This is a genomic window from Streptomyces sp. NPDC107575, assembly GCF_055657265.1.
The window spans coordinates 1-113493 of sequence record NZ_JBVKBG010000010.1 but is presented as its reverse complement, the minus strand read 5'-3'; the positions used below and the strand labels follow the sequence as shown (position 1 = coordinate 113493).

104 protein-coding genes and 1 pseudogene are annotated in these 113493 nt (G+C 71.9%); 59 read left to right on the top strand and 46 right to left on the bottom strand.

The features are described 5' to 3' along the window. Positions 1-42: 42 nt before the first annotated feature. The 5 genes from ACZ7L4_RS38105 (at position 43) to ACZ7L4_RS38085 (ending at position 3955) form a co-directional block, all read left to right on the top strand. On the top strand, positions 43-858 hold the full coding sequence (locus ACZ7L4_RS38105) for a MerR family transcriptional regulator (RefSeq protein WP_472109630.1): 816 nt from the start codon (positions 43-45) through the stop codon (positions 856-858). A gap of 80 nt (positions 859-938) precedes the next feature. After that, positions 939-1394: a MarR family winged helix-turn-helix transcriptional regulator gene (locus ACZ7L4_RS38100; RefSeq protein WP_472109629.1), complete on the top strand. Its 456-nt coding sequence runs from the start codon at positions 939-941 to the stop codon at positions 1392-1394. Between the two features lie 80 nt (positions 1395-1474). Then, on the top strand, positions 1475-2794 hold the full coding sequence (locus ACZ7L4_RS38095; protein ID WP_472109793.1) for an MFS transporter: 1320 nt from the start codon (positions 1475-1477) through the stop codon (positions 2792-2794). A 157-nt stretch (positions 2795-2951) separates the two neighbouring features. After that, positions 2952-3677, top strand: a complete 726-nt coding sequence (locus ACZ7L4_RS38090; protein WP_472109628.1) for an HNH endonuclease family protein — start codon at positions 2952-2954, stop codon at positions 3675-3677. A 62-nt stretch (positions 3678-3739) separates the two neighbouring features. After that, positions 3740-3955, top strand: a complete 216-nt coding sequence (locus ACZ7L4_RS38085) for a hypothetical protein (protein ID WP_472109792.1) — start codon at positions 3740-3742, stop codon at positions 3953-3955. Positions 3956-3958: 3 nt separating this feature from the next. On the opposite strand, the gene ACZ7L4_RS38080 is transcribed toward ACZ7L4_RS38085, so the two are convergent. Further along, complete coding sequence (locus ACZ7L4_RS38080) at positions 3959-4918, bottom strand: phosphotriesterase family protein (RefSeq protein WP_472109627.1); 960 nt, start codon at positions 4916-4918, stop codon at positions 3959-3961. A gap of 172 nt (positions 4919-5090) precedes the next feature. Beyond that, on the bottom strand, positions 5091-5384 hold the full coding sequence (locus tag ACZ7L4_RS38075; RefSeq protein ID WP_385767542.1) for a hypothetical protein: 294 nt from the start codon (positions 5382-5384) through the stop codon (positions 5091-5093). Between the two features lie 595 nt (positions 5385-5979). Between ACZ7L4_RS38075 and ACZ7L4_RS38070 the strand changes: the two genes are divergently transcribed. The 3 genes from ACZ7L4_RS38070 to ACZ7L4_RS38060 all read left to right on the top strand — a co-directional run bounded on the left by ACZ7L4_RS38070 (position 5980) and on the right by ACZ7L4_RS38060 (position 10233). Next, positions 5980-7470: an FUSC family protein gene (locus ACZ7L4_RS38070; protein ID WP_472109626.1), complete on the top strand. Its 1491-nt coding sequence runs from the start codon at positions 5980-5982 to the stop codon at positions 7468-7470. 357 nt (positions 7471-7827) lie between these two features. After that, the gene (locus tag ACZ7L4_RS38065) at positions 7828-9132 is read left to right on the top strand and encodes a nitric oxide synthase oxygenase (RefSeq protein WP_472109625.1); all 1305 of its coding nucleotides are present in this window, start codon (positions 7828-7830) and stop codon (positions 9130-9132) included. A gap of 60 nt (positions 9133-9192) precedes the next feature. Continuing rightward, a complete protein-coding gene (locus ACZ7L4_RS38060) occupies positions 9193-10233 on the top strand; it encodes a lactonase family protein (RefSeq protein WP_472109624.1) in 1041 nt (346 codons plus the stop codon). Here the strand turns inward: ACZ7L4_RS38060 and ACZ7L4_RS38055 are convergent. The 8 genes from ACZ7L4_RS38055 to ACZ7L4_RS38020 form a co-directional block, all read right to left on the bottom strand. Then, a complete protein-coding gene (locus ACZ7L4_RS38055; RefSeq protein WP_472109623.1) occupies positions 10230-10880 on the bottom strand; it encodes a class I SAM-dependent methyltransferase in 651 nt (216 codons plus the stop codon). The two genes, ACZ7L4_RS38060 and ACZ7L4_RS38055, sit on opposite strands and share 4 nt — an antisense overlap. Positions 10881-11011: 131 nt before the next feature. Next, positions 11012-11947, bottom strand: coding sequence for a sirohydrochlorin chelatase (locus ACZ7L4_RS38050; protein WP_472109622.1), 936 nt, complete (start codon positions 11945-11947; stop codon positions 11012-11014). Between the two features lie 140 nt (positions 11948-12087). Next, the gene (locus tag ACZ7L4_RS38045) at positions 12088-13056 is read right to left on the bottom strand and encodes an N-acetylglucosamine kinase (RefSeq protein ID WP_472109621.1); all 969 of its coding nucleotides are present in this window, start codon (positions 13054-13056) and stop codon (positions 12088-12090) included. Continuing rightward, a complete protein-coding gene (locus ACZ7L4_RS38040) occupies positions 13053-13730 on the bottom strand; it encodes a uracil-DNA glycosylase (RefSeq protein ID WP_472109620.1) in 678 nt (225 codons plus the stop codon). Before ACZ7L4_RS38040 ends, ACZ7L4_RS38045 begins: the two co-directional genes overlap by 4 nt. A 48-nt stretch (positions 13731-13778) precedes the next feature. Next, complete coding sequence (locus ACZ7L4_RS38035; protein WP_472109619.1) at positions 13779-15668, bottom strand: amylo-alpha-1,6-glucosidase; 1890 nt, start codon at positions 15666-15668, stop codon at positions 13779-13781. Continuing rightward, positions 15665-17014, bottom strand: a complete 1350-nt coding sequence (locus ACZ7L4_RS38030) for an MGH1-like glycoside hydrolase domain-containing protein (RefSeq protein ID WP_472109618.1) — start codon at positions 17012-17014, stop codon at positions 15665-15667. Before ACZ7L4_RS38030 ends, ACZ7L4_RS38035 begins: the two co-directional genes overlap by 4 nt. Continuing rightward, complete coding sequence (locus ACZ7L4_RS38025; protein ID WP_472109617.1) at positions 17011-17811, bottom strand: sugar phosphate isomerase/epimerase family protein; 801 nt, start codon at positions 17809-17811, stop codon at positions 17011-17013. The genes ACZ7L4_RS38030 and ACZ7L4_RS38025 overlap by 4 nt, the downstream gene beginning before the upstream one ends. 68 nt (positions 17812-17879) lie before the next feature. Then, positions 17880-18926 (bottom strand): zinc-dependent alcohol dehydrogenase, encoded by a 1047-nt coding sequence (locus tag ACZ7L4_RS38020; protein ID WP_472109616.1) that lies wholly within the window; start codon positions 18924-18926, stop codon positions 17880-17882. Between the two features lie 131 nt (positions 18927-19057). Between ACZ7L4_RS38020 and ACZ7L4_RS38015 the strand changes: the two genes are divergently transcribed. From ACZ7L4_RS38015 to ACZ7L4_RS37900, 24 genes are all read left to right on the top strand, one after another. Then, positions 19058-20464, top strand: coding sequence for an ABC transporter substrate-binding protein (locus ACZ7L4_RS38015; protein ID WP_472109615.1), 1407 nt, complete (start codon positions 19058-19060; stop codon positions 20462-20464). A gap of 30 nt (positions 20465-20494) precedes the next feature. Next, positions 20495-21514, top strand: coding sequence for a carbohydrate ABC transporter permease (locus ACZ7L4_RS38010; protein ID WP_472109614.1), 1020 nt, complete (start codon positions 20495-20497; stop codon positions 21512-21514). 14 nt (positions 21515-21528) lie between these two features. Further along, positions 21529-22395 (top strand): carbohydrate ABC transporter permease, encoded by an 867-nt coding sequence (locus ACZ7L4_RS38005; protein WP_472109791.1) that lies wholly within the window; start codon positions 21529-21531, stop codon positions 22393-22395. Between the two features lie 39 nt (positions 22396-22434). Next, a complete protein-coding gene (locus ACZ7L4_RS38000; protein WP_472109613.1) occupies positions 22435-23682 on the top strand; it encodes an ROK family protein in 1248 nt (415 codons plus the stop codon). Further along, a complete protein-coding gene (locus ACZ7L4_RS37995) occupies positions 23679-24593 on the top strand; it encodes a Gfo/Idh/MocA family protein (RefSeq protein WP_472109612.1) in 915 nt (304 codons plus the stop codon). Before ACZ7L4_RS38000 ends, ACZ7L4_RS37995 begins: the two co-directional genes overlap by 4 nt. Positions 24594-24682: 89 nt before the next feature. Beyond that, positions 24683-26536, top strand: a complete 1854-nt coding sequence (locus ACZ7L4_RS37990; RefSeq protein ID WP_472109611.1) for an MBL fold metallo-hydrolase — start codon at positions 24683-24685, stop codon at positions 26534-26536. Beyond that, the gene (locus ACZ7L4_RS37985) at positions 26533-28407 is read left to right on the top strand and encodes a hypothetical protein (protein ID WP_472109610.1); all 1875 of its coding nucleotides are present in this window, start codon (positions 26533-26535) and stop codon (positions 28405-28407) included. Before ACZ7L4_RS37990 ends, ACZ7L4_RS37985 begins: the two co-directional genes overlap by 4 nt. After that, positions 28407-29459 carry a LacI family DNA-binding transcriptional regulator gene (locus ACZ7L4_RS37980; protein ID WP_472109609.1) on the top strand — a complete coding sequence of 351 codons (1053 nt, stop codon included), beginning with the start codon at positions 28407-28409 and terminating at the stop codon, positions 29457-29459. Before ACZ7L4_RS37985 ends, ACZ7L4_RS37980 begins: the two co-directional genes overlap by 1 nt. Before the next feature lie 209 nt (positions 29460-29668). Continuing rightward, the gene (locus tag ACZ7L4_RS37975; protein ID WP_472109608.1) at positions 29669-31036 is read left to right on the top strand and encodes an extracellular solute-binding protein; all 1368 of its coding nucleotides are present in this window, start codon (positions 29669-29671) and stop codon (positions 31034-31036) included. A gap of 1 nt (position 31037) precedes the next feature. Then, positions 31038-32036, top strand: coding sequence for a carbohydrate ABC transporter permease (locus tag ACZ7L4_RS37970; protein ID WP_472109607.1), 999 nt, complete (start codon positions 31038-31040; stop codon positions 32034-32036). Continuing rightward, positions 32033-32893 (top strand): carbohydrate ABC transporter permease, encoded by an 861-nt coding sequence (locus ACZ7L4_RS37965; RefSeq protein ID WP_472109606.1) that lies wholly within the window; start codon positions 32033-32035, stop codon positions 32891-32893. The genes ACZ7L4_RS37970 and ACZ7L4_RS37965 overlap by 4 nt, the downstream gene beginning before the upstream one ends. Before the next feature lie 8 nt (positions 32894-32901). Further along, positions 32902-33915 (top strand): ROK family protein, encoded by a 1014-nt coding sequence (locus ACZ7L4_RS37960; protein ID WP_472109605.1) that lies wholly within the window; start codon positions 32902-32904, stop codon positions 33913-33915. Positions 33916-33949: 34 nt separating this feature from the next. Then, complete coding sequence (locus tag ACZ7L4_RS37955) at positions 33950-34606, top strand: D-sedoheptulose-7-phosphate isomerase (protein ID WP_472109604.1); 657 nt, start codon at positions 33950-33952, stop codon at positions 34604-34606. Continuing rightward, positions 34603-37083 (top strand): alpha-mannosidase, encoded by a 2481-nt coding sequence (locus tag ACZ7L4_RS37950; RefSeq protein WP_472109603.1) that lies wholly within the window; start codon positions 34603-34605, stop codon positions 37081-37083. The genes ACZ7L4_RS37955 and ACZ7L4_RS37950 overlap by 4 nt, the downstream gene beginning before the upstream one ends. Positions 37084-37088: 5 nt before the next feature. Then, positions 37089-39539 carry a glycoside hydrolase family 2 protein gene (locus tag ACZ7L4_RS37945; RefSeq protein WP_472109602.1) on the top strand — a complete coding sequence of 817 codons (2451 nt, stop codon included), beginning with the start codon at positions 37089-37091 and terminating at the stop codon, positions 39537-39539. Then, positions 39532-41514 carry a hypothetical protein gene (locus tag ACZ7L4_RS37940; protein WP_472109601.1) on the top strand — a complete coding sequence of 661 codons (1983 nt, stop codon included), beginning with the start codon at positions 39532-39534 and terminating at the stop codon, positions 41512-41514. The genes ACZ7L4_RS37945 and ACZ7L4_RS37940 overlap by 8 nt, the downstream gene beginning before the upstream one ends. Continuing rightward, a complete protein-coding gene (locus ACZ7L4_RS37935) occupies positions 41511-42896 on the top strand; it encodes a GH1 family beta-glucosidase (RefSeq protein ID WP_472109600.1) in 1386 nt (461 codons plus the stop codon). The genes ACZ7L4_RS37940 and ACZ7L4_RS37935 overlap by 4 nt, the downstream gene beginning before the upstream one ends. Continuing rightward, positions 42893-44434 carry an FGGY-family carbohydrate kinase gene (locus ACZ7L4_RS37930; protein ID WP_472109599.1) on the top strand — a complete coding sequence of 514 codons (1542 nt, stop codon included), beginning with the start codon at positions 42893-42895 and terminating at the stop codon, positions 44432-44434. The genes ACZ7L4_RS37935 and ACZ7L4_RS37930 overlap by 4 nt, the downstream gene beginning before the upstream one ends. A 272-nt stretch (positions 44435-44706) precedes the next feature. After that, entirely contained in the window at positions 44707-45678 is a 972-nt protein-coding gene (locus ACZ7L4_RS37925; RefSeq protein ID WP_472109598.1) for a hypothetical protein, read from the top strand. Next, entirely contained in the window at positions 45675-46358 is a 684-nt protein-coding gene (locus ACZ7L4_RS37920; protein WP_472109597.1) for an aspartate/glutamate racemase family protein, read from the top strand. The genes ACZ7L4_RS37925 and ACZ7L4_RS37920 overlap by 4 nt, the downstream gene beginning before the upstream one ends. Continuing rightward, positions 46355-48013 carry a glycoside hydrolase family 13 protein gene (locus ACZ7L4_RS37915; RefSeq protein WP_472109596.1) on the top strand — a complete coding sequence of 553 codons (1659 nt, stop codon included), beginning with the start codon at positions 46355-46357 and terminating at the stop codon, positions 48011-48013. The genes ACZ7L4_RS37920 and ACZ7L4_RS37915 overlap by 4 nt, the downstream gene beginning before the upstream one ends. A gap of 29 nt (positions 48014-48042) precedes the next feature. Then, positions 48043-49419 carry an extracellular solute-binding protein gene (locus ACZ7L4_RS37910; protein WP_472109595.1) on the top strand — a complete coding sequence of 459 codons (1377 nt, stop codon included), beginning with the start codon at positions 48043-48045 and terminating at the stop codon, positions 49417-49419. Continuing rightward, positions 49412-50377 (top strand): carbohydrate ABC transporter permease, encoded by a 966-nt coding sequence (locus ACZ7L4_RS37905; protein ID WP_472109594.1) that lies wholly within the window; start codon positions 49412-49414, stop codon positions 50375-50377. The genes ACZ7L4_RS37910 and ACZ7L4_RS37905 overlap by 8 nt, the downstream gene beginning before the upstream one ends. Beyond that, complete coding sequence (locus ACZ7L4_RS37900) at positions 50374-51249, top strand: carbohydrate ABC transporter permease (RefSeq protein ID WP_472109593.1); 876 nt, start codon at positions 50374-50376, stop codon at positions 51247-51249. Before ACZ7L4_RS37905 ends, ACZ7L4_RS37900 begins: the two co-directional genes overlap by 4 nt. Positions 51250-51296: 47 nt before the next feature. Here ACZ7L4_RS37900 and ACZ7L4_RS37895 read toward each other — a convergent pair whose 3' ends face one another. The 5 genes from ACZ7L4_RS37895 to ACZ7L4_RS37875 all read right to left on the bottom strand — a co-directional run bounded on the left by ACZ7L4_RS37895 (position 51297) and on the right by ACZ7L4_RS37875 (position 58298). Beyond that, positions 51297-52403 (bottom strand): WD40/YVTN/BNR-like repeat-containing protein, encoded by a 1107-nt coding sequence (locus ACZ7L4_RS37895; protein ID WP_472109592.1) that lies wholly within the window; start codon positions 52401-52403, stop codon positions 51297-51299. 90 nt (positions 52404-52493) lie between these two features. Further along, positions 52494-54578: an ABC transporter ATP-binding protein gene (locus tag ACZ7L4_RS37890; RefSeq protein WP_472109591.1), complete on the bottom strand. Its 2085-nt coding sequence runs from the start codon at positions 54576-54578 to the stop codon at positions 52494-52496. Next, on the bottom strand, positions 54575-55480 hold the full coding sequence (locus ACZ7L4_RS37885) for an ABC transporter permease (protein WP_472109590.1): 906 nt from the start codon (positions 55478-55480) through the stop codon (positions 54575-54577). The genes ACZ7L4_RS37890 and ACZ7L4_RS37885 overlap by 4 nt, the downstream gene beginning before the upstream one ends. Next, a complete protein-coding gene (locus ACZ7L4_RS37880; RefSeq protein ID WP_472109589.1) occupies positions 55477-56427 on the bottom strand; it encodes an ABC transporter permease in 951 nt (316 codons plus the stop codon). Before ACZ7L4_RS37880 ends, ACZ7L4_RS37885 begins: the two co-directional genes overlap by 4 nt. After that, positions 56424-58298, bottom strand: coding sequence for a peptide ABC transporter substrate-binding protein (locus ACZ7L4_RS37875; protein WP_472109588.1), 1875 nt, complete (start codon positions 58296-58298; stop codon positions 56424-56426). The genes ACZ7L4_RS37880 and ACZ7L4_RS37875 overlap by 4 nt, the downstream gene beginning before the upstream one ends. A gap of 228 nt (positions 58299-58526) precedes the next feature. Between ACZ7L4_RS37875 and ACZ7L4_RS37870 the strand changes: the two genes are divergently transcribed. Next, complete coding sequence (locus ACZ7L4_RS37870; RefSeq protein WP_472109587.1) at positions 58527-59723, top strand: ROK family protein; 1197 nt, start codon at positions 58527-58529, stop codon at positions 59721-59723. Then, entirely contained in the window at positions 59720-61294 is a 1575-nt protein-coding gene (locus tag ACZ7L4_RS37865) for a M81 family metallopeptidase (protein WP_472109586.1), read from the top strand. Before ACZ7L4_RS37870 ends, ACZ7L4_RS37865 begins: the two co-directional genes overlap by 4 nt. Before the next feature lie 3 nt (positions 61295-61297). Here the strand turns inward: ACZ7L4_RS37865 and ACZ7L4_RS37860 are convergent, their stop codons facing one another. The 4 genes from ACZ7L4_RS37860 to ACZ7L4_RS37845 all read right to left on the bottom strand — a co-directional run bounded on the left by ACZ7L4_RS37860 (position 61298) and on the right by ACZ7L4_RS37845 (position 64921). Beyond that, complete coding sequence (locus ACZ7L4_RS37860; RefSeq protein WP_472109585.1) at positions 61298-62125, bottom strand: transporter substrate-binding domain-containing protein; 828 nt, start codon at positions 62123-62125, stop codon at positions 61298-61300. 128 nt (positions 62126-62253) lie between these two features. Beyond that, the gene (locus ACZ7L4_RS37855; protein ID WP_472109584.1) at positions 62254-63432 is read right to left on the bottom strand and encodes a globin domain-containing protein; all 1179 of its coding nucleotides are present in this window, start codon (positions 63430-63432) and stop codon (positions 62254-62256) included. 108 nt (positions 63433-63540) lie between these two features. After that, positions 63541-63984 (bottom strand): RrF2 family transcriptional regulator, encoded by a 444-nt coding sequence (locus ACZ7L4_RS37850; RefSeq protein ID WP_472109583.1) that lies wholly within the window; start codon positions 63982-63984, stop codon positions 63541-63543. 37 nt (positions 63985-64021) lie between these two features. Next, positions 64022-64921, bottom strand: a complete 900-nt coding sequence (locus tag ACZ7L4_RS37845) for a LysR substrate-binding domain-containing protein (protein WP_472109582.1) — start codon at positions 64919-64921, stop codon at positions 64022-64024. Between the two features lie 197 nt (positions 64922-65118). On the opposite strand from ACZ7L4_RS37845, the gene ACZ7L4_RS37840 reads away from it, so the two are divergent. The 3 genes from ACZ7L4_RS37840 to ACZ7L4_RS37830 all read left to right on the top strand — a co-directional run bounded on the left by ACZ7L4_RS37840 (position 65119) and on the right by ACZ7L4_RS37830 (position 67653). After that, entirely contained in the window at positions 65119-65967 is an 849-nt protein-coding gene (locus tag ACZ7L4_RS37840; protein ID WP_472109581.1) for a transporter substrate-binding domain-containing protein, read from the top strand. A gap of 62 nt (positions 65968-66029) precedes the next feature. After that, a complete protein-coding gene (locus ACZ7L4_RS37835; protein ID WP_472109790.1) occupies positions 66030-66818 on the top strand; it encodes an amino acid ABC transporter permease in 789 nt (262 codons plus the stop codon). A gap of 61 nt (positions 66819-66879) precedes the next feature. Further along, complete coding sequence (locus tag ACZ7L4_RS37830; RefSeq protein ID WP_472109789.1) at positions 66880-67653, top strand: amino acid ABC transporter ATP-binding protein; 774 nt, start codon at positions 66880-66882, stop codon at positions 67651-67653. 16 nt (positions 67654-67669) lie between these two features. On the opposite strand, the gene ACZ7L4_RS37825 is transcribed toward ACZ7L4_RS37830, so the two are convergent. Further along, entirely contained in the window at positions 67670-68722 is a 1053-nt protein-coding gene (locus ACZ7L4_RS37825; RefSeq protein WP_472109580.1) for an Lrp/AsnC family transcriptional regulator, read from the bottom strand. A gap of 182 nt (positions 68723-68904) precedes the next feature. Here ACZ7L4_RS37825 and ACZ7L4_RS37820 point away from each other — a divergent pair, with 182 nt between their 5' ends. After that, positions 68905-70809 carry a hypothetical protein gene (locus tag ACZ7L4_RS37820; RefSeq protein WP_472109579.1) on the top strand — a complete coding sequence of 635 codons (1905 nt, stop codon included), beginning with the start codon at positions 68905-68907 and terminating at the stop codon, positions 70807-70809. Positions 70810-70842: 33 nt separating this feature from the next. Here the strand turns inward: ACZ7L4_RS37820 and ACZ7L4_RS37815 are convergent, their stop codons facing one another. Together ACZ7L4_RS37815 and ACZ7L4_RS37810 are read right to left on the bottom strand one after the other, a co-directional pair. Then, positions 70843-71337, bottom strand: a complete 495-nt coding sequence (locus ACZ7L4_RS37815) for a hypothetical protein (RefSeq protein WP_472109578.1) — start codon at positions 71335-71337, stop codon at positions 70843-70845. 39 nt (positions 71338-71376) lie between these two features. After that, positions 71377-71736, bottom strand: coding sequence for a nuclear transport factor 2 family protein (locus ACZ7L4_RS37810; protein ID WP_472109577.1), 360 nt, complete (start codon positions 71734-71736; stop codon positions 71377-71379). A 132-nt stretch (positions 71737-71868) separates the two neighbouring features. Between ACZ7L4_RS37810 and ACZ7L4_RS37805 the strand changes: the two genes are divergently transcribed. Continuing rightward, positions 71869-72681, top strand: a complete 813-nt coding sequence (locus ACZ7L4_RS37805; protein WP_472109576.1) for a helix-turn-helix domain-containing protein — start codon at positions 71869-71871, stop codon at positions 72679-72681. A 30-nt stretch (positions 72682-72711) separates the two neighbouring features. Continuing rightward, positions 72712-73203 (top strand): nuclear transport factor 2 family protein, encoded by a 492-nt coding sequence (locus ACZ7L4_RS37800; protein ID WP_472109575.1) that lies wholly within the window; start codon positions 72712-72714, stop codon positions 73201-73203. 33 nt (positions 73204-73236) lie between these two features. On the opposite strand, the gene aztA is transcribed toward ACZ7L4_RS37800, so the two are convergent. Beyond that, complete coding sequence (aztA, locus tag ACZ7L4_RS37795; protein WP_472109574.1) at positions 73237-73980, bottom strand: zinc ABC transporter ATP-binding protein AztA; 744 nt, start codon at positions 73978-73980, stop codon at positions 73237-73239. Between the two features lie 14 nt (positions 73981-73994). Between aztA and aztB the strand changes: the two genes are divergently transcribed. Genes aztB through aztD form a run of 4 tightly spaced genes read left to right on the top strand, consistent with a single transcriptional unit; the run spans position 73995 to position 78307 of the window. Then, positions 73995-74888, top strand: a complete 894-nt coding sequence (aztB, locus tag ACZ7L4_RS37790; RefSeq protein ID WP_472109573.1) for a zinc ABC transporter permease AztB — start codon at positions 73995-73997, stop codon at positions 74886-74888. Then, complete coding sequence (locus ACZ7L4_RS37785; protein WP_472109572.1) at positions 74885-76108, top strand: hypothetical protein; 1224 nt, start codon at positions 74885-74887, stop codon at positions 76106-76108. The genes aztB and ACZ7L4_RS37785 overlap by 4 nt, the downstream gene beginning before the upstream one ends. Next, the gene (gene aztC / locus ACZ7L4_RS37780) at positions 76105-77070 is read left to right on the top strand and encodes a zinc ABC transporter substrate-binding protein AztC (RefSeq protein WP_472109571.1); all 966 of its coding nucleotides are present in this window, start codon (positions 76105-76107) and stop codon (positions 77068-77070) included. The genes ACZ7L4_RS37785 and aztC overlap by 4 nt, the downstream gene beginning before the upstream one ends. Positions 77071-77107: 37 nt before the next feature. Then, positions 77108-78307, top strand: a complete 1200-nt coding sequence (gene aztD, locus ACZ7L4_RS37775) for a zinc metallochaperone AztD (protein ID WP_472109570.1) — start codon at positions 77108-77110, stop codon at positions 78305-78307. Between the two features lie 53 nt (positions 78308-78360). Here the strand turns inward: aztD and ACZ7L4_RS37770 are convergent, their stop codons facing one another. Then, entirely contained in the window at positions 78361-79443 is a 1083-nt protein-coding gene (locus ACZ7L4_RS37770) for an NADH:flavin oxidoreductase/NADH oxidase (RefSeq protein WP_472109569.1), read from the bottom strand. A 171-nt stretch (positions 79444-79614) separates the two neighbouring features. Here ACZ7L4_RS37770 and ACZ7L4_RS37765 point away from each other — a divergent pair, with 171 nt between their 5' ends. Continuing rightward, positions 79615-79989, top strand: coding sequence for an ArsR/SmtB family transcription factor (locus ACZ7L4_RS37765; RefSeq protein WP_472109568.1), 375 nt, complete (start codon positions 79615-79617; stop codon positions 79987-79989). Here ACZ7L4_RS37765 and ACZ7L4_RS37760 read toward each other — a convergent pair. The 3 genes from ACZ7L4_RS37760 to ACZ7L4_RS37750 form a co-directional block, all read right to left on the bottom strand. Further along, complete coding sequence (locus ACZ7L4_RS37760; RefSeq protein WP_472109567.1) at positions 79909-81294, bottom strand: nucleobase:cation symporter-2 family protein; 1386 nt, start codon at positions 81292-81294, stop codon at positions 79909-79911. The genes ACZ7L4_RS37765 and ACZ7L4_RS37760 overlap by 81 nt on opposite strands. Before the next feature lie 87 nt (positions 81295-81381). After that, positions 81382-82722 carry a ferredoxin--NADP reductase domain-containing protein gene (locus ACZ7L4_RS37755; protein ID WP_472109566.1) on the bottom strand — a complete coding sequence of 447 codons (1341 nt, stop codon included), beginning with the start codon at positions 82720-82722 and terminating at the stop codon, positions 81382-81384. An 82-nt stretch (positions 82723-82804) separates the two neighbouring features. Then, entirely contained in the window at positions 82805-83449 is a 645-nt protein-coding gene (locus ACZ7L4_RS37750; RefSeq protein ID WP_472109565.1) for a DUF305 domain-containing protein, read from the bottom strand. A 108-nt stretch (positions 83450-83557) separates the two neighbouring features. On the opposite strand from ACZ7L4_RS37750, the gene ACZ7L4_RS37745 reads away from it, so the two are divergent. Beyond that, complete coding sequence (locus ACZ7L4_RS37745) at positions 83558-85057, top strand: LVIVD repeat-containing protein (RefSeq protein WP_472109564.1); 1500 nt, start codon at positions 83558-83560, stop codon at positions 85055-85057. On the opposite strand, the gene ACZ7L4_RS37740 is transcribed toward ACZ7L4_RS37745, so the two are convergent. From ACZ7L4_RS37740 to ACZ7L4_RS37720, 5 genes are all read right to left on the bottom strand, one after another. Then, positions 85045-85761, bottom strand: coding sequence for a TetR/AcrR family transcriptional regulator (locus ACZ7L4_RS37740; RefSeq protein WP_472109563.1), 717 nt, complete (start codon positions 85759-85761; stop codon positions 85045-85047). The genes ACZ7L4_RS37745 and ACZ7L4_RS37740 overlap by 13 nt on opposite strands. Positions 85762-85940: 179 nt before the next feature. Further along, positions 85941-86651 (bottom strand): HAD family hydrolase, encoded by a 711-nt coding sequence (locus ACZ7L4_RS37735; RefSeq protein WP_472109562.1) that lies wholly within the window; start codon positions 86649-86651, stop codon positions 85941-85943. Positions 86652-86684: 33 nt separating this feature from the next. After that, positions 86685-87365, bottom strand: coding sequence for a phosphatase PAP2 family protein (locus tag ACZ7L4_RS37730; RefSeq protein WP_472109561.1), 681 nt, complete (start codon positions 87363-87365; stop codon positions 86685-86687). Positions 87366-87427: 62 nt separating this feature from the next. Continuing rightward, positions 87428-88363, bottom strand: coding sequence for a M56 family metallopeptidase (locus ACZ7L4_RS37725; protein ID WP_472109560.1), 936 nt, complete (start codon positions 88361-88363; stop codon positions 87428-87430). A gap of 86 nt (positions 88364-88449) precedes the next feature. Next, positions 88450-89007 (bottom strand): DUF5134 domain-containing protein, encoded by a 558-nt coding sequence (locus tag ACZ7L4_RS37720; protein WP_472109559.1) that lies wholly within the window; start codon positions 89005-89007, stop codon positions 88450-88452. 177 nt (positions 89008-89184) lie between these two features. On the opposite strand from ACZ7L4_RS37720, the gene ACZ7L4_RS37715 reads away from it, so the two are divergent. Together ACZ7L4_RS37715 and ACZ7L4_RS37710 are read left to right on the top strand one after the other, a co-directional pair. Next, positions 89185-90849: an FUSC family protein gene (locus ACZ7L4_RS37715; protein WP_472109558.1), complete on the top strand. Its 1665-nt coding sequence runs from the start codon at positions 89185-89187 to the stop codon at positions 90847-90849. A gap of 56 nt (positions 90850-90905) precedes the next feature. Then, entirely contained in the window at positions 90906-91442 is a 537-nt protein-coding gene (locus tag ACZ7L4_RS37710; protein WP_472109557.1) for a MarR family winged helix-turn-helix transcriptional regulator, read from the top strand. Positions 91443-91470: 28 nt separating this feature from the next. On the opposite strand, the gene ACZ7L4_RS37705 is transcribed toward ACZ7L4_RS37710, so the two are convergent. From ACZ7L4_RS37705 to ACZ7L4_RS37695, 3 genes are read right to left on the bottom strand one after another with little or no spacing between them, the layout of a single operon-like run. After that, positions 91471-92211 (bottom strand): cupin domain-containing protein, encoded by a 741-nt coding sequence (locus ACZ7L4_RS37705; RefSeq protein ID WP_472109556.1) that lies wholly within the window; start codon positions 92209-92211, stop codon positions 91471-91473. Beyond that, a complete protein-coding gene (locus ACZ7L4_RS37700) occupies positions 92205-93149 on the bottom strand; it encodes a DUF6807 domain-containing protein (RefSeq protein WP_472109555.1) in 945 nt (314 codons plus the stop codon). The genes ACZ7L4_RS37705 and ACZ7L4_RS37700 overlap by 7 nt, the downstream gene beginning before the upstream one ends. Further along, on the bottom strand, positions 93146-94261 hold the full coding sequence (locus ACZ7L4_RS37695; protein WP_472109554.1) for a Gfo/Idh/MocA family protein: 1116 nt from the start codon (positions 94259-94261) through the stop codon (positions 93146-93148). Before ACZ7L4_RS37695 ends, ACZ7L4_RS37700 begins: the two co-directional genes overlap by 4 nt. Before the next feature lie 367 nt (positions 94262-94628). Between ACZ7L4_RS37695 and ACZ7L4_RS37690 the strand changes: the two genes are divergently transcribed. Next, a complete protein-coding gene (locus ACZ7L4_RS37690; protein WP_472109553.1) occupies positions 94629-96026 on the top strand; it encodes an MFS transporter in 1398 nt (465 codons plus the stop codon). Positions 96027-96102: 76 nt separating this feature from the next. Here ACZ7L4_RS37690 and ACZ7L4_RS37685 read toward each other — a convergent pair whose 3' ends face one another. The 6 genes from ACZ7L4_RS37685 to ACZ7L4_RS37660 all read right to left on the bottom strand — a co-directional run bounded on the left by ACZ7L4_RS37685 (position 96103) and on the right by ACZ7L4_RS37660 (position 102023). Next, entirely contained in the window at positions 96103-97356 is a 1254-nt protein-coding gene (locus tag ACZ7L4_RS37685) for a hypothetical protein (protein ID WP_472109552.1), read from the bottom strand. Between the two features lie 4 nt (positions 97357-97360). Then, the gene (locus ACZ7L4_RS37680) at positions 97361-97927 is read right to left on the bottom strand and encodes a hypothetical protein (RefSeq protein ID WP_472109551.1); all 567 of its coding nucleotides are present in this window, start codon (positions 97925-97927) and stop codon (positions 97361-97363) included. 102 nt (positions 97928-98029) lie between these two features. Continuing rightward, positions 98030-99331, bottom strand: a complete 1302-nt coding sequence (locus ACZ7L4_RS37675; protein WP_472109550.1) for a putative T7SS-secreted protein — start codon at positions 99329-99331, stop codon at positions 98030-98032. Then, positions 99328-99636 carry a WXG100 family type VII secretion target gene (locus tag ACZ7L4_RS37670; protein ID WP_472109549.1) on the bottom strand — a complete coding sequence of 103 codons (309 nt, stop codon included), beginning with the start codon at positions 99634-99636 and terminating at the stop codon, positions 99328-99330. The genes ACZ7L4_RS37675 and ACZ7L4_RS37670 overlap by 4 nt, the downstream gene beginning before the upstream one ends. 325 nt (positions 99637-99961) lie before the next feature. Next, the gene (locus tag ACZ7L4_RS37665; protein WP_472109548.1) at positions 99962-101392 is read right to left on the bottom strand and encodes an NAD(P)/FAD-dependent oxidoreductase; all 1431 of its coding nucleotides are present in this window, start codon (positions 101390-101392) and stop codon (positions 99962-99964) included. A gap of 238 nt (positions 101393-101630) precedes the next feature. Continuing rightward, positions 101631-102023 carry a VOC family protein gene (locus ACZ7L4_RS37660; protein ID WP_472109547.1) on the bottom strand — a complete coding sequence of 131 codons (393 nt, stop codon included), beginning with the start codon at positions 102021-102023 and terminating at the stop codon, positions 101631-101633. An 80-nt stretch (positions 102024-102103) separates the two neighbouring features. Between ACZ7L4_RS37660 and ACZ7L4_RS37655 the strand changes: the two genes are divergently transcribed. Further along, a complete protein-coding gene (locus ACZ7L4_RS37655; protein ID WP_472109546.1) occupies positions 102104-102640 on the top strand; it encodes a GNAT family N-acetyltransferase in 537 nt (178 codons plus the stop codon). Positions 102641-102662: 22 nt separating this feature from the next. Here ACZ7L4_RS37655 and ACZ7L4_RS37650 read toward each other — a convergent pair whose 3' ends face one another. From ACZ7L4_RS37650 to ACZ7L4_RS37635, 4 genes are all read right to left on the bottom strand, one after another. After that, entirely contained in the window at positions 102663-103346 is a 684-nt protein-coding gene (locus tag ACZ7L4_RS37650) for a glycerophosphodiester phosphodiesterase (RefSeq protein ID WP_399238825.1), read from the bottom strand. Between the two features lie 62 nt (positions 103347-103408). Continuing rightward, entirely contained in the window at positions 103409-103534 is a 126-nt protein-coding gene (locus ACZ7L4_RS37645; RefSeq protein ID WP_450814659.1) for a hypothetical protein, read from the bottom strand. Positions 103535-103612: 78 nt separating this feature from the next. Beyond that, the gene (locus ACZ7L4_RS37640) at positions 103613-104215 is read right to left on the bottom strand and encodes a helix-turn-helix transcriptional regulator (RefSeq protein ID WP_472109545.1); all 603 of its coding nucleotides are present in this window, start codon (positions 104213-104215) and stop codon (positions 103613-103615) included. 26 nt (positions 104216-104241) lie between these two features. Next, positions 104242-104784: a heme-binding beta-barrel domain-containing protein gene (locus ACZ7L4_RS37635; protein ID WP_472109544.1), complete on the bottom strand. Its 543-nt coding sequence runs from the start codon at positions 104782-104784 to the stop codon at positions 104242-104244. A 147-nt stretch (positions 104785-104931) separates the two neighbouring features. Between ACZ7L4_RS37635 and ACZ7L4_RS37630 the strand changes: the two genes are divergently transcribed. From ACZ7L4_RS37630 to ACZ7L4_RS37605, 6 genes are all read left to right on the top strand, one after another. Continuing rightward, positions 104932-106062 (top strand): LLM class flavin-dependent oxidoreductase, encoded by a 1131-nt coding sequence (locus ACZ7L4_RS37630; RefSeq protein ID WP_472109543.1) that lies wholly within the window; start codon positions 104932-104934, stop codon positions 106060-106062. Between the two features lie 64 nt (positions 106063-106126). Further along, a complete protein-coding gene (locus tag ACZ7L4_RS37625) occupies positions 106127-107131 on the top strand; it encodes an alpha/beta hydrolase (RefSeq protein ID WP_472109542.1) in 1005 nt (334 codons plus the stop codon). An 81-nt stretch (positions 107132-107212) separates the two neighbouring features. After that, the gene (locus tag ACZ7L4_RS37620) at positions 107213-108622 is read left to right on the top strand and encodes a DUF6421 family protein (RefSeq protein ID WP_472109541.1); all 1410 of its coding nucleotides are present in this window, start codon (positions 107213-107215) and stop codon (positions 108620-108622) included. 32 nt (positions 108623-108654) lie between these two features. Continuing rightward, a complete protein-coding gene (locus ACZ7L4_RS37615) occupies positions 108655-109416 on the top strand; it encodes an SDR family NAD(P)-dependent oxidoreductase (protein WP_327664762.1) in 762 nt (253 codons plus the stop codon). Then, complete coding sequence (locus ACZ7L4_RS37610) at positions 109413-110483, top strand: threonine aldolase family protein (protein ID WP_472109540.1); 1071 nt, start codon at positions 109413-109415, stop codon at positions 110481-110483. Before ACZ7L4_RS37615 ends, ACZ7L4_RS37610 begins: the two co-directional genes overlap by 4 nt. Positions 110484-110561: 78 nt before the next feature. Continuing rightward, on the top strand, positions 110562-111161 hold the full coding sequence (locus ACZ7L4_RS37605; RefSeq protein ID WP_472109539.1) for a transglutaminase domain-containing protein: 600 nt from the start codon (positions 110562-110564) through the stop codon (positions 111159-111161). A 10-nt stretch (positions 111162-111171) separates the two neighbouring features. Here the strand turns inward: ACZ7L4_RS37605 and ACZ7L4_RS37600 are convergent, their stop codons facing one another. Continuing rightward, positions 111172-111900: a lysophospholipid acyltransferase family protein gene (locus ACZ7L4_RS37600; RefSeq protein WP_422479987.1), complete on the bottom strand. Its 729-nt coding sequence runs from the start codon at positions 111898-111900 to the stop codon at positions 111172-111174. Positions 111901-112086: 186 nt separating this feature from the next. On the opposite strand from ACZ7L4_RS37600, the gene ACZ7L4_RS37595 reads away from it, so the two are divergent. The 3 genes and pseudogenes from ACZ7L4_RS37595 to ACZ7L4_RS37585 all read left to right on the top strand — a co-directional run. Then, entirely contained in the window at positions 112087-112407 is a 321-nt protein-coding gene (locus tag ACZ7L4_RS37595) for a TlpA family protein disulfide reductase (protein ID WP_472109538.1), read from the top strand. 228 nt (positions 112408-112635) lie between these two features. Continuing rightward, positions 112636-113142 (top strand): flavin reductase family protein, encoded by a 507-nt coding sequence (locus ACZ7L4_RS37590; RefSeq protein ID WP_472109537.1) that lies wholly within the window; start codon positions 112636-112638, stop codon positions 113140-113142. 260 nt (positions 113143-113402) lie between these two features. Next, positions 113403-113493, top strand: a pseudogene (locus tag ACZ7L4_RS37585) (electron transfer flavoprotein subunit beta); the annotation flags it as partial.

Here is a 113493-nt window from a genome sequence, read left to right as displayed (position 1 = left end):
CTTGACCCTCACATCGTGTGAGCCCGTGGACTGGGAGACATCATGTTCACCATCGGAGAGTTCGCCAGGCACGGGCGTGTGTCGGTCCGCATGCTGCGTCACTACGACGCCATGGGGCTGCTGCGCCCGGCCCGTGTCGACCCGGCCACGGGCTACCGCCACTACACCGCCGCCCAGCTCGCCCGCCTCAACCGCGTCATCGCGCTCAAGGATCTCGGCTTCACGCTCGAACAGGTCCGGGAGCTGGTGGACGAGAAGATCGGCCCCGAGGAGCTGCGCGCCATGCTGCGGCTGCGCAGGGCCGATCTGGAGGCGGAGATGGCCGCGGCGGCGGCCCGGCTGACCGGCGTCGAGGCGCGGCTCCGATCGATCGAGAGCGAGGGATTCATGCCCACCGACGACGTCGTCATCAAGCGCCTGCCCGCCGTGCGCGTGGCCGAACTGACCGCCGTGGCCGCCGACTTCGAGCCGGGCTCCATCGGCCCGGTGATCCAGCCGCTGTACGAGGAGCTGTTCCGGCTCCTCGACGCCGCCGGCATCCGGCCCACCGGGCCCGGCGTCGCCCGCTACGAGGACGCCCCCGGCGGCGGCATCCTCGTGCACGCGGGCATCGAGGTGAATGCGGCGCCCAGGGAGGACGGTGCGCTGCGCGTCCTCGACCTGCCGCCCGTCGAGCGCGCCGCGACGCTCGTGCACCGCGGGTCGATGGACGCCGTCCTGCCGTCCGTGCAGACCCTCGCCCGCTGGATCGACGCGCACGGCCATCGCTCGGTCGGCTATCCGCGGGAGATCAACCTGGAGTGCCCGCAGGAGAGGGAGGACTGGGTCACGGAGCTGCAGGAGCCGCTGGAGGGGTAGCCGGCAGCCGTACGGGAGGTCGACAGTCAGACTGTGCAGCCCAGGTTGCACAGCCTGGGCTGTCGATCTACCGTGGAGGCATGAACGACGACAGCGCGTCCGTCGAGGAGCTCGCGGCCCGGGCCACCGACGAGGTGTGGGTGATCATCAGCCGGCTCCGCCGCAGGCTGATGGCGCTCGACGTGGACCCCGAGGGTGAGCTCTCGCCCGCCCAGGCGTCCGTGCTCTCGCGGCTCGACAAGTACGGGCCCTCCACCGCGAGCGACCTCGCGGCGATCGAGAACGTGCGGCCGCAGTCCATGGCCAAGCACGTGATCGCCCTGGAGGAGCGCGGGCTCGTCGAGCGGCACCCGGACCCCGACGACGGCCGCCGCCGCGTGGTCGCGCTCACCGACGCGGGGCGCGAGCGCCGCCAAGGGGTGCGCAAGGCCCGACAGGCGTGGCTCGCCGGGCGGCTCGCCGAGTGCGGAAGCGAGGAGCAGCTGCGCGCCGTCATCACGGCGATGGCGTTGCTCGACGAGGTGACGCAGGCGTGAGCGGCATAACCGAGCGCGTCCGCGGCGTACGGAAGCGGGGCGGAACGGCCGAGGGCTTCGACCGGCGGCTCGTCGCGCCGATGATCCTCGGGTCGATCCTCAACCCGGTCAACTCCTCGATGCTCGCGGTCGCGCTCGTCCCGATCGGCCACGCCTTCGGCGTTCCGCCGTCCCAGACGGCGTGGCTGGTCTCGGCGCTCTATCTCGCGACGGCCGTCGGCCAGCCGGTGATCGGCCGGCTCGTCGACGCGTTCGGCCCGCGCAGGCTCTATCTGCTCGGCACCGCGCTCGTCGGCGTCGCCGGCCTGCTCGGTGTGCTCGCCCCGAGCTTCTGGGTGCTGATCGTCTCCCGGGTGCTGCTCGGCTTCGGCACCTCCGCCGCGTACCCGGCCTCCATGTATCTGCTGCGCACCGAGTCCGAGTGCACCGGCATGAAGAGCCCCAGCGGCATCCTCGCCGCGCTGTCGGTGTCCAACCAGGTCATCGCCGTCATCGGCCCGACCCTCGGCGGCGTGCTCATCGGCCTCGGCGGCTGGCACCTCATCTTCGCGATCAACGTGCCGCTGTCGCTCGCCTGCCTCGCGCTCGGCGCGCTGCGGCTCCCGAAGTCGGCCAGGGCCGGCCGCGAGGCCGACGCCACGACCTCGGCGGACGTGCCCGGCATGCTGCTGTTCGCCGGATCGCTCACCGCGTTCATGCTGTTCCTGACGGCGCCCGGCGCCGCACACTGGTACCTGCCGGTGATCGGTGCCGTCGCCGGCACGGTCTTCGCCCGCCGGGAACTGGCCTCCGCCGATCCCTTCATCGACCTGCGCGTCCTGAGCGGCAACACCCCGCTGCTCGCCACGTACGCGCGCCAACTCCTCGCGTACACCACGTCGTACGCGTTCCTGTACGGCTACAGCCAGTGGCTCCAGGACGGCCGCGGCCTCGGCCCCGAACAGGCCGGTCTCCTGCTGCTTCCGATGTCCCTGATGGCCATCGGTGTCACTGTCCTGACCGGGCGCCGCCCGCAGGTGCGAGCCAAGCTGTTCGTCGGAGGTGTCGCCCAACTCATAGGCGTGGCCGCCCTGTTGGGTCTGAACTCCGACAGCCCGATCTGGCTCCTCGTCGTCATCGGCGCGGTCTTCGGCATCCCCCAGGGCCTCGTCGGCCTCGCCAACCAGAACGCCCTCTACGCCCAGGCCGACCCGGAGCGCACCGGAGCCTCCGCCGGGCTGCTGCGCACGTTCAGCTACCTCGGCGCACTGCTCGCCTCCGCCGCCAACGCCGCCTTCTTCAAGGGCGGCGCGAACACGGCAGGGCTGCACGAGCTGGCCTGGATGCTCGTCGTCGTCTCCGTGCTGCTGCTCCTGGTGACCGTGACCGACAGGGCGCTGCACCGGGTCGGCCGGGACTGACCCTCGTAGTCGACCGCAGCGCGCGCCTCGCCGACGCCTTCCGTGCCGTGGGGCTGCCGGCCCCGACTCACTGACACGCGCCCGGTCCCTGACGCTCCGTCGGCCGCCCCGTACGCTTCGTATGTTCGAAGCGGTCGACGGAAGGCAGTTGCGGGGCATGGGGTTTCAGGAACGTACGCGGTTCGGGCGGCTCGGTCGGGCGGCGGTGCCGGCCGCGCTGACGGTGCTGTTGCTCGCCGGATGTCAGGGGGTGGGCGACGGCGGGTCCGAGGACTCGGCGCACGGCGCGGAACCCTCCACGTCCGCGAGCGCGACCACCGGTGAGAGCACCCTTCCCGGTGTGCCCAGCGCGGACGAGGCCCGTGGCGAGCTGGCCGAACTGAAGGTGGCACCCCACGGCTCCATGTCCGGCTACAGCCGCGACAAGTTCCCGCACTGGGCGGAGCAGGGCGACAGCTGCGACACCCGCGAAGCCGTCCTGAAGCGCGACGGCAAGGACGTGAAGACGGACGGCGAGTGCCACGCGGACTCCGGGAACTGGGTCAGCGTGTACGACGGCGAGAAGTTCACGGACTCCGGTGACCTCGACATCGACCACACCGTGCCGCTCGCCAACGCCTGGCGCTCCGGCGCCGACGAGTGGACGCAGGAGCAGCGCAAGGCGTTCGCCAACGACCTCGAGCACCCGCAACTCCTGTCGGTGTCCGCCCACTCGAACCGTTCCAAGGGCGACCAGGGCCCCGACGAGTGGCAGCCCGACGCCAAGGACTACTGGTGCACGTACGCCCGTTCCTGGGTGTCGGTGAAGTCGACGTACGAACTGACGGTCACCGACGCCGAGAAGAAGGAACTGACGACGATGCTCGGGACGTGTTCCGCGTGAGCGGCGACGAGAAGAAGGCCGAGACACTGACGGGCGAGGTGCACGCGGGACCCGGTGGTGCCATGACCGACGAGGTCGGTGTCGTCACCGGCGACCTCACCGTCTCGACGATCCGGGAGGCCGGGGACCGGGCCCGCATCGCCGTCCAGTACACGGGCGCCGAGGAGTGGTACACCCTCACCGGCAGCCCCGCGAGCGTGCCGCCCGAGGGCCTGGCCGCGCTGCACGCCGAGGTGCTGCGCAGCGTGGAGCGCGGCGGCGGCGCGGTCAGCCCCTGAGGGCTACGCCTCGAAGTGGCGCCGCGGATTGGCGCGCAGGATCGTGTCGATGTCGTCCTTGGACACACCCTTGTCGGCGAGGGCGGGCAGTACGTCTTCGCTGATGTGCCGGTAGTTCCACTTCGGGGCGACCTCGGCGCGGTCCACGTCGCCGAACCAGTCGATGACGCACGAGGCGTCGTGCGAGATCGTGATCCGGTCGGTGTATCCGCGCCGCACCAGCTCGACGACGGTGTCGACGCGCTGCTCGGTGGTGAGCGGGGCGTCGAGCCCGAACCGGTCCATGCCGAGGTACGAGCCCGCATCGGCGAGCCGCGCCAGATAGTCGATGTCGTCGGTGTCCCCGGAGTGCCCGATGACGACGCGCGCCAGGTCGACGCCCTCCTCCGCCAGCACACGCTGCGCGACGAGCCCCGACTCCGAGGCCGCGTGGGTGTGCACGGTGATCGGCGCGCCGGTACGCACGGAGGCCTGGCCGACCGCCCGCATGGCCCGCTCGACGCCGGGAGTGAGGCCCTGTTCCTCGATGGCGCACTTGAGGAACGCGGCACGCACACCGGTGTCCGCGATGCCCTCGGTCAGATCCTTCACGAACAGGTCGACGAGCGGCTCGGGCCCGCCGAACAGGGTGCCGGGACCGTTGTAGTGGAACTGGAACGGCAGATCGTCGTACGTGTAGAGACCGGTCGCGGGGACGATGTTGAGGTCCGTGCGCGCCGCGATCCTCTGAATGCGGGGGATGTACCGGCCGAGACCGAGCACCGTCGGGTCGAGGATGGTGTCGATGCCGAGCCCCTTGAGCTCGTTCAGCTGGGCGACGGCGTCGTCGACGACGGCCTGCTCGTCCCACCGCGCGTAGTTCTGCCGGAACTCCTCGCCGACGATGACGACGTGTTCGTGGACGAGTACGTTCCCGAGTTCGCTGGAGTCGATCGGACCTCGGACCGTCCAGACCTGCGTCATCGGCGCACCTCTCGATGTGGACGTCGGAGTTGACGTCGGATTCAAGGTGAGCCGAGCGTCCCGCCGGGCGCCCGCGGGCGTCAAGACATGGGACGGGGTGTGATCGAAAGAGGCTCGTCGGCGGAGCCTCCAGGGCGTTGGGGGCCGCCCCGAAGTCCGGCCGACGAGCGACTCACAGGCGGCGGATCCAGGCGGCGACGCCGTGGCCCACCACGAGATAGATCACCGCGGGCAGGGCGTTGTTGAAGAAGACCCGCAGCCCCTCGGTGTCCATGGTGAAGATGTCCCGCGCCCAGCCGGAGAGCCAGTCGGCCATCCCGTGCACGAACTCGACGAACACGTTCGACTGGTTCGCGTCGAGCAGGTACAGCACGATCCACAGAGCGAGGAAGACCGCGGCGATGTCGGCCAGCGTGTGCACGAGCAGGGCGAACCGGTCCGCGCCCCGCCCGCTGCGGTTGCGCACGGGGCGGCCGTTCGGCGTGAACCCGGAGTTCTGTCCGTAGCCGGTGTGCGGGACCGGCTCGTAGGGGATGTCGGGGTCCTGGCGGTAGGCGGGCTGCTGCCGCGGGGGCGGCGGCGGTCCGTCGTACGGGCGGGGGTCGTCGTAAGGACGGGGTCCGTCGTACGGGCGCGGACCGCCGTACATCGGAGCGGTGTCGCCGCCTTGGGAGGGGTATGGGGCGTTGTGAGGCGGCCTGTTCGGACCGGGGCCGTATGGGGCATTGTTCGGAATGCCGTCGTTGGGGTGAGTCACGGGCGGCATGTTGCCCGTCGCGGACGGCCGAAACCCGCTTCACCGCCACTTCACAGACACCGCGCATCACGGGGTTTCCGGTCGGGAGAGGTGACCGGTTGTGCCGACTGGGCAGATGGTCCGGCGGTGGACCGCACCGCGCACCCGTGGCTGTACCAATGGCCCAGTGGATCCGGTCACTGTTGAACCACGGGCCCTTCTGCTGCTGAAATGAAGGCGTCGATGGCGCTGCGGACCCGGAAGGGTCTCCGCGGCGCCTTTTCCATGTCAGGGGACGCACGCGGTACGGAAGGGGCGGGGCACGTTGCTGAAGAGGGCGTTCGTGGCGGCGGATCCGGGGCGGATGCGGCTGCGGTTCGCGACGCGGGCCGTGCTGGGGATCGGGCTCGCCGTCGCGCTGTGCGGCGCGGTCGGGCACTCCCTGACCGGCGCGATCACCGGCGGCCTCGCCGCGCTGCTCGCGCTGTTCACGGTGACCGACGCGACGGTGCGCGGCCAGGCCGTCACGACGGCGCTGCTGCCGGCCGTCGGACTCCCGGTGCTCGCGCTCGCCGCGGCCCTGCACGACGTGCCGCTCGCACGCGATCTCGCCTTCCTCGCCGTCGTGGGCGCGGGCGTGTACGCGCGGCGGTGGGGGCCGCGCGGACACTCGCTCGGCGTCTTCGCGTTCATGACCTTCTTCGCCGCCCAGTTCCTGCACACCGTGCCGCGACAGCTGCCCGAGCTGTACGCCGCCGTGCTGCTGTCGCTCGGCGCCGCGGCGCTCGTCCGGTTCGGGGTGTGGTGCTACGAGCGGCGGCTCCCGGCACCCGTGGGCGTGCCCGCCCCGACCGGGGGCACGGGGCTCGCGCGGATCACGACGCGGCAGGCCGTGCAGGCGACCGTGGGGGCCGGCTTCGCGCTCGGCATCGGGCAGCTGCTCTCGGACCAGCGGTGGTACTGGGCCGTGGGCGCCACGTGGTGGGTGTTCGTGGCGACGACCTCGCGCGGGGAGACCGTGGTGCGCGGATTCCGCCGCTTCCTGGGCACGGTGCTCGGCATCGTCCTCGGCTTCCTGGTCGCCGTCCCGCTGCACGACCACGCGGTGGCCGCCGCCGTCATCGTCGCGATCAGCGTCTTCGGGATCTTCTACACCGCCCACGTCTCGTACACGTGGATGATGCTGGCCGTCACCGTCATGGCGAGCATGCTCTACGGGCTGCTGGGCGTGCTCGATCCGGCGCTGCTGGCCCTGCGGGTGGGGGAGACGGCGGTCGGCTCGCTCGGCGCCGTGCTCGCGGTGCTGCTCCTGCTGCCCGTGACCACGCACTCCGTCACCGAGGCGTGGGTCGAGCGGGCCCTGCGCTGCGTGCACGCGTGCACCGCGGAGGCGGCGGCACGCCTTGGCGGCGACGCGGGCGCGGACCCGGCGCCGCGCGTCGCCGAACTGGAACACATCCTCGGGCGCGTACGCCTCTCGCTGTCGCCGCTCGTGCATCCGCTGAGCCCCGTCAAGGCCCGCAAGGGCCGGGCCCGGCAGATCCTCGCCCTGCTCGACGACTGCGCGCGCGAGGTGCGCGGGCTCGCGTCCGTCGCCGCGGACCCGGAGGCCTCGCACGACGCGCGGCTCGCGGCGGCGTGCCAGCGGGTGGAGTCGGCGGTCGAGGCGCTCACGGCGCCCGCGCCTTACGCTCGCGCTGTGGTTCCGGTGCCGTATGCCGCGGAGGCGGAGCATCCGGTCTTGGCGCACCTGCACGGTCTTGAGCGGGCTCTTGTCGAACTCGCGGTGCCGTTGCGCGGGGCGCGGGAGGTGTAGGGCCGTGGCGGTCGTGCGTCCTCCGGTCGCGGGGCTCTGCCCCGGGCCCCGCTGCTCAATCGCCGCAGGGGCTTGATAGGGCTCGCTGCTTCGTCGTAGGGGCGTGCTGGGTGGGGTGTGCGCCCCCGTGCAGTTCCTCACGCCCCGACGGCATCCGTAACCGGCCGCCCACCGGTCTCGACTTGTGGTTGTCTCGCAGCGGCGTGGACACCGGGGCCCCGATTGAGGCAGGTGTCCGGGGCACATACAGGGTGGATCAGTTCGCCCGACGGGTAGGCCCCGCGCCATCGAACGTCCAAGGCGCACGCCCGTGCGGGAGCGGGCCGCGCGCCGATCACCAGCCGCTGGGGGTGCACCATGCGAAGCAACCTGCGCCGGGGACAGGACCCGGGCGACGCCGCCGGCTGGCTCGCCCTCGCGCCGAACCGGCACACCGGCGCCCGCGCCGCCGAACCGACCCGCCACGACCGCTGCCCGGTCACCTCCGAGGGCGCCCGGCCCGCGCCCGCCACCCCGCGCCGCACCGGCGACGTCGCGCACGCCGCCGCCACGTTCGTCCGCCAGCACCACGCGGAGCGGGAGCTCGGCGACCCGGGCCCCCGCCTCGCCGAGGTGGACGCGGAACTCGCTGCCACGGGCACGTACACCCACACCCCGGAGGAACTCGTCTTCGGCGCCCGCGTCGCCTGGCGCAACGCCAACCGCTGCATAGGCCGCCTCTACTGGCAGTCCCTGCGCGTACGCGACCTGCGGCACCTCACCACCGCCGAGGAGATCGCCGAGGCCTGCGCCGATCATCTGCGCGAGGCGGCCCCCGGCGGCCGCATCCGCCCGCTCATCACGGTCTTCGCGCCCGACCGCCCGGACCGACCAGGGCCCCGCATCTGGAACGAACAGCTCATCCGCTACGCCGGCTACATCCAGCGCGACGGCCATGTGGTCGGCGACCCGCGCGGCACCGGACTCACCGCCTGCGCCCGCCGGCTGGGCTGGCGCGGCGGCGAGGGCAGTCCCTTCGACGTCCTGCCGCTGCTCGTGCAGCCGGACCCGCGCGAGCAGCCCCGCTGCTTCGACCTCCCCGCCGACGCGGTTCTCGAAGTCCCCCTGCACCACCCGGAGTTCGACTGGTGGTCCGGGATCGGCCTGCGCTGGCACGCGGTCCCCGCGCTCGCCAACATGTGCTTGGAGATCGGCGGCGTCTGCTACGGCGCGGCCCCCTTCAACGGCTGGTACATGGGCACGGAGATCGGCGCCCGCAACCTCGCCGACACCGACCGCTACAACCTGCTGCCCTACCTCGCCGACCGCCTCGGCCTCGACACCTCCACCGACCGCTCCCTCTGGAAGGACCGCGCACTGGTCGAGCTGAACCGCTCCGTGCTGCACTCCTTCGACAGCGCGGGCGTCACCATGGCCGACCACCACACCGAGTCCCGGCGCTTCCTCACCCACGTCGCCCGCGAGGAGTCCCGCGGCCGCGCCGTCGGCGCCGACTGGTCGTGGATCGTCCCACCGCTCTCCGGCTCGACGACCCCGGTCTTCCACCGCACGTACGACGACGCACCGAGCACCCCCGCCTACGTCCACCACCCCGACGCGCACACCCGCGCCCGCGGCGAGGAACCACCCCGCTCCACGAGGCCCTGGCGCGACCTGCTCTGAGGTCCCCGCTGCTACCGTCGGCGGCACGGGCGCCGGGCCCGTACGCCGAAAGGGGACGCAGTGACCGGGAGTCAGGCAGAGCGGGCGTACATCGGATCGTTCACGGCGGCCGGCGGGCGCGGCATCGTGACCGCGGCGCTCGACCAGAAGGACGGCTCGCTCACCCTCATCGACGCCACGGACGAGCTGCCCGACCCCTCGTACCTGACGCTCTCCGGCGGACTGCTGTACGCGGTGAGCGAGACGACCGAGGGGGCGGTGGCCGCGTTCCGCACGGACTCGCGGCCGCTGACGCCCGCCGCGCCGCCGGTGCCGGTCGGCGGCGAGAGCCCCACCCATCTGTCGGTGTGGGACGGGCGCGTACTGGCAGCCAACTACGGCTCCGGCAGCGTCAGTTCGGTACCGCTGCGCGCCGACGGCATCCCGGCCGGGTCCGGCCCCGAGGTGCACCGGCACACGGGCTCGGGCCCGCACCCGCAGCGCCAACAGGCCCCGCACGCCCACCAGATCCTGCCGGACCCGACCGGCGCCTGGGCCCTCGCGGTCGACCTCGGCACGGACTCGGTCCGCACGTACACGAAGAACCCCGACGGCAGCGGCCTCCTGCCGCACCAGGAGACGGCCCTGCGCCCCGGCTCCGGCCCCCGCCACCTGGCCTTCCACCCCTCGGGCGACTACGTCTACGTCCTCAACGAACTCGCCCCCACGCTCACGGTCTGCGCCTGGAGCGCGGCGGACGGCGCCCTGAAGCCGCTCACGGAGATCCCCGTCCTGACGGGCACACCGGCCGACGACGCGTACCCCTCGGCGCTCGTCGTCGCCCCCGACGGCCGCTTCCTGTGGACGGCCACGCGCGGCGCCGACCTGCTCTCGCTCTTCGCCCTCGACCCGACCGGCGAGCGGCCGACCCTGCACGGCACCGTCCCCTGCGGCGGCAACTGGCCCCGCGACCTGGCCCTCGACCCGTCAGGACGCTTCCTCTACGCCGCGAACGAGCGCTCCGGCGACGTCACGTGGTTCACGGTCGACCGGGAGTCCGGGGTGCCGGTGCGGGGCGGCAGTGTGCCGGTGCCGGCGGCGTCCTGCGTGGTGTTCGGCTAGACCGCGGGCTCGGCGACGCCTACAAGGTAGTTCCGCGACGCGGGCCGCACCTGCGCCGCCCAGCCGAGGGACGCCAGGTCCCCGGTCAGCGCCTCGGCCTCGTGGAAGACCTTCACGATGCGGTACCGGCTGCCGTCCTTGAGCTCGCGCACCGCGGCCGGGCTGGACTCGCCCGCAAGCAGCTCCTCGTTCGCGGCCATGGACGGGCCGTCGTCGACGAACACCACCTTGCCGCCCGGGGCGAGGGAGGCGGCGACCGAGCTCCAGAATCCGGGCATCCGGGCCGGCGGCACGTGCGACAGCCAGAACCCGAAGAACACGGTGTCGTAGCGCCGGGAGGGCCGCCAGTCGAACAGATCGGCCTGCTCGAAGCGGACGTTGGGCGCGGACACCCGCTCCCGCGCGATCGCGAGCACTTCCTCCGACGCGTCGACGGCCGTCACGGACGTGGCCCGCGGCGCGAACTGGGCGGTCCACTGCCCGGTCCCACAGGCCAGCTCCAGCACGTCCCCGCGGACCGGCCACTCGGCACTGGCCCGCAGCAACTCCCGCAGGTCCGCCCGTTCCGCATACGGCCGGTCGTACTCGGGCGCCCGTGCCCGGTAGTAAGCCATCTGTTCCGTCACCAAGGCGTCATCGAGGCTCATCCCCCGACGGTAACGTTCAAAGATCACCCTCGTCAGCCATTCCCCACCACGCCCGTCCAGCGATCGAGGACAAAAAAAGAGGACAAAAAAGGGGGCCCGGGACACCGTCCCGAGCCCCGGCCCCCGACCGCTCAGCCGCCGGAGGCAACCGGCTGAGGCGTGATCCCCAGCGCCGTCGTGTACTTGGCGAGCGCGAGCTTGCCCATCGCCGGGTACGCCCCCAGCGGCTCCGCGACGGCACACCCCGCGTCCTTGGCGGCAGCCTCGAGCACGGACGGGTCGAGCTCGGGCCCGACGAGGTACGGCGCGAGCGCCAGCTGCTGTGAACCGGAACCGCGCAGCTGCTCGGCGGTGGCGGCGACGGCCCCCTCCTCGTCGAGCGCGGCGGCCATCACCGGCACGGCGAGCCGCGCGGCGAGCAGCATCCCGGTGATCCCGGCGGCCTGCACCGCCTCCTCGCCGCCTATGGAGGCGAGGATGATGCCGTCGGCCGCCGTGGTCACGGCGAACAGGCGCGCGCGGTCGGCGCGGGCCAGACCGGCCTCCGAGAGCCGCACGTGCAGCGCCTCGGCGAGCAGCGGGTGCGGGCCGAGCACATCGGTCAGCTCCGCGGCGACCCGGCTGTCGGCGATGGCCTGCCGGATCTGCCGCAGCTGGGCGTTGTCCGGGCCCGCGAGCAGCGGCACGACGACCCCGACGGGCCCGGCCGGCTCCTGCGCCTCGACACCGGCCGCGAGCGCCTGCTCGTAGCGGGCGGTGCGCTCCTTCGCGGCGTGCGCGAGCACGGACGCCAGCGAGGGGAACTCCGCCGAGATCGGGAAGTCGGTGAGCTCACCCTCCACGAAGCCGACCCGCGCGTCCAGGCCGGGCAGCTCGGAACGGGCGATGCTCACCACCTCGTCGGCGAGCATGCGCGTGGCGGTGCTGGGCGTGCCGGGCACCGCGAGCACAAGAGACGGCGCGCCCTCGGGGGCGGCCACGGGTTCCGGACGACGGTGGCGTCCGGGCTGTCGGGGTCGCGGCATTCGTACGGGCAGGCCGGATGCGGGCCCAGTGGGGGTGCTCATGGCGCCGCATGCTACTGGCTCGACCGGCTTCGTTGTTCGGTCAGGGTGCAGGTGAACGGTTTCCGTCCGAGATTGTCCTTTCAGTTACGAATCCTGCAAGTGTCCTGGTCCGGAGGGGTGTGCGGCGGATTCGAAGTGAATTACGGCACATGCAGCAGGCGATGATCGCGCGGCAGCCTGAGCCCGCCCGTGGCGAGCGCGGCGGCGATCACCAGGGACCCGTGCAGCGGGTCACCCGTGGCGGTCACGACCGTGGCCTGCGGAAGCTGCTCGGTCAGCTCTGCGCGCAGCGGGCCGAGCAGCGGCTCGCCCGTCTTGAAGAGGCCCCCCGTGAGGGCGACCTTGCCGCCGTCGGCCGGGCAGACCGCCGCGGCCGCCTCGGCGATGTGGGCGGCGGCCCGGCGCAGGATGTCCGCGGCCACGGGGTCCTCGGCGGCGCAGCGCGCCACATCCGGGGCGAAGGAGGCGAGCGCCGCCGGGCGGTCGGTGCGCGGGTAGATCAGGCCCGGCAGCTCGACGGCGGGCCCGAACCGTTCCTCGGCGAGCGCGAGCAGCGCCTTGCTGCCCCCGCGCCGCCCGTCGAAGGCGCGCATCGCGGCGTCGAGCCCCGCCTGCCCGATCCACGAACCGCCGCCGCAGTCGCCGAGCAGATGCCCCCACCCGTCGGCCCGCCGCCAGCTCACGAGGTCGGTGCCGAGGGAGATCATCCCGGTGCCCGCGGCGACGACCGCTCCGCGCCGCTGACCGAGCGCACCCGCGTACGCGGTGACCCCGTCGGCGGCCAACGCGAGCCGCTCGACGCCGAGTTCACGCGCGAGCGCCCCCGGCAGCTCGGCCCGCAGCCCGTCGCCGAGCGTCGCCATCCCGGCCGCCCCCAACGCGATGCCGGACAGCGTGACTTCCCCGGCCCGGCCCAGCAACTCCCGTGCCATCGGCACGAGTTGCTCCACCATGTGGCCGGGGTCGATGCCGGAGGCGGACGTACGTACAGGCACGGACGAAGCGGTCGTCAGCGCCCGCCCGACGGCGTCGACGGGCGCGAGGGCGGCCCGGAGGCCCGAGCCGCCCGAGTCCACTCCGAGCACCCACTCGCCCACGGCCGGCGTCACGGCAGCTGCCAGTTGACGGGCTGCGCGCCCTGGCGTTCGAGCAGATCGTTGGCCCGGCTGAACGGGCGGGAGCCGAAGAAGCCGCGGTCCGCCGACATGGGCGACGGGTGCGGGGACTCGACCGCCGGGTAGTCGCTGAGCAGCGGGCGCAGATTGCGCGCGTCACGGCCCCACAGGATCGACACGAGCGGCGTCCCGCGCGCGGCGAGGGCGCGGATCGCCTGCTCGGTGACCTGCTCCCAGCCCTTGTCGCGGTGCGAGGCCGGACGCCGCGGGGCCACGGTGAGCGCCCTGTTCAGCAGCAGCACACCCTGCTGCGTCCACGGCGTCAGGTCCCCGTTCGAGGGCTCCGGCACGCCCAGGTCCGCGTTCATCTCGCGGTAGATGTTGATGAGGCTGGGCGGCAGGGGGCGTACGTCCGGGGCGACCGAGAAGGACAAACCAACAGCGTGCCCCGGCGTGGGGTACGGATCCTGCCCGACGATCAGCACCCGCACGTCGTCGAACGGCTGCTGGAAGGCGCGCAGCACGTTGGCGCCCGCCGGGAGGTAGGTGCGCCCGGCGCCGATCTCCGCGCGGAGGAATTCCCCCATCGCGGAGATCTGCCCGGCCACGGGCTCGAGGGCCTTCGCCCAGCCCGCTTCGACGATTTCATGCAGAGGTCGTGGTGCCACGGGCGTCACCCTACTGCCGCCCCGGCACCCCGCCTCAACCGGCCGCCGTCAACCTCCCACTGTGCTAAGGGCGGTACGCAGCGCCCACGGTGTCGCCGCCGCCCACGCCTGCGGGGAGCAGGAGTGCGGGTAGGGGACCGGGCGGGCGGCGTCGGTGCGCGCGTAGCCGCCGAGCACCTCGGGGAGCCGGTGGCCGTGCCCGGCCGCAGCGTCGATGAGGCCGGAGGCCAGCCGGCGCAGCTCGTCGCCGAGTCCGTGGCGGGCGAGGCCGAGCGCGATGACGGCGTTGTCGTGCGGCCAGGCGCTGCCGCGGTGGTACGACAGCGGGTGGTAAGGACGTTGGCCGGCGGCGAGCGTGCGGATCGCCCAGCCGGAGAAGAAGTCCGCCTCCAGGAGCCGCTCGCCCACGCGTCGCGCGCGGTCCTCGTCGAGGATGCCGGACCACAGCAGATGCCCGGCGTCGGAGGCGAGCGCGTCGACCTGGCGGCCCTGTCCGTCGAGCGCCAGCGCCGGGAAGTCGTCCTCCGTCAGCCAGAAGTCGCGGGCGAAGCGCGCCCGCAGCTCGTCGGCGAGCCGGTCCAACTCCCGTGCGTACGCGCCGTCCTGCCACACGTCCGCGGCGAGGCGTGCCGTGCGGCGCAGCGCGTCGTACGCGTAGCCCTGGGCATCGGACACGGCGATGGGGCCCTCCGCCTGGGTGCCGTCCTTGAAGCAGATGGCGCCGGCGGAGTCCTTCCAGTTCTGGTTGACGAGGCCGTTCGGGTCCGGCTCGTACACGAGATATCCGTGCTCGCGCAGGCCGCCGTCGCCGAGCATCCAGTCGACGGCGGAGCGCGCGTGCGTCTCCAGGCGGGCGGCGAGCGCCGCGTCCTTCGTCGTCTCGTAGTGGGCGTGCAGCAGCACCAGGAACAGCGGCGTCGCGTCGATCGTCCCGTAGTAACGCCCGTACGGCACCTGCCCGAAGTGGGCGAGCTCGCCGCGCCGCGTCTCGTGCACGACGCGGCCGGGCTGCTCGCCGCGGAACGCGTCGTACTCCCGCCCCTGCGCGGCGGCGAGTGCGCTCAGCGTGCCGGCCGCGAGGGCGGGCCGGTAGGGGAGCATGAAGTACGAGGTGAGCAGCGAGTCCCGGCCGAACAGGGTGAGGAACCAGGGCACACCGGCCGCCGGGATGCTGACGGGGTCGCCGTCCACGCCGGGGGCGGAGATCGTCAGAAGGTCCAGATCCGCGAGGCCTTGAGCACAGGCCCGGCCCAAGTCCCCCGACATGTCGACGAGTTCGGCCTCGCCGCCGCGCACGCGGTCCGCCGCGAGCTGGGGCCCGCCGTGCGGATGCGCCGCGACGCGCAGCCGCAACTCGGTCCGGCCGTGCGGCTCCAGAGTCAGCCGCCACACCAGTTCGTACGGTCCCTCGCCGCGCACGGTGTCGGGTGCCGGCGTGGCGGTCACGACGGTGCGGGAGTGCCAGTCGGCCCTGCGGTAGTCGAACTCGACGCCCGTGTCCGTGGGCTGAGCCGTGCGCTCCGCACCGGGCTTGGGGTAGCTGCGCTCGTCCGCGCGCAGCTCGAAGGTGTCCGCGAAGTCGGCGTCGGCGGTGACGGCGACCTCGGCGACGAGCGGGTCGGGGCTGTTGCTGACCAGCTGGAGGGTGTCCGTGAACTCGCCTGCCGCGACGGCCTGTTGGCGGAACACGGTGTACGCGGGCGGAGTGTCGCGGGTGCCCTCCGGGGTGAGCACGCACTCCCCGGCCGGCCCGACGGGGGACAGCACGCCGGGCGCGCTGCCGTCGACGGCGAGCCGCCAGCGGCTCAGGTGCCGGGCGTCGCGCACGAACAACCCGTCCGGCGTGGCACCCCGGGTTCCGGTGATCCCGCCGTCGGCGTCGAGGTGCGCGAACGTGGCGTCGCGCACGAGTTGGGCGCGTGGGGCGGCACCGCTCATCGGGCGGCCTCCTCGGGGTTCAGCAGGTCGAGGGCGAGCGCGGCCGTCCAGGAGAACGAGCGGGCGCCGCGCGCCGCGCCCGTGGTCGGGTCGACGTACTCCGCGAAGCCGGAAGCGCCCGCCGTGTCGAGGAACGCGGCGCGTATCCGGTCGGCGTGCACGTGCCGGCCGTGGGTGCGCAGGCCGCGCTCGATGAGCCACGCCGTGTTGAACCAGGCGGGCCCACGCCAGTACCGGGTCGGGTCGAAGGCCGGGCCCGTCAGGTCGTAACTCGGCACGAGCGCCGTGGAGTCGGCGTGGAAGGACGGGCCGTCGAGCGTCGACACCAAGTGGTCCACGACCGCCTCGGGCAGGCCGGGCGCGAGCAGCGGCACCAGCCCCGCCACGCTGCGCGCCGGTACGAACGCGTCGTCGACCAGGTCGCGGGCCCGGAACAGTCCCGCCTCGTCGTCCCACAGGCGGGTCACGAGCGCGTCGGTGAGCTTCGCGGCCTGCGCCTCGTGGGCGGCCGCGTCGCCGCCCACGCATCCCGCGATCTCGGCGAGCGCCAACTCGCTCGCGATCAACAGGGCGTTCATGCACGGATCCTCGAGGCGGAACGGGTGCTCGGCCGCCCGGTCGTCGTACCCCGCGTCGCGGTAGTCGACGGCGAGCCGCACATAGCGGCCGTAGTCGAGGTCGGTCGGGCGGTCCGCCGGGTGGCCGTGGTCGAGGTCGGCGCGCCGGTAGCTGCCGGGGTCGACGGGCGCGATGCGGGCCAACGGGGCGTCCCAGCAAGGGCTGTTGTCCATGCCCGGCTCCCACGGGTGCACGATCGCCGCGAGGCCGCCGCCGCCCAGATCGCGCCGGTCGAGGAGATAGCGGTGCCAGGCCACGAGGCGCGGATACACCCGGGGCAGGAAGCCGCGGCGCCGCGACTCGGCCGGGTCGGCCCGGTGCACGAGCCACGCGGCCAGCGCGTGCACGGGCGGCTGGACGATGCCCGAGGTCTCCAGAGCGACCGGGGCGCCCTGCGCGGCGCCCGCCGTGGACGAGCGCCAGAAGTCGGGGCTCGGGAAGTACGCCCCGTTCGGCACCGCGGAGTTGAAGACGATGTGCGGGACCCGCCCGTCGTCCCACTGCGCGGCGAGCAGCGACTCCAGCTCGCGCTGCGCGCGGCGCGCGGACAGGTGCCGCAGGCCGATCGCGATGAACGCGGAGTCCCAACTCCACTGGTGCGGATACAGGGTTCGGGAGGGCACCGTGCTCGTGCCCACCCAGTTGTCGAGGAGGACCCGGCCCGCACCGCGCCGCAGGGTCAGGTCCGCGGCGGCGGTGCGGGTGGGCCCGTCGAGGAGAGCGGTCACGCGCCGGACCCCTTGAGGAACGCGGGCACGGAACGGACCGCCTCGACCGGGTCACCGGTCAGCCGGCACTCGGCCGCGAGGTACCCCTCGTACCCTGCGGTGTGCAGGGCGCCCAGCCAGGCCTGCCAGTCGAGGTGTCCCGCGCCCGGCTGGAAGCGGTTGGAGTCCGACACCTGGGCGTGCCCGATGTAGGGGGCGTGGGTGAGGATCGCCTGCGCGGGGTCGGTCTCCTCGATGTTCATGTGGTAGCTGTCGATGCCGATCCGGACCGCGTCCAGACCGACCTCCTTGATCAGCTCGGCGGCCTGCTCCAGGCGGTTGACCATGTGGTCCTCGTACCGGTTGAGCGGTTCGAGGTAGAGCGTGACGCCCTCGGCGGAGGCGTGCTCGCCGAGCTCGGTGAGCCCTTCGAGCAGGATCTCGCGGTCCTCGGCCTCCGAGCGCGGCGGCTCGAAGGGCGGCAGGCGCCGCGAGAACATCCCGTACGAGGCCGGGGTCTGCGCGCCGAGCCCGCCGAGCTCCGCGATGACGGACAGCTGGGACTTCATCTGGACGATAGCGTCGCGGCGCAGCTCGTCGTCGAAGGCGCCGAAGAAGTGCAGCATCTCGACGCACACGGTCGGCATGACCACGCCGTCCTTGAGCGCCTGCCTCAACTCCGGGAGCCGGGAGGCGAAGTGCAGGTCGCCCTTGGCGCGCAGCTCGATGGCGTCGTACCCGGCGCCCTGCGCGAACTCCCACTTCTGCTGCAGGGTGTCGCCGGGCAGCAGCTGTTCCTGGGCAGCGAACTTCAGCATGTTCTCTGGGTACCTCTCAGGCCCTGGGGGCCGGCTCGGGCCTTTTTCTGGGGCCGTCTCGAAATTTCTCAGAACGCGAGGACGACCTGGAGGGCGTCCGCGGGGCGCTCGTCGAGCAGGACGTACGCCTCGGCCGCGTCCGCGACCGGGACGACATGACTGACGAGGGACTCCACGTCCACCTGCCCCTCCGCGACGAGCCGCAGGAACGTCTGCTGGAGGCGCTCCACGGTCCAGCGGCCGGACAGCTGGGAGGGCACTCCGCCGATCTGCGAGCAGACGATCTCCACGCGGTTGTGGTGGAACTCGTCGCCGAGCCGCAGCCCCATTCCGTCGCCCTGGTAGAAGCCGGAGGCGACGACGCGGCCGCCGACGGTCACCGAGCGCACGGCCTGGTGCAGCGCCGGGTAGACGCCGCTGATCTCGATCGCGAGGTCGGTGCCGCGGCCCCCGGTGGCCTCGCGGATGCGCTCGGCGACCGCGTCGGTGCGGGCGTTGAGCGTGGCGTGGGCGCCGTACTTCTTCGCCGACTCCAGGCGGTTGTCCATCGCGTCGACCGCGGTGACACGGGCGCCGCTGAGCTGGGCGAGGCGGGTGGCGATCAGGCCGATGACGCCCTGGCCGAACACGGCGACGTCCTCGCCGAGGTTGATGCCGCCGGCCAGCACCGCGTTGTACGCGATGGCGCCGACCCGGGCGAAGGCGCCGGCGAGGGGTTCGAGGCCCGCCGGGAGCGTGTGGCCGATCATGCGCTCGGCCGGGACGATGCCCTCGCTGCGGTGGCCCCAGATGCCCCACACCAGATCGCCGACCTCGGGCATGCCGGGCGTGCCGACCAACTCCGGGGAGACCTCGGTGACTTCGCCGACCTCGGAGTAGCCCCAGCCGACGACCGGGTAGCTGATGCCCGCCTCGTCGTCGCGGAACAGCCGGGCGTCGGCGTCCCACGTGCGGGTCAGGTAGGGGTTCGTGCCGCGGTAGGCGGTCAGCTCCGTACCGGCCGAAATGCCCGAATAGCGAGTGTGGACGCGCAGGTGGCCCGGCGGCAGCTCCAGGCTCTCGTGCTCGGCCACCTCCACCTGGCGGGGACCTGTGAATTGAACGACGCGTTCCACGGACGACTCCGAAAAAGGGTGGTGTGCCTGTTGGTTGAGTCGACAATATCCGCAACTTATGTCTTGTCAACAGGCAAAAGTAGTGCTGAGATGCGTGCTTGATAGACGTAAGTCGGCGATGGGGACGGGCAATGCGCACCAGGACGCGACGGTCGAGGGCGACCGCGGTCGGCGCCACGGCAGCCTTGGGCATAGGACTGCTCACGGGCTGCTCCAGCAGCACGGGGCCGGGCACACCGGACCGTGAGATCACCGTGTGGTCCCAGGAGAACCTCCCGGACCGGGTCGCGGCGACGCAGAAGATCATCGACGGCTTCGAGAAGAAGACCGGCGTCAAGGTGCATCTCGTCGGCGTCGACGAGGGGCAGATGCCCCAATTGATCATGTCCGCGGCGGCGTCGGGGCACCTGCCCGACGTGATCGGCGCCGCCCCCATGGGCCAGACCTGGCAGATGTACAGCAACGGCCTGCTCAACACGGACATACCTCGGCAGATCGTCAAGAAGCTGGGCCGGGGGACGTTCGACAAGAACGCGCTCAAGCTCACGAGCGACGGCAAGGTCAACCTCGGCGTCCCCTCCGACGCCTGGCTGCAGCTCCTCGTCTACCGCAAGGACGACTTCGCCAAGGCGGGCCTCGACAAGCCGGACACGTACGGCAAGCTCGTGAAGGCCGCCAAGAAGCTCACCACCAAGGGGCACGACGGCGTCTCCGCCGCCACCGACCCCTCGGACGTCTTCACCTCGCAGAGCTTCGAGAGCCTCGCGCTCGCCAATGACTGCCAGCTCGTCGACGGCCACGGCAAGGTCACCCTCGACTCCCCGCAGTGCGTCAAGGCCTTCCACACCTACGACCAGCTGGCGCGCGAGTACGGGGCCCCCGGCACCCAGACCGTCGACTCGACGCGCGCCACCTACTTCGCGGGCCGCTCGTCCATGATGATCTGGTCCTCGTTCCTCCTCGACGAGCTGGCCGGCCTGCGCAAGGACGCCCTGCCCAGCTGCCCTCAGTGCGGCGGCAAGGACAAGGAGTTCCTCGCCGACAACACCGGCATCGTCACCGCGCTCAAGGGCGCCCGGTCCAGCAGGCCCGCGCAGTTCGGCGAGATCACCTCCTGGGTCACCACCAAGACCGCCGAGACGGACGCCTCCCGCGGGTTCATCGAGTACATGATGGGCAGCGGCTACGAGTCCTGGTTCGGACAGGCCCCCGAGGGCAAGATCCCGGTCCGCCGCGGCACCGCCGCCGAGCCCGAGAAGTACATGGCCGCCTGGCGGCACAGCAAGATCGGCGTCGGCGAGCGCAAGCCCCTCGACGAGGTCTACTCGCCGCAGGTCCTCGACCAGCTGGCCGGCGGCATCGGCGACCTGCGCCGCTGGGGCATCGAGCAAGGCGAGGGCGCACTCGTCGGCGCCACCAACGGCGAACTGCCGGTGCCCAAGGCCATCGGCTCCATGACCGCGGGCCAGACCTCACCCCGCGAGGCCTCGCGCGAGGCCGAGGAAGAGGTCGCCGCCCTCAAGAAGTCGCTGCAGTAGCCCCTCCGCCGCACCCACGAAAGCCTCGCCATGACTACCGCCACCACCGGCGCGACGCAGCGCCGCAACCCGCCGGACGGATCACCGGACCCGTCCGGCCGCCGCCCCCGCAGGCCCATGACCGCGAGCCGCCGCACCAACCGTGCGGGCCTCGCCTTCGTCAGCCCCACCTTCCTCGTCGTCCTCGTCGTCGTGGTGCTGCCGATCCTGTGGACCGTGCTGCTCGCCTTCCAGCGCGCCAAGCTCGTCGACATCCAGGGCATGGGCCTGTTCGGCAACTGGAGCCTGCGCAACTTCTCGCAGGTCTTCGACTCCGCCGGCTTCTGGTCCAGCCTCGGCACCACGCTCCTCTACACCGTCGGCGCAACCTTCGGATCCGTCGCCCTCGGCCTCATCGCGGCGCTCGCCCTGCGCAAGCCGTTCCGCGGGCGCGGACTGCTGCGCGCCGCGATGCTGCTGCCGTACGTGGCACCCGTCGTGGCCGTCGCCTTCGTGTGGGAGGTCGCGCTCAGCCCGCAGTACGGCATCGTCAACGAGTGGGGCCAGAAGCTCTTCGGCTGGGACGACCCCATCGCGTTCCTGTCCACGCGCGCTTACGAAGTCCACCTCCTGGGGCTGCACTTCGACATCCCGCTCGCGCTGCTCACGGTGATCGCCTTCGAGTGCTGGCGCTACTTCCCGTTCGCCTTCCTCTTCATCCTCGCCCGCCTCCAGGCGGTCCCGGACGGCCTGGAGGAAGCCGCGAAGGTCGACGGCGCCACGCCCACCCAGCGCTTCCGGCACGTCATGCTGCCCCAGCTCATGCCGGTGATCGCGCTGCTGTGCGTGCTGCGCTTCATCATGACGTTCAACAAGTTCGACGACGTCTACCTGCTGACCGGCGGCGGCGCCGGCACCGACGTCGCCGCCGTGCGCGTCTACGACTTCCTCACCTCGCGCTACGACGTCGGCGCCGCGGCCGCCCAGGCGCTCGTCCTGGCCGTCGCCCTCATGGTCCTGCTGGGCCTGTACTTCAAGTTCTTCGGCAACAAGGTCCAGGAGGAGTCGTGACGACGAGGCCCGCCATGACGCGCGCGCAGTTCGAGGAGCGGTTCTTCGGCGTCGCACGCTGGGTGGTCATCGCGTTCCTCGCGCTGATCACGATCGTGCCCTTCTACTACATGCTGCTGCTTTCGGTGAAGCCCATCGACGCGCTGCTCCTCGACCCCGGCTCGCTGTGGGTGTCGGCGAAGCAGTTCACCCTCGACACGTACACCGAGGTGCTGCGCTCCACCGACGACGGCGGCCAGGGCTTCCTCCAGCTCCTGCGCAACTCCGCCCTGGTGTCCCTCGGCACGGTGGCCCTGACCCTGCTCGCGGCAGTCCCCGGCGCGTACGCCATCAGCCGCCTGAAGTTCTTCGGCAACCGCCAGGTCAGCGCGTTGTTCCTCGCGGTGTACATGTTCCCTTCGACGCTGCTCGCGGTCCCGCTGTTCGTGATGTTCGCGAAGATCGGCCTGTCGTCGAGCCTGCTCGGCCTCGCGATCGTGTACGTGGCGCAGACGGTCCCGGTCGCCATCTACATGCTCAAGAACTACCTGGTCACCATCCCGTACTCGATCGAGGAGGCGGCGGCGCTCGACGGCTGCAGCCGCCTGCAGACGGTCCGCAAGGTCATCCTCCCGCTGGCCCTGCCGTCCCTGATGGCGACGGGCCTGTACGTCCTGATGATCGCGTGGAACGAATTCCTCTTCGCGCTCCTCTTCCTGGCCGCCGACCCCGGCAAGTGGACGGTCTCGCTCGGCCTCGCCCAGCTGTCCAACGGCATCGAGGTGTCGAAGACGGTGCTCATGGCCGGGTCCGTGGTGCTGACGATCCCCGTGGTAATCCTGTTCTTCGCCGCGGAACGCCTGTTGACCGAGGGTCTCACCGCCGGCGCGGACAAGAGCTGACCGGGGGAGACGACCCACGTGAACAGGGGGAAGAAGACGATGAGCACGCCAAGTCCGGCGAGCGCGGGACGTTTGCTGCAGCTGATCCGCGGCGGTCAGGCCACCACGCGCGCCGAGCTGCAACGCGCGACCGGCCTGTCCCGTTCGACGGTGGGGCTCCGCCTCGACGAACTCGACCGGGCGGGCTGGCTGCGCCAGGACACCGGCACCTCCACCGGCGGACGGCCCTCGCACCGCCTCGTGTTCGACACCGGGCACGCGGCCGTCCTCGCGGTGGACCTGGAGACCCGGTACGCGCGCGTGGCCGTGCTCGACCTCGGGGGCACGGTCCTCGCGGAGCTGACGGTCGACCTCGACATCGGCGACGGACCCGACCGCGTGCTCGACCGGCTGGCCCGCTGCTTCCCCGACCTCCTCGCGACGTCCGGCATCCTGGCCGGGCGGATCTGCGGCATCGGCCTGTCGGTGCCGGGCCCGGTGGACTGGGAGACGGGCCGGGTCGTCCAGCCGCCGATCATGCCGGGCTGGGACCGCTTCCCGATCAGGGAACGGATGCGGGAGGCGTACGCCGAGCACGTCGGCGCCTCCCTGGAGGACCCGACCGGCAGGACGGTCCCCGTCTTCGTCGACAACGACGCCAACCTGATGGCCCTGGCGGAACAGCAGGCGGGCCACCCCGACTGCGCCGCCTTCGTCCTCATCAAGGTGTCCACCGGCATCGGTGCCGGCGTCGTCGTCAACAACGAGATCTTCCGCGGCATCGACGGCGGGGCCGGCGACATCGGCCACATCCGGCTGCACGACAGGCCCGACGCGCTGTGCATGTGCGGGTCCTACGGCTGTCTGGCGGCGGTGGCCAGCGGCCGCGCGCTCGCCAAGGACCTCTCCAACCAGGGCATGGAGGTCGCCTCCGGCGCCGACGTCAAGGCCCTCCTGGAACAGGGCAACCCCGACGCCGTCCGCCTCGCCCGCGAGGCGGGGCAGCGCGCGGGCGAGGTCCTGGTCACCGTCGTGACCCTCCTCAACCCCGGCGTCCTGGTCCTCGCGGGCGACCTGGCGAGCATCCCCTTCCTCACCGGCGTGCGCGAACTCCTCTACCAGCGCGCGATGCCGCGCACCACCGCCCACCTCGACGTCGTCACCTCCCGCCTCGGCGACCACGCGGGCCTGATCGGCGCGGCGGCGATGGTCGTCGACGTCCTCTACGCCCCCGAACGCGCGGACACCCGCCTGCGCGCGCTCGCCACATCCAGCACCGCACAAGAAGAACCGCAAGGAACCCCGTGACAGACAACGCCGCATGGCCCCACGACCCCGTCCGGGTCGCACTCGTCGGCGCCGGGCCCTGGGCCCGCACCATGCACGCCCGCATGCTCGCCGCGGGCCCGGAGACCCGGCTGACCGCCGTCTGGGCCCGCCGTACGGACGCGGCCCGCGAGACGGCCGAACCCTACGGCGCGGCCGTGGCGTCGAGCTTCGACGAACTCCTCGACCACTGCGAGGCGGTCGCCTTCGCCGTACCGCCGTCCGTCCAGGCCGAGTTGGCACCGCGAGCCGCGAAGGCCGGCAAGGCGCTGCTGCTGGAAAAGCCCCTCGCGCTGGACCTGGCATCGGCCGAACGCCTGGTGGACGCCGTCGACGAGGCGGGCGTCGTCTCCCAGCTCGTCCTGACGAAGCGCTACCACCCGACGACGCGCCGCTTCATCGAGCAGGCGCAACGGACCGAGGTGACGGGCGCCCGCTCCTGCTACCTCCACGGCGCCTTCCTGGGCGGCGACTTCGCCACGTCCTGGCGCCTCGAACACGGCGCCCTGTACGACCTGGGCCCGCACCTCCTCGACCTCCTCGACGCGGCCGTGGGCCCGATCGCCTCGATCCGCGCCACGGGCGACTCCCGCCGCTGGCTGGAACTGACCTGCGAACACGAGAACGGCGCGGTGAGCCAGGCCTCCCTCTCCGGCACCGTCGCCCGCGACCGCGCCCTGACCCGCGTGGAACTCTTCGGCCCGGGCCCGGAACTGACCTACGACACGTCCGAGATCAACCACGAGGAGTGCTGGCCGATCCTGCGCCGCGAGTTCGCGGAGTCGGTACGGAGGGGCACTTCCAGCGACCTGGACGCACATCGGGGGCTCAGGCTCCAGCGCCTGCTTGCCGCAGCAAGCAGCTCCGGCACATCAAGCCCCTCCGGCGATTGAGGAGCGGGGTCCGGGGCAGAGCCCCGCAACCGCAACCCCGCCCCACCGAAACCATTGACCCCGAACAACCAACATGGCACCGTTCCCACATGGGATCGATGCCACACAGTCGGATAACCGAGGACGTCTTCCGCTTCGAAGACACGTGCCACGTCTACGTACTCCGGTCCAACCACACCGCCGTCCTCATCGACTTCGGCACCGGCCGCGTCCTCGACGAACTCGCCGCCCTCGGGATCGACCGGGTCACCGACATCCTCGTCACCCACCACCACCGCGACCAGGTCCAGGGATTGGCCCGCGCCGCCCGCGAGGGCATCCGCATCTGGGTCCCCCCGGTGGAGCGCGACCTGATCGATGCGGTCGACGAGCACTGGCGCACCCGCCCCCTGGACAACGACTACGACGTGCGCCAGGACCGCTTCTCGCTCCTGAACCAGGTCCCGGTCACCGGCACGGTCGCCGAGTACCGCACGGCCCGGTACGGCGCGTTCGACATCCATACGCTGCCGCTGCCGGGCCACACGGTCGGCTCGGTCGGCTACGTCGTGGACATCGACGACCGCCGCCTCGCCTTCACCGGCGACCTGATCCACGGCGAGGGCCGCGTGTGGTCGCTCGCCGCGACGCAGTGGGCGTACACCGGATGGCATCCGAACGCGGGGGTGGAGGGTGCCGCGGCGACGATCCTCTCCTGCATCCAACTCCTCGACCACGGGCCGGAGTTGCTGCTCCCCTCCCACGGCGAAACGGTCACCGACCCGCCCGCCGCCGTGACCCGCCTGCGCACCCACCTCCAAGAGCTCATCGACATGCGCCGCGCCACGCCCTGGGAGCCCGAGCCGATGCTCGCGAGCCCCTGGAAGCCGGTCACCCCGCACCTCCTGCGCAACGCCACGAGCATGGCCAACTCCTACGCCCTGCTCTCCGACAGCGGCACCGCCCTCCTCATCGACTTCGGCTTCGACCTGACGACCGGCCTGCCGGGCGGCCACGACCGCTCCTCCCGCCGGCCGCTGCTCGCCTCGATCGAGGCGCTGCGCCGCGACCACGGCATCGAGCGCGTCGACGTCGCCCTGCCGACGCACTACCACGACGACCACGTCGCCGGCTTCAACCTGCTCCGGGAGGTGCACGGCACCCAGGTCTGGGCCCCCGGCCACATCGCCCCCGTGCTGGCCGCGCCCGCCCGCTGGGACCTGCCCTGCCTCTGGTACGACCCGATCCCGGTCGACCGCACGCTGCCGGACAACGGCACCGTGCGCTGGCGCGAGTACGAGATCGGCGTCCACGAACTGCCCGGCCACACCCTCTACGCGGCCGCGTACTCCTTCACCGTCGACGGTCGCCGGGTCATCGCCACGGGGGACCAGCAGAACACCGCGTGGACCCCGGACGGCGGTCAGCCGGAACTGCTCAACTACCAGTACCGCAACCGCTTCCGCATCGACGACTTCGTGCGCAGCGCCGAGCTGTACCAGCGGCTGCGCCCCGAGGTGATGATCAGCGGTCACTGGCATCCCTTCGAGGTGAGCGACGGCTACCTCGACATGCTGTCCGCGGAGGGTGCCCGCCTGGCCCGTCTGCACCGTGAACTGCTGCCGCGCGACGTCGACTTCGACGCGGAGGGATTCGGCGCACGCATCTTCCCGTACCGCAGCGCGCCCGCGCCGGGCGGCACGGTCCCGCTCACGGTCGAGGTCCGCAACCCGTTCCCCCGAGCGGAGACGGCGCGGCTCGAACTGGTCCTCCCACCCGGCTGGCGCGCCGATCCACCCGTACGCCAACTCAAGTTGGCCGGCCGGGAGGTGGCCGAGGCGCGCTTCACCCTGCGCGTGCCCGCCGACGCCCCCGTTGCGGAGCGGACGCGGGTGGCGGTGGACCTGACGGTAGGACAGATGGCATTCGGACAGCAGGCGGAGGCATTGGTGAGCGTGCGATGACGAGGACCACGACAGCCGTGCACGGCGCGTACGTCGACGGAGCCGTGGAAGTGCACGCCGCGGGCTGGCGGCTGACCGTCGCACCCGACGGCCGGTCCGCCGCGCTGCGCACGACCGACGCCTCCGTGCCGCACCACCCCGTCCACCTCGAACTCGCCGGCGCCCTCGACCGCACGGACCGCACCGACGAGACCCTGTCCGTCGAGGCTCCCGAATTGGACGTCACCGGCCCGCACCCGGTGATCACGATCGCCCGCCGCAGCAGCGCCTGGCGCGCGGCCCGCACCCGCATCACCTGCACCCCCGAGGGGCCCGTCCTCCGCTGGGAGGTCGAGGGCGAAGGCGCCCTGCGGCAGGCCCTGCTGCTCGCCGGGCGTGCCGCGTTCGGCGGGCGTGGCGGCGGCCTGCGCCCGAGCGGCCACGCCTGGCGGACGCTCTTCACGCCGAACCCGGGGCCGCCCCGCCGCCTCACCCGGGGCGCGGGCGACAGTGCCGTCATCGGGGTGTGCGGCGACGCCCGACCCGGCCGCGGCCACTGGTTCTTCACCCCCGCCCCGCTCGCCCTCGCCCTGACCGAGGACCGCCTCGACGACACCGCCGACCCGGCCACCGCCGAGGCGCCGCACGGCTGGTGGACCGTATCGGCCGGAGCGCCCCTCGCCGCCCTGACCTTCACCGAGCTGACGTACGTGCCCTCCGACGGCGGCTTCCACCTGGCCCTCGCGTACGACGGCCACACCCGCGTCGACGGTGTGCACCGCTCGCCCTCCGTACTCGTCTCGCCCGGTCACCCGGACCCGTACAGCGGCCTGCGCGCCCACCGCGGCTGGCTGGAGCGCGAGGGCTGGGCCGCGCGCCCGCGCACCGCTCCCGAGGACCGCCCCGCGTGGTGGACGGAGCCGATGTTCTGCGGCTGGGGCGCCCAGATGGCCCGCTCGCGCGCCACCGGCAGCCCGGCCCCCGCACTGAGCACACAGGCCGAGTACGACGCACACCTGGACCACCTCGAAGCCCACGGCCTCGTACCGGGAACTGTCGTCATCGACGACAAATGGCAGCAAGAGTATGGGAGTTGGCGGGTCGACGGGACCCGCTGGCCTTCGCTCCAGGAGTGGATCGCCGACCGCCACACCCGCGGCCAGAAGGTCCTCCTGTGGTGGCGCGCCTGGGCCACCGAAGGCGTCCCCGACGAGCTGTGCGTGCGCACCGCCGACGGCCGCCCCGTCACCCTCGACCCCACCCACCCCGAGGCCCGCCAACTGCTGGCCGAGAACATCCGGACCATGTTGTCGCCCGCGGCGGCCGGCGGGCTCGGAGCCGACGGGCTGAAGATCGACTTCACCGCCGACACCCCGGCGGGCGAGGGCCTGCGCAGCCACGACGGCGGCGTCTGGGGGATCGCGCTCCTGCACGCCTACTTGAAGGTCGTGTACGAGGCGGCCAAGGACGCGAAGCCGGACGCGCTCGTGGTCACCCACACCCCGCACCCCGCCTTCGCCGACGTCACCGACATGATCCGGCTCAACGACATGCTGCGCCTCGACGACCCCGACCCGTACGCGCGCGTGGTGCCCCAGATGCGGTTGCGCGCGGCCGTCGCCTCGGCCGCCTGCCCCGACACACCCGTGGACACCGACGACTGGTGCGCGCCCGACCGCGAGCAGTGGCGCGCGTACACCGCGATGAAGGACGAACTCGGGGTCCCCGCGCTCTACCTGAGCACCCATGTCGACCGGACGGGCGAGCCGCTTGAGGACATCGACTACGCTGCGTTGCGGACGATGTGGGCCCGATGGCGCGCACGTGACCAGCACGGGAGTGGCGCGGCGGGGCCGAGAGGGCCGGCGGGGGCGACGGGAAGGACGGCCTGATGGCGAACGGGGCGGCGGTGCGCGGCAGTGGCGCGGGCGGCAGGCGCGCGCGGGCGACCCTGCGGGATGTCGCCGAGGCCGCGGGCACCTCGCGCTCCACGGCGTCCCGGGCGCTCGGCGGGCACGGTTACGTCGCCGACCACATCAAGGAGCGCGTCGAGGCCGCCGCCGAGCGGCTCGGCTACGTGCCGGACGTGTCGGCGCGCACCCTGAAGGGGCGCAACAGCGGCCTCGTGGGCGTCCTCGTCTCCGACCTGCGCAACCAGTTCTACGCCGAGCTGGCCGCGGGCGTGGAGCACACCCTGTCCGCCGCCGGGTACCAGATGGTGCTCGTCGACGACCACGGCGACGACGAACGGGCCGCCGCCGGGGCGCGCGCCTTCCTGTCGATGCGGGCCGACGGGGTGCTGCTCACGCCCGTGGCGCGCGGGGCCACCGAGACCCTCGTCGGGCACGGCGTCCCGGTCACGGAGCTGGACCGCAGGTCGGGGGTGCGCGGCTGCGACGCCGTCGCCATCGACAACGAGCGGGGCGCGCGGCTCGCCGTGGAGCACCTCATCGGTCTCGGGCACCGTGACATCGGCATCGTCGTCGACGAGGTCCAGTGGGACACCGGGCGCAACCGGCTCAAGGGCTATCGGGCGGCGCTGCGGGACGCGGGACTGCCCGTGTCGCGCCGGCACGTCCTCGACCTGAGCCAGGGCGAGGGCGACCAGGCCGCGCAACTGGCCGCGTTCCTCGACGGGAACCCGTCCCTGACCGCCGTGTTCGCCGCGAACAACGTCATGGCCGAGCTCGTGTGGCAGGAACTCAAGCGGCGCGGCTCCGCCGTGCCCGGTGACTGCTCCGTCGTCTCCTTCGACGACCTGGCGTGGATGAAGATGGTCGAGCCGGGCCTGAGCGCCGTACGGCAGCCCGTGTTCGACCTCGGCGGACGGGCCGCCGAGCTGCTGCTCGACCGGGTCGGACGAGACGGGGCGGGGCGGGCCGAATCGGTCGTTCTGCAGCCGGAGTTGGTGCTGCGCGGCTCGACCGCGCCGCCCAAGAACTGACCCGAGAACTCCCGAGGGCCGGTCCCACCCGACCCACCGCTCAATTCCAGCAACTGCCCGGCCGAAAACCGTTGACGCTCGGACCGGACGTGGTTACGTTCTCACATGGGATCGATGCCACACCGGCGAACAGGTCGACGGGACCTCGGTGGATCTGAGCCGCATCCCCCTTCCCACCCCCGTGTAGCCAGCCACTCAAAGGAGAGATGATGGCGGCACCACCCCAGCGCATACGCCGCAAGGCGGCGGGACTCGCCGCGGCGTTCGCCCTGCTGCCGGCGCTGTCCGGCTGCGGCGGCGTGAGCATGGCCGACAGCGGCGAATCCACCTTCACCACCATGGGGTTCATGCAGTCCGACGCCCTCGCGAGCGACCGCATGGACGCGGCGCGCAAGGCCCTCGCCCCCGACGGCCTGCACATCCAGGTCAACGAAGGCGCCTTCGACTCGCAGCAGTTCCTCTCCGCCGTCGCCGCGGGCGACGCCCCCGACGCGGTCGTCATGGACCGCACCCTCGTCGGCGGCTACGCGGCCCGCGGAGCGCTGATGCCGCTGACCGACTGCCTGAAGCGCGAGCACATCGACACCGGCGGCTACGTGAAGACGGCGATCGACGAGGGCTCCCTCGACGGCACCGTGTACGCGCTCCCGGACTCGTACGACAGCCGGCTGCTGCTCACCAACGACAAGGTGCTCAAGGACAACGGCACCAGCGCCGCCGACTTCTCCACCGCCAACTGGGCGAAGCTGGAGAAGGCGACGCGGACGCTGCAGAAGCGCAGCGGCGGCAAGCTCACCCGGATCGGCTTCGATCCGAAGATCCCCGAGTTCTTCCCGATGTGGGCCAAGGCCAACGGCGCCGACCTGATCAGCGCCGACGGCCGCACCGCTGAGCTGAACGACCCGAAGGCCGTGCAGGCCCTCACGTACGCGGTGAAGCTGGTCGACGCGCAGGGCGGCTGGGGGAAGCTGAAGGCGCTGCGGGACTCCTTCGACATGTTCGGCGCGAAGAACGAGTTCGTGCGCGAACAGCTCGGCTCGTTCCCGATGGAGGACTGGTACGTCAACGTCCTCGCCGGCGCCTCGCCCAAGATCGACCTCGCGCCCGACGTGTTCCGCGGCCGCGACGGCAAGCCGCTCAACTGGGCCTCGGGCCTCGGCTGGGCGATCCCCAAGAACGCCAAGCACCCCGAAGCAGCCTGCGAGTTCATCAAGACGATGACGTCCACGAAGACGTGGGTGCATGCCGCGCGGGCCAAGGCCAAGGAGACGCGCGCGAGCGGCTCGCCCTACACCGGCGACGTCACCGGCAACCTCGCCGCGGACCGCATCATCGAGCGCGAGGTCTGGAAGCCCACCGGCAACAAGGCCTTCGACAAGGCGACCCGGATCGTCTTCGACCTCTCCCGCAAGGGCTTCGCGGTCCCGTCCAACGCGGCGGGCAGCGAGTTCAAGGAGGCCTGGCAGTCCGCGGTGAACCGGGTCCTCTCCGGCGAGCAGACCCCTCAGCAGGCCCTCGACCAGGCGCAGCGCAAGGCGCAGAGCGCGCTCGACCTCGCCAACGAAGGACGTGAGTAGCGTGCAGTCCGTCCTCACTCCGAAGCCCCCGAAGCGAGCGAGGTCCGGCCGGGCGGCCGGTGCCCAGGATCCGGCCACCGGACAGCGGAAGGCCGCCGGGAGCGCGCGGCGCCGCGAGATCTGGGCCGCGTACGGCTTCATCTCCCCGTGGATCATCGGCTTCGTCGTCTTCACCGCGGGCCCGATGCTCGCGAGCCTCGTCCTGTCCTTCACCGACTACGACGCGATCGGCTCGACGCACAACGTCGGGACCGCCAACTACCAGCAGCTCTTCGAGGACCCGCAGGTCGCGAAGTCGCTGATGAACACGCTGATCTTCGCCGTCCTCCGGGTGCCGCTCGTCATGGCGTTCGCGCTGGTGCTCGCCATGCTGCTGCTGAAGGTCGGCCGCACCGCAGGGTTCTTCCGCACCGTGTTCTATCTGCCGGTGATGACACCGCCGGTCGCCGTCGGCATCCTCTTCCTCCTCCTGTTCAACGGCAACGTCGGCCTCATCAACCACGTCCTCGGGTTCTTCGGCATCGAAGGACCGTCCTGGACCACCGACAGCTTCTGGGTGAAGCCGGGCCTCGTGCTCACCAGCCTGTGGTCGGTCGGCTCCACCGTCGTCATCTACTTCGCGGCGCTGCGCAATGTCCCCAAGGACCTTTACGAAGCAGCCGAGTTGGACGGCGCGAGCCGCTGGACGTCGTTCCGGCACGTGACGCTGCCGCAGATCTCCGGCACGCTGTTCTTCACGCTGATCGTCAACACGATCGCCTCGCTGCAGACGTTCACGGAGGCGTACACCGCGTTCTTCGGCACCGCCACCACGCAGTCGTACAGCAGCGACGCGGCCCTGTTCTACGTCGTCTACCTCTTCCAACAGGCCTTCCAGTACATGCACATGGGCTACGCCTCCGCGCTCGCGTGGCTGCTGTTCCTGGTGATCCTCGTCATCACGGTCATCCAGGCCAAGGTCAGCAAGCGGTTCGTCTACTACGAGGGTGACCAGCGATGACCCAGCTCACGATGCGACCCGACACCAAGGAAGGGCTCACCAAGCGGGCGCTGCGCGTCGTCGGCGTGCTGCTCGCCTCCGTCGTCTTCCTCTACCCGTTCGTGTGGCTGATCAGCGCCTCGCTCAAGCCGTCCACCGACGTCTTCGACAACTCGCTGATCCCGCACGTCGTGCAGTGGTCGAACTACCAGGAGCTGTGGAAGGCGCTGCCGCTGTTCACCTGGATCGGCAACAGCGTCCTGGTGACCCTGGCGGCCGCCGTCACCGTCACGGTCAGCAGCGCCGTCGTCGCCTTCGGGTTCGCGTACTTCCGCTTCCCCGGCCGCGACGCCCTGTTCGCGCTCGTCATCGGGACGATGATGCTGCCGGCCGCCGTCACGATGGTGCCGCAGTACATGGTGTGGAACTGGCTGCACCTCGCCAGCTCCCAAGTCCCACTGTGGGCGCCCAACTTGTTCGGCAGCGCCTTCTACATCTTCCTGCTCCGCCAGTTCTTCCTCGGCCTGCCGCGCGAGCTGTTCGAGGCGGCCCGGGTGGACGGCGCGGGCTATTGGACGCTGTTCTGGCGGATCGCGGCGCCGCTGTGCCGCCCCGCGCTCATCGTCACCTTCATCTTCGAGGTCCAGGCCTCCTGGACGGATCTCGTCCGACCCCTCATCTATCTGCGCGACCCCCAGCTGTACACGGTGCCGCGCGGCCTCAAGGCCGTCCTGGACCAGTTCGGCGACGGCGGCGAGATGCGCTGGGAGATCGTCTGCGCGGCCAGCGTCGTGGTGACCGTGCCGATGATCATCGCCTTCTTCGTCTGCCAGCGGCACTTCACGCAGGGCATCGCCACCACAGGAAGCAAGGGCTGAACAGACACATGACCAACTCAAGCGTGCTCGCGCTCGACATCGGTGGCACCAAGCTCGCGGCCGGCGTCGTGCGCGAGGACGGGGAGACGCTGTCGTTCCTGACCGTGCCCACCCGCGTCGAGGAGGGCCCCGAGGCCTGTCTCGACCGCCTGTTCACGCTCGGGCGCGCCGCCCTTACGGCCGCGGGCATCGACCCGGACGAGGCGCCGCGCGCCCTGCTCGGCTGCGGCATCGGCTGCGGCGGCCCGCTCGACTCCGCGTCGGGCGTGCTCGTCGCGCCGCCGCACCTGCCCGGCTGGCTCGACATCCCGATCGCCCAACTGGCCCGTGACGCCTACGGGTTGACGTGCGTCCTCGACAACGACGGGACGGCCGGAGCCGCGGGGGAGTGGCGGTTCGGCGCGGGACGCGGCACCCGCCACCTCGTCTACCTCACCGTGTCCACCGGAGTCGGCGGCGGCTTCGTCGTCGACGGCCGCACCTACCGGGGCGCGGCGGGCAACGGCGGGGAGCCGGGACACATCACCGTCCGCTCCGAGGGCAGGACCTGCAAGAGCTGCGGCCGGGCCGGCTGCCTGGAGGCGTACGCGTCCGGCACCTCGATCGCCGAGCGCGCCCGCGACGCGCTCACGCTCGACCGGGAGTCCGTGCTCGCGGCCCTCCCGGCCGACACGGTCACCGCCGCCGACGTCGCGCGCGCCGCCCGCGAGGGCGACGAACTCGCCGCCGAACTGTGGCAGGAGACCTGCGAACTCCTCGCCCAGGGCCTCGCCTCCATCGTCAACCTCTACGAGCCGGAGCTCGTCGTCCTCGGCGGCGGCGTCACCCGCTCCGGCGAACAACTCCTGGCCCCCGTACGGGAGATGGTGGCACGCCTCGCCATGGGCCCCGCCGGGCACGCCGCCCGCATCGTCACCGCGACCGGCGGCGACCGGGCCGGTGTGCTCGGCGCCGCCGCCATCGCCTTCGAACGCCTCACGGAGCACGACGGGGCGGGCGCCCCGATGCCCACCCTCAGCTGAACCGACCGCCACCGCACCCCGCCCCTGGAGCACCATGTCCGCCCCGCCCACCGCCCGCCTCAGTCCGACGACCCAGATCGCCGAACACGTCGCCGCCGCGCAGCGCCTGGAGGAACTGCTGCCGACCCTGCGCACCGTCGGCGACGCGCTGATCGAGGTGTTCCGCCGCGGCGGCCGCCTCTACACCTTCGGCAACGGCGGCAGCGCCGCCGACGCACAGCACCTCGCGGGCGAGTTCATCGGCCGCTACCTGCGCGAGCGCCGGGCGCTGCCTGCGGTCTCGCTCGTCACCGACCCGTCCGTCGTCTCGTGCATCGGCAACGACTACGCGTACGAGGAGGTCTTCGCCCGCCAGGTCGAGGCCCTCGTCACCGGCGACGACATGGTGGTCGGCTTCACCACGTCCGGGCGGTCCGCGAACGTGATCCGGGGCCTGGAGGAGGCGGGCAAGCGCGGCGCGCGCACCGTCCTCTTCGCGGGCGGTGACAACGATGGCAGGCCCGCCGCCGCCCACGCGGAGCACGTCCTCGTCGCCCCCGCGCACACCACCGCCCGGATCCAGGAGATGCACCTGACGCTCCTGCACCTGCTCAGCGAGCACGTCGACGCCTGGGCCGCGGGCCCGGACGCCGCCGCCCACCAGCCGCACGATCACCACCCGCACGACCGCCGCCCGGAGGCCGCCGTATGACCACCGCGAAGCCCAACTCCCGCGACCGCACCCTGCACCTCGTCGGCAACGCCCACATCGACCCGGTGTGGCTGTGGCGCTGGCCGGAGGGGCTGCAGGAGATCCGGGCCACCTTCCAGTCCGCCGTCGACCGCATGGAGGAGTACCCCGACTTCGTGTTCACCTGCGACTCCGTCATGTACCTGGAGTGGATCGAGCAGCACGACCCCGAACTGTTCGCCACGATCCGCAAGCGGGTCGCCGAGGGCCGCTGGCAGATCGTGGGCGGCTGGTGGATCGAGCCCGACTGCAACATCCCGTCCGGCGAGTCCTTCGTCCGCCAGGCGCTGTACGGGCAGCGGTACCTGATCGAGAAGTTCGGCGAGGCCGCGACCATCGGCTGCAACCTCGACCCGTTCGGGCACAACGCGACGATCCCGCAGATCCTGCGCAAGTCCGGGACGGACGGCTACATCTTCCTGCGGCCGGGACCGCACGAGCAGGTGCTGCCCGGCCAGTTCTTCCACTGGGAGGCACCCGACGGCTCCCGCGTGATGGCGTACCGGCTGCCCCACGAGTACTGCACGCCCGGCAAGGACATCGGCAACCACATCGACAAGTCCCTCGCGATGATGCCGCCGGACGAGCCCGAGCTGATGGTGTTCTACGGCGTCGGCAACCACGGCGGCGGCCCCACCAAGGCCAACCTCGACTCCATCGCGCGCCTCGACGCGATCGGCGGCCTGCCGAAGCTCGAACTCTCGCACCCGGAGCGGTTCTTCGAGCGCGTCCGCGACCGCGAGGACGTGCCCGTGCACGCGGGCGAACTGCAGCACCACGGTCCCGGCTGCTACTCCGCCCACTCCGGCGTCAAGGCGTGGAACCGCCGCGCCGAGAACGACCTCCAGCGCGCCGAGAAGTGGGCCTCGGTCGCGGCGGCCGTGGCGGGGGAGACGTACCCCGTCGAGAAGCTGACCGAGGCCTGGAAGCTGGTCCTGTTCAACCAGTTCCACGACATCCTCGCGGGGACGTCGATCCGCTCGGCGTACGACGACGCCCGCGACGACTACGGCCGCGCCCGCTCCATCGCCGCCGACGTCTTCAACCGCGCCACCCAGGCCGTCGCCCGCCGCATCGACATCCCTCTCGCCGACGGCACCGTGCCCGTCGTCGTCTTCAACCCGCACCCCTGGGAGCTGGAGCAGGACGTCGAGGTCGAGTTCGCGCAGGCCGCCACCGTGCGCCTGACCGACCAGGACGGCCGGGCGGTGCCGGTGCAGCTGACCCGCTCCGAGGCCAGCATGATGGGCAGCCGCGGCCGGCTCGCGTTCCGCGCCACGGTCCCGGCGTTGGGGCATCGGGTGTACCACCTGGTGCCGGGGGCGGTTCCGGGGGAGGGCCCCGTGACCGCCACGGACACCACCCTGGAGAACGAGCACCTGCGCCTGGAGGTCGACCCGGCGAGCGGCTGGCTCAGCTCCTTCGTCGACAAGTCGACCGGTGCCGAGCTGATCCCCGGGAAGCCGGGCCCGCACGCCGTCGTCATCGACGACAAGAGCGACACGTGGGGCCACCGCGTGCGCGCCTACGACCAGGCCATCGGGTCCTTCACCGGGCGTCGCGTCCGCCTCGTCGAGTCCGGCCCGGTGCGCGCGGTGCTGCGCATCGAGTCGGTGTACGGCAGCTCCCGCATGGCGGAGGAACTGGTGCTCTCCGCGGGCGCCCGCTCCGTCGAGGTGCGCACCGCCGTCGACTGGCACGAGCAGCTCAAGACGCTCAAGCTGCGCTTCCCGACCGCGCTCACCGACGTCACCGCCACGCACGAGATCCCGTACGGCTTCATCGAGCGCACCCCCGACGGCACCGAGGAGCCCACCCAGGCCTGGGTCGACGTCACCGGCACCCTGCCCGGCGGCGAGCGGGCCGGCCTCACCGTCGTCAACGACTCCAAGCACGGCCACGACGTCACCGGCGCCGAGATCGGCATGACGGCGCTGCGCAGCCCCGTCTACGCCTGGCACGAGCCGAAGATCCTCGAGGAGGACGGCGTCTACGAGTACCTCGACCAGGGCCGGCAGGAGTTCAGGTACGTATTGCTCCCGCACGGTGAGGACTGGCGCGCGGCCGACCCCGCGCGGCGCGCCGCCGAGCTGAACCAGCCCTCGTTCGCGCTCCTGGAGACCTTCCACGAGGGGCCGCTCGCCCAGCTCCAGGCGCACGCCGACGACGGCGCGGGCAGCGTCCTCGTCACCGTCGTCAAGGGCGACGAGGACACGTCCGGCGATGTGATCGTGCGCGCATACGAGTCACGGGGCGCGACCGCGTCGGCGCGCATCGCGCTGCCGATGCTCGGCGAACAGCGGGTGATCGAGGCCGAGTTCGGGCCGCACGAGATCAAGACGTTCCGCGTGCCGGCCGACCCTGCCGCGCCCGTCACCGAGACGGACCTGCTGGAGCTCCCCGTGCCCGCGCCCTCGAACAGCTCGCCGGAGGCCTGACCCACGTGCACACGCTCGACGACGGCTGGGAGCTGCGGGCCTGCCTGGGGGACACCTGGCGCTGGCTGTGCGGCCCCGGCCGCCCGGACGGGGAACCCGGCTGGTTCCCCGCGCGGGTCCCCGGCTCCGTCCTCGACGACCTGCGCGCGGGCGGACAGATCCCCGACCCGTACGTGGGCACCGACAGCCTGCTCACCGAGTGGGTGCCGCAGCGTGCCTGGCTGTACCGGCGCGTCGTGGACCTGCCGTGCCTGGCGGACGGCGAGCGCGCGCTGCTGCGCTTCGAGGGCGTCGACCACGAGGCGACCGTCCTCGTCGACGGACACGAACTGGCCCACCACGAGGGCATGTTCGTGCCCTTCGAGGTGGACGTCAGCGCGTACGCGGACGGTGGGCCGCACCTCCTGGCCGTCGTCGTCCACCCGGCCCCGCCCGGCGAACCCCAGGTGGGCCGGACGGACCGGGTGCGCACCCACAAGACACGCATGAACTACGGCTGGGACTTCTGTCCGCGCCTCGTCCACCAGGGCATCTGGAAGCCGGTGCGCCTGGAGATCGCGGGCGCCGTGCGGCTGCGGGAGGCGGTGGTCGACGCGGACGGTTCGGGGCGTGTGCGGGTCGACGCCGCGGTCGAGGCGGCCGAGGCCGGGGTGCTCGGTGTGACGGTGCACGGCCCCGACGGCACGCTCGTCGCCCAGCGGGACGTCCCGTTCGACGCGGGGAACGGGACGGTGACGGCGGAAACGACGGTGGCGCACCCCCAGCTGTGGTGGCCCAACGGCCATGGCGCGCAGCCGCTCTACACCGTGACCGTACGGGCATCGGACGGCGAACCCGTGGTGCGCACGGTCGGCTTCCGCACCGTCCGACTGGTACCGAACCCCGGCGCGCCGGACGACGCCCTCCCCTACACGATCGAGGTCAACGGCCGCCGCATCCACGCCAAGGGCTGGAACTGGGTGCCGCAGGACGCGCTCTACGGGGTGCCGCGCCGAGGCCGGCTCGCGCATCTGCTGCGGCTCGCCGCCGACGCGCACGTGACACTGCTGCGCGTGTGGGGCGGCGGACTCGTCGAGACCGAGGAGTTCTATCAACTCTGCGACGAGCTGGGTGTGTTGGTGTGGCAGGAGTTCAGCCTCTCCAGTTCCGGAATCGACTCCGTCCCGGCCACCGGCGACACCTATCTCGACCTGATGGAGCGCGAGGCTCGGGCGATCGTCCCCGCCCTGCGCCACCATCCGGCGCTCGCCCTGTGGGGGCCCGGCAACGAACTCCACGACACGGCGAGCGCCACCCCGCTCGACGAGAAGACCTCCCCGGTCGTGGAACGGCTGGCCCGCGTGGTGTCCGAACTCGACCCCGACCGCGGCTGGTTGCCCGGATCGCCGTCGGGGCGCGACTTCCTCAACACGCGGGAGAACATCGAGCGGGCGCCCGACGGCCAGCACGATGTGCACGGCCCCTGGGAACACCAAGGTCTCGGCGCCCACCAGCAGTTGTACGACGCAGGAACCAGCCTGCTGCACTCCGAGTTCGGCGTCGAGGGCATGGCCAACCGGCGGACCTGGGACGCCGTGGTGCCCGCGGAGGCCCACTGGCCCACGGACCGCACCAACCCCGTCATGGAACACCTCGGCGCCTGGTGGAACAACACCCCGCTGGTCCAGCGGACCTTCGGCGGCCGGCTCGACAGCGTCGACCTGATGCGCCGGGCCAGCCAGCAGCTCCAGTACGACGGACTGCGGTACGCGGTGGAGGCGAACCTGCGGCGGGCGCCCCGCTCCTCCGGGGCCATCCCCTGGCAGTTCAACGAGCCGTTCCCGAACGCCTGGTGCACCGCCGCCGTCGACCACCGCGGTGATCCCAAGCCCGCCTACCACGGGGTGCGCCGCGCGTACCGGCCCGACCACGTGTGCGCGTCGTTCGCCACGCAGGCGTGGGCGGGGCACGAGCGGTTCGAGGCGCGGGTGGACGGGTGGCGGGACGGTGTGACCGTCGCGCGCATCGTGGCACTCGACGGGAGCGTGGTGCGGGAGAGTCGAGGAGGGGTCGTGGAGCTGGCGACGGACGAGCTGCCGGGCCCGCTGTTCCTGCTCGACCTCCAACTGCTCACGGACGGAAGTGTGTTCATGGCGGGGAACCGGTACGTCCACGGCGTCGGACCCGACCTCTCCGGCTACCTCGACCTGCCTGCCGCCCACGTCCGTCTCGACTGGACGACGGCGGACCGCCGCGCCCTGCGCCTCACCCACGTCGAGGGCCCCGCCGCCCTCGGCCTCCACCTCACCGACGCCCGGCCCATCGACACCCCCGGGTGGGCCGTGTTCGGCGACAACATGCTCGATCTGCTGCCCGGGGAGTCCGCCGAGGTGCCCGTCACCTGGCGCGACGCCCCAGAAGAGGGCCGCGCCGTACTGCTGGAAGGCTGGAATGTCGATGCCAGAGTCCTTGACTGAGCCGCAGGACGCCGTGACGCGGGTGCTCCGCGGCGAGGCCGACGGCCTCCTTGAACTGCCCTACGTCGTCGCCCTGTTGACCGCCGACGGCGACTGCCTTCCGGTGCCGGTCACGGCCGGCGACGAACCGTCGACCGTCACCGGGCGCGCCCACGGCTTCCACGCCACCCTCCGGCTCACCGGCGAGGGCCCCTCCCGGGACGCGGACCTCACCGTCCGCCACGAAGGGGCCGAACCCGTCGACGCCGGGCTCCGCGTCGAGCTGCGGCTCGGTGGCACCGACGACCCCGGGTGGCTGATCCCGGGCGCCTTCTACGGCGAGAACCGCCGCCCCGACTGCGCGCGCCCCTACCCGCGCTACGCCACGAGCGCCGAGGACCCCACGGGCCTCACCGCGTCCGCCTGGTCCTTCCGCGCGGACCGCTGCGCCACCCCCGCCGTCTTCGCCCGCGACCGGCGCGGCGGCGCCGCCCTCGCCCTGGCCGAGACCGGCCCGCTGGGGGAGCAGGGCGTCGGCTTCGCCCTGCTCGACGGCGACCGGCCGGCGCTGCGGCTGCACGCCCCGTACCGCGAGGAACCCGTCACGTACTACGGCTCCGGCACCCCCAGACCCGCCGACACACCCCTGCACACCTGGCGGCCCGGCGAGGAACACACCCTGCGCTTCACCGTGCACCTCCTCGACGCCGACCCGCACGCCTACGCGCGCGTACTGCGCGACCTGCACCAAGCCGCACCCGAGAGGGAGCCCGCCGCCTGGGTCGGCATCGACGAGGCCGCCGCGCTGTCCGCCGAGGGGCTGCACCGCTGGCACTACCGCAGCGATCCGCCCGTACTCCTGGAGACCGCCGCCTTCGACCGCGAAGCGCTCGGCGGCAGCGGCGACCGGCAGGCCATGCACGTCTCCTGGATCAGCGGCGTGCCCTACGCCCACGCCCTGCTGCTGCACGCCCGCAGGGTGGGCGACGCGGAGCGGGCCGCTGCGGCCGTCGCCGTCGTCGACCACATCTGCGACCACCTCACGCCCGGAGGCACCTTCTGGGGCCAGTGGTCCCGCTCGCGCGGCTGGTCCGCCGGGTGGACGGGCGACGCCGACCGGCTGCACGCGCGCACCCTCGGCGACGCGACGCTGTTCACGCTGCGGGCCCTGGTCGCCGAGCGGGCGCGGGGCCACGACCACCCGTCCTGGGAGGCGGCCGTGCGCGGCAACCTGGCCGCCGCGCTCGCCGGGCAGGACCCGGCCACCGGACGACTCGCCGCCGCACACGACGTGCACACCGGCAAGGCGCTCGACCACGAAGGGGCGGCGGGGCTCGCCTTCGTCGGCGCGCTCGTGGAGGCCGCGGAGCTCTTCGAGGAGCCCGCCTACCTGGAGGCGGCCCGGCTGGCGGGCGCCGCGTTCGCCGACGACGTGCGCTCCGAGTTCCTGTGCGGCGCCCCCGAGGACGTCTCCCTCGCTCCGACCTCCGAGGACGGCTACAACGCGATCATCGCGTACACGCTGCTCCATGAGGCGGGGGACCCGGAGGGGCGGTGGCTCGATCTGGCCCGGCGCGCCGCCGACTGGACCCTCACCTTCCGTTATACGTACGACGTCCGCTTCGACGAGCACACCTTCCTCGCCCGCTACGGCTTCCGCACCCGCGGCGCCGACCAGGCCTCGCCCTCCAACCAGCACCTGCACGCCTTCGGGCTGATCTGCCTGCCCGAGTTCGTGCGCCTGGCCCGGCACCTCGACGACTCCTACTACCTGCGCTCCACGCGCGAGAACCTCGACTGCTTCCGCCAGTTCGTGGCCCGCGCCGACGGCGACTTCAACGCCTACCGCGGCATGGTCAGCGAGCGCTTCTACCAGACCGAGTGCTTTCAGGCGAAGGGCATGCTGCTCACCCTGTCCCACGCCTGGTCGGCCGGCGTGCTGCTGTACGCCTGCGAGCGCGCCCGTGAACTCCCCGAATTCCAGGAGGCCTTGTGACGACGCCTGGCTTGCACTTCCCCGCGGGCTTCCGGTGGGGCACCTCCACCTCCTCGTACCAGGTCGAAGGAGCCGTCGACGCCGACGGGCGCGGCGAGTCGATCTGGGACCGGTTCTGCCGTGTGCCGGGCGCGATCGACGGCGGCGACACCGGTGACGTCTCCGTCGACCAGTACCGCCGCCGCGCCGACGACGTCGCGCTGATGGCCGAACTCGGCACCAACGCCCACCGGTTCTCGCTCGCCTGGCCGCGCATCCTGCCCGAAGGCGCGGGACGGGTCGAGCAGCGCGGCCTCGACCACTACGACCGGTTCATCGACGGGCTGTTGGAACGCGGCATCGAACCGCTCGTCACCCTCTACCACTGGGATCTGCCACAGGCCCTTCAGGAGCGCGGCGGCTGGCGGAACCGGGACACCGCGGAGCGGTTCGCCGACTACGCGGCCGTCTGCTTCGACGCGTTCGGCGACCGCGTCCGCGACTGGGTCACCGTCAACGAACCCTGGATCGTCGGACTGCTCGGCCACCAACTCGGCCTGCACGCACCGGGCGAGAAGGACCTCAAGGCCTCCGTCACCGTCATGCACCACCTGCTCCTCGCCCACGGCCTCGCGGTGCGCGAACTGCGGGCCACAGGGCGCGACGACGCCCGCGCCGGCCTCGCGTACTCGCTCTTCCCGCACACCCCCGACGACCCGGCGAACCCCGCCGACCGGGCCGCCGCCGAGGCCTCCGACGGCTACGTCAACCGCTGGTTCCTCGACCCCGTGCACGGCCGCGGCTACCCGGCCGACATGCGCGCCCACTGGGAACAGGCGGTGGGAGAACTGGACTTCATTCGCGCGGGCGACCTCGACACCATCGCGGCGGGCAGTGACTTCATCGGCGTCAACTACTACACGCGTCGCATCGTGAGCGCCCGGCGCGGCGACGGGCCGTGGCCCTGGAAGGTCGAGAAGGGCCGCCCCGACGTCGAGCGCACCGACCTCGACTGGGAGATCGTCCCGGACGACCTCGAGTCCCTGCTCGTACGCCTGCACCACGACTACCCGGGCGTGCCGCTCCTCATCACCGAGAACGGTGCCATCTACGGGGACGGGCCGGGCGACGACGGCCGCGTGCGCGACAGCCGCCGGACCGCCTTCCTGCACGCCCACCTCGCCGCCGTGCACCGGGCGATCGCCGCGGGCGCACCCGTGGAGGGGTACTACCACTGGTCGCTGCTCGACAACTTCGAGTGGGCGATGGGCTATTGGCCGCGCTTCGGCCTCATCCACGTCGACCGCGAGACCCAGCGCCGCACCGTCAAGGACAGCGGACGCTGGTACGCGGAGGTGGCCCGCTCGGGTGTCCTGCCGCCGCCGGACGGGGCCGGGCGATGAGCGGGCGCGCGCTCCTCGCGGGGCTCGACATCGGCACGACCCATGTGAAGGCCGTGCTGTGCGAGGCGGACGGGCGGGTCGTCGGACGAGGCACATCGCCTACTCCCTATGGGAGTTCGCCCCACACGCACCCGGCCGACGCGCTCGTCGCCGCCGCGCTCGGCGCCCTCGCGCAGTGCGTACGGGAGTCCGGCCGCGCCCCGGAGGCCATCGGCGTCACCGGGATGGCGGAGGCAGGCGTACCGCTCGACGCGGGCGGCCGCGCCATCGGCCCCGTGCGCGCCTGGTCGGACCCGGCACCCGCACCGCACGCGCAACGACTGGCGGACACCTACGGTGCGCATGAACTCCACGCTCGTACGGGCGTGTTGCCCAGCCCGAAGGTGCCGCTCGCCAAGTGGTGTGCGCTCGTGGAGGAGGACGCGGGGTTGCCCGCGCGCATGCGGACGTGGGCGGGCGCGGCGGATCTCGTCGCGCACGCGCTGACGGGGGCCGTCGGCACGGACGCCACGTTCGCGCAGCGCACCATGGCGTGGGATCCGGTCGAGCGCCGGTGGATCCCCGAACTGCTGGCGGAGGCCGGCCTGGACGTCGACCACATGCCGCGGGTGCGCGGGGCCGGAGAGCCGGTGGGACACGTCACGGCCGAGGCCGCGGGCGAGGCGGGACTGCGTGCCGGAACCCCGGTCGTCGTCGCCGGGCACGACCACCTCGTCGGCGCGTGGGCCGCCGGAGTGCGCGGGCCCGGACAGGTCGCCGACTCCATGGGCACGGCGGAGGCCGTCCTGACCGTCACGGCCGACCCGCCGGACCGGGCGCGCGCCGCCGCCGAGGGCATGTCGTGGGGCCGGCACGCCGACGGCGTCCACTTCATCGTGCTCGCGGGAGCGGCCAGTTCCGGGCTGTTGGTGGAATGGTTCTGCGACCGGTTCCTCGACGGCGCGCAAGGCCCGGCCCGTTACGAGGAGTTCGCCCGGCTCGTCGCCACGCTGCCCGCGACACCCTGCGGCCCGACCGTCACCCCGTACGCGCACGGCCGCAGCGCACCACGGCCCGATCCGCGGGCCCGGTTCGCGGTGCACGACCTGCGGATCGAGCACGGGCCCGCGCATGTCGCTCGCGCGATCTTGGAGGGCACGGCGCATCAGGCGCGCTGGATGACGGATACACAGGCGCAGCTGTGCGGGGGCGCGCACCCCGGCTCGGTGACGCTGCTCGGCGGCTCGACCCGGCTCGGCGCCTGGACCGCGCTCAAGGCGGCGATCGGCCCGTGGCCCACCCGGGTGTGCGCGGAACCGGAGGCGGCGGGGCTCGGCGCGGCGCTGCTGGCGGGCGCGGCGATCGGCCTCGACCGCCCGCCCGTCGCGCCGTCGCGTCCGCTGGTGCCCGATGCGGCGACGGCGGAGGCGCATCGGGTGCATCACCGGGAGAGGTTCCTGCCACTGGTCGCCCCACCTACGCCACGGGGCTCCGCCCCGGACCCCGCTGGCTCTCGTCCAAGTGCGGGGCTTGAAATGCCCACCCGCCGCCGGGGGTAGATCGGGTGGCCGCCGTCCGCCTTGGGCAATCTGCCGCCTTGGGCGGCAGGGTGGGCAAGGCGGCCCCCGGTGCAGCCCGCGCATGACGTCGGCTTCGCCCCCGTCGCAGCCGGCGCATGACGTCGGCTTCGCCCCCGATTCAGCCATCGCCCTCGGCACAGCCCGCACATGACGACGGCTTCGCCCCCGATTCAGCCATCGCCCCCGTCGCAGCCCGCACATCACGACAGCTCCGACCCCGATTCAGCCACCGACCCCGAGGAACCCCACCCATGACCCGCACCAGCACCACCCCCACGCTCGCCGGAGGCTCCATCGCCCCGGCCCACCTGGCCCGAGCCACCGGCACGTTCGCCATGGTCGCCGCCGACCAGCGCGACTCGCTGCGCACGATGATGGCCGAGCGCGCCGGAGTCCCCGGCAAGGACATCCCGCACGACCACATCACCGACTTCAAGATGGCCGTCGCCCGCGAACTCGGCCCGCACGCCTCCGCGTTGCTCATCGACCGCGACTACGGCTACCGACAGCTCATCGACGACGACGTGCTGCCCAGCTCCTGCGCGCCGATCCTCGCGGTCGACGTCCTCGACCAACTCCCCGGCCAGGCCGTGGAGGGCACGTCCCTGGACGAGGCCGTGGACACCGCCGCGGTCGTCGCCGACGGCACCCGCGGCCTGAAGCTCCTCGTCATCTGGCGCCGCGACGGCCGCCACGAACAACGCGTCGAACTCGCCTCCCGCTTCATCGACCTGTGCCGCTCCGCGGGCCTCGCCTCCGTCCTCGAACCGGTGGCCCGCCCGACCGCCGGCGAAGAGGACACCTTCGTCCTCAACGACGCCATCGTCGACGCGGCCCGCGAACTCGCCCCGCTGCGCCCCTCGTTGTACAAGTGCCAGGTCCCCGACGGCGGCATCGGTTCGCTCGACCACCTCACCGAACAGTCCGCCCGCATCGACGCCGTCGTCGACGTCCCCTGGGTCGTCCTCTCCCAGGGCGTCACCGCCGCCGACTTCCCGACCGCCGTCGAGGCCGCCTGCCGCGCCGGCGCCTCGGGCTTCCTCGCGGGTCGCGCCCTGTGGACCGACGCCCTCACCGGCGACCGCGACGCGGCCCTCCGCGGCCCCAGCACGGACCGGCTCCGCCGCCTCGGCGACATCGTGGACACCCACGGCCGCCCGTGGTGGGACACGGCCGCGGCCCGCGACGGCGAGGCCGCCTCCCGCGCGGAGGCCACGGCATGAGCACCCGCACCCCGCGCGTCTGCGTCCTGCACACCGTCGCAGCACTGCCCGCCACGTTCGACCCGTTGCTGCGCGAACTCGCCCCGCACACACGCCCGTACCACGTCGTCGACGAGAGCCTGCTCGCCGACACCGTCGAGCACGGTCCGCTGCCCCGCACCGCAGCCCGCCTCGCCGCCTACGTCCAGCAGGCCGAGGCGGCCGGCGCCGACGCCGTCCTCGTGACCTGCTCGTCCGTCGGCCCGTTCGCCGAACAGGCCCGTCCGCTCGTCGGAATCCCGGTGCTCCGCGTCGACGAACCCATGGCCGCCGAAGCCGTCCGCACCGGCAGCCGCATCGCCGTCCTCGCCACGCTCGACTCGACGCTCACGCCCACCGCTGACCTGGTGCGCCGAGCGGCCGACGCGCAGGGCCGGGAGATCGTCCTCACCACGACCGCCTGCCCCGGCGCGTACGAGGCACGGACCGGCGGCGACCAGGCCCGGCACGACCGCCTGATCGCCGCGCAGGCCCAGCGGCTCGCCGCCGACCACGACGTACTCGTCCTGGCCCAGGCATCGATGGCGAACGCGCTTGCCGCGCTGCCGGAAAACGCACTCGGCGTGCCCGTCCTGACGTCGCCACGCTCGGGCACCGCCCAACTCGCCGAGCTTCCGGCCCAGAAGGGGGCAACCCCGTGACCCGGGACGACGCAGCCTGGTGGCGCTCCGCCGTCATCTATCAGATCTACGTCCGCAGCTTCGCCGACAGCGACGGCGACGGCATCGGCGACCTGCCCGGCGTCACCGCCCGCCTGCCGCACGTCGCCGACCTCGGCGCGGACGCCGTGTGGCTCACCCCCTTCTACCTGTCACCGATGCGCGACGGTGGCTACGACGTCGCCGACCACCGCGACGTCGCCCCCCGCTTCGGCACCCTCGCCGACGCCGACGAACTCCTGGCCCGCGCCCACGCCTTGGGCCTGCGCGTCATCATCGACATCGTCCCGAACCACACCTCCGACCAGCACACGTGGTTCCAGCAGGCCCTCGCCGCCCCGCCCGGCAACGGGGCCCGCGACCGCTACGTCTTCCGCGACGGCCGGGGCGACGGCGGTTCGGAGCCGCCCACCGACTGGCAGTCCGTCTTCGGCGGCCCCGCCTGGACCCGCGTGCCCGACGGCCAGTGGTACCTCCACCTCTTCGACGGCACCCAGCCCGACCTCGACTGGAACCACCCCGATGTCGTCGCCGAGTACCACGACATCCTCCGTTTCTGGCTCGACCGCGGTGTGGACGGCTTCCGCTTCGACGTCGCCCACGGCATGGCCAAGGACCTCACCGAACCGCTGCGCGACCTCGGCCCCGACCAGGTGCACCACCGCATCGTCGGCGACGGCTGGCACGGCAAGCACCCGTTCTGGGACCGCGACGAGGTGCACGCCCTGCTGCGCGGCTTCCGCGAGGTCACCGACGCCTACGAACCACCCCGCGTCACCGTCGCCGAATCCTGGGCCGCCCTCGACCGGCGCGGCCACTACGTCCGCCCCGACGAACTCCACCAGGCGTTCAACTTCGACTTCCTCGGCGCCGACTGGCAGGGCCCGACGCTGCGGGCGACGATCGACCGCTCCCTCGCCCTCGCCGCCGAGGTCGGCGCGACCCCCACCTGGGTCCTCTCCAACCACGACGTCGTCCGCCACGCCTCCCGCCTCGCCCTGCCACCCGACACCGACATCGAGGCCTGGCTGCGCTCGGGCGGTACCGAACCCCGCGTCCCGCCGGCCCTCGCCGCCCGCCGCGCCCGCGCGGCCGCACTCCTCCTCCTCGCCCTCCCCGGTGCCGCCTACCTCTACCAGGGCGAGGAACTGGGCCTCCCCGAGGTCGCCGACCTCCCGGCCGAAGCCCTCCGCGACCCGGTCCGCCACCGCTCGTCCGGCACCCGCAAGGGCCGCGACGGCTGCCGCGTCCCCATCCCGTGGGCACGCACGGGCCCGTCCTACGGCTTCGGCCCGGCGGCCCCCTGGCTACCCCAGCCGCCATCCTTCGCCGCCCTGTCGGTGGAGTCCCAACAGGCGGACCCGGCAAGCACCTTGGCCCTCTACGGCGAAGCCATCACCCAGCGCCGCACCCTCCTGAGCCCGGACGCCCAGGTCACCTGGCACTCCGCTCCCACCGACGCCGCCCTCGACTTCACGGCCGGCTCCCTGCGCTGCATCGCCAACCCGTCCACCGAGCCGGTACTCCTACCACCGGTCCCCCCGACCCTCACCAGCCTCCCCCTCCCACCCACGGCCCGCCTCCTGCCCCCGGACGCCACGGCCTGGTACCGCGTCGACACCGACATTCCTTCCTGACCCGCACTCGCCCCACCCAGGAGCCCGACGTGTCATCCGAACCCGCGCCAGCGCCAGGCCCGACCCGCCGCACCTGCCTCGCCGCCGGTGCCGCGACGGTCGGTGGCCTCGCCCTCACCGGCTGCGGCACCGCCTCCGGTGACAGCCGCTCCCTGCGTGTCGCCTACCCGTTCTGGGGCGCCGACGACATCGTGCACCGGCAGATGCAGGACACCGCCCGTGCCTTCGAAAAGGCAGCCCCGGGCCGCCGTGTCGAACTCGTCCCGATCCCCGACCAGCAGGGCAACTTCGCCACCAAGATCGAGCTCATGCAGCGCTCGGCCCCCAGTGCCCCGGACGTCGTCTTCCAGGACACCGTGATGACGAACGCCGACGCCCAGGCCGGCTATCTGCGGCCGCTCGACGTCCACCTCGCCGGCTGGCCGGACTGGCGCCACTTCGACGCCACCGCCCGCTCGGCGACCCGCGGCAACGACGGGCACCTCTACGGAGTCCTCACCGGCACCGATGTCCGCGCCGTCCTCTACGACAGACGCGTCTTCGCCGCCGCCGGCCTCCCCGCCACCTGGAAGCCCGCCACCTGGGACGACCTCCTGACGGCGGCCCGGACCATCAAGCGTCGCGTGCCCGACGTCGTCCCCCTCAACCTGTACGCCACCAAGGCGCTCGGCGAGGCCACCACCACGCAGGGGCTGCTGATGCTCCTGTACGGCACCCGCGACGGCTTTCACGACGCCCGTACCGGAAAGTGGGCGGGCGACACACCGGGCCTGCGCTCCGGCCTCCGTTTCGTGAACACCGTCTTCCGCGAGAAGCTCGGCCCCACCCCGCAGATGCTCTACAACCCCACCATCCGCGACAAGATGGTCAGCGAACTGCTGCCCCACGGCAAGGTGGGCATCGCGCTCGGCGAGGGCTCCTGGACACCGAAGACCTGGATCAAGGGCGGCGCGGCCCCCTGGCCCCAGTGGAGCGAACACATCGGCATCGCCCCGATGCCCAGCGAGCACGGTCCGCACCATGTCAGCCTGTCCGGCGGCTGGATGCTCTCCATCGGAGGCCACAGCACCACCCCCGACGCCGCCTTCCGCTTCATCGCGCTCGCCGCGAACCGCACCCGCGCACTCCAGTACGCGGTGGAGAACGCGCAGATCCCCGTGCGTGGCGATGTGCTCGACGACCCCCGCTACCGCGAGGCCTCACCGGGCAACGCCACCTTCGCCGGCCTGCTGAAGGTGACCCACTTCCGGCCCACGCAGGCCGAGTACCTCATGGTGTCCAGCCGTGCCCAGATCGCGATGGAGGACGTCATGACCGCCCATGCGACACCCCGCGAAGCGGCCCGGGCGTATGCCGCCGGGCTCCGCGACGACCTCGGCGCAGACAAGGTACGAGACCGTGACTGAAGCGACCGCCACGCTCCGCACGAGCGAGACACCCCAGCTCCGCGACCGCAGAGGGCCATTCGCTCCGCGCGGTGGCTCCAGTGGACCCGTCCGGCGTCGGCGCGCCCGCGCCCTCCCGCTCCTCCCGTCCGTCGTCCTCCTCGCCGTCTTCTTCGTCGGCCCCGTCCTGTGGTGCGTCTACGCCGCCTTCACCAACACCGCGCTCACCGGGACGGCCGCCCGCGACCCGCAGTTCGTGGGGCTGCGCAACTTCACCCGCCTCCTGGGCGACCAGCAGTTCACCCTCTCGATCCTCCTCACCCTGGTGTTCGCCCTCGCCTCCGGCGTCCTCGGCCAGAACGGACTCGGGCTCGGCCTCGCCCTCCTGATGCGCGGCCGGGCCCGCTGGCTGCGCAGCCTCCTCGGCGTACTGCTCGTCGGCGCCTGGGTGCTGCCCGAGATCGTCGCCGGGTTCACGCTCTACGCGTTCTTCTCCGACGGCGGCACCCTCGACACCGTCCTCGTCTCCCTCCATCTGCCCGCCCCCGACTGGCTGGTCGACCACGCGATGCTCACCGTGGTCCTCGCCAATGTGTGGCGCGGTACCGCCTTCTCCTGGATGGTCTACACGGCGGCGCTCGACGAGATACCGCCCGAGATCGAGGACGCGGCGGCCACCGACGGTGCGTCCGGCCTCGCCCGCCTGTGGTGGGTGACCCTGCCGATGATCCGGCGCTCCGTGTTCACCAACCTGATGGTCGTCACCCTGCAGACGCTCGCCGTCTTCACGCTGATCTTCGTGCTGACCGGGGGCGGCCCCAGTGGCGCGACCGAGACGGTGCCGCTGTACATGTACCAACAGGCATTCAAGTTCTTCCAGTTGGGCCAAGGGACGGCCATCGCGCTCGTGCTGCTCGCGCTCGGCGGCGTCTTCTCCTTCCTCTATCTGCGCCTTCTCAAGCCGGAGTTGAACCGATGACCTCGCAGCCGCTCTCCTCGCTCCCTCCGCTCTCCCTGACGAGACTGAGCGCGCCGCGACGGTCCGCCTCCAGCACGCTCGTGTACGTGGTGCTCCTGGCTGTCGCCGTGTGCTTCGCGGCCCCATTCATCTGGCTGCTCGTGGCGTCCTTCGACGCGGACGCCACGGCGAGCGCCCGCGTGCCGCACCTGACTCTGGGCAACTTCGGCGCGGTCCTCAGCTGGGACACCAGTGTCCGCCCCATCCTCAACAGCCTGCTGATGTGCGGGGGAGCGGCGCTGCTGAACATGGCCGTGTCCGTCCTCGCCGCCTACCCCCTGTCCCGCTACCGACTGCGCTTCAAGCGCCCGTTCCTCTACGGCGTCCTGTTCGCGACCGGCCTGCCGGTGACGGCCGTGATGGTCCCGGTGTACGAGCTCTTCGTACGCCTCGCGCTCGTGGACTCGCTGTGGGGCACCACCTTCTTCCTGGCCACGGCAACCCTGCCGTTCTCCCTGTGGCTGACGAAGGGCTTCATGGACGGGGTACCGGTGTCGCTCGAGGAGGCGGCCTGGGTCGACGGGGCATCGGGCATGCAGTCACTGCGTCATGTCGTGCTGCCACTGATGGCGCCCGGCATGGCGGTCGTGGCCGTGTTCACCTTCATCGGCGCATGGGGCAACTTCTTCATCCCGTTCGTGCTGCTCCAGTCACCGGAGAAGGAGCCCGCGGCCGTGGGCCTGTTCACCTTCTTCGGGCAGTACGGCACGGTCGCATACGGCCAGCTCGCCGCCTACTCGATCCTCTACTCGGTCCCCGCGGTCCTCCTCTACGCCCTGGTCTCCCGCAAACTCGGCAACGGCTTCGGCCTCGGGGGCGGGCTCAAGGGCTGAGCGGACCCGGCCCCCGGGCCCCGGGCCCCGCCCCGCCGGCTACCGCCTCACCCCACCACAGCCGCCCGCACACACAGCACATCCGGCAAATGCGACGCCACCTGTTCCCACGTGTCGCCATCGTCCGCCGACGCGAACACCTCGCCGTTGCGGTTGCCGAAATAGACGCCCGCCGGGTCGTTGTCGTCCGTGCACAGGGCGTCGCGGAGGACCGTGCCGTAGTGGTCCTCCGGGGGCAGGCCGTGGGTGAGGGGTTCCCAGGTCGTGCCGGCGTCCTGGGTGCGGTAGACGCGACAGCGGTGGTCGGCGGGGACGCGGTCGATGTCCGCCGTGATGGGGAAGATGTACGCCGTGTCCCCGCGGTGCGGGTGCGCGGCCGCGGCGAAGCCGAAGGTGGAGGGGAGGCCCTCGCCGATGTCGAGCCACTTGCCGCCGCCGTCGTCGCTGCGGTAGACGCCCCAGTGGTTCTGGAGGTAGAGGCGGTCGGGGTCGGCCGCGTCCCGCGTCACCTTGTGCACGCACTGGCCGAACTCGGGGTTCGGGTCGGGGAGGAAGACCGCCGCCACACCGTTGTTCGCCGGGGCCCAGCTCTCCCCGGCGTCCGTCGTGCGGAAGACGCCGGCCGTGGAGACCGCGACCGTCACCGCGCGCGGGTCGCGCTCGTCCGTCAGGATCGTGTGCAGGCCCTCCCCGCCGCCGCCCGGCACCCACTGGGAGCGGGTGGGGTGCTCCCACAGCGGGCGGCACAGTTCGAACGTCTCGCCGCGGTCCTCCGAGCGGTACAGCGCCGCCGGCTCCGTGCCCGCGTACACCACGTCGGGTTCCGAGGCGGAGGGGTGCAGCTGCCAGACCCGCTCCAGTGAAGTGCCGGTGAACTCGGGGAACTTGACCGCGGGTTTTGGCGGCTCCGTCCAGGTGCGGCCCAGGTCGTCCGAGTGGAAGACGGACGGCCCGTAGTGCGCGCTGTCGCCGCCCGCGAGGAGCCGGGTCCGCTCCCCGCGGGTGTCGATGGCGACCGAGTACACCGCCTGCGCGTTGAAGTACGGGCTCTCGTCGAACTCGAACGACCCCGAACCCGCCCCCGAGCCGCCCACGCGCTTGCGGCCCAGAAAGAGGCCTTTGCGGGTGCCTACCGCCAGTAGTACGTCAGTCATGCCGAACCTCCGAAACGTCGTTGTCTCCAGGTATCGGTCAGTCTGCACCTCGGCACTGACAATGGCCCCCGCACAGGGAATCGGTGCAGGTCAGGGCGGTGGCGGAACCGCAAGCGGGAAGTGGCACGCCACCCGGTGGCCCGCCGAGTTCGGTGTCGACACCGGCGGCTCCGTCGTCGCGCAGACGTCCTGTGCGATCGGGCAGCGGGTGCGGAACCGGCAGCCCGACGGGGGCTTGGCCGCCGACGGCGTCTCGCCCGTCAGCGGCGCTCCCGCGGAGTCCGCCTCCGGATCCGGCACGTTCACCGTGTCGAGCAGGCCGCGCGTGTAGGGGTGCAGCGGATGTGCGTACACCTGCTCCGCCGGGCCCACCTCCACCAGCTTGCCCAGGTACATCACGCCGACCGTGTCCGCGAGGTAGCGGACCACCGCCAGGTCGTGCGAGATGAACAGGTAGGTGAGGCCGCGCTCGCGCTGCAGTTCCCGCATCAGGTTCAGGATCTGTGCCTGCACTGAGACGTCGAGCGCCGACACCGGTTCGTCGGCCACCACCAGGTCGGGAGAGAGCGTCAAGGCCCGTGCCAGGCCAAGTCGTTGGCGCTGGCCGCCGGAGAACTCGTGCGGGTAGCGGTGCACCGCGCCGCGCGGCAGGCCCACCGCGTCGAGGAGTTCGCCGATCAGCTTCTCCTGCTCGGCCTTGTCGCCGACGCCCTGGATGACGAGCGGCTCGCGCAGGATCTCGCCGACCCGCATCCGCGGGTCCATCGCCGCCGTCGAGTCCTGGAACATCAGCTGCACGTCGCGGCGGTGCGTCCGGCGTTCCGCGCGCGACAGCGACGCGCGGTCCCGGCCACCGAACCGTACGGAACCCGCCGTCGGCTCCTCCAGGCCCGCCACGATCCGCCCGAGCGTCGTCTTGCCGCAGCCCGACTCGCCGACCATGCCGAACGTCTCGCCCTTGCGGATGCTCAGCGACACCCCGCCGACCGCGCTCACCGTGCCGCGGCTGCGGGAGAACGGGCCGCCCTTGAGGGGGAACTCCTTGACGAGCGCGTCGAGTTCGACCAGTACGTCGCCGGGGGCCGACTGCGAAGGGATCGAGGGCGGCGCGATCACCTCGTCCGGGTCCGCCGCCTCCGCCTCGTGCGGCACCGGGTGGAAGCACGCGAACCGGTGCTCCGCGCCCTGCACCTCGTCCTCCTCCAGGAACGGCTCAAGGGTCCGGCAGTCGTCCGTCGCGAACAGGCAGCGCGGCGCGAACCGGCACCCGGTGGGCCGCACCGTCAGGCTCGGCGGCAGGCCGGGGACGGTGTGCAGCTCCGTCGCGTTGTCCGCCGCCCGCTCGGGCAGCGCCGCGAACAGCGCCTCGGTATAGCGGTGCCGGGGGCGCGCGAACAGGCCGCGCACGTCCGACTGCTCCGCCACCTGGCCCGCGTACATCACGGCCACCTTGTCGACCCGGTTCGCGATGACACCGAGGTCGTGCGTGACCAGGATCATCGCCATGCCGAGCCGCTCGCGCAGATCGTCGATGAGCTCCAGGATCTGGTGCTGCGTCGTGACGTCCAGGGCGGTCGTCGGCTCGTCCGCGATCAGCAGTTTCGGCTCGCAGACCAGGGCCATCGCGATGGCCACGCGCTGGCGCATGCCGCCGGACAGCTGGTGCGGATACGCCTTCATCCGCTCGGCCGGCTGCGGCATGCCGACCAGGCGCAGCGTCTCCTCGGCGCGCGCCCACGCCTCCTTCTTGGTCACGTCGCGGTGCAGCAGGAGCGGCTCCGCCACCTGCGCGCCGATCGTCATCGTCGGGTTCAGGGAGGTCAGCGGGTCCTGGAACACCATGCCGATGGTGTTGCCGCGCACGTCCTGGAGGACCGGCGCGGGCGCCGCCGCCAGGTCCTGTCCGTCGAAGAGGATGCGGCCGCCGGTGACCTCGCCGCCGGGCGGCAGCAGGCCGAGGACCGACAGGGCCGTCATCGTCTTGCCGCAGCCGGACTCGCCGACGATGCCGAGGGCCTCGCCGGGCGCGAGGTCGAGGGAGACGCCGTCGAGGGCGTGCACCGTGCGGTCGCGCGTGGCGATGTCGACGCGGAGGTCCTCGATGCGGAGCAGGGGAGTCGTCATGGTCGTGGTGCGGCCCTTCTCGCCGGTCGAATGCCGTGGTGCGTACGTCACTTGCGCAGCCGTACTTCGAACGCGTCGCGCAGCCCGTCGCCGATGAAGTTGAACGCGGCGACGACCAGGACGATCGCGATGCCCGGCGGGAAGATCAGCCACCAGTAGCCGTTCTGCGTGTAGGTGATGCCGGAGGACAGCATCGAGCCCCAGTCGGCGGACGGCGGCGGGATCGACAGGCCGAGGAAGGCCAGGTAGCTGACGTAGAGGATGGCGTCGGCGATCTGGAACGTGCAGTTGACGATGACCGTGCCGATGGCGTTCGGGACGATGTGCTTGAAGACCGCGCGGGCGCCGCCTCCGCCCATCATCCGCATCGCCTGCACGTACTCGCGGTTGCGCAGCGACAGTGCCTCGCCGCGCACGAGGCGGGCGGGGGAGAGCCAGGCGACGCCCGCGATGATGAGGATCAGGATGCCCTTGCTGGGCGTGATGATCGCGGCGACGACCACGAGGAGGAACATCGCCGGGATGGCGAGCGCGGCGTCGGTGATCCGCATCATCGTCGCGTCGACCCAGCCGCCGAAGTAGCCGGCGACGGCGCCGTAGACGGTGCCGAACAGCGTCGCCAGGAGGCCCGCCGCGAGGCCGATCTCCAGGGACGTCTGCCCCGCGACCATGAGCCGGCCCACCATGTCGTAGCCGAGGTCGGTGGTGCCCAGCAGATGCCCCGATGCGCCGGGGGAGAGATTCGCCCGGGACAGGTCCGTGTGGACCTGCTCGGTCGGGTGGAGCAGCGGGCCCAGGTAGCAGAAGGCCAGGAGCAGGACGAGCAGGAGCACGCCGCCCAGGGCCAGCTTGTTGCCCGTGAACACGCGCAGGGTGCGGCGGGCCAGCGAGGGAGTGGCCTGCGCGGCCTCCTCCTGCCCGGGTATGGCAGAGGTCGTCACCGTGGTGGTCATGACACGCTCCGGATCCGCGGGTCGAGGACGGCGTACAGGATGTCGGTGAGCAGCGAGCCGAGGACGGTCGCGATGCCGACGACGAGGGTCACGCCGAGCAGGACGGGGAAGTCCGAGCCCTGCGCGGCGTTCCAGAACAGCAGCCCCATGCCGGGGTAGTTGAACATCGACTCGACGACGAGGGCGCCGCTGAACAGCGTCGGCAGGTAGAGGCCGAGGAGGGTGGCGAGCGGGATCAGGGCGTTGCGCAGCACGTGCTTGACCATGATCCGGCGGCTCGACTGGCCCTTCGCCATGGCCGTGCGCACGTACTCCTCGGTGAGGTTGTCGAGGACCGCCGAGCGCATGTAGCGGCTGAACATGGCCACGATGCCGAACGCCATGGTCACCACCGGCAGGATCAACCCGGTTATGTCGCCGAGCAGTTCACCGATCGTCTCGCCCTGCGGGGCCTCCGCCGGGAAGATCGGCAGCACCTGCGCGAACAGGATGATCATGATGAGGCCGAGGAAGAACACCGGCGTCGCGTACATCAGGAACGCGAGACCGGTCAGCGCGTAGTCGGACGCCTTGCCGCGCCGCACCGCCTGGAGCAGGCCGAGCGGCACCGCGATGATCACCGCGAGGACCGTCGACATGAGGGTCAGCAGCAGCGTCTTCGGCAGGCGCTGGGTGAGCAGGTCGATCACCGGCGAGTTGAGCTTGTACGACTCGCCGAGGTCGCCCGTCACCAGGCGCTTCAGGTACATCAGATACTGCGTCGGCAGCGAACGGTCGTAGCCCTGCACGTGGTTGAAGTGCTCGATCTGCTGCGGCGTGCCCTTGGGGCCGAGGATCGCGCGGGCGGGGCCGCCCGGCAGCAGGTGCAGCAGGGTGAAGACGATGATGGAGACGAGGAACAGGACGACGAGCGCCTGAAGGAAACGCTTGACCAGAAAGCCGGTCACTGATCGGCCCCCTTCTTGACGTTCTTGGAGTCCTTGGATGCGGAGTCCTTGACGAAGTACCAGTGCGACGGCTGGAAGGTCACCGTCGGGTTCTGCTCGATGCCGCGCAGGTCGTTGCGGATGACCGACACCTGGTAGGCCGGGTTCGGCATCCACATCACGGGCAGCTGCTCCGCCAGGTACTCGCCGTACTCATGGATGGCCTTCATGTCGGGCGCGTACTGCACACCACGGATGAGGCGGTCCGCCTTCTTGTCGCTGTAGTTGCCGAAGTTGGAGGAGGCCCCGGTGGAGAAGAGCTGCTCGCCGCTCGGGTTGAGCGGGTAGTACCAGCTGCCCGCGGTGCCGAAGAAGGACATGTCCCAGCTGCAGCCGGGGTCCTTCGCCTTGCACGGAACGGAGTTGCCGAGCACGGAGTTGAGCGGCTGCTGGCGGACCGTGAGGTCGATGCCGGCCTTGCTGAGCGAGGACTTGAGCTCCTGCATCATGTTCGTCGTCTCGGTCGAGCCGGACTGCGAGAGCAGGGTGAGTTCGAGCGGGTCGTTCTTCCCGATGCCCTTGCCGCACTCGTCGTCACCGGTGCCGGGCCGGGCGCAGCGCGCCGTACCGTCGACCGTCCTCCAGCCGTGCGCCGACAGCAGCGACTTCGCCCTGGAGACGGAGAACGGGTACTGGTTGTGCGCCATCTTCTTCGACAGGTACTGGCTCTTCGGCGTGACCGGGACAGGGCCGAGCGTCGCGGTCGCGCTGCCCTGCCAGATGACCTCGCTCATCGCCTTCTGGTCGACGAGGTGCTGCATCGCCTGCCGGATGTAGAGCTGGTTCATCTCCGGGCCCGCGTGCGTGGAGTTGAAGTTGTAGACGATGTAGGTGGCCGCCCAGCCCTCCCACGGGTCGACGCGGTACCCCTTGTCCTCGAACTTCTCCTTCTGCGCCATGACCGACGGCGGGATGTAGCCGTAGTCGACGCCGCCGGAGCGCAGCACGTTGTACTCGGAGTCGGCGGTGGTGAACGGCTTGAAGACGACCTTGTCGAGGTGCGGGCGCTCCGACTTCGGGCCGGTGTACTTCTCGTTCGGGACGAGCGTCACCTGCCCGTTGTCCTGCCAGCCTGCCAGCTTCCAGGGCCCGTTGACGGTCTTCCACAGCGGGTCGGTGCCGTACGAGCCGAGGCTCTTGGCGTGCCGGGTGAGGCGGGCGAAGACCGCCTTGGCGCCCTTCGTGGTGCGGTCGAAGTCGCCGACCTTTCCGCCGTCGGCCTTGGCGTCCCAGGCGTGCTGCGGCAGGGCACGCATGTAGTAGAGCTGGTTCGCCGTGAACCAGTCGGGGTTGTACGCGCGCTTGAGGTGCAGCCGTACGGCGTGGTCGCCGACGAGCTCGAACTTCTTGACGTTGTCCGGGATGTTGCCGACCGAGTAGCCGCCCCAGTCGGCTTTGTTCGCCTTGACGAGGTTGAACCAGAACTCGAGGTCGCGGCCGGTCACCTCGGTGCCGTCGGACCACTTGACGCCCTTGCGCAGCGGCACGGTGACCGTCCTGTTCCCGTCGCTGTACTCGGGCTTCAGGCCGAGCGTGCTCGGGCCGTGCGTGACCAGTTCGCCCTTCTCCTGCACGGCGTCGTACACGGGCAGGTAGAGCTGGGACTGGATCGCGTAGTTGTAGGAGCCGCCGTAGCCGGGGGCGCCGATCGGGAAGATCCAGTTCGGGGTCGCCGCGGGCGGCAGGGCCATGGTGGCCGTGCCACCCTCGACGGGGGTGCCGCCCGTGCGGCCCATGGCGATCCGGCCGGCCTCGTGCGTGCAGCCGGAGAGCGCCACGAGCGCCGCCGCGAGGGCGAGCGCGGCGGACGCCTTTGACCTGAGGGAACGCATGCCGAAGGGCCTCCAAGGGGACGGGATCCAGCCCCGTGTGAAGATTCGACGAGGGGCGCCCGAACGCTAAGTCGACCGTTCGAAGCAAGTCAATAGGTTCATTCGGAAAGTAGTTCAAAATCCGGTGGGGCCTGGCGGACTTGGTTCGTGGGTGGTTAGTGTTCGGTCCGACCTCGAACGAACTCATCGAAGTAAGTACGCATCGAAGCAAGTCTCCAGGGGGACCTGATGGCGGACACCGCGAACGAAGGCGAGCCGGGTTCGGCGCAGCACATACTCCGGCTCGTCTCGTCCGGAGCCGCCTCCTCCCGCGCCGACCTCGTCAGGGAGCTGGGCCTCGCGCCCTCCACCGTCTCGCTGCGCGTGCAGGAGCTGGTGGCCCAGGGCGTGCTCACCGAGTCCGGCGAGGGTGCCTCGCGCGGCGGCCGCAGGCCCCGGCTGCTGCGGGTCAAGGCGCAGGGCGGCGTCGCGCTCGCCGCCGACCTCGGCAGCCGGCACGCGCGGCTCGGCGCCGTCGACCTCGGCGCGGCCGTGCACGACGCGGTCGACCTGCCGCACGACATCACCGCCGGGCCCGAGTCCGCCGTCGACTGGCTGTGCGCCCAGGTGGCCGAACTCGCTGAGAAGCAGCGGGAGTCGGGGCGGACCGTGCGCGCGCTCGGCGTCTCCTTCCCCGGCCCTGTCGACCCGGCGGACGGCCGCGTGCTGAGCCCCTCACGGATGCCGGGCTGGCACCGCTACCCGCTGCGCGACGTCCTCGCCGAGCGGCTCGGCATGCCGGTGACCGTCGCCAACGACGCCACGATGATGGCGGTCGGCGAGCACCGCACCTCCCGGCCCGAGCTCGACCACATGGTCGTCGTGAAGGCGGGCCGCGGCATCGGCAGCGGCGTCATCGTCGCGGGCCGGCCGCACGACGGAGCCAACGGCAGCGCCGGCGACATCAGCCACGTCCGCGTGGAGGAGGCCGGCGAGCGGCCCTGCTCCTGCGGGAACATCGGCTGCCTGGAGACCGTCGCGAGCGGCGCCGCCCTCATCCGCGAACTGGCGGCGCGGGGCGTCGAGGTGGCCAACACGACCGAGCTGCTTCAGCTCGTCGCCGACGGCGACCCCGTCGCCACCACCCTCGTCCGCACGGCGGGGCGGCACATCGGCACCGTCCTGTCGGTCGTCGTCAACTTCTTCAACCCGCGGGCCGTCGCCATCGGCGGCGTCCTCGCCACCGCCGAACCCCTCGTCGCCGCCGTCCGCGGCGTGCTCTACGAGCGCTGTCTGCCGCTCGCCACGGCGGACCTGGAGATCACCACGACGGCCGCGGGCCGCGACGCGGGCCTGCTCGGCGCGGGCCTCACGGCGCTGCACCGCAACCTGTCGTCCACCGCCCCCGCCTTCAAGGACTTCAAGGAAGAGAGCGTCCACGCATGACGAGCACCACCCCGATCACCGGCCGCCGCCTGCGCATCGGTATCGGCGGCATCGGCATCGAGTCGTCCACGTTCTGCCCGCACCGCTCCACCACCGACGACTTCCGGCAGACGCGCGGCCAGGACCTCCTCGACCGCTACACGTGGACGCAGCCCGATGCGGACCTCGCCGAGCTGGTCGAGTGGGTGCCGCTGCTGCACGCGACCTCCCTGCCCGGCGGCCCGGTGGAGGCCGAGTCGTACCTGATCCTCAAGAACGAACTCGTCACCCGGATACGGGAGGCGGGCCCGCTCGACGGACTCGTCTACGACATCCACGGCGCCATGAGCGTCATCGGCCTCACCGACGCCGAGGGCGACCTCACCGAGGCGGTCCGCGCGGCGCTCGACCACAACGGCACGCCCGACGACCCGGCCGGCGGCCGCCCGATGATCTCCACGGGCATGGACCTGCACGGCAACGTCTCGCGCCGTTTCGCCGAGCCGATCGACCTGCTCACCGCGCACCGCCTCGCCCCGCACGAGGACGCCTGGGACACCCGCGAGCGCGCCGCCCGCAACCTCGTGCGCTGCCTGCGCGAGGGCACTCGCCCGCACCGCGCCTGGGTCCAGGTCCCGGTCCTGCTGCCCGGCGAGAAGACCAGCACCCGTCTGGAGCCCGCCAGGTCCCTCTACGGCTCGCTCGCCGACATCGAGAAGAAGGACGGCATCCTCGACGCCGCGATGTGGGTCGGCTACGCGTGGGCCGACGAGCCGCGCTGCAAGGCCGCCATCGTGGTGACCGGCGACGACGCCGAACTCGCGGCGCAGGAGGCCGAGTCGCTGGCCCGCCGCTACTGGGACGCCCGCAAGGACTTCCTCTTCGTCGGCCCGACCGGCAGCGCCGAGGAGTGCATCGAGAAGGCCGCCGCGTCGGACAAGCGGCCCTTCCTCATCAGCGACTCCGGCGACAACCCGACCGCGGGCGGGGCGGGCGACCTCGCGTACATGCTGGGCAAGCTCCTGGAGAACGACGCGATCCGCACGGGGAAGGTCACGGCGGTCCACCCCGGCATCACGGACCCCGTCGCCGTGGCGGCCTGCTTCGAGGCCGGGGTCGGCGCCGAGGTCACCCTCTCCGTCGGCGGCAAGGTCGACGCGAACCACGGCGGTCCCTACGAACTCACCGGAACCGTCGAGGCGTTGCAGCGCGCCGCCGACCAGAAGGACCGCGCGGAGGGCGGGGCGTACGACCGCGGTGTCGACATGGCGGCCGTCCGCGTCGGCGGCCTCACCGTGATCCTCGTCGAGCGCCGCAAGCCGTTCCACACCCTCGCCGACTTCATGGGCCCGGCCGAGGGCGGCCTCGGCATCGACCCGCGGACGTACGACGTGGTCGTCGTCAAGATCGGCTACCTGGAGCCGGAGCTGCACGACATGGCCGCGGACTGGCTGCTCGCGCTCACGCCCGGCGGCGTCGACCAGGACCTGCTGCGCCTGGGACACCACCGGGTGGAGCGCCCGCTGTACCCGTTCGACGAGGACGCGTACGAGGCCGGGGCAGGCCCCGACCTCACACCCACCCTCCTGTAGGGCTCAGTCCAGCCACTCCGACTCGTACTTCTCGTACGTGCCGTCGTGCGTCGTCAGGTGCACGAACTGGTTGACGTACTCGTGGAAGTCGCGGTCGCCGCGCGGGGTCGCGTAGGCCTTCTCCGCGAACGAGAACGGCTTGTCGGGGTGGACCGAGCACAGCTCGGGGTGGAGCTTGGACTGGTAGAGGGTCTCGCTCGCGTCGGTCATCATCACGTCCGCCCGGCCCGCCACGATCTCGTCGAAGATCGTGCGGTTGTCCGGGTGGACCTTGATGGTGGCGTTCTTGATGTTCGCGCGGGCGAACTGCTCGTTCGTACCGCCGGGGTTGACGACGACGGTCGTCCCGGCCTGGTCGATGTCCTTGAGCGTCTGGTACTTGTCCTTGTCCGCGCAGCGCACGATCGGCGTCTTGCCGTCCTCGCGGGTCGGCTCGCTGAAGTACACCTGGCGGGCGCGCGGCAGGGTGATCGAGACACCGCCGACGGCGACGTCGCACTTGCCCGCCGACAGGTCCGTGGCGATGTTCGCCCACGTGGTGTCCACCCACCGGGCCTTCGCGTCCAGGCTCTTGGCGAGTTCCTTCGCCATGTCGATGTCGATGCCGCTGTACGAACCGTCCTTGGGGTCCTTGTACGTGAACGGCTTGTAGTCGCCGGTGGTGCACACCCGCAGCACGCCGGACTTCGGCACCGAGTCGAGCAGGCTCGCCTTCTTGCCGGCGGCCTTGTGCACCGCCGACGGCGCGGCGGGAGCGGCGGCGGTCAGGCCGAGCAGACACACCAGGGCGGACAGGGTGGCGACACGTTGTCTGGACGTGCGGCGGCTCATCGCGACTACTCCTCGACAGTTGGTTGCAGGCTGAACGGATCGTCCAGCGGCACACCCTGCCAGAAGACTTCACACCGGTGAAGCGGGTGTCCACGGCTCGGAAGGGCCGCGGACACCACCTCTCCGCGCTACGCCGCCGAGGCCAGCCACAGGTCCGGGCCGAACACCTCGTAGTGGATGTCGGCGGCGGCCACCCCCTTGGCGAGCAGCTGCTCGCGCAGCGTGCGCATGAAGGGCAGTGGGCCGCACAGGTACGCGCGCGTGCCGGGCGCGACGGGGACCTCCGTGAGGTCGGCGAGGCCCGTGTGCCCGCCGGCCGGAGCCCCCTCCTCGTACCAGAAGTGGGCCGCGCCCTCGGGGAGTTTGTCGGCGAGCGCCGCGTGCTCGGTGCGCAGTGCGTGGGCGGCGGGGGAGCGGTCGGCGTGCACGACGGTGACCGGGCCCGCGTGCCGGGTGGCGGCCAGGTCCTCCAGCATGGCGAGGATCGGGGTGCAGCCGATGCCGGCGGAGGCGAGCAGCAGGGGTGCCTCGTCGGCGGTCAGGACGAGGTCGCCGTACGGTGCCGAGACCCGGAGCCGGTCGCCCTCACGCACGCGCGCGTGCAGGTGGTTCGAGACCTCGCCGTCGGTGACCCGCTTCACGGCGATGGAGCGGCCCGTCGCGGCGGGCGCGCCGGTCAGGCTGTACTGGCGTATCTGCCGTGCCTCGTCCGGGAGTTCGACCTGCACGGACACGTACTGGCCCGCCCGGAACGCGGGCGCGGGGGAGCCGTCGGCCGGGCGCAGCAGGAAGGACGCGACGTCGGGCGTCTCCTCGGTGCGGGACACCACCTCCCACTCCCGCCAGATGTCGCCGTCGACCGCGCCCTGCTCCGCGTAGAGCCGCTTCTCGATCGCGACGAGGGCGTTCGCCATCAGCCAGTACACCTCGTCCCAGGCCGCCGCGACCTCCGGGGTGACGGCGTCGCCGAGCACCTCCGCGATGGCCTCGAAGAGGTACCGGTGCACGACCGGGTACTGCTCGGCGCGCACACCGAGGGAGGCGTGCTTGTGGGCGATGCGGGCCAGCATCACGTCGGGCCGGTCGTCCGGGTGGTTCACGAGGTGTCCGGCGAACGCGGCGATCGAACCGGCGAGGGCCTGGCGCTGGGTGCCGGCCGCCTGGTTGCCGCGGTTGAACAGGTCGCGCAACAGCTCCGGGTGGGCCGCGAACAGCTTCTCGTAGAAGAGGCCGGTGATGTCCTCGATGGCGGCGCCCACGGCGGGGAGGGTGGCGCGGACGACGGTGGCCGACCGGTCGGTGAGCATCGGCAGGGCTCCTTAATCTGACTCTCAGATTCATATTCGAGCGCGCGGGTGTTTCCCGGCTTGAGGGGGTGTGTCGCGGGCGGCCGCCCGGCATTGATGATGCCGGGGTCAGTCCGTCCCGGGAGGGGGTGAAAGGGCCACCAGCAACGGGCCGGTGGGGGCCTTGACGAGGTCGGTGAGGCTGAGCGGGTCGAGCGTCGCGAAGAACGCCTCCTGCGCCTCGCGCAGCGCGCCCCGCAGGCGGCAGGCCGAACGCAGGGGGCAGGGTGTCGCCCCCTCGCACTCCACGACGTCCCCCGGACCCTCCAGCTCGCGCACGAGGGCGCCGATGGAGGCCGAGCGGCCGGCTCCGGTGAGCGCGAGCCCGCCGCCCCGGCCGCGACGCGCCTCGACGAGCCCCATCCGCTGGAGCTTGGCGACGACCTTCGCGGTGTGCGTGTACGGCACCTCCATGGCGCCCGCGACCTCGCGGGTGGTGGGCAGTTCGCCCTCCTCGACCGCGAGGCGCATCAGTACGCGCAGGGCGAGATCCGTGAATCGCGTCAACCGCATGGACGCAGGTTAATTAATGTTGCATTTGAAAGGCAAATTAAACGGTGGCCGGCTCCAGGTCCTTCGCCGCCTCGCCGAGCGTCCGCAGCAGCAGCGCGGTGACCGGCGCCGTCTCGTGCCCTTCGAGGACGAACGCCGACACGCGGCGGCCGAGCGCCTGGGTGAGCGGGCGTGCCACGACGTCAGTGTGCCGCAGGAGCGGCAGCGCCGTCCCGGGCACCAGCGCGATGCCCGCCCCGGCGGCCACCAGTCCCTGGACCGCGAGGGTGTCGTCGGTGGTGAAGGCGATGTCCGGCGCGAAGCCCGCCCGCGCGCACGCGGCGAGGAAGTGTCCCCGGCAGCGCCGGCACCCGGCTATCCAGCGCTCCCGTGCCAGTTGCTCCAGGTTCACGCTGCCGCTCCCGGCGAGCGCATGACCGGCCGGGAGCAGCGCCAGCAGCGGGTCGTCGAGCAACGGGACCCGGACCACCCCCTCCTCGCCGTCGCCGGGGGAGTGGGCGAGCGCCAGGTCGCAGCGCCCCTCGCGCAGCGCGCGCAGCGAGTCGGGCGGCTCCTCCTCGAGCAGCTCGACGCGGATGCCCGGATGGGACGCGGCGAGTCGGGCGACGGTCGCCGGGAGCAGCGTGGCGTTCGCGGCGGGGAAGGCGCAGACACGTACGCGCCCCGACTCCAGGCGCGTGATCGCCTTCAGCTGGCCGTGCGCCGTCTCGATGGAGCTGAGGATGCCCGTGGCGTGCCGGGCGAGCAGCTGCCCGGCGTCCGTGAGCCGCAGCCCGCGCCCCGCACGGACGAACAGCGGCGTGCCCGCGGCGCGTTCGAGCGCCTTCATCTGCTGGCTGATGGCGGGCTGCGTGTACCCGAGGTCCCGCGCGGTCGCCGCGTAGGAGCCCGTGCGCACGACCTCGGCGAACGTCTGGATGTGCCGCGAGTCAAACATGCGTACAAGCTATGGAGTTCATCCCGCAAGTCAAGATCGGAAAGCGTTTCTTGGGGTGGGCAAAGAAATGTGATGTGGACCTTGCCGCGCCCGTGCGTCAGTGTGTCCGAACCCCATGTTTTCCGAGGTCAGTGCCGGTCCCGCACCCCGGACCGACGTGTTCTCGGCCGCCCGTGCCGCGCCTCGCCGGCCCCTCCATGTCCCAGGGAAGCACCGTGACCTCAACCGCACGCCTCGCCCGCCGCTGTGTCCCGCTCGCCGTCGCGGCCTGCCTCGTGACCCTGACGACCTCGTGCAGCAAGAGCGCCGATGTCACGACGACCTCGGGCGGGGTGAAGCTGGTCCACAAGGGCAAGCTGACCACCTGCACGCACCTGCCGTACGCGCCCTTCCAGTCGGAGAAGAACGGCAAGGTCGTCGGCTTCGACGTCTCCCTGATGGACCTCGTGGCGAAGAAGCTCGGGGTGAAGCAGGACATCATCGACAAGTCCTTCGAGACCATCAAGACCGGGGCCGACCTCAACGCGGGCCTGTGCGACGTCGCCGCGGCCGGCATGACCATCACGCCCGAGCGCAAGCAGAACCTCGACTTCTCCGACCCCTACTTCGACGCCGACCAGGCGCTGCTCGCCCGCAAGGGAGTCGACGCCAAGACCCTCGACGACATCAAGGGCGGCAAGCTGAAGCTGGGCTCCCAGGCCGCCACCACCGGCGAGGACCTGGCCCACAAGAAGGGTGTCGACTCCCAGTCCTTCGAGAGCTCCGACGCCGAGCTGAACGGGCTGCGCACCGGCCAGGTCGACGTCATCGTGCAGGACTACCCGGTCGTCCAGAACTGGCTCAAGGACTCCGCCGTCAAGGACAAGTTCGCGCTCCTCGGCACCGTCCCGACCGGTGAGGAGTACGGCTTCGCCGTGAAGAAGGGCGGCAACCCGAAGCTGCTCGCCGCCGTCAACAAGGCGATCGGCGAGGCCAAGAAGGACGGCACGTACAAGAAGCTGTACGAGCAGTGGATCGGCCCGATGCCGAAGGGCGCCGACAAGTGAGTTCCGTGAAGTCGCCCTCGGTGGACGGAGATCCGGGGCGCCGGGCCACGCCCCGCAAGCGCATGTCGCCGCGCCGCAGGCGCAAGGTGACGCAGGTCGTCCAGTACGCGGTGCTCGTCGTCGCGGTGCTGCTCGCCGCGACGCTCGCCGACTGGGGACAGCTCCAGCACCAGTTCCTCGAACCGTCCGTGGCCCGCAGGATGTTCCCGGACCTGATCACGACCGCGCTGGTCAACACGGTGATCTACACCCTCACCGGATTCGGCGTCGGTCTCGTGCTCGGCCTGGTCATCGCCCTGATGCGGCTGTCCTCGGTGGCCCCCTACCGGTGGCTCGCCTCCATCTACATCGAGTTCTTCCGTGGTCTGCCCGCCCTGCTGATCTTCATCTTCATCGGTGTCGGTGTGCCGCTCGCCTTCCCCGGCACCGCCCTTCCCGGTGGTGTCTACGGGCAGGTGGCCATCGCGCTCGGCCTGGTCGCCGCCGCGTACATGGCCGAGACGATCAGGGCAGGCATCCAGGCCGTGCCCCGCGGCCAGATGGAGGCCGCCCGCACCCTCGGCATGTCGCGGACCCTCGCCATGCGCTCGATCGTGATCCCGCAGGCCTTCCGCATCATCGTGCCGCCGCTCACCAACGAACTGGTCCTGCTGTTCAAGGACTCCTCGCTGGTCCTCTTCCTCGGCGTCTCCCTGGAGACCCGCGAACTCACCAAGTTCGGCCGGGACCTGGCCGGTGAGACCGCCAACAGCACCCCCATCTTCGTCGCGGGCCTCTGCTACCTCCTGGTCACCGTCCCCCTGGGCTACCTGGTGCGCCGCCTCGAGGCGCGGCACGCGAAGGCCAGGTGAGCGGGGGATGACACCTGACACCAAGGACGCACGGAACGGCACCGAGGACGAGGACACAGGCATGACCGCGGCCATCGAGATCCAGGGACTGCACAAGTCGTTCGGCGACCTGGAGGTGCTGCGCGGCATCGACTTCACCGTCGCGCACGGCGAGGTGGTGTGCGTCATCGGCCCGTCCGGGTCCGGCAAGTCCACCCTGCTGCGCTGCACCAACCTCCTGGAGGAGCCCACGTCAGGGCGGGTGGTGGTGGCGGGCGCCGACCTCACCGACCCGGACCTCGACATCGACCGCGTACGCCGCCGGATCGGCATGGTCTTCCAGCAGTTCAACCTCTTCCCGCACCTGAGCGTCCTGGAGAACCTCACCATCGCCCAGCGCCGCGTCCTCGGGCGGGACCGGGCCGAGGCGGAGCGGACGGGGCGCGCCAACCTCGAACGGGTCGGCCTCGCCGACAAGGAGGCCGGCTACCCGTCCCAGCTCTCCGGCGGCCAGCAGCAGCGCGTCGCCATCGCCCGCGCCCTGTCGATGGGGCCCGAGCTGATGCTGTTCGACGAGCCGACCAGCGCGCTCGACCCGGAACTCGTCGGCGATGTGCTCGGTGTGATGCGTTCGCTCGCCGACGAGGGCATGACGATGATGGTCGTCACCCACGAGATGGGCTTCGCCCGCGAGGTCGCGGACCGCGTCGTGTTCATGGACGGCGGCGTGGTCGTCGAGGAGGGCACCCCGGACGAGGTGCTCGGCAACCCCCGCCACGAGCGCACCCGTTCGTTCCTCGCGCGGGTCCTGAACCCGGGGGAGGCGCGGCCCGCGGACACGCAGCCGCGGAAGTAGCCGACAGACGCCGCGCTCATCCGGCGAACGGGTCCGTGCCCCACAGGTCCGGTGTCACAAGGCGGGCCCGCGTCCCGTCAGGACCCAGGACCTGTGCGCCCAGTTTCTGGATGCGCAGGGCCAGGGTCGTCTCGGTGACCCGGGCCGAGGGGACCGCGCGGGTCAACCGCTCCGCGTACTCGGCCAGCTGGGCGGGGGAGCGGAGCCAGGCACACACCAGGAGGTTGTGCGGGCCCGTCACGGACGACACGTTGCGGGTGCCGCGCTGGCGCAGCACGGCCGCGACGGTCTGGGCGACCTGCTCCGCGGGCACGTTCAGATACAGGAAGCCGAGCAGCGGGCGGGACGTGAACCGGGGCGCGAGCTTGACCACGTAGTGGAGGCCCGAGCGGCTCTCCAGGCGGTCGAGGCGCCGTCGCGCCGTCGCCTCGCTGAGGCCGCAGGCCTTGGCGAGTGCCGTCGCGCCGAGTCGGGCGTCACCGGCCATGGCGTGCAGCAGGGCGCGGTCGGCGGCGTCCGGCATCCCGTCCCGCGACACACCGCCGGACGAGAGGCGCGGGGCGAACGAGGCCACCTTCCTGCGCAGGTCGGGGCCGAGCTGGTGGAGGTGGAGCGGGGAGACCGGGCCGTGCATCCTGGTGACCAGGTCGGCGCGGGTGGCCCGGACTCCGGGCAGGGTGTGCAGGCGCTCGACCAGATAGCGGTCGAGGGCCGTGGTGTCGAAGCAGGAGTGGAAGACCAACAGGTCGGCCGCGCCCGCGAGACGCACGACGCACAACGTGCCCGGATCGCGGGCGAGTTCGGCGGCGGTCGCCGCGATGCCGCCCGGCGTGCAACGCACCTGGATCCACGCGGAGCACAGGGTCGTCCCGCCGCCGAGCACGGCGCCCGGCAGGACGCCGCTCCACGCGATGCCCGCCTCCGTCAGCCGTGCCCAGTGCCGGGCGAGGGTGCCCGCCGTGTGGCCGATGCCCTCCGCCAGCTGGGCCCAACTGGCGCGCGGGGCGAGCTGCAGTGCATGGATCAGCGTCAGATCCGCCTCCGAAACGGCGGATTCGCCTGTTCTCACGGCTCTCCCTGTTGAATCCGCGCATATGCCACACGTACTTTCCGTACAGCGTAACCATGGGTAGCGCGGCGCGCCGGATGCGTCACCGGTCGGATGCGCGACCGGTGCCGCAGTACTCATGGAAGTACACGCCGCAGTGGTCGTCCATCGGAACGCGAAACTCTGCGAGGGTGTGGGTCGGCATGACTGAAGGGCAGTTGAAGGGGCGTGAGCGCGAACTGGCGGCGCTGCTCACGCGGTTGGCGTCCTGGCGCCTGGTGTCCCTGGTGGGCCCCTCGGGGGTGGGCAGGACCCGGCTCGCGCGGGAGGCCGTCGAGCATGTACGCGCGCGTGGCCGGCGCGAAGTCGTGTGGGAATCGGGGGCCGGGCTCGACGCGAGCGTGCTGGCCGGGGTCGTGGTCCGGCTGCGGCACCGGCTCGGTGTCCGGCGCGGACGGCGCCTGCGCGCGCGGCCGTTGCTCGTCCTGGACGACTGGGAACACCTCGGTGGCGCGGGCACCGATCTGATCGCCGCGCTCCTCGAGGACGTGCCGGGGCTCACCGTGCTGCGCATTTCCGACCGGCCGAGCTGGCTGCGCGGCGAGGCGGTGCACCGGCTGCCGCCGCTGAGCCCGGGTGCCGCCGTCGGGCTGCTCGCCGACGCCGCGGGCGGCCGGCTGCTGAGCGACCCCGGCACCGCCGCCCGGGCCACTGCCCTCGCCCATCGTCTGGACGGGCTGCCCGGGGCGCTCCTGGACGCCGGCCGGCGCCTGCGGGGGCCCGCGGATCTGGCGGCCGTGGAGCGCCACCCGTACAGCTCGCGGGCGCTCGCGGAGGCCGAGCGGGCCTACGCGCGCAGCACCCGCGGGGAGCGTGAACTCCTTCGCAGGATCGCCGTGTTCGAGGGCGACTTCGACCTGCGGGCGGTGCGCGAGGTGTGTGCCTCGGGGGCGCTGCCCGCCGCCCGGATCCAGGGCCTGATGGAGCGGGTCGCGCCCTTCGCCCTGGTGCCGGGCGGCGAGGGGGATCCCGGCGGCGGGCCACGGTCCCGGCTCACCGGGCCGATGCGCGAGGTGTGCCTGCGGGCCCTGGAGGCGGCCGGGGAGCGCTGGGCGCTCGCCCTGCACCACCGGACGTGGTGCGCCCGGCTCGCCCGGCGGGCCGCCGAGTGCTGGAGCCGCGGGCGGCAGCGGGAGGCGCGCGCCCTCGTGCTGCGCCAACTCCCCGACCTGCGCCGGGCGATGGACCCCCGCACGGGCCCGCTGTCGCCGACGGTGGAGGCGGGCGTCGCCCTCGACGTCGTGGTGCACCTCTGGTTCCTGTGGGTGGCGTGCGGTCGCGCGCAGGAGGGGCGGACGGCGCTGCGGCGGGTGCTGCGGCTGCACCAGGACCCGATCCCCGGCCGTGCCTGGTGGCTCGCCGGATATCTGGAGCTGCTGTGCGGCGACGACGAAGCCGCCGAGGTCGCCCTCCTGAACGGCCGGCTCGCGGCCGAACGGGACGGCGACGACCGCTGCCTCGGCCTGCTCGCGCACACCGGGGGCGTCGCCGCGCTGCGACAGGGGCGCGTCCGCGAGGCGGCCGAGGCGTTCCGCTCGGCCATCGAACTCCTCGGCGAGGAACCGGGGTTCGGCCCCGGAGGCGCCGGGTCCCGGGCGGCCCTCGCGCTCGCCCTGGTGCGTACGGACCCGGAGGCCGCGCAGGAACTGGTGCTGCCGAGATCGGGCGCGGTCGAGGTGCACGACCCGTGGGCCGAGGCCTGGCTCGGGCACGCGCAGGCCGAGCTGCTGCGCTGGGAGGGCGGCCCGCTGGAGATCGCCGCCGAGGAGGCGGGCCGCGCGCTGCACAGCCACCTCGCCCACGACGACACGGAGGGCGCCGCCTGCACCGCCGAACTCGCCGCGGACATCGCGGCGGCCCGCGGCCGGACCACCCTGGCCCGGGAACTGCTGCGCAGCGCCGACGAGTTGCGCGGCACGGGCCCGCGCGCGGCCGCGTACTGCGCACCGGTCCGCCGTCGCGCGGAGGCGGCGCTGCGTCCGCGCGCCCGGGCCTCGGCGGCGTCGCGCCGGGCGGCAGCGGCGGTGGCGGGCCGGGCGGTGTCGTAGCCCCTCCGGGCCACGGCCGGGCCGCCCGCCAGGTCAGCCCCGGTCGATCGTCCCCCAGGCGCGCTGCGGCTCGGGGGCCCGCCGGACCGGAGTCGGCCCCCGGCGCCCGCGCGGGCGGTGCGTGAGGTGTCCGACCAGCCCCGCCACGAGCCCCACGCCGACCGGGAGCAGGAGGACCCCGGCCATCACCAGCAGGCCGATGCCCCCGCTGTCCCCGGCCGCCAGCGCGCGGACGCCGGAGACGACGAGGATCACGAGGAGGGTGACCGGCGGCAGTGCCCACGGCCACCAGCCGGGCTCCGGGGTCTCCCGCAGCGCCGCGTACCAGTAGCGGGCGCCCCACCACGTGACCGCGAAGGCCGACAGCGCGACCGCCGCGAACGCGGCCTTGGACGGCGGCCGGTCGGAGCTGTTCGCGGCCACGAGCGAGATCACCACGCCCATCAGGGCCATGAAGGGCGTGAGCAGCCCTGCCATGACGAGGCGGTGACGGCGGGAGCCGGTGAAGGAACTGGTCGCGATGAACATGCCACAGAACCCTAAGGGCCCCCGCGCGACGGCCCGGTGTCAGGCCGCCGGCACCTTGTCCAGGAAGCCGCGCACGTCCTGGATCCGGCCCTCCTCGTCCAGTACGAGGACGTCGAAGCCGATCACCGGCGGCTCGGCCCCCTCGGGGCCCAGGCCCCACTGGAACCGCAGCTGCCGGTGATGGGCGTCCACGTCGCCGACGGCGGTGAACACGAAGCCCGGGAACTGCTCGTGCACCCCCTCGATCAGCGCGGCGAGCGCGGCGTGGCCCGCCACCTCGGCCAGCGGGTCGGTGTAGGTGGCGTCGGGCGCCCAGTGCTCGGCGACGAGCTTCGTGAGCTGCTCGCCCCGCGCGTTCCAGGTGGCGAGATAGGCGTCGACGGCGTGGTGTGCGGTCATGGTCGAACCTCCGGTGTGCCGTGGTGCGTTGACGGTGGTGTGCTGACGCCCCTCACACTGGCCGGGCCGCGGCGGAAGCTCCATGACCTCACAGGTCATGGAGCGCACGCCCCGCCGCCGTACGCTGCCGTCATGAGCACCCTCGTGGACTCCCTCGCCCCGGCGGACACCCCGGACGCGCGCACGGTAGGACCGCTGCTGCGCGGCTGGCGCGAACGGCGCCGCTTCAGCCAGCAGGAGCTGTCCAACCGCTCCGCCGTCTCCACCCGGCACCTCAGCCGCGTCGAGACCGGCAGGGCGCATCCGACGTCCGAGATGATCCTGCACCTGGCGGACCATCTCGACGTGCCGCTGCGCGCCCGCAACCAGCTGCTCCTCGCGGGCGGCTACGCGCCGCACTACCGCGACCGGGACCTCGCGGACGCCTCGCTCGCGGTCGTCATGGACGGGCTGCGGGGACTCCTCGACGCCCATATGCCCTACCCGGCCCTGCTGTTGGACACCTACTGGGACGTCGTCGACGCCAACGCGGGTGTGGCCGCCCTGCTCGAAGGGTGTGCGCCCGAGCTCCTCGAACCCCCGATCAACGTCATCCGGCTGTGCGTGCACGAGAAGGGCCTGGCCCCGCGCATCCGCAACTTCACGGAGTGGGCCTCCCACCTGCACCAGCAGCTGGTCCACCGCGCCGAACGCACCCACGACCCGCGCCACTTCGAGCTCGCCGAGGAGACCGCGCGGCACCTCGCCGACGTGCCGCGCTCCGCCCCCACCGGCAGCCCGGTCCTCACGCTGGAACTCACCGTGCCGGACTCCGCACCGCTCCGCTTCTTCAGCACCTCCGCACAGCTCACCACGCCCGCCGATGCGGCGCTCGAAGGGCTGCACCTGGAGACGTTCCTGCCGGCGGACGCCGCGACGCGCCGCCGCTTCGAAAACAACTCGTAGCCGGGCGGGCCTTCTTGGTAGGACTGGCACATGATCGAGAAGGATGCGCAGGACGAACTCGGCCCACTGGAACGCCTCTTGGCGGAGCGCGCCTGCGAGCGGCTGATCCTGGAATTCGTGCGCCGCCTCGACCTCGGGGACCCGGGCACGGTCTGCGAGCTCTTCACCCCCGACGGCGTCTGGGAATGGCCCTACGACGGCCGCAGGATCGAGGGCAGGGAGGCCCTGCGCGCCTACTTCGGCGGCCGCCCCGCCGACCGCCTGTCCCGGCGGATGTGCACGAACATCCTGGTCACCGTCGACTCGCCGGACACCGCGACCGCCATCACGTACTTCGCCACCTACCGGGTCGACGGCCACACCGGCGACTCGATCGTCCCGTCCCGGCCGCCCGCGAACGTCGGCCACTACGAGGACACCTTCCGCAAGGTGGACGGCCACTGGCTCATGGCGAGCCGGACGCTGGTCCTCGCCTTCGGCGGCCCGACGGAACACGTGGGTGGGGGCGCCCCGGCGCGGTGACGGCCGGGCTGCCAGCCCCCGGGGGAGCGAGGGTCACGCGGGCTGCCAGACCCGGGCGAGCGCCGACTCGGTGAGCACATCCTCGGGCCTGCCCTGCCCGACGAGGTGTCCTTCGCGCAGCAACAGGCAGAGGTCCGCCGCGCGCGCGGCTTCGAGGTCGTGGGTGGCCTGCACCACGGTCACCCCCTCGCCCGCGAGCCCCGTGAGCAGCGCCCCGATCCGGCTGCGGGCCTCCGGGTCGAGGCCCGTGGTCGGCTCGTCGAGGAGCAGCAGGTCGGACTCCTGGGCGAGCCCCTGCGCGATCAGCGTGCGCTGCCGCTGGCCGCCCGACAGCTGGCCCAACTGCTGCGCGGCGAGGTCCCCGATGCCGAGCCGATCGAGCGCGGCATCGACGGCGGCCCGGTCCCGGCGCGCCGGCCGGCGCCATGTCCCGAGCCCGCCCCAGCGCCCCATCTCCACCGTCTGACGCACGGTCAGGGGAAGCATGTCCCCGACGGCGCCGCGCTGCGGGACGAACGCCGGCCGCCGATCCCCGTGGTGCCTCACGTCTCCCGATGTGGGGCGGATCACACCGGCCACCACGCCGAGCAGCGTCGACTTCCCGCTGCCGTTCGGGCCGACGAGTGCGGCGGTCGCCAACTCCGGTATGTGCGCGGTGAGTTCATGGAGCACCGGGCGGCCCGGATAGCCGGCGCAGACATCGGTGAGGTGCACACGGTCGTCCCCGAGTCGCTGCGGGGAGGGCGGGGCAGTCGGTTTGTTGAACATGATTGTCATTGTAATGTCCTCGCATGGAGTGGTTGACGGCCCCCTTCGAGGTGGCCTTTGTGCAGCGCGCCCTGTGGGGCGGAATCCTGGTGTCCGCGATCTGCGCGCTCGCCGGGACCTGGGTGGTGCTCAGGGGGATGGCCTTCCTCGGGGACGCGATGTCCCACGGTCTGCTCCCGGGCGTCGCGCTGGCCGCGCTGCTCGGCGGGAACCTCATGGTGGGCGCGGTCGCCAGCGCGGCGGTGATGACGGCGGGCGTGACCGCCCTCGGCCGGGCCAGACGGCTCTCCCGGGACACCGGGATCGGCCTGCTGTTCGTCGGCATGCTGTCGCTCGGCGTCATCATCGTGTCCCGCTCGCAGTCCTTCGCGGTGGACCTGACCGGCTTCCTCTTCGGCGATGTCCTCGCCGTGCGCGAACAGGACCTCGCCCTGCTCGGGGTGGCGCTGTGCGCGGCGCTCCTCGTGTCGTTCCTCGGCCACCGGGCCTTCCTCGCCCTGACCTTCGACGCCCGCAAGGCCGAGACGCTGGGGCTGCGCCCCCGGCTCGCCCACGCCGTGCTGCTCGGACTGCTCGGGCTCGCGATCGTCGCCTCGTTCCACATCGTCGGAACGCTGCTCGTCCTCGGCCTGCTGATCGCGCCGCCCGCGGCGGCCCTGCCCTGGGCGCGCGGTGTGCCCGGCGTGATGGCGCTGGCCGCGCTGCTCGGCACCGCGGCCACCTTCGGCGGGCTGCTCCTGTCCTGGCACCTGGGCACGGCGGCGGGGGCCACCGTGTCGGCGCTCGCGGTGAGCTTCTTCTTCCTCTCCCACCTCGCGTCCGGAGTCCGCCACCGCCGCAGGGGCCGTCCCGCCGGGGCCGCAGACCCCGCCCCCGTACTCGAAGTCGACCGAAGGAAGTCGGAGGCACTGTCTTGACCGCCAGAACCAACGCCGCGAAGTGGGCCCCTATCCCGCTGGCGCTCACCGCCCTGCTCGCCGCGGGCTGCGCGACACAGGAGGACAACGACCCGAAATCCGCGGCGAGTTCACCGTCCGCCACCCCGCACGGCTACGTGGCGGGCGCCAAGGAGGGCGCCGAGCAGCAGTCCCGGCTCCTCCTCAACGACCCCGACAGCGGAAGCACCCGTGTCCTCGACCTCATCACCGGCAAGGTGACGAGGGCGGACAAGGTCACGGACGCCGCGGACCTCGCCACGGACGGCCGCTTCGGCTACCTCCACACCTCCGGAGCCACCCACGTCCTCGACGGCGGGTCCTGGACCGTGGACCACGGCGACCATGTCCACTACTACAGGGCGGCGATACGCGACGTAGGTGAACTCCCGGTCGGAGGTGGGGCGTTGGTCCGCAGTGACGCCGCCGTGACCGCCGTGACCGACAAGAGCGGGCGGTCCGTCCTGTACGACCGCGGCAAGCTCGACAAGGGCGACATCGCCCGCACCCGCGCGCTTCCGGGCACGTACAGCGGGCCCGTCGTCCCCTACGAGGGGCACCTGTTGGCCCTCGCCGGCCAGGGCGACACCGCGAAGCTCACCGTCCTCGACCGCAAGGGCAAGCGCGTCACCACGCCGGACACCGCGTGCGAGGAACCGAAGGGCGACGCCGTCACCCGCCGCGGCGTCGTGTTCGGCTGCGCCGACGGCGCACTGCTCGTACGCGAGGAGAACGGGAAGTTCTCCGCCGAGTCCATCCCCTACGAGAAGGGCGTGCCGGAGGGCGAACGCGCCACCGAGTTCCGGCAGCGCCCCGGCAGCGACACCCTGACCGTGCAGGCGGACGACTCCGTGCGGGTCCTCGACGTCGGTGAACGGTCCTGGAAGCGGGTGGACACCGGCACGGTCGTCGCCGCCAACACCGCCGGGGAGGGCGCGCCGCTGCTGGTCCTGGAGGCCGACGGCAGGCTGCACGGCTACGACATCGGGACGGGCAAGGAGACCGGCCGCACCAAGAAGCTCCTGACAGGGAAGCCGGACACCACGAACCCGCCGGTCATCGAGGTCGACCGCAGCCGCGCCTACGTCAACGACCCCGACGGCAAGCGGGTGTTCGAGGTCGACTACAACGACGACCTGCGCATCGCCCGCACCTTCGATGTCGACATCGCGCCCGCGCTGATGGCGGAGACCGGCCGATGAGCGCGGACGAGGCGAAGCAGCGCGTCCGGGTGGGCACGGCACGGCTGCGCAGTCTGCTGCTCGGCCTGCTGACACTGGTGGCCGCCGCCACCGCGACCGCCTGTGCCACGGAGGGCGAGCGGCCCCGGATCGTCGTCACCACCAACATCCTCGGCGACGTCACCCGCGAGATAGCGGGCGACCAGGCCGAGGTCACCGTCCTCATGAAGCCCGACGCCGACCCGCACTCCTTCGGCCTCTCCGCACGGCAGGCCGCCGACCTCGAACGGGCCGACCTGGTCGTCCACAACGGCCTCGGACTGGAGGAGAACGTGCTGCGGCATGTGGACGCCGCCCGGGAGTCCGGCGTCGCGACCCTCGAGGTCGGCAAGAACGTCGACCCGCTCACCTTCCACACCGGCGACGACGCCGGGAACGGCCAGGCAGACCCGCACTTCTGGACGGACCCGGACCGGATGCGCAAGGCAGCGGGACTCATTGCCGACCGGATCACCAAGCATGTCGACGGCGTCGACGACAGCGCGATCCGGGCCCAAGCAGACCGCTACGACAAGAAGTTGGCGAAGCTCAGCGGCTGGATGGAGAAGTCCTTCGACCGCGTCCCCAAGGAGCGGCGCGCGATGGTCACCAACCACCACGTCTTCGGCTACCTCGCCGACCGCTTCGACCTCCGCGTCGTCGGCGCCGTCGTCCCCAGCGGCACCACCCTCGCCTCGCCCAGCTCCTCCGACCTGCGCTCCCTCACGCAGGCCATGGAACGGGCCGGAGTGCGCACCGTGTTCGCCGACTCCTCCCAGCCCACCCGCCTCGCCGAGGTGCTGCGCAAGGAGATGGGCGGCGGGGTCCAGGTCGTGAAGCTGTACTCGGAGTCCCTGACGGCCGCGGGCGAGGGCGCGGACACGTACCTGCGGATGATGCGCGCCAACACGACGGCGATGACCAAGGGCCTGACGGCCCGCTGACCTCCGAATGTTCGACAGGGAAGGAAGAACGACACACGTGAACACGACCCGGAGCACCCGCAGAAGAGCCCTCGGGGGAACGGCCTGCGCCCTGGCCTTCGCCACGGTCCTGACCGCCTGCGGCAGCGAGGACGACACCAAGAGTTCGTCCAAGGCCAAGGGCGCCACGCCCGCCGCGGCGGTCAAGGACCCGCTCGTCGCCGGCTTCGACGGCGGCCTCTACATACTCGACGGCAAGAGCCTGAAGCTCGCCAAGACGATCGAGCTGCCCGGTTTCAACCGGCTCAATCCCGCAGGGGACAAGGACCACGTCGTCGTCTCCACCGACAGCGGCTTCCGCGTCCTGGACGCCGCCGGACAGCGCCTCACCGACATCCGCTACAAGGGCTCCGAGCCCGGCCATGTCGTCCGGCACGCGGGCAAGACGGTGCTGTTCACCGACGGCACCGGCGAGGTCAACGTCTTCGACCCCGCCGACCTGGGCGACGGCACCAAGCCCGAGGGCCGCACCTACACCTCGGCCGAGGCGCACCACGGCGTGGCCATCGAGCTGGAGAACGGCGAACTCCTCAGCACCCTGGGCGACAAGGAGACACGCACCGGCGTGCTCGTCCTCGACAAGGACAACAAGGAGATCGCCCGGAACGAGAAGTGCCCCGGTGTGCACGGCGAGGCCGCGGCCAAGGGCGAGGCGATCGGGGTCGGCTGCGAGGACGGCATCCTCATCTACAAGGACGGCAGGTTCACCAAGGTCGACGCCCCCGACGACTACGGCCGCATCGGCAACCAGGCCGGCAGTGACGCCTCCCCGGTCCTCCTCGGCGACTACAAGACCGACGAGGAGGCCGAGCTGGAACGCCCCACCCGCGTCTCCCTCGTCGACACGGAGAAGAAGAAGCTCCGCCTGGTCGACCTGGGAACCAGCTACTCGTTCCGCTCGCTGGCCCGCGGCCCCGAGGGCGAGGCGCTGGTCCTGGGCACCGACGGGCGGATCCACGTCATCGACCCGGCCACCGGCAAGGTCGAGAAGAGGATCGACGCCGTGGGGGAGTGGCGGGAGCCCCTGGACTGGCAGCAGCCCCGGCCCACGCTGTTCGTCCGCGACCGCACGGCGTACGTCTCCGAGCCCGGCGAGAAGGCCCTGCACGCCATCGACCTGGACACCGGCAAGAAGCTCACGTCGGTGAAGCTGCCGAAGAGCACCAATGAGCTGTCCGGAGTGGTGGCCGGGCACTGACACAGGCGTGTGCCCCCGCGATCGGCGGATCGCGGGGGCACACGGCCGTTCGCTCAGACCGACCGGTGGTACTGGTCCGGCACGTGGCTCTCGGCGCCCAGCTCGCGCGCCGCGTGGCGGGCGAAGGACGGGTCGCGGAGGAGTTCGCGGCCGACGAGGACCGCGTCGGCCTCACCGTTGGCGAGGATCTTCTCGGCCTGCTCGGGCTCGGTGATGAGGCCGACGGCGGCGGCCGGGACCCCGGCCTCGTTGCGGACACGCGCCGCGAAGGGGACCTGGTAGCCGGGGCCGAGCGGGATGCGGACGCCCGCCGCGTTGCCGCCGGTCGACACGTCGATGAGGTCCACGCCGTGCTCCTTCAGCTCGGCGGCGAACCGGACGGTGTCGTCGGCGGTCCAGCCCTCCTCGCCGTCCAGCCAGTCGGTCGCGGAGATGCGGAAGAGCAGCGGCAGCTCCTCGGGCAGGACCTCGCGGACCGCGTCCACGACCTCGAGGGCGAAACGGGTGCGGTTCTCGTAGGAGCCGCCGTACTCGTCCGTGCGCTTGTTGGAGTGCGGGGAGAGGAACTCGCCGATCAGGTAGCCGTGCGCGCCGTGCAGCTCGATGACCTCGAAACCGGCGTCGAGGGAGCGGCGGGTGGCGTCGACGAACTGCTGGACGATCTCCTTGATCGCCTCGACCGACAGCTCGGCGGGCACCGGGTGGTGCTCGTCGAAGGGCACCGCGCTCGGGGCGACGGCCTCCCAGCCGTATGCGTCGGGGCCGACCGGAGCGCCGCCCTTCCAGGGCTGGTCGGTCGAGGCCTTGCGGCCCGCGTGACCCAGCTGGATGCCCGGAACGGTGTTCTGCGACTTCAGGAACGACGTGATCCGGCGGAACGCCTCGACCTGCGTGTCGTTCCAGATGCCGAGGTCCTGCGGGGAGATCCGGCCTTCGGGGGAGACGCCGGTCGCCTCGACGATGATCAGGCCGGTGCCGCCCGCGGCCCGCGCCCCGTAGTGCTGGAAGTGCCAGTCGTTGGGCGCACCGGTGAGCGGGCCCTCGGGAGCGGCGCTGTACTGGCACATCGGCGGCATCCACACGCGGTTGGGGATGGTCAGGGACCGCAGGGTGTAGGGCTCGAACAGTGCGCTCACGGCGGACTCCATTCGGTGTGGATCGCGGATGTGCCTCGCGGTTGGCGACGAGGATCTGCCTAGTACGATAGCCACCGTAGTACGGCGGATGTCAAACTACGAGGGTTCTCGTACAATGGCCGCAACGCACCGCAGGCATCCAGCCATCCGCACCGCGAAGGGGAGTCGTCCATGACGGCCGCAGCACCGCACACCGAGGCCGCCACCGGCGGTCGCACCCTCGCGCACCCCGACCGCACGGAGATCCGGCTCGAAACGGTGCTGCACGCGCTGTCCGACCCGATGCGCATGGCCGTCGTCCGGGAGATGGCGGCGTCGGCGGACGCCGAGCTGTCCTGTTCGGCCTTCGACCTGCCCGTCACCAAGTCGACCACCACGCACCACTTCCGGGTGCTGCGGGAGGCCGGGGTGATCGAGCAGGTCTACCGGGGGACCGCCAAGATGAACGGGCTGCGCAGGGACGATCTAGACGCGCTCTTCCCCGGCCTGCTGGACCACATCCTCGACGCGGCCGCGCGGCAGCACGACCGGCTCGGCGGGAGCTGACGGCGCCGAACCCGCCTTCTGTGGAAGGTGGTTGAAGAGCAGGTTCAGCGCGATCGCCGTCAGGCAGCCCGCGCTGATGCCGCTGTCCATCACCGTCTGGAACCAGTTCGGGAAGTGCTCGTAGAGCGTCGGCACGCCCACCGGCAGGATGCCGACCGCCACGGAGACCGCCACCACGGTCAGATTGCCGTTCCCCTCGAAGTCCACCTTCGCCAGGGTCTTCAGGCCGCTCGCCGCGACCGTCCCGAACATCACGAGGCCCGCGCCGCCGAGCACCGGGGAGGGGATCGCGGCGACCACCGCGCCCAGCTTCGGCAGCAGCCCGAGCAGGATCAGGATGCCGCCCGAGACGGCGACCACCCACCGGCTGCGCACCTTCGTCATGCCGACCAGGCCGACGTTCTGCGCGAACGCCGTGTACGGGAAGGTGTTGAAGACGCCGCCGAGCACGGTCGAGAAGCCGTCGGCGCGCAGGCCGTCGCCGAGCGCGCGCCGGTCCACCGGCCGGTCCGTCATCTCGCCGACCGCGATGAAGTCACCGGTCGTCTCCGTCATCGTCACCAGCGCCACGATCAGCATCGACACGATCGCCGCCGCGTGGAACTCCGGGGCCCCGAAGTGGAAGGGTGTGCTGATCCCGACCCAGTTCGCGTCGCCGACCGCCGAGAAGTCCGTGAAGCCGGTGGGGATCGCCACCGCCGTGCCCACCGCGATGCCCACCAGCACGGCGACCCGGCTCAGGGCGGGCGGCGCGAACCGCTGCACGCCGAGCACGAGCACCAGGACGAGCGCCGCGAGTCCGAGGTTCCTCGGCTCCCCGAAGTCCTTCGCGCCGGAGCCGCCCGCGGCCCACGTGCCCGCCGTCGGCAGCAGTGACAGGCCGATGATCAGGATCACCGTGCCCGTGACCAGCGGCGGGAAGAAGCGCAGCAGCCGCCCGAAGACCGGCGCGAGGAGCATCATCGCGAGACCCGCGACGATCACCGCGCCGTAGATCGCCGGCAGTCCGCCGCCCGTCGTGCCGATCAGCACCATCGGCGACACGGCCGCGAACGTACAGCCCTGCACGATCGGCAGCCGGATGCCGAAGCGCCACACGCCCACGCACTGGATGAGGGTGGCGATCCCGCACACCAGCAGGTCGGCGGTGATCAGATACGCGAGGTCGGCGGGCGGCAGCTTCATGGCGCCGCCCACGATCAGCGGCACGGCGACCGCGCCCGCGTACATGGCGAGCACGTGCTGCAGCCCGAACGCCGCCAACTGGCGTACGGGCGGGACCTGGTCCACGGGGTGCGTTGTCATGCACGAGAACGTATTGAGCTTGAACGTTTTGTTGATTTCCGTCGTGTTGCCGCTACGTGTCCTTGCCCCCGGACCGCGTCGGATCGGCTACGAGCCCCGCGCCGCGCTCAGCAGGCCGTCCCAGTCGGGAATCTTCACCGACCCCCGCCCGAGCCCGCGGCCCAGCTCCGCCTCGGCCCGCTCGATCGCCCGCCACCCGTCCCACTGCACGGGGCGCGCCCCCGCCGCGATCAGTCCGGTCAGCGGGTCCCGCGCGATACCGGCGTCCGCGCCGGCCAGATCGTCCAGGAGCGACGCGACGGTCTCCTTGGCGCAGGGCCGGTTGGTGCCGATCACGCCCGTCGGGCCGCGCTTGATCCACCCGGCGACGTACTCGCCCGGCGCCACCCGGCCGTCCCGCAGCACCCGCCCCGCCGCGTGCGGCACGGTGCCGCCGCGCTCGTCGAACGGCAGGCCCTCCAGCGGCACCCCGCGGTACCCGACGGAACGCAGTACGAGCTCGGCGCCGATCGTCTCGAACCCGCCCGTGCCGCTCACGCCCCCGTGCCCGTCGGGCCGCGTGTGCTCGAAGCGGACTCCGGCCACCCGGCCGTCGGGGCCCGCGAGCACCTCGACGGGGCGCAGGAAGAACCTCAGGTGGATACGGCGGCGCGCGGCCCGGGGCGGCTCGGCGGCCCAGCCGCGCAGCACCTCCACGTTGCGCCGCTGCGCGGCGGGCAGCGCGGACGGATCGACGTAGGCCGGATCGAGCGCCAACTCGGCCTCGTCGACGAGAACTTCGGTGTCCGGGAGGCCGCCCAGCTCGCGCAGCTCCTTCGTCGTGAAACGGGCCTGCGAGGGGCCGCGCCGGCCCACCATGTGCACGTCCCGGACCTCGCTGGCGGCGAGGGTGTCGAGCGCGGCGCGCGGCATGTCGGTGGGCAGGAGTTCGGTGGCGCCGCGGGCCAGCATCCGGGTCACGTCCACCGACACATTGCCCACGCCGATGGCGACGGCCGTGCGCACACCCCGGACGAAACCGCTGTCGACCGCGTCCGGGTGCGCGCTGTACCAGGCCACGAAGTCGGTCGCCGACCAGCTGCCCGGCAGGTCCTCGCCGGGGATCCCGAGCCGCCGGTCGGCCGCCGCGCCCACGCAGTACACCACCGCGTCGTACAGCTCCAGGAGCTTCGCGGGCGGCAGCGCCGGGCCGATCTCCACGCCGCCGAGGAAGCGGACCCGCTCGTCCTCCAGGACGGTGCGCAGATTGTTCTGCAGCGACTTGATCTTCTCGTGGTCCGGGGCGACGCCGTAGCGCACGAGCCCGTACGGGCAGGGGAGCCGGTCGAGCACATCGACGCGGATGTCCGGGACGCGGTCCTGCCGCACGAGGCCCTGCGCGGTGTAGACCCCGCTCGGACCCGAGCCGACGACGGCGATGTGCGGCACGGGGTGCTCCCTCCGCCGAGGTGCTGATGTGTCCCAGCATGACACCGGGAGGGGCGGCGTGGGAGGGGGCGCGGGGCGGCGCTCAGGACATGTCGCGCATCCGCTCGATCTCGGTGGTCTGCTGCGCGATCACATCGTCCGCCATCTCCTCCACCTGCACGTTGTTCCCGCCGCTCTTGACCTCCGTGGCCATCGTGACGGCCCCCTGGTGGTGCGTGATCATCAGCTTCAGGAACAGCTCGTCGAACGCCTTGCCCTTGGCGGCCCGCAGCTTCTTCAGCTGGGCGTCGGTCGCCATTCCCGGCATCGAGCCGTGCGCCTTGTGGCCCTCGGGCGAGGCGTCGCGCTTGTGCTTCTTCAGCCAGCCGCGCATCATCTCGACCTCAGGACCCTGCGCGGCGGCGATCCGCTCGGCGAGCCCCTTCACCTGCTCCGACTCGGCCTGCTTCGGGGCCAGTTCGGTCATCTTCAGGGCCTGCTCGTGGTGCGGGATCATCATCTGCGCGTAGGTGACGTCGGCGGAGTTCGGGGTGTCGTCCGCGCCGCGCTCCTTCGCGTCCTTGGCCGAAAGCGTCTCGGCCGCGTCGCCCGGCTTGCCCGGCGCGATGACCGAAGGCCCGTCGGACACACGGGAGTTGGCCTTGTCTGCGGCGCCGGAGCCCCCGGAGTCGCACGCGGTCAATGCCAGCGCCGACATCGCCGCCAGCGCGGCGACGGCAACTTTCATGACGATTACGTTGCCAGCTATTGATCTGTGCATGAGGAGGACGATACTCGGGGAGATCCGTGAATCGTTCACGTACGAGCGAAGTCACCGTCACCCAAGGAGACAACAGTGACCCTGTACTCCCCCCGAACACGGCGCAGACGCCTGGGAGTTGCCACCGCGGCGGCCGGACTCCTCGCGGCGCTGCTCGCCGCGGGCCCCGTCTCGGCGACACCCGACCCGGGCGACAAGTCGGCGGCTCCCAAGAGCGTGTCGAGGAGCACCGAGGCCGAGGTCGAGAAGGCGATATCCGCCGGCGACATACCCGGCCAGGACGAGGTCGTCCACTCGGACAACATCCAGCACGTCACCAACATCCCCAAGGACGCGCTGCCCGGCACCAACTCGGACCTCGCCTTCCAGGGCAAGTACGCGTTCGCCGGGAACTACGACGGGTTCCGCGTCTTCGACATCAGCAACCCGAAGGCACCGAAGACGGTCGCCCAGGTGCTGTGTCCCGGCTCGCAGAACGACGTCTCCGTCTCCGGGAACCTGCTGTTCCTGTCCACGGACAGCTCCCGCAGCGACGACTCCTGCGCCTCCACCACCCAGCCGGCGACCGAGAAGTCGTCCTGGGAGGGCATGAAGGTCTTCGACATCAGCGACAAGGCGAACCCGAAGTACGTCTCCGCCGTCGAGACCGCGTGCGGTTCGCACACCCACACCCTGGTGCCGGAGAAGAAGAACGTCTACGTCTACGTCTCCTCGTACTCGCCGAGCGCGACGTTCCCCGACTGCCGGCCGCCGCACGACGGCATCTCGGTCATCAAGGTGCCCCGCAACGCGCCGCAGAAGGCGGCCGTCGTGAACTTCCCGGTCCTGTTCCCCGGTGAGGGCGAGGACGGCGGCGGCAACCCAGGCGCGCCCACCAACCCGGGCGTCTCCAAGACCACCGGCTGCCACGACATCACGGTCCTGCCCTCCAAGGACCTCGCGGCGGGCGCCTGCATGGGCGACGGCATCCTGTTCTCCATCAAGGACCCGGAGAACCCGAAGGTCATCGACCAGGTCCAGGACAACGTCAACTTCGCGTTCTGGCACTCCGCGACCTTCAACCAGAAGGCCAACAAGGTCGTCTTCACCGACGAGCTGGGCGGCGGTGGCGCGGCCACCTGCAACGCGGAGATCGGCCCGGACCGCGGCGCGGACGGCATCTACGACATCACCGGCAAGGGCGACAAGCGCAAGCTCGTCTTCAAGAGCTACTTCAAGATCCCGCGCCACCAGGCCGACACCGAGAACTGTGTCGCGCACAACGGCTCGCTGATCCCGGTCAAGGGCAAGGACCTCATGGTGCAGGCCTGGTACCAGGGCGGCGTCTCCGTCTGGGACTTCACCAATTCCGCGAAGCCCAAGGAGATCGGCTACTTCGAGCGCGGCCCGCTCAGCACCGACAAGATCCAGACGGGCGGGTCCTGGAGCGCGTACTACTACAACGGCTATGTGTTCTCGAACGACATCGCGAAGGGCTTCGACGTCCTGAAGATCAAGGACGCCAGGACCGACCCGGCCTCGAAGATCCGCCTGGGCGAGCTCAACGTCCAGACGCAGCCGGACTACTTCGGCTGACCGCTCGGCCCACCGCCCACGGCCGGTGACAGCGGCTCGAAGTAGCGCGAGAAATCGGCCGGTCTGCCGTGGGCGGGGCTCCCGTCGGACGACGCGTCATCCCCGTCGTCCGGCGGGAAGCCCCATTTCCATTCCAGGCCGTAGCGGCGGAACAGCTCGGCGCGCATGGTCGTGAGGCGCATCGGCACCCCGGGTACGAGCATCGAGAACACGGCGCCCATCAGCACGGCACGCAGCATCGGATAGTCCGTGTCGACGTCCAGCGTCCCGTGCCGCACGACCGTGTCGCGCAGCAGCGCCGCCAGCCGCTGCTGCTCAGGGCACTGCACAAACCCTTCGGCCTGCAGGATCCCCGCCATGTGCGTACGCATCAGGAGCGGTTGGTCGCGGGCGAGACCGAGGATCGCGTCGATGGCGCGGGCCAGCCGCTCGTCCCCGTCGTCGAGGCCGGGCCGCGGCTCCCGCTCCAGCGCCTCCTCCAGGGTGCGGTGCATCAGCCGGTGCACCGCGGACTGCAGCAACTGCCGCTTTCCCGGGAAGTAGTAGGAGACCAGACCGCGCGCCGAACGGGCGCGGTCCGCGATGTCACCGAGCGTCGTCGCGTCGTACCCGCGCTCCCCGACGAGCTCCAACGTCGCCTGCAGGAGCCGTTCGCGGGAACGTCGGCGCAACTCCTCATTGACCGATGCGCTGCGGGGGGACATTCTTATCTCCTGCGTTGACTGGCTCGCAGCCAACTATACTCAGCGCTTCCCGGCCACCGGCCTGTTGGGCGTGGTGTGTGCGGGAGGACCGGCCGTATTCGGGCGACGCGGGGGATCGTCCGAATACGGCTGTGTCGTGTGCGGGGCCGTCAGGTGCCGCCGCGTCACGTGCCGCGGCGTCAGGTGAGGGCGGCTCGGATCAGGTCGAGCACCGGGCGCAGCCCGTCGGGGCGGGCCTCGGCCGGCAGATGGTCCACGAAGTGCACCGCGCAGCCCAGCTCCGCCGCCCCGCCGTCCGCGCGCCGGTCGTCGCCCACCATCAGCGCGTCCGCGGGCGCCACGCCCAGCTCGTCCAGCGCCGCCGTGAACAGCCGGGCGTCCGGCTTCTGGACGCCGTGCCGGTACGACAGGACGTACGCGTCGACGTACCGGTCGAGGCCGTGCGCGGCGAAGACGGGGCGCGGGTCCCAGCCGATGTTGCTGATCACGGCCACCGGCAGCCCGTGCTCGCGCAGACCGGCGAGGACCTCGTGGGCGTCCGGGTAGGGCCGCCAGGCGGCCGGTGTCATGTGCCGGTCGTACAGGGCGTCGTAGAGCCGCTCGTCGGGCAGTGGCACCTGGCGGGCCAGGCCCGTGTACGCGGCGCGGTGCCCCGAGGCGTCCACGTCACGGGCGGCGACGAGCTCGGCGAGGTGCGCGGGGACGTTCACCGGGTGCGTGCTGCCGCCCGGCAGCGCCCCGGCCGCGTCCAGGCCCGCGACGGCACGCGTGAAGTCCTCGTCCGGCAGCGTCAGTTCGGCCTCGTCGAGCACGGCGCGCAGCCAGGACTCGGTGGACTCGATGCGGAAGAGGGTCCCGGAGAAGTCGAACAGCACGGCTTTGATCGTCATGCCGTCGATCCTCCGGCGCGTCGAACGCGCAGGTCAAGACCGGGCGTTGGGCGCGCCCCACTTCTCGTACGCCGCCGTGGACAGCACCACGGTCAGCGCCCCGAGCAGCCAGCCGGCCAGCACGTCCGTCGGCCAGTGCACCCCGAGCCACAGGCGGGTCAGGCCGACGCCGAGCACCGACACCACGGCGAGCGCGAGCGCGGTGCGCCACAGCGCGCGCCCGGCCCCGTACCGCCGCAGCAGCCACAGCGTGAGCGCGCACACCACGGTCGCCGTCATCGCGTGCCCCGAGGGGAACGCCGCGTAGTGCGCCGAGTCCACGGGGTCGCGCCAGGCCGGGCGCGGCCGGTCGACGGCGGCCTTCAGGCCCTGCTGCAGCAGCGTGCCGACCAGGCAGGTGGCCGCCACCCAGCCCGCGAGCAGCAGGTCCCGCAGCCGCCACGCGAGGAGCAGCACGATCACCGCGCACAGCAGCCGCATGGTCCAGGGGTCCCACACCCAGTCGGTCAGGACGCGGTTGACGTGCGTGACACCGGGTTCGGCGAGGGCCCGGCCGTGCAGCGAGCGGGCGATGGCCCGGTCGACGTCCATCAGCGGGCTCCAGCGGAGCGCCACCAGGACGAGCAGGAGGACGGAGGGCAGGGCCAGCGCGGTGGCGAGCGCGCGGACGGGTCGGGGGCGTCGGGGCGGGGAGTCGAGCCGTGCCGGGTGCATGGGAACGATCCTCGCTCATCGGGCGCGGCGCGGGCCATCCCGGTGGGCCGCGCGGCGTGCTGCTACCCCAGCGCCCGCAGGGCGGGGACGAAGGTGACCAGGAGGGGGACGAGCGGGATCAGCGCCGCGACCGCCGTGAGCCGCAGCCGGTGCGCGGGCGACAGGCGCGACGGCGGCGTGAGCAGCCGGTGCACGCGCTGGGGGACCTGCGCGTGCGGCGTCGGACAGGGGCCGAACACCCCGCGGTCCTCGTTGAGTTCGACCAGGGCGAGGGCGATGTTCATCCGCCCGAAGCGGCGCGACGCGACGTCGTCGGCCGCCAGCTCCACCAGGCGGTGCATCTCGTCGCGGAACGAGGCGAACACCGGGACCTGCGGGAAACCGGAGGCCAGCGCGCCCGAGCAGTGCAGCAGCCAGTCGTGCCGCCACCGCGCGTGCCCCATCTCGTGCGCGAGCACCGCGTCGAGGCGGCGCCCCTTCAGGCGCTGCAACGCGGCCGTGGTGATGACGAGTTGGGGCGTCGGGCCCGCCAGCCACCAGGCGTCGGGGCGCTTGCCCTCCAGGACGACCAGGCGGTCGGGGCCCGGCTCCTCGCCCGGCAACAGCGGCGCCCGCTCCAGGAGTTCGGCCCGCCGCGCGCGCCGCCTCGCCCGCGCGTTCCGCACCTCGCGCACCAGCATCGCCGCCGTCCACGCCCCGCCCAGGGCGAGCGTCACGGCGACGGTCGCGGCCCACGGACCGGCGGCGCGCAGCGCGTACGCGTCCACCACCCCGTGCGGCGCGGCCGCGAAGACATGGCCGCGCACGGCGCCCCAGGCGGCCGCCGCGCTCAACGTCATCGACAGGGCGCAGCACAGCAGCACACCCGCCACCACGCACTGCCAGGCCCACAGCGCGACGATCGGCTCCCGCTCCGTCCAGTCCGCGCGCGCGAGCAGTCTCGGCGCGACCAGGGCGGCAAGGGCGCCGAGCAGCAACAGTGCTACGGGGACCGTCATGGCCGTCACCCTATGAGGCGAGCGCTACCCACGGGTATGGCCTGAGGCGTCAAGTGACGCACGCCACGGTTTCGTTGATCGACCCGCTACATCGTCAGCAGCATCGCGAGCATCCCGATCCCCATCGACAGCCGGCACGCCCGCGCCAGCTCCGGACGGTCGCCCCAGCCGGCGGCGACCGCGGGGCCGGTGGTCGTCGTGGCCGCCGTGGCGGGAACGAGGCGGGCGGCCGACCACAGGACGTAGACCGTGAAGTAGAGGAGGAGCGCGCCCGTGAGCGCCGGGGCGCCCGCGCCGCCGTGGTGCGCGTGGGCCGCCGGGCGGACGGCCATCGCCACCGCCATGTACGCCATGGCGAACGTGCCCACCAGGTGGTGCAGGTGGTGGCCCCCCGTTCGGGAGGCCCACAGGGCGCGGAGCGCGGCGGCCCCGAACACGGTCGCGTACAGCAGCCACGCCCAGTGCGGGGGCGTGAGCACCGCCGCCGGGACGGCCATCAGCGCCATCCCGAATCCCATCAGGGCCTCGCCGCCGGCCGTGCGGCGCTGCTCCTCGACGTCGCTGCGCAGGCGCAGCAGGCAGTACGCGCCGGTCGCCGCGCAGAGCGCGACCAGCAGCCACGCGGCCGAGAGCGGTCCGTGCACCGGGTCCCCCATCGTGTCCGTCTCGTCATCGGTGTCCGTCAGGGAGATGCCCCGGCGGGCAGGGGCGTATGGCGGCGCAGGGGAGCACGGGTGGTCGCGCGGGCGGATCGCGCCTCCGGTGTGTGCGTCCGATCACGTGGAATCATTTACGGGTAAAACACCTGCTAAACTTTTCTTATGAGCAGCACACCACCGACACCTCGCACCCCCGCCGTCCACCGCCTCCCGCTCGCCGGAGTGCTGCGCCTCAACAAGCCGTCGGACGTCTGGCTCAAGCCCGCGACCAGCGTCGTCGTCGCCACCGCGATACCGAACATGACGCTGCTCGCCCTGGGCCGACTCGACCTGGCGATGTACACGATGGCGGGCAGCCTGTGCGCTCTGTACGGGCACAACCTCCCGTACGCGGCACGCGCGCGTGCCCTCGCCTGGGTGGTCGTCGGAATGCTCGCGAGCGTCGGCGTCGCCCTGGTCTCCGCCTCGCTCACCTCGTCCGCGGCCGTCCTCGTCGCCGTCGGCGCGCTGCTCGCCGCCGCCCAGAAGACGCTGTGCGACGCCACCCGGATCGGACCGCCGGGACACCTGATCTTCACGTTCATCAGCTCCGCGACGCTGTTCGCGCCGCAGACCCTCGGGCAGGTGCCGGGCCACCTCGCGCTGACGCTGGCCGCGGGCGCCGTGTCGTGGATCGTCGGCATGGCCCCCGCCCTCGTCCGGCCGCACGGACCCGAGCGCCGCGCCACCGCCCGCGCGCTGAACGCCGCCGCCGCGTACGTCGAGCGGCCCGAGCACGCGCCCGCCCGCGGCGCGGCGGCCGCCGCCGTGCACGCCGCCTGGCAGTCGCTGCTCGCCACCGGCGCCCGCACCGAGGCGCGGCGCGCCCTGGAGCGGCTCGTGCTGCGCGCCGAGGTCGCCATCGCGGCGCCGGGCGACGCCGACGCCGACCGGCTGCGCACCTGGGCGGCCGGACTGCGCGGCGCGGGCTCGGTGCCCCGGCCCGCGCGCATCGCCGGGATGGACGACGAACTCCTCGGCATCGAGGCCGAGCTCGCGGGCGGCAAGCCCTCGCTGTGGCGGCGGATCGGCCCCGGCTCGCCGCTGCTGCCCATCGCCCTGCGGACGTTCGTCGGCTGCGCCCTCGCCGGATACGGCTCGCTCGCCCTCGGTGTCGGCCGCCCCTACTGGGCCCTCGTCACCGCCGCCTCGATCTACCAGGCCAACCTCACGCTGTCCTGGAACCGCGGCATCCAGCGCGTCGTCGGCAACATCGCCGGCGTCCTCGTCTTCGCGGCCGTCGTCCCGCTCGCCCACGCCAGCCGGCTCGCCCTCGTGCTGTGCTGCCTCGCCTGCGCCTTCGGGGCCGAGGCGCTCATCACCCGCAACTACTGGCTGGGCAGCCTGTGCGTGACGCCGATGGCGCTCCTGGTCACCGAGTTCGCCCGCTACCAGGAGCCCGGCGAGCTGATCGGCGACCGCGTGATCGACACCCTCGTCGGCGCCGTGCTCGGCGTCGTCGCCGCCATCGCCGTCACCAACCGGCGTGCGACCGACGGCATCGAGAAGGCCCTCGCCGCGAGCGACACCGCCCGCGAGTCCGCCGAGCGCACGCTCGCGCTGCCCACCCCGGGCCACGCCGCCCTGGAGACGGCCCGCCGCGGCCTCACCGCCGCCCTCGTCGAGCTGCGTGCCGCCGCCGACACCGCGGCCGGCGAGTGGTGGCAGCGCGCCCTGCCCGAGGAGCGGGTGCTCGCCGCCGAGCAGTCCGGGCACCGTACGCTCGCCGCCACGGTCCGGCGGCAGGCCATGGCGGGCGACCCGAGTGGTGCGGGCGCCCAGAAGTAGCGGATAGTGGCGGACGCACAGCGTTCGGCCCATGAGGAAGGTCCGGTCAGGCAGGCATGAGCACGCAGCAAGGCCCGGCGGCAACGGCGCCGCTCGACATCGTGTCGTCGGTCGTACGGCAGTGGCAGGCCGTACGCCCCGACATCGACACCGGCCCCATGGAGATCATCGGGCGCATCAACCGGTGCGCCGCGCTGCTCCAGCAGGCCGAGGACGCGCCGCTGCGGCACGCGGGCCTGACCAGGGCCGAGTTCGATCTGCTCGGTACGCTGCGCAGGACCGGGCGCGAGCTCACCCCCGGCGACCTCGCCCGCGAGACGTTCGCCTCCGGCGCCGCCGTCACCAAGCGCCTCAAGCAGCTCCAGGAGCGCGGCCTGATCGCCCGCCGCGGCGACACCCGCGACCGCCGCGTCTCCCACCTCAGCCTGACGGACGAGGGCCGCGCCCTCGTCGACGAGCTGCTCCCGAGTCAACTCGCGTACGAGGGGGCGGTCCTTTCGGGGCTCGGTGAGGGCAAGGACACGCAACTGAGCGCCCTGCTGGGTGAGTTGCTGCTCCAGTTGGAGGGGCGACTGGGGAGCGGACCCCAGTAGGGGCCCGCCGCCCGCCCGCAGTGTGCCCTCAGCGCGGCACCGTCGCCCCCTCGACGCCGTACTCCTCGCGCCGCCCGCACATGCCCAGGCCGCCGTGGCGGGTGGGCGTCGCCGTGTGGGCCGTCGACGCGGCCAGGTAGCCGTCCGCGTCGCCCCGCTCCAGGGCGTCGAGCTGGGCGCCCGTGCGCTCGGCTGCGGCCAGGGCCCCGGTGCGCCACAGCTCGCGCCAGGCGGCCACACGCGGGCGGACCAGCTCCGCCGCCGCCCGCTGGAACGCGCGCAGCGGCTCCGCGTCGCCCGCCGCCAGCGCCTCGCGCAACGGCAGATAGCCCTCGACCGCGAGGTCCCGGCGACGGCGCGCGGCGGCCTCCGCCTCGGGGCCCGCCGGGCCGGGCAGCGCGGCCGCCGCCGCGTACTTCTCCGGGTCGGCCAGATACTCGGGCGGGAACGTGAACACCGCGTCGCCCGCCTCCGGCAGCCCGCTGTTCTGCATCAGGACGGTGATCCGCAGATCCTCGCCCTGCACCATGCGGTGCACCGTGCCCGGCTCGAACCACGCGAGCGACCCGGCCTCCAGGGGCGTGTCCCGGTAGCCGTCCGGGCTCAGCGTCTGCACGGCGCCGCGCCCGCCCGTCACGACGTACGCCTCCGTGCACACCAGGTGCAGATGCGGACTGCCGCCGCAGACACCGTCCGCCGCCTCCCAGTCGTACGCGGAGATGTGGGACAGGCCGATCCCGCCGGGCAGCGGCCGGTCCAGGCTCACCACGCCAGCTCCTTCAGGCGGCCCGCGACCTGCTCCTTGTCCCAGGCGCCGTCGGCGACCACGATCCGGTACCGGTAGCGGAACGTCTCGCCCGCAGGCAGCGCGAACTCCTCGAAGAACGCCCAGGAGAACGCGACCGTCGGGATCGGCTCCGAGCGCACGAACCAGTGCGAGGCGTGGATCGCGTCCACGTTCTCCGGAGCGTGCTCGAAGACGAGCGTCGAGTGGGCGTCCACGTCGTCGTGCTCACCGGTGAACGCCAGCCACGGACCTTGCGTCCCCATCAACTCGCTGTCCGGGGCGTCCCCTTGCGGCCCGAAGACCTTGCCGCCCGTGAAGTCGCGCGGCCCGCGCCACTGCAGCCCGGTGTACCCGGCCATCTCGCGCCCCGCCGTGGTCGGCGAGCCGAAGCGCAGCGCCTCGCCGTCGGCGCGGGTGTTCGTCAGCTCGATCGACCAGTCGACGGCGTACGAACCGGACTCCGCGTCCACCGCGTGCACCCGCACCCCGCGCCGCTCGCGGGCCCACTCGGCGCCGCCGTTCTCGATCCAGGTGAGGCGCTCGGACAGGGACAGCTCGTCGCCACCGACCTCCACGGCGTCGAAGCCGTCGTGGCGCATCGAGCCGATGCGGTCGTGCAGCGGCAGATAACCCTCGCCGTGGACGTAGCAGTTGCCGCCCCAGAAGTTCTGCCCGGAGAGGTGGCTCGCCGTCATCTGGAGGCCCTTGTGCCAGCGGTGGTCGTTGGGCCGGTAGCCCGAGACCAGATTGCCGGACAGGGTGCGCAGCGGATGCACGTACGGCTTGCGTGCCTCGAAGGCCTCCGGGTCCGGCTTGTAGACGTACGAGAAGAGATCCGTGCCGGTCGCGGCGGCGCGCACCACGACGCGGTCGCCGTGGATGTGGTTGACCTGAAGGGTGTTCCCGACGTCACTGCTCACTGCTGCGGGCTCCAATCCGGGTGGTCGCCGTGCATGGCGGCGTAGAACGGGTCGCCGGGGCCGATCTCCCCGGCCGTGACCGTGGCACCGGTGAACGCCGACTTGTACAGCGCGGCGGCGAACTCCAGCGTGCCGCGGGCGCTTCGGCCGCTGCCGGGCGGGCGGGTGCCGGCGTCGTACGCGTCGAGCAGCGCGGTCAGCTGCGCGGTGTGCGAGCTGGGTACGTCGGCGGTGGGCGCGGGCGGCTGCTCGCTGCCGGGGGCCGGGGTGTAGCGCCAGTTGTCGTTGTCGTGCCCGTACAAGTGCGTCAGCTCGACCGTGGCCTTCTCGCAGTCGATGCGGATGCGGCTGGTCTCGTCGGGGGAGAGCACGGAGTTGACGACGGTGGCGAGCGCGCCGTTCTCGAAGCGGACGAGCGCGGTCGACACGTCCTCGCTCTCCGTGTCGTGCACCAGGCGGGCCGCCATCGCCCGGATCTCGGTCCACTCGCCGAGCAGGTGCAGCATCAGGTCGTACTGGTGGATGCCGTGGCCCATGACCGGGCCGCCGCCCTCGCTGGCCCACTTTCCGCGCCAGGGCACCTCGTAGTAGGCGGCGTCGCGGTACCAGGTCGTCTGGCAGTGGGCGACGAGCGGGCGGCCGAGCGTGCCCTCGGAGAGCAGCGAGCGGGCGTGCACGGCGCCCGAGCCGTAGCGGTGCTGGAAGACGACGGACGCGTAGGCGCCGCTGGCCTCCTCGGCGGCGGCGATCTCGTCGTACTCGGCGAGGGACAGGGTGAGCGGCTTCTCGCACAGCACCCAGGCGCCGGACTTGAGCGCCGCGACGGTCTGCTCGCGGTGGAAGACGGGCGGGGTGCCGATGAGGACGAGATCGGGCCGCGCCGCGTCCAGCATCGCGGTCAGTTCGGTGTGCACGGAGACGTCCGCGAAACCGGCCTCGGCGGCCCGGGCGCGGAATCCGTCGAGGCGGGCCTGGTCCACGTCGACGGCGGCGACGAGTTCGACGCGGTCGCGCAGGGAGCTGAGGGCGGGCAGATGGCTGCCGGTGACGATCGCGCCGGTGCCGACGACGGCGGCACGCAGACGGGATCCCTGACGTGAGGGGCTTGGCATGCGGGTTCCTCGCGGAGAGCTGACGGGTGGAAAGCGCTTTCCGTTCCTCGTGACCCTAAGCGGGGGGTGCGGGTCCGGACAAGGGGGCCCGGGTGGGGGAGTTGTCGGGGGTGACCGCCACTTTGAAACGTATCAGTCTCTTCACGTCTCACGACGAGGAAAGCCCCGGAATCCATTGACAGGGCCGTACGCCCCGGGTTCGTATGGACCCGCCCGCAGGTCGACCGCCTGTCGCCGTCGAGCGCGGAGCCGCGAGGCCGCCATCAATGGAGCGTTTCAAGAACGGTGACGACCGTCTGCCGTGCAAGCGCTTTCTGCTCGGTGCTGTGGCCTGATCGCACTGATCACATCAAGGAGAGCCATGAGCGTGACCGCGTCAAAGGAGTCGCGTACCGCGGACGCGCCCGCCGCCGGGCGGGCGATGTCGAGGAAGGCCGCGGCCAGCGGCTGGATCGGCAGTGCCCTCGAGTACTACGACTGGTTCATCTACGCCCAGGCGGCGGCGCTCGTCTTCCCCGGGATCTTCTTCCCCGAGGGCAACGCGACGATCGCCGTGCTCGCGTCGCTCGGCACCTACGCCGTGGGCTACGTCGCACGTCCCATCGGCGCCGCCGTGCTCGGTCACTGGGGGGACAAGAAGGGCCGCAAGGACGTCCTCGTCCTGGCCATGCTCCTGATGGGCGTCTCCACGTTCGTGGTGGCGCTGCTGCCCACGTACGGCCAGGTCGGGATCATCGCGCCGATCCTGCTGACCCTCGTCCGTCTCGTGCAGGGCTTCGCCGTGGCGGGGGAGTTGAGCGGCGCCAGCGCGATGATCATCGAGCACGCGCCGCACGGCAGGCGCGGCTTCCTCGCGAGCTTCGCCCTGCACGGAACGGTCGCGGGCCAGATCCTCGGTGCCGCGATCTTCCTGCCCATGTCGATGCTGCTGTCCGACGAGGCGTTCAAGTCCTGGGGCTGGCGCATTCCGTTCGTGCTCAGCGCCGTGGTGGTCATCGCCGGCTTCCTGATCCGGCGGCGCGTCGAGGAGACGAAGACCTTCGAGGAGCAGCAGGAGGCCGGTCCCGAGGCGCACAAGGTGCCGCTCGTCGAGGCGTTCCGGGAGAACTGGCGGGAGATCGTGCGCGCGGTGTGCATGACGCTCGTCAACGTCATCGGCGTCACGGTCTCCGTGTTCGGCGGCGCCTACGCGACGCAGTCCGGCTACGGCGTCGGCATGAGCACGACCGTCTACCTCTGGATCCAGATCGCCGCGAACGTGGCCGGCATGTTTGTCGTCCCGGTCTTCGGCCACCTCTCCGACCGGTTCGGGCGCCGCCCGATCATGATCGCGGGCGGGCTGGCGGCGGGCCTGCTCTGCTACCCGTACCTGTGGGCGGTCAGCTCCAACAACGTGCCGCTGACCTTCCTCCTCGCGGTCCTCTCCTGGGGTGTCGCCTACCAGTCCTGGAACGCCACGTTCGCCTGCTTCTTCCAGGAGCTGTTCCCGGCGGCCCGCCGGGTCACCGGGTTCGCGCTGGCGCAGAACATCGGCCTGGCGATCGTCGCGTTCCTGCCGACGATCTTCACGATGGTGGCGCCGCCCGGCTCCTCGAACGTGCCGCTCACCATCGGCACGCTCTGCCTCGCCATCACCGTCGTCGCCTCGATCGCGACGTGGAAGTCCCCGGAGACGTACCGCATCCCGCTGGACCGCCTCGGCAGCCCGGACGCGGAGCCGCTGTCGCGGGAGGCGTACGAGGAGCTGCGCGCGGCGGGGGAGTGAGCCGGGCGCGCGGCTCGCTCACGTAAAACGCTCGGCTGGGAAACCCCAGCCGAGCGTTTCGTCGTGGTCCGGTCCGTCAGTGCGCCACGCCCAGCAGCACGGCAAGACCGGCCGCGATCGCGCCGAGCACGGCCACGGCGATGACGCCGAACAGGACGTACCCGAGCCAGGCGTCGTTGCGCGGCCCCCGCCACCCCGCCTTGGCGCCGACCTGCGCGACGACGGCGACGCCGAAGTCCTTGTTGTGCGGGCTCGGGTCCAGGGCGGCGGCCCCGGCGTTCGCCACGCGCTCGAAGGTCTTCCATTCGACCTGTCCGCTCCGGGACCTGGGGCCCATGGTGCCGTCGGAGCCGAGCGGGTGACAGTCGTAGGAGACCTTGATCCTGCGCTTGTCCGCGTCCGGTGTCACGCGCCACACTCGCACCTCGTCGCACCCCTGCCAGCGGGGATCGGTCAGCTCCGGCACGATGTTGAACCACGACTGCGTGGCCTCGATCCGGTACGGGGCGCCGTAGTACGCGATCTGCTGCCGCACGTGCGCGATCAGCTCCTCGGCGGCGGACGCGTCGCCGCCCGCGGGCGCGGCGCTGCCACCGGCATCCGACGTGCCCTGCGCGGGCCCGGCGGCACCGACGCCGACCGGCTGCCGAGCAGCCACCAGATCGGCGACGTCGCTCAGGAACTCCAGTGCCGGCTCGATCTCTTGTGGCGACTGCTCGTCCTTGTCCCAGCTGATCAACTCCGTGTCGGTGAACCGCAGAGGATACTTCGCGGCCCGCGGATCATTGAGCAGGAACTCGGCGAGCGGCCCGTCCAACGCGGCGGCGGCGACGGACGGCTGCAGCGTTCGCACGGTGAACCGCTCGTCGAACTCCGGGTGCCCGATGCGGGCATCGTCCTCTGCCCCGAACGCCCGCCGCAGCATCCCGGTGCGCTGCACCATGAACGAGCCGACGGAGTGCGGGAGTTGAACCGACCACAGGGCGTACGTCGAGCTGCTGCTGTCGTCGCTGGAGCCGTCACCCATGTCGCCGTGGGGCATGGAGGTGGAGACGACGTACCCCTCAACTGCTGCCGCGTCGCGCCCGCGGTAGGGGCCGTGGCAGTAGTCCGTGAAGGTCACCCCCTTCCGGGAGCCGACCGGAAACGGCGCGTCGCCCAGGAACCGGTCGGCTTCGCCGTCCGAGGGCTCCTTGACGAGCTGCCACCCCAGTCGCGAGGTCAGCTCCGCGTACTTGCCCAACTCTCGGTTGCGTCGCCACCGTTGCCACAGCGAGGTCACGACGAGGAAGATCAACCACAATGCCAAAATGATGATGAAGGCGAACACGACGTCACACCTCCCCATCGCCCGGCGTCGGCGTCCCGCCGGTGTCGGTTCTTGACTCCGCCCCGGGACCCACCGGGCGCACGGTGTGGAGGAAGTCCTGGAAGTCGTCCAGGACCTCGTCCAGTTGGTCGGCCCGTGCCGTCAGCGCGATCTCGAACTCGGCATAGCGGTCCGGCCGGTGAACGTCCTCAACGAGCAGCAGAACCTGGCTCTGGCACAACTGCACGGGATGGCTGTCCTGCTGCGCGTAGACCCGCACGTTCTGGACGACGCCGGCCGCGCCCGCGAGTCCCTGCGCGAAGCCGGGGCCTACATCGGTGCGCTTGACGAGCTCGACAGGGCCCACCGTGTCCCGCAGCCGCTGCAGAGACTCGTCGGCGAGTTCGTGCAGGTCGACGGCGGTCTCGCGGGGACGGCCCGTGATGGTGATGTTCGGGATGAAGCCCGAGCCCCGCGAGGCGAGATGGAGGGCGACGAACGCGGCGTGCGGAGCCCCGACCTCCTCGGGCGGGGCCGACTGCCAGCCCGGTGGGACCTCACAGGTCAGCGGTACCGGAAGGGTCTCCGGCATGGTGAATCAACTCCTTGACGTGCACGTGCACAATTCGTAGCAGTTCGCGATGGTGATGGCCGAAGCCGGTGACGATGTGGAGAACGGACACGCACCGGCGACTCATCCGAAGACGGAACCGACCGCCTCGAACTTGTCCGCGGTCCAGTCCTTGGCGTCCCCGGTCCAGTCCTTGGCGGCACTCCCGGCGTCTCCCAGGGTGTCGGCCACCTTGCCGGGGTCGATCTCGACCTGTCCGCCGAGATGCCCGCCGACACCGAGCGCCGCGCCGACGTCGGCTCCGATGACCAGCTTGCCGTCCTTCATACCGGCGTCGGCGTGTGCCTCGGCTCCGATTCCAGCCCAGCCCTCGGCGCTGCCACCGACGCCGACACCCGCGACGGAGGCATGTCCCTCTGCCGTCGCCTTGGCCCCGGCGAATGCCTCGCCGCCGGCGTGGGCGCCGTCCTTGCCGACGGACATGGCGGCGTTCGCCTCGCCGCCCACGTATCCCGTGGCCTTGCCGGACGTTTCGAACACGCCGGCCTCGTACTTGCCCTCGGCGGAACCCTGTGCCAAGTACGCTTTCGCGGACGCCTGAGCCTGAAGCCTGTTGTCCTCGATCCCGGCCCCGGCGCTGCCCTCCACACCGAGTGTGTCGAAGCTCGCCCGTCCGGACACGTCTCCGCCGAGCGCGCTGCCGTGTCCCGAAGTCTCCGCGCCCCACACCTTCGCGTCGCCGGAGACCGACCCGAGGTCCGCGCTGAGCCCGAGGGCCTTGTCGCGCCGTTCCTCGGTGGCCTGCTGGTCCTGGTTGTTGCCCCAGCCCCTGTAGTACTTGCCCCTCTTGTCCTCCTCGCCCTCGGGAGGCTCGGCCTGGCCAGGCAGTCGCCATGGATTGGCGCCGAACTGCTTCGACTCCCAGAACGACAGCGCGGACTCCCCGGCCTGGGACTGCGCGTCCTGCGCCGCCCAGTACAGCCAAGCAGGAGCGTCGGAGTCCGAACCGCCGACCTTCTCGAACCGCTTCTTCGCCGTGTCGCCCGCCGACTCGACCTGGCTGCGCGCCGACTCGAGTTTGTCCTCGGCGCCGATCTCGTCACCGGCGTCGTACAGGTCCACGGCCTCCGCGGCCTGCTCCTGACCCCACTCGAGCACGCCGGCGTAGTCCTGAAGTGCGGCAGAGGCCCTCCGCAACGAGTCGGCACCGCGGTACCACTTGCTCTTCTGCGGCGAGAAGTCGTCCCAGAAGGCGTCGCTTGCGTCACCGTTCCAGCCCGGCGTGCGCACGGAGTGCAGACCGTCGCCGATGGCCTCAACGGCACTGGCTCTCTTGGTCAGTTGTCCAGCGGATCCGTACAGCTGGGACGGGTCACCGGGAACGAGGTCCTTCGGGTCGCTGCTCTCGCCCAGTTTGGCCGTCACAGAACAACCGGCCCGCGCTGGGGCGCGAACGATCCGTGGACGAGCTGCTCTTGGCGTTCGTATTGGAGTGCTGTGTCGGCCAGTTTGTCGGCCGATCCCTCACCGTCGTCCTTGAGGGTCTTGGTCAACGCCTGGTGCCACGTGGCCATCAGTTCGTCGAATGCCACCTCGGCGGCGGAATGGCCGAAGTCGGGTGTGTCCTCGGCAATTTTGTCGAGATGGATCTTGTCCGCTTCGTTCACCGCGTCGCGGATCTTCTTGGCTGCGGAACGCAGCACTTCTGGCTCGACGGAATACCCCGTCATCGATCTCCCCCATGCCATTTCCTGATCGCCCGAACCGGGCGAGCGGGGAGTCTACGTGATCTTGGGGCTCCCGATTGCGCGTCGCCGGGCCGTCAACTGCCCAGGTCAGAGGGGGAGTTCTGGAGAATGTGCTGGTTGCGTGAACCCTGGCTCGGTCCTGATGGCCGCCCCTGGCTTCGGGATCAGCACTCGAAAGGGTGGGGTGCTGCCAGCAAGTCCTTTACTCCGACGGCCAGTTACTCAATGCTCCGGGAGGAAGGTGGGCAGCCCCGGGATGGGGGCTGCCCACAAGACAACGGAGGCGGGGTCGCGTGCCCCGGTGATGTCAGGTGATCGGAAGGTGTGGCTTCTCCGGGGACATCGACCTGCCATCCACCCGTGACGTCACCACCTCGTGGAGTTCCTCGGGGGAGAGGTACGCGTCGGTCATCTCGAAGTCCCGGAGGGTCGCGGGGCGATGGCGTTGGAAGCCGGTGCGGACGAAGTCGTCGCCCGCCACCGCGTTGAGGGTCCAGTTGGCCGCCGTGCGGAAGCGCGCGGTCAGGGTGCGCAGTGCGCCGATGTGGTAGCCGCGTGCCACGACCTGGGCGGGCAGGCCCGTCAGTTGGATGCCCAGGGGCTTCGACACGGCCTGGATGCCGCCCAGGTCGACGACGAGGCCGAGGTCCTTGTGGCGGTAGGGCGCCAGCGCGGTGCCGCGTACCGAGGCGAGGATGTTGCGGGCCGCCGCCCAGCCCTGCCGCATCGCGTGCTGCGCGGTCGGCGGGCACATCGCGTCGCCGCCCTTGACGAGGTCGGGCACGGCCGCCGCGTCGCCGAGCGCGAAGACGCCGTCGAGGCCGGGCACGGTCAGCTCGGGCGTGACCACGAGCCGGCCGCGGTTGGTCTCGGCGCCTAGGGTCGCCACCAGCGGGCTGGGCGCGACGCCGGCCGTCCAGATCAGCGTGTGGCAGGGCAGCTCGCGCCCGTCGGTGAGCGTGACCGTGTCCTCGGTGACGCTCGCCACCGACACCCCGAGCGAGACGTGCAGTCCGCGCCGCTCCAGGATGTCCATCGCCTTGTCGCCGAGCCGCTCGCCCAGTTCCGGCATGAGCTTGGGCGCGACATCGACGAGGTGCCACTTGATGAGCTTCGGGTCGAGCCCCGGATAGCGCTTGACCGCCGCGGTCGTCAGGCGCTGCAGATACGCGGCCGTCTCCGTGCCCGCGTAGCCGCCGCCGACGACCACGAACTGCAGCCGCGCCTCGCGCTCGGCCGGGTCGGAGCTGGCCGCCGCCAGGTCCAGCTGCGTGATCACGTGGTCGCGGATCCAGGCCGCCTCCGCGAGCGTCTTCACGCCGACCGCGTACTTGTCCAGGCCCGGGATGTCGAACTGGCGCGTCACGCTGCCCGGCGTGAGCACCAGGTAGTCGTAGCGCTCGACACTGACCTCGCCGTTTATCTTCCGTACGACGACGGCCTTCGCCTGCGGGTCCACGCCGATCGCGCCGCCCGGCACGATCTGGGTGCGCCGCAGCATCCGGCGCAGCGGCACCGCCACGGACTGCGGGGTGAGCACGCCGGAGGCCACGTGCGGCAGCAGGGGCAGATACAGCTGGTGCGCGGTGGGGCTGATGAGCCGCAGCACCGCCTCTCCGGGCTTGAGCTCCTTCTCCAGCTTGTGCGCGCACTCCATCCCGGCGAATCCCGCGCCGATGATCAGGATCCGGGGGACGGACGACGAACGGGAAGCGCTGGTGTTCCGCGGAGTGGTCATGTCGGATCTCTCCTGGGGTGGGCTGCGTGGGACCTGTGGTGCGTCGTCGATCCCTGCGTATCCGGATTCGGCACGCCCGAATCCCGAACTCACGCCATCCTCCGTCCCCGGCCGGTCCCCCGCACGCGAACCGGGGACCTTACGGGACACCCGGGCCCGCGCCCCACCGCACCCGAACGACCGCGTACGCAGGGCGCCGGGCATAGGCCGTTCGAGCGAGGAGGGTGCCCGGGGCGGCTCAGATTCCCGGCCGATACCGGATCGGATGCTCCTGCGGCACCTCGACGAGGACGATCTCGTGGCCGTCCGGGTCCGTGATCCACATTTCGACGAGGCCCCACGGCTCCTTGACCGGCTCCCGCGTCACGGTGACGCCGCGCTCGGCCAGCTCGTCGTGCGCCGCGTGCACGTCCGCCACCTGCATCCACAGCTTGAGGCTCGGCACCGGGGGCTCCGCGGAGCGCCCCGCCACCTCCAGGAACCCGCCGCCCAGGAAGTACACGGTGCCCCGCTCGGGCCCGGTGCCGAACTCCCGGTAGACCGCGAGGCCCAACGCCTCCCCGTAGAACGCGCGCGACCGCTCGGGATCGGTCGGCCGGATCAGGACCCTGCTGCTCAGTACGTGAACCATGCCGACGCAGCGTAGTGCGGTCGCGTTAACCTCGACGGCGCCCCCGTACGTCAGCCGCCCGAGAAGTCGGAGACCGCCCCATGACCATCGTCGACCTCGCCTTCCGTGACGCCGAACCCGAGGACGTCGACGTACTCGTCGCGCTCGTCGAGTCGGCCTACCGAGGGGACTCCAGCCGGGCCGGCTGGACCACGGAGGCGGACATTCTGGAGGGGCAGCGGACCGACCCGCAGGGCGTGCTGGACGTCATCGAGGCCCCCGACAGCCGGCTGCTCACGGTGGAGCGGGACGGGACGGTCGTCGCCTGCTGCCAGCTGGAGCACCGCGGCGACCACGCCTACTTCGGCATGTTCGCGGTCAGCCCCACCCAGCAGGGCGCGGGGCTCGGCAAGACGATCATCGCGGAGGCCGAGCGCAGGGCGCGCGAGACGTGGGGCGTCAGCGAGATGCACATGACGGTGATCGACGCCCGCGAGGACCTCATCGCCTGGTACGAGCGGCGCGGCTACCGCCGTACGGGACGGTTCACCCCGTTCCCGTACGGCGACGAGCGCTTCGGCATCCCGCAGCGCGACGACCTGAAGTTCGAACTGCTCGTCAAGCCGCTCGACGACTAGTCACGCGGTTCTTCACGCCCAGTCACGCCGTGAAGCGGCCCGTCCGCTTGATCTCCGGGTAGTCCGTCGTCGCGCCGTCGAGGCCGAGCGCCCGCACGAGCCGCAGATCGTCCTGGGTGTTCACGACCCAGCCGATGATCCGCAGGTCGGCCTTGCGGGCGTGCTCGACGATCTCCTGCGTGAGGCGCCGGATGTTCAGCACCAACGTGGTGGCGCCCGCGGTGACGGCCCGCTCGACGACGCCCGTGCCGTAGCGGCTGGCGACCAGCGCCGTGCGCACGCCGGGCACCAGCCGGGCGATCTCGGCGATCGCCTCGTCGTGGAACGAGATCACCTCGACCCGGTGCACCAGATCGCGGCGCAGCATCACATCGGCGAGCGCCCGCGCCGCCGCCGTGTCCTTGATCTCGGCCTGCAGCGGAGTGCCGACCGCGTCGACCACCTCCTCGAAGACGGGTACGCGCTCTCCGCGTCCCGCGTCGAGGCCGCGGATCTCGGCGAGGGTCTTCTCGGCGATCGGCCCGTGGCCGTCCGTGGTCCGGTCGACGTCGGCGTCGTGCATGACGACGAGCGCGCCGTCCTTGCTCAGATGCAGGTCCAGTTCGATGATGTCGAGGCCCCCGCGCTCGGCGGCGACGAAGGACCGCAGGGTGTTCTCGGGTTCGACACCCATGGCTCCGCGATGCCCGATGGTGAGGAAGTTCAAGGTCGTCTCGCCTCCGTCGACTGGCGCTCGGTGCTGCCGCGCGGACGCGACAGACTCGTACACTAACGGGCCGTCCACGCGAGGGAACCGTGCCTGCGAGAAGGACCGGAGTCGTGGGTTCTGGTGCCCACCACCCCGAGGATCAGTCCAGTGATCACGGCGGCGACGAGGACGGCACGGGTACTCATGGCGGATGCGCCTCCGGGCGGTACGGGCAGGGGGTACGGCCCGTCATACCGGGAGGGTCACCCGCGGCGCGAGCCCGCTCACCCGGTGGTGGGCGCGTCCCCGCCGGCGTTGACTTCGGGGGAGGCGGGCAGCGCGGCCAGGTCCGCCAACATGCCCCGAGCGAGCTCGACTTCGGCCGCCAGGTGCCGCTCGCTCCAGCGCAGCGCGATCTGCGGGTGCGCCCACGCCTCCACGCCCTGGGCCCGCGCCGCCGCGTCCCGCACCTCCTTCAACTCGCCCTCGGTGCGCGCCACATGTTCCTCGACGAGCGTGCGCAGCCGCTCCGGATCGGCGAGATGGCCGAGCCACACGCGCAGCAGCACCGGGTGCCGCAGCGACACGGCGGCCGTGTCCCGGTCGCCGTCCGCCCACGCGGCGAGCGCGTCCCGGCCCGCGCGCGTGATGGCGTACGTGCGCTTGGTGCGCGGCTCCTCAGGGCCTGAGCGCCTGGACGTGGCGTAGCCGAGCCCTTCGAGTCTGCGCAGTTCGGCGTAGATCTGGCTGAACGCGGGGGAGCCGTAGAAGAAGCGCAGCGACGCGTCCGCCCACTTCTTCAGCTCGTACCCGGTCCGCTCGCCGGGCGGGAAGGACAGCAGCCCGAGCACGGCCCAGGCGGTCGGCGGCAGCTGCGTGGTCGGCATGGCTCCGCATTGAAGCCAGCTTCAGGTCACGGGCGCAAGACCTCCATGCGACGCAGCCGCGCGGAGAGGTGGTGCTGGAGCGGCTGCCCGACGGCGGCCATGTCGTGGCTGAACGTCAGGGTGCCGTCATCGGTGAGCGTGTAGCGGCGCCCGGTGGCGTCGACCTGCTTGGCGGTCGGGGTCATGGCGACGGTGTCCGTGGCGAGTTCAACGGTCCCGTCGGCGACCTGCCCCACCATGACCTCCGCGACCCCGGTGGGCTGCGTGATCAGCGCCTCGACCCGCCCCTCCGGCTGCACCCGCCACCACCCGCTCTCCCGCGCGGCGGGCCGCACGGCAGCGTCCTCGCCGTCGATCAGCCAGGCCCGCGCTTCGTAGCGCAGAAAGGGCCTGCCGTCATGGCTGAACGTGACCTCCTGCGCGTACGTGAAATTGCCGTCCAGGGTGGGGTATTCACCCCGCCCCCGCCCGTGCCAGCTCCCGATCAGCCCGAGAACGGGCGCGAGCAGGGGGTGCGGCTCGGGGGTCTCGGTGTACGGGTACGAGGGGGCAGGGGCGGGGTCGAACACGGGTGACTCCTGGGGCTAGGGGGTTACCGGGGAAGCGTAGAGCGTGCCCGGACCGCCGGTGCGGAGCGTCGTGCCCCTTCCCATCTCTGACGACTCGTCATATAGCTATTAGTCATATGGCCCCAGTCCAGCCCCCGGGAGGGAACCGTGAAGTTCTCCGTCATCTTCGAGGCCCAGCTCGCCGACCCCACCGTCGAGCGGGAGCACCAACTGCTGCGGGACAGCGTCGAACAGGCCGTGTTCGCCGAGGAGATGGGGTTCGACCGGGTCTGGGCGGTCGAGCATCACTCGCTCAAGTGGTACGCGCACATGTCGGCGCCGGAGATCTTTCTGACCTGGGTCGCGGCGCGCACGTCCCGGATCCGGGTCGGGCACGGCGTCGTGTGCATGCCGTTCAACTTCAACCACCCCGCGCGCGTGGCCGAGCGTGCCGCGATGCTCGATCTGTTGTCCGGCGGGCGGCTCGACCTCGGGGCGGGGCGCGGTGGCACCACGCAGGAGACGTCGCTGTGCGGGGTCGACAAGGAGCGGACCACGCAGGAGGTCGAGGAGGCGCTGCGGATCATCGGGAAGGCGTGGGAGAAGGACGAGTTGGAGCATCACGGCCCGCTCCTCGACATCGACCCGCATCCGATCCTGCCGCGGCCGGCCCAGACCCCGCACCCGCCGCTCTTCCTCGCGTGCAGCCGCACGGAGACGCTGCGCCAGGCCGCCGAGCTCGGCGTCGGCGCGCTGGTGATGGGGTTCGCGGGCCCGGAGGCGATCGCCGACATGCGCGGCGCCTACGACGCGGCGCTCGCGGCGCGCACCCCCGAGCGGCTCGTCTCGTCCGTCGTCAATGATCACTTCTCGGTCCTGTGCCCGACCATCGTGCTCGACGACCGGGAGACGGCCCGCAGCATCGGCATCCGCGGCCAGCGCTTCTTCGCGCAGTCCATCGGCCACTGGTACGGCGGCGCGGGCATCCCCGACGAGGCCGTCGTGGAGGGCGCGGACGAGGCGGAGGAGATGCGCCGGGCCGCCGAACAGGTCGTCGCCCGCCTCCACGAGCACCACATCCCCGTCCGCCCCACCGCCACGGCCACCTTCAACGCCGACCACGCGTACGGCACCGCCGACGACGCCATCGCGTACGTCGAGCGGCTCCGTGACGCGGGCGCCGACGAGATCATGTGCCTCGTCCAGATGGGCACGGTGCCGCAGGAGGCGTGCATGGAGACGCTGCGGCAGTGGGGCGAGAAGGTGATCCCGCACTTCCGCGGCGACGGCGGTGCGTGATGCCCGCCGCTGGGCAGGGATCCGTCCGCCGTTCTGCACCGTCACACCGACCCAGGAGCCGCCCATGACCCCCGACCCGGTCGACCGCCTCGCCCCCGAGGCCCGGCCCCTCGTCGATGCCATCACCGCCGCGTTCCCCGACCTCGGCGGCGCCGTCACCGATGCCGTTGAGGCCCGCAGGATTCTCGCCGCGGCGCCCGATTCGCCGTTCCCCGCGCCCGTGGTGGGGGCCGTCGAGGACCGCGAGATACCCGGGCCGCCGGGTGCGCCCGCGATACCGGTGCGCGTGTACCTGCCGGAGCCGGACGCCGCGCCCGGCCCCCGCCCCGTCGTCGTCTTCTTCCACGGCGGCGGCTGGGTCATCTGCGACCTCGACAGCCACGACCACACCGCCCGCGCCCTGTGCCGGGACGCGGGAGCCGTCGTCGTGTCGGTCGACTACCGGCTCGCGCCCGAGGCCCCGTTCCCCGCCGCCGTCGAGGACGCGTACGCCGCCGTGTGCTGGGTCGCCGACCACGCGTCCGAACTGGGGGCCGACCCGGGGGCGCTGACCGTGGCGGGCGACAGCGCGGGCGGGAACCTCGCCGCCGTCGTCGCCCAGATCGCCCGCGACGAGGACGGCCCCGCCATCGCGCACCAGGTCCTCGTCTACCCCGCCACCGACGCCCGCCAGAAGTCCGGCTCCTTCGACGCCAACGCCGAGGGCTACTTCCTCACCGCCGCCCACTGCGGCTGGTTCCGCGAGCAGTACCTGGGCGCGGACGGCGACCCCGCCCACCCCCACGTATCGCCGCTGCTCGCCGAGGACCTCGCCGGGCTGCCCGCCGCGCACATCGTCACCGCCGGCTGCGACCCGCTGTGCGACGAGGGGCGCGCGTACGGGAAGGCGCTTCGGGACGCGGGCGTCGCGGTCACGGAGGGCCACTTCCCGGGGATGTTCCACGGATTCTTCGGGTTCCCCGAGCTTCTGGAGGACTCCCGGCAGGCCCTGGCGGGTGCGGTGGAGGCGATTGCGGCCACCGCCCGCCACAGGAAAAACAGCGGTGATCTAGGGGGTGGCGCAGGATAATTTCCCGGGGTCCCCCTTGTGGTCGGGAACCTCGCGTGTCTACGGTGTCCTTACGCGAGGTTCTCCCGTGGAGGTTGGGACATGACGGAAATTCTTGTGCAGGCTGGCGCGGAGGGGACGGATTCTCCGGTCCAGGTGGTCGGACCCAGGGTGGTGGAACACCCGGCCTGGCCGTTGCTCAAGGACGCCGTGGAGGAGTTCAGGCCCCTGCAGAGCGCGGACGGGTCGATCGACTTCGAGGCCGAGGGCGCCCCGGCGAAGGCCGACGCCGAGCGGATCCTGGGCCGTGTCATATCCGCGGTCGAGGAGCTGGCCCCGCTGCTGCCGCACGACGCCGCGTACCACGAGGCGCTCGTGCACGACCTGCGCCGCTGGGCGGACGGCGGCTTCGAGGTCCCGGACTTCCTTGACTCGCTGCTCGCCTTCCAGCCCGCGGCCCAGCGCCGGGACGGCCTCCAGCACCTGGTCGTCTTCCCGATGTACACGCAGAACGGCAATCCGGACCGGAACCTGGAAGCCGTCGTGCTGAAGATGGTCTGGCCGGAGTGGCTCGCCGAGCTGGAGGCGACCCGCTACGACAACCCGCTGTTCTGCGGCATCACCTTCGAGGACTTCACCTCCGGGTACGACACGAACTCGGCGGTGCTCTTCCCGGAGACGATCGCCGTGCGCGAGGCGCCCGAGCGCTTCTCCTGGGGCGGCATCTTCTGCGACCGCGAGGCGGCCCGCTTCCGTCGCGTCACCGAGGCCGCCGTCGACATCCTCGGTGTCGAACTGCCCAAGGACATCGAGGAGATGGTCGCGGACCAGGAGCGCTGCCAGCAGGCGTTCGTGCTGTGGGACATGGTCCACGACCGCACGCACAGCCACGGCGACCTGCCCTTCGACCCGTTCATGATCAAGCAGCGCCAGCCGTTCTGGATGTACGGCCTCGAGGAGCTGCGCTGCGACCTCACCGCCTTCAAGGAGGCCGTGAAGCTGGAGGCCGACGGCGTCCCGCAGGCGCGCGACGTGCAGTACGCCGTGCTCTTCGACCGGATGTTCCGCTTCCCGGTCACCGGCGACCGCGTCAAGAACTACGACGGCCTGGGCGGGCAGCTCCTCTTCGCGTACCTGCACAAGCACGACGTGGTGCGCTGGACGGACAACAAGCTGCACATCGACTGGCAGCGCGCCCCCGAGGTCACCAACCAGCTGTGCGGCGAGATCGAGCAGCTGTACCGGGACGGCATCGACCGCCCGAAGCTGGTGCACTGGTTCGCCGCGTACGACCTGGTGTCGACGTACCTGTCCCCGCACCCGGGCTCCACCTGGGCCAAGGGCCCGGACGCCCTGGACACGTCGCTGCCGCCGCGCAAACTCGTGGACGAGGTGCTTCCCGACGAGTTTCCGCTCAGCATGTTTTATGAGGCGCTTTCGAAGAAGCTGAAGAAGGTGATCGCCTCCACGAAGGGGATCACCGCGGAGAGCACCGAGCGGGTGGCCGCGTGAGCCACGGCGAACAGCAGCAGGAGGCGACGGACATGACCGACACCAACGGGACCAGGGACACGCTGGACGGTGCGGTGATCGCGGTCGCCGGAGCCGCAGGACCGGCCGGAAAGGCCACCCTCAAGCGGCTCGCGGAGGCCGGCGCCACCGTCATCGGGGCGGACGCCGACGCGGAGCGCCTGGTGGCGGCGGTCGACGAGGCGCGCTACGCGCACGGCGGCGCCACCGTCATCGGCGACAACGTCGACCTGCTCGACCTGCACGCCACCCGCGACTGGGCGGGCCGCATCGAGAAGGACTTCGGGCGGGTCGACGGTCTCGTGCACCTGGTGGGCGGCTGGCGCGGCGGCGCCACCTTCGCCGACACCGACCTCGCCGACTGGGACCTGCTCGAAAAGCTCCTGATCCGCACGGTGCAGCACACCTCGCTCGCGTTCTACGAGGGGCTGTCCCGCAGCGACCGCGGCCGCTACCTGCTGATCAGCGCCGCGGGCGCCTCCAAGCCGACCGCGGGCAACGCCGCGTACGCCGCCTCCAAGGCCGCGGCCGAGGCGTGGACGCTCGCGCTGGGCGACTCCTTCCGCAAGGCGGGGGGCGAGGCGGGCCCGCAGCAGGCGGCTGCGATCCTGGTGGTCAAGGCGCTGGTGCACGACGCGATGCGCGCCGAACGCCCCAACGCGAAGTTCGCGGGCTTCACGGACGTCACGGAGCTGGCCGAGGCCATCACCGGCGTCTGGGAGCGGCCCGCCGCCGAACTGAACGGGACCCGTCTGTGGCTGACCGAGAAGCCGTGAACCCTGCGAAGACCGATGCCCACCGGCGTCACGACCCCGACACCAGGGGCTTCGCCAGCGACAACTACGCGGGGGGCCACCCCGAGGTGATGGCGGCGCTCGCCCTCGCCAACGGCGGGCACCAGGTCGCGTACGGCGGGGACGAGTACACGGACCATCTCCAGCAGATCATCCGCAGCCACTTCGGCCCCACCGCCGAGGCGTTCCCGGTGTTCAACGGCACGGGGGCCAACGTCGTCGCGCTCCAGGCGGTCACCGACCGCTGGGGCGCGGTGATCTGCGCCGATTCCGCGCACATCCACGTGGACGAGGGCGGCGCCCCCGAGCGGATGGGCGGTCTGAAGCTGCTCACCGTGCCGACCCCGGACGGCAAGCTCACCCCCGAGCTGATCGACCAGCAGGCCTACGGCTGGGACGACGAGCACCGGGCGATGCCGCAGGTCGTCTCGATCACGCAGTCCACCGAACTCGGCACGCTCTACACGCCCGACGAGATCCGCGCGATCTGCGTGCACGCCCACGAGCGCGACATGGTCGTACACCTCGACGGCTCCCGGATATCCAACGCCGCCGCGTCCCTCGACGTCCCGATGCGGACGTTCACGAACGCGGTCGGCGTCGACATCCTGTCGCTCGGCGGCACCAAGAACGGCGCGCTGTTCGGCGAGGCCGTCGTCGTCCTCAACCAGGACGCGGTGCGCCACATGAAGCACCTGCGCAAGCTGTCGATGCAGCTGCACTCCAAGATGCGCTTCCTGTCGGTGCAGTTGGAGGCGCTGTTCGCCAAGGACCTGTGGCTGCGCAACGCCCGGCACGCGAACGAGATGGCCCAGCGCCTCGCCGAGGGCGCCCGCGCCGTCGACGGCGTCGAGATCCTCTACCCGGTGCAGGCCAACGGCGTCTTCGCCCGCCTCCCGCACGACGTATCCGAGCGCCTCATGAAGAAGTACCGCTTCTACTTCTGGGACGAGGCGGCCGGCGACGTGCGCTGGATGTGCTCCTTCGACACGCGCGAGGAGGACGTCGACTCCTTCGTGGCGGCCCTCAAGGAGGAGATGGCGCGCTAGCCGCCGGCATCGCATAGATATGCGGCCGACCGTAAATGTATTGACTTACGGTCGGCCGCATTTCTATGCTCCCGAGGCATGGAGCTGATCCAGCAGAACCCCGATCTGTCCGCCTACTTGGCGGCCGACGACGCCGTCGACCATCACCACCCGCTCGTACGCGAGACGGCGGCGCGCCTCGCGCGCGATGTCGCCGACACATATGCATACGCCCGGGCGGCCTACGAGTTCGTACGTGACGAGATTCCGCACTCCGCCGACAGCGGAGACCCGCGCGTCACCTGGCGGGCGTCGGACGTCCTGGAGAAGGGCACCGGAATCTGCCACGCGAAGGCGCACGCGCTGGCGGCGCTGCTGCGCGTCGAGGACATTCCGACGGCGCTCTGCTACCAGCGGCTGACGCACGACGCGGGGACGAGCTGGTGCGTGCACGGCCTGGTGGCCGTCCGGCTGCGCGGCGCGTGGCACCGACAGGACTGCCGGGGCAACAAGCCGGGCGTCGACGCCCAATTCGCCCTGGACGGGGAGCGGCTGGCGTGGACGCCCGACCCGGAGGCCGGGGAAGTGGACTACCCGGCGCTCCACGACGCGCCGCATCCGGCGGTGCTCGACGCGCTGCGCGGCGCGCCGGACCGTCCGTACTTGTGGGAGCACCTTCCGGACGCGCTCCCGATGTGACCTGAGGGCCTCAGCCGGCCTCGGCGGCCTTGACCTCTTCCGGGGTCGGGGCGGTGCCGCCGAGGTGTGCCGGCATCCACCACGTGTCGTCGGGGCCCTTGGGGCGCACCGGGTAGGCGCGCTGCGCGGCCTCGAGCAGCTCCTGCATGCGCGTGCGCAGGCGGCGCGTGATCGCTCCCGCGTACTGGTCGCTCGGTGCCTCCATGGCCTCACCGACGCGGACCGTGATCGGGATGTGCTGCCGCTTGAAGTTCTTCGGGCGGCCCTTGGTCCACAGCCGCTGCGTGCCCCACAGCGCCATCGGGATCAGCGGCACCCCGGCCTCCTGGGCCAGGCGCACGGCGCCCGTCTTGAAGCTCTTGAGCGTGAAGGACTCCGAGATCGTCGCCTCCGGGAAGACGCCGATGATCTCGCCCGAGCGCAGCGACCGCAGCGCGTGCTGGTACGCGTGCTCGCCCTGGGAGCGGTCCACCGGGATGTGCTTCATGCCGCGCATCAGCGGACCCGAGATCTTGTGGCGGAAGACCGACTCCTTGGCCATGAAGCGGACGAGACGCTTCTGTGGAAGGGCCGCCAGGCCGTCGAAGATGAAGTCCAGGTAGCTGATGTGATTGCTGACCAGGACCGCTCCGCCGGTACGCGGAATGTTCTCCGAGCCCTTGCAGTCGATCTTCAGGTCGAGCGCCTTGAACATCGTGCGGGCGGCGCCGATGACCGGAGGGTAGACGAGCTCTGCCATGGAGGGGGTTGGCCCTTCAGTAAGTTACGCGGCCGTAGGTTTTCCGGCTTGCGCAGATCGTGCCCCATCAACGGCCGGGTGGCCAGTCCTGGTTCCAGCACCGTAAGAGATCCTTGTCACGTGCCGGGAATATGCGAACGGCCGGAAATCGCTGCACTGGAGGCGGCGGAACGAAGGAGGAGCAGGGTGACGGTCGGCGAACAGACGTGGGACGCCGCGCAGTTGGGCGAGGAGCTGGGGGAGCGGGCGACGCTCGTGCAGTTCTCCAGCGCGTTCTGCGCCCCCTGCCGGGCCACCCGCCGGGTCCTCGACGAGGTCGCCGCGATGGTCCCGGGCGTGTCCCACGTGGAGATCGATGCGGAGGCCCGCCTCGATCTCGTACGGGACGCGGGCGTGCTCAAGACCCCGACCGTGCTCGTCCTGGACGCGCGCGGGCGCGAGGTGCGCCGGGCGGCGGGTCAGCCGCGCAAGGCGGACGTCATCGCGGCGCTGGGCGAAGCGGTCTGAGGCGCGCCGGTGTGGGCTGGGCGGGTGTGACGCGTGACGCATCTCCCAGATGACGGAACGCACTTGACTGCATGCGCCACGTATCGTCAGAGTGACCTTATGCCTTCGGAACTCCTTCTCGTCGAGCGGGTCCACGTGGACCTGGCTCGCTGTTCGAGCGCCCGCTGTCCGCGCGTCTGACGCAGCCACGGCCCCTTGCTCGAACCCTCCTGCCAGAAGGACAACTCCATGACGGCCACGCCCGACCTGCGCACCGCCCAGGCAGCGACCCCCGAACTGTTCCGCTCCGTCTTCCGTCAGCACGCGGCCGGTGTGGCGGTGGTCACGGCGCCCGGTGCGCCCCCCGTCGGCTTCACCGCCACCTCCCTCGCCTCCGTCTCCGCGACGCCCCCGGTCATCTCGTTCGGCATCGGCATCGGCTCGTCGAGCTGGCCGACCGTCGCCGAGGCGGAGCATGTCGGCGTGCACATACTCGGCGAGCACCAGGCCGAACTCGCGGCGACTTTCGCGAAGAGCGGCGCCGACCGCTTCGGCGCGCCCACCCGCTGGTTCGACGGCCCCGAAGGGGTGCCGATCCTCGACGGCGTGCTCGCCTGGCTCGTCTGCAGGGTCATCGCGCGGGTGCCCGCGGGGGACCACCAGATCGTGCTCGCGGAGGCGGTCTGCGGCGACCCGGCGGGCGCCGGTCGCCCGCTGCTGTACCACCAGGGCCGCTTCAACGGGCTGCGGGACTGAAAGTTCCTGCACGGAGCGGTTACGCACCGTTGGCAAGGTCACAGTTCAAAGCGCTTGCTTAGTGGGCATAACCTGGGTGTACTGGCGAGTAACCTTTTGATCGGAGCGCGGGCCGCCCCGACCGGAAGAGTCCGCACAAGGCGCATATGCTGCCTGCGAGTAGGCATTTTCAGCCGCAGCAGTACAGCTAGGCGTGTGGCCAGCACAGCTGGCAGCAAGACAGCCGCCCAGATAAAGACGATTGCAGTAGGAGAGCCGGCGTGAGCTTGAGGATCGTTGTCACCGTGAAGTACGTGCCGGACGCCACGGGCGACCGGGGTTTCGCCGATGACCTGACGTTGGACCGTGACG

What these genes read in the sequence shown, in the direction of transcription:
- ACZ7L4_RS38105 (WP_472109630.1), top strand. Translation starts at nt 43, where the DNA reads ATGTTCACCATCGGAGAGTTCGCCAGGCACGGGCGTGTGTCGGTCCGC.
- ACZ7L4_RS38100 (WP_472109629.1), top strand. Translation starts at nt 939, where the DNA reads ATGAACGACGACAGCGCGTCCGTCGAGGAGCTCGCGGCCCGGGCCACC.
- ACZ7L4_RS38095 (WP_472109793.1), top strand. Translation starts at nt 1,475, where the DNA reads ATGATCCTCGGGTCGATCCTCAACCCGGTCAACTCCTCGATGCTCGCG.
- ACZ7L4_RS38090 (WP_472109628.1), top strand. Translation starts at nt 2,952, where the DNA reads ATGGGGTTTCAGGAACGTACGCGGTTCGGGCGGCTCGGTCGGGCGGCG.
- ACZ7L4_RS38085 (WP_472109792.1), top strand. Translation starts at nt 3,740, where the DNA reads ATGACCGACGAGGTCGGTGTCGTCACCGGCGACCTCACCGTCTCGACG.
- ACZ7L4_RS38080 (WP_472109627.1), bottom strand. Translation starts at nt 4,918, where the DNA reads ATGACGCAGGTCTGGACGGTCCGAGGTCCGATCGACTCCAGCGAACTC.
- ACZ7L4_RS38065 (WP_472109625.1), top strand. Translation starts at nt 7,828, where the DNA reads ATGCGAAGCAACCTGCGCCGGGGACAGGACCCGGGCGACGCCGCCGGC.
- ACZ7L4_RS38055 (WP_472109623.1), bottom strand. Translation starts at nt 10,880, where the DNA reads ATGAGCCTCGATGACGCCTTGGTGACGGAACAGATGGCTTACTACCGG.
- ACZ7L4_RS38050 (WP_472109622.1), bottom strand. Translation starts at nt 11,947, where the DNA reads ATGAGCACCCCCACTGGGCCCGCATCCGGCCTGCCCGTACGAATGCCG.
- ACZ7L4_RS38035 (WP_472109619.1), bottom strand. Translation starts at nt 15,668, where the DNA reads ATGAGCGGTGCCGCCCCACGCGCCCAACTCGTGCGCGACGCCACGTTC.
- ACZ7L4_RS38025 (WP_472109617.1), bottom strand. Translation starts at nt 17,811, where the DNA reads ATGCTGAAGTTCGCTGCCCAGGAACAGCTGCTGCCCGGCGACACCCTG.
- ACZ7L4_RS38015 (WP_472109615.1), top strand. Translation starts at nt 19,058, where the DNA reads ATGCGCACCAGGACGCGACGGTCGAGGGCGACCGCGGTCGGCGCCACG.
- ACZ7L4_RS38010 (WP_472109614.1), top strand. Translation starts at nt 20,495, where the DNA reads ATGACTACCGCCACCACCGGCGCGACGCAGCGCCGCAACCCGCCGGAC.
- ACZ7L4_RS38005 (WP_472109791.1), top strand. Translation starts at nt 21,529, where the DNA reads ATGACGCGCGCGCAGTTCGAGGAGCGGTTCTTCGGCGTCGCACGCTGG.
- ACZ7L4_RS38000 (WP_472109613.1), top strand. Translation starts at nt 22,435, where the DNA reads ATGAGCACGCCAAGTCCGGCGAGCGCGGGACGTTTGCTGCAGCTGATC.
- ACZ7L4_RS37990 (WP_472109611.1), top strand. Translation starts at nt 24,683, where the DNA reads ATGGGATCGATGCCACACAGTCGGATAACCGAGGACGTCTTCCGCTTC.
- ACZ7L4_RS37985 (WP_472109610.1), top strand. Translation starts at nt 26,533, where the DNA reads ATGACGAGGACCACGACAGCCGTGCACGGCGCGTACGTCGACGGAGCC.
- ACZ7L4_RS37980 (WP_472109609.1), top strand. Translation starts at nt 28,407, where the DNA reads ATGGCGAACGGGGCGGCGGTGCGCGGCAGTGGCGCGGGCGGCAGGCGC.
- ACZ7L4_RS37975 (WP_472109608.1), top strand. Translation starts at nt 29,669, where the DNA reads ATGGCGGCACCACCCCAGCGCATACGCCGCAAGGCGGCGGGACTCGCC.
- ACZ7L4_RS37965 (WP_472109606.1), top strand. Translation starts at nt 32,033, where the DNA reads ATGACCCAGCTCACGATGCGACCCGACACCAAGGAAGGGCTCACCAAG.
- ACZ7L4_RS37960 (WP_472109605.1), top strand. Translation starts at nt 32,902, where the DNA reads ATGACCAACTCAAGCGTGCTCGCGCTCGACATCGGTGGCACCAAGCTC.
- ACZ7L4_RS37955 (WP_472109604.1), top strand. Translation starts at nt 33,950, where the DNA reads ATGTCCGCCCCGCCCACCGCCCGCCTCAGTCCGACGACCCAGATCGCC.
- ACZ7L4_RS37950 (WP_472109603.1), top strand. Translation starts at nt 34,603, where the DNA reads ATGACCACCGCGAAGCCCAACTCCCGCGACCGCACCCTGCACCTCGTC.
- ACZ7L4_RS37930 (WP_472109599.1), top strand. Translation starts at nt 42,893, where the DNA reads ATGAGCGGGCGCGCGCTCCTCGCGGGGCTCGACATCGGCACGACCCAT.
- ACZ7L4_RS37925 (WP_472109598.1), top strand. Translation starts at nt 44,707, where the DNA reads ATGACCCGCACCAGCACCACCCCCACGCTCGCCGGAGGCTCCATCGCC.
- ACZ7L4_RS37920 (WP_472109597.1), top strand. Translation starts at nt 45,675, where the DNA reads ATGAGCACCCGCACCCCGCGCGTCTGCGTCCTGCACACCGTCGCAGCA.
- ACZ7L4_RS37900 (WP_472109593.1), top strand. Translation starts at nt 50,374, where the DNA reads ATGACCTCGCAGCCGCTCTCCTCGCTCCCTCCGCTCTCCCTGACGAGA.
- ACZ7L4_RS37895 (WP_472109592.1), bottom strand. Translation starts at nt 52,403, where the DNA reads ATGACTGACGTACTACTGGCGGTAGGCACCCGCAAAGGCCTCTTTCTG.
- ACZ7L4_RS37885 (WP_472109590.1), bottom strand. Translation starts at nt 55,480, where the DNA reads ATGACCACCACGGTGACGACCTCTGCCATACCCGGGCAGGAGGAGGCC.
- ACZ7L4_RS37875 (WP_472109588.1), bottom strand. Translation starts at nt 58,298, where the DNA reads ATGCGTTCCCTCAGGTCAAAGGCGTCCGCCGCGCTCGCCCTCGCGGCG.
- ACZ7L4_RS37870 (WP_472109587.1), top strand. Translation starts at nt 58,527, where the DNA reads ATGGCGGACACCGCGAACGAAGGCGAGCCGGGTTCGGCGCAGCACATA.
- ACZ7L4_RS37865 (WP_472109586.1), top strand. Translation starts at nt 59,720, where the DNA reads ATGACGAGCACCACCCCGATCACCGGCCGCCGCCTGCGCATCGGTATC.
- ACZ7L4_RS37860 (WP_472109585.1), bottom strand. Translation starts at nt 62,125, where the DNA reads ATGAGCCGCCGCACGTCCAGACAACGTGTCGCCACCCTGTCCGCCCTG.
- ACZ7L4_RS37855 (WP_472109584.1), bottom strand. Translation starts at nt 63,432, where the DNA reads ATGCTCACCGACCGGTCGGCCACCGTCGTCCGCGCCACCCTCCCCGCC.
- ACZ7L4_RS37850 (WP_472109583.1), bottom strand. Translation starts at nt 63,984, where the DNA reads ATGCGGTTGACGCGATTCACGGATCTCGCCCTGCGCGTACTGATGCGC.
- ACZ7L4_RS37845 (WP_472109582.1), bottom strand. Translation starts at nt 64,921, where the DNA reads ATGTTTGACTCGCGGCACATCCAGACGTTCGCCGAGGTCGTGCGCACG.
- ACZ7L4_RS37840 (WP_472109581.1), top strand. Translation starts at nt 65,119, where the DNA reads ATGTCCCAGGGAAGCACCGTGACCTCAACCGCACGCCTCGCCCGCCGC.
- ACZ7L4_RS37835 (WP_472109790.1), top strand. Translation starts at nt 66,030, where the DNA reads ATGTCGCCGCGCCGCAGGCGCAAGGTGACGCAGGTCGTCCAGTACGCG.
- ACZ7L4_RS37830 (WP_472109789.1), top strand. Translation starts at nt 66,880, where the DNA reads ATGACCGCGGCCATCGAGATCCAGGGACTGCACAAGTCGTTCGGCGAC.
- ACZ7L4_RS37820 (WP_472109579.1), top strand. Translation starts at nt 68,905, where the DNA reads ATGACTGAAGGGCAGTTGAAGGGGCGTGAGCGCGAACTGGCGGCGCTG.
- ACZ7L4_RS37815 (WP_472109578.1), bottom strand. Translation starts at nt 71,337, where the DNA reads ATGTTCATCGCGACCAGTTCCTTCACCGGCTCCCGCCGTCACCGCCTC.
- ACZ7L4_RS37810 (WP_472109577.1), bottom strand. Translation starts at nt 71,736, where the DNA reads ATGACCGCACACCACGCCGTCGACGCCTATCTCGCCACCTGGAACGCG.
- ACZ7L4_RS37805 (WP_472109576.1), top strand. Translation starts at nt 71,869, where the DNA reads ATGAGCACCCTCGTGGACTCCCTCGCCCCGGCGGACACCCCGGACGCG.
- ACZ7L4_RS37800 (WP_472109575.1), top strand. Translation starts at nt 72,712, where the DNA reads ATGATCGAGAAGGATGCGCAGGACGAACTCGGCCCACTGGAACGCCTC.
- aztA (WP_472109574.1), bottom strand. Translation starts at nt 73,980, where the DNA reads ATGACAATCATGTTCAACAAACCGACTGCCCCGCCCTCCCCGCAGCGA.
- aztB (WP_472109573.1), top strand. Translation starts at nt 73,995, where the DNA reads ATGGAGTGGTTGACGGCCCCCTTCGAGGTGGCCTTTGTGCAGCGCGCC.
- aztC (WP_472109571.1), top strand. Translation starts at nt 76,105, where the DNA reads ATGAGCGCGGACGAGGCGAAGCAGCGCGTCCGGGTGGGCACGGCACGG.
- ACZ7L4_RS37765 (WP_472109568.1), top strand. Translation starts at nt 79,615, where the DNA reads ATGACGGCCGCAGCACCGCACACCGAGGCCGCCACCGGCGGTCGCACC.
- ACZ7L4_RS37760 (WP_472109567.1), bottom strand. Translation starts at nt 81,294, where the DNA reads ATGACAACGCACCCCGTGGACCAGGTCCCGCCCGTACGCCAGTTGGCG.
- ACZ7L4_RS37750 (WP_472109565.1), bottom strand. Translation starts at nt 83,449, where the DNA reads ATGAAAGTTGCCGTCGCCGCGCTGGCGGCGATGTCGGCGCTGGCATTG.
- ACZ7L4_RS37740 (WP_472109563.1), bottom strand. Translation starts at nt 85,761, where the DNA reads ATGTCCCCCCGCAGCGCATCGGTCAATGAGGAGTTGCGCCGACGTTCC.
- ACZ7L4_RS37735 (WP_472109562.1), bottom strand. Translation starts at nt 86,651, where the DNA reads ATGACGATCAAAGCCGTGCTGTTCGACTTCTCCGGGACCCTCTTCCGC.
- ACZ7L4_RS37730 (WP_472109561.1), bottom strand. Translation starts at nt 87,365, where the DNA reads ATGCACCCGGCACGGCTCGACTCCCCGCCCCGACGCCCCCGACCCGTC.
- ACZ7L4_RS37725 (WP_472109560.1), bottom strand. Translation starts at nt 88,363, where the DNA reads ATGACGGTCCCCGTAGCACTGTTGCTGCTCGGCGCCCTTGCCGCCCTG.
- ACZ7L4_RS37715 (WP_472109558.1), top strand. Translation starts at nt 89,185, where the DNA reads ATGAGCAGCACACCACCGACACCTCGCACCCCCGCCGTCCACCGCCTC.
- ACZ7L4_RS37710 (WP_472109557.1), top strand. Translation starts at nt 90,906, where the DNA reads ATGAGCACGCAGCAAGGCCCGGCGGCAACGGCGCCGCTCGACATCGTG.
- ACZ7L4_RS37695 (WP_472109554.1), bottom strand. Translation starts at nt 94,261, where the DNA reads ATGCCAAGCCCCTCACGTCAGGGATCCCGTCTGCGTGCCGCCGTCGTC.
- ACZ7L4_RS37680 (WP_472109551.1), bottom strand. Translation starts at nt 97,927, where the DNA reads ATGCCGGAGACCCTTCCGGTACCGCTGACCTGTGAGGTCCCACCGGGC.
- ACZ7L4_RS37670 (WP_472109549.1), bottom strand. Translation starts at nt 99,636, where the DNA reads ATGACGGGGTATTCCGTCGAGCCAGAAGTGCTGCGTTCCGCAGCCAAG.
- ACZ7L4_RS37665 (WP_472109548.1), bottom strand. Translation starts at nt 101,392, where the DNA reads ATGACCACTCCGCGGAACACCAGCGCTTCCCGTTCGTCGTCCGTCCCC.
- ACZ7L4_RS37660 (WP_472109547.1), bottom strand. Translation starts at nt 102,023, where the DNA reads ATGGTTCACGTACTGAGCAGCAGGGTCCTGATCCGGCCGACCGATCCC.
- ACZ7L4_RS37655 (WP_472109546.1), top strand. Translation starts at nt 102,104, where the DNA reads ATGACCATCGTCGACCTCGCCTTCCGTGACGCCGAACCCGAGGACGTC.
- ACZ7L4_RS37645 (WP_450814659.1), bottom strand. Translation starts at nt 103,534, where the DNA reads ATGAGTACCCGTGCCGTCCTCGTCGCCGCCGTGATCACTGGACTGATC.
- ACZ7L4_RS37640 (WP_472109545.1), bottom strand. Translation starts at nt 104,215, where the DNA reads ATGCCGACCACGCAGCTGCCGCCGACCGCCTGGGCCGTGCTCGGGCTG.
- ACZ7L4_RS37625 (WP_472109542.1), top strand. Translation starts at nt 106,127, where the DNA reads ATGACCCCCGACCCGGTCGACCGCCTCGCCCCCGAGGCCCGGCCCCTC.
- ACZ7L4_RS37620 (WP_472109541.1), top strand. Translation starts at nt 107,213, where the DNA reads ATGACGGAAATTCTTGTGCAGGCTGGCGCGGAGGGGACGGATTCTCCG.
- ACZ7L4_RS37615 (WP_327664762.1), top strand. Translation starts at nt 108,655, where the DNA reads ATGACCGACACCAACGGGACCAGGGACACGCTGGACGGTGCGGTGATC.
- ACZ7L4_RS37605 (WP_472109539.1), top strand. Translation starts at nt 110,562, where the DNA reads ATGGAGCTGATCCAGCAGAACCCCGATCTGTCCGCCTACTTGGCGGCC.
- ACZ7L4_RS37600 (WP_422479987.1), bottom strand. Translation starts at nt 111,900, where the DNA reads ATGGCAGAGCTCGTCTACCCTCCGGTCATCGGCGCCGCCCGCACGATG.
- ACZ7L4_RS37590 (WP_472109537.1), top strand. Translation starts at nt 112,636, where the DNA reads ATGACGGCCACGCCCGACCTGCGCACCGCCCAGGCAGCGACCCCCGAA.